The sequence below is a fragment of the Vibrio sp. S/42/10 genome (genome assembly GCF_029890535.1).
Taxonomy (GTDB): domain Bacteria; phylum Pseudomonadota; class Gammaproteobacteria; order Enterobacterales; family Vibrionaceae; genus Vibrio; species Vibrio cyclitrophicus.
Genome location: NZ_JAKMZC010000002.1, coordinates 1 through 115,343, shown reverse-complemented (window position 1 = coordinate 115,343; position 115,343 = coordinate 1). Strand labels below are relative to the sequence as shown.

At 43.2% G+C, this 115,343-nt stretch carries 99 protein-coding genes and 3 pseudogenes (1 of these 102 running past the window's edge); 47 read left to right on the top strand and 55 right to left on the bottom strand.

From position 1 onward, the window contains the following. Nucleotides 1-162 carry the end of a hypothetical protein gene (locus L8S15_RS02885; RefSeq protein WP_280571978.1) on the top strand. Its footprint begins 2,088 nt before the window's first position, so the window shows 162 of its 2,250 coding nt (coding positions 2,089-2,250); its start codon lies beyond the left edge, outside the window; the stop codon is at nucleotides 160-162. Here the strand turns inward: L8S15_RS02885 and L8S15_RS02880 are convergent. The 4 genes from L8S15_RS02880 to L8S15_RS02865 all read right to left on the bottom strand — a co-directional run bounded on the left by L8S15_RS02880 (nucleotide 156) and on the right by L8S15_RS02865 (nucleotide 2,283). Then, nucleotides 156-1,211 carry an AI-2E family transporter gene (locus L8S15_RS02880; RefSeq protein ID WP_010431932.1) on the bottom strand — a complete coding sequence of 352 codons (1,056 nt, stop codon included), beginning with the start codon at nucleotides 1,209-1,211 and terminating at the stop codon, nucleotides 156-158. The two genes, L8S15_RS02885 and L8S15_RS02880, sit on opposite strands and share 7 nt — an antisense overlap. A gap of 100 nt (nucleotides 1,212-1,311) precedes the next feature. Further along, nucleotides 1,312-1,524, bottom strand: coding sequence for a hypothetical protein (locus L8S15_RS02875; protein ID WP_010431934.1), 213 nt, complete (start codon nucleotides 1,522-1,524; stop codon nucleotides 1,312-1,314). Further along, nucleotides 1,511-1,999, bottom strand: coding sequence for a hypothetical protein (locus L8S15_RS02870; RefSeq protein WP_010431936.1), 489 nt, complete (start codon nucleotides 1,997-1,999; stop codon nucleotides 1,511-1,513). The genes L8S15_RS02875 and L8S15_RS02870 overlap by 14 nt, the downstream gene beginning before the upstream one ends. Nucleotides 2,000-2,034: 35 nt before the next feature. Beyond that, the gene (locus tag L8S15_RS02865) at nucleotides 2,035-2,283 is read right to left on the bottom strand and encodes a hypothetical protein (RefSeq protein WP_010431939.1); all 249 of its coding nucleotides are present in this window, start codon (nucleotides 2,281-2,283) and stop codon (nucleotides 2,035-2,037) included. Nucleotides 2,284-2,588: 305 nt separating this feature from the next. Here L8S15_RS02865 and L8S15_RS02860 point away from each other — a divergent pair, with 305 nt between their 5' ends. Both L8S15_RS02860 and L8S15_RS02855 read left to right on the top strand, forming a co-directional pair. Then, entirely contained in the window at nucleotides 2,589-3,017 is a 429-nt protein-coding gene (locus L8S15_RS02860; protein ID WP_016784379.1) for a hypothetical protein, read from the top strand. A 107-nt stretch (nucleotides 3,018-3,124) separates the two neighbouring features. Beyond that, nucleotides 3,125-3,535, top strand: a complete 411-nt coding sequence (locus L8S15_RS02855; RefSeq protein ID WP_016784380.1) for a hypothetical protein — start codon at nucleotides 3,125-3,127, stop codon at nucleotides 3,533-3,535. 188 nt (nucleotides 3,536-3,723) lie between these two features. Here the strand turns inward: L8S15_RS02855 and L8S15_RS02850 are convergent, their stop codons facing one another. The 6 genes from L8S15_RS02850 to L8S15_RS02825 form a co-directional block, all read right to left on the bottom strand. Next, nucleotides 3,724-4,641 (bottom strand): mechanosensitive ion channel family protein, encoded by a 918-nt coding sequence (locus L8S15_RS02850; RefSeq protein ID WP_016789963.1) that lies wholly within the window; start codon nucleotides 4,639-4,641, stop codon nucleotides 3,724-3,726. Between the two features lie 41 nt (nucleotides 4,642-4,682). Then, the gene (locus L8S15_RS02845) at nucleotides 4,683-6,296 is read right to left on the bottom strand and encodes a diacylglycerol kinase family protein (protein WP_010431949.1); all 1,614 of its coding nucleotides are present in this window, start codon (nucleotides 6,294-6,296) and stop codon (nucleotides 4,683-4,685) included. Nucleotides 6,297-6,446: 150 nt separating this feature from the next. After that, nucleotides 6,447-6,875, bottom strand: a complete 429-nt coding sequence (locus L8S15_RS02840; protein ID WP_280571977.1) for a hemerythrin domain-containing protein — start codon at nucleotides 6,873-6,875, stop codon at nucleotides 6,447-6,449. Between the two features lie 70 nt (nucleotides 6,876-6,945). Further along, nucleotides 6,946-7,143: a hypothetical protein gene (locus L8S15_RS02835; RefSeq protein WP_010431955.1), complete on the bottom strand. Its 198-nt coding sequence runs from the start codon at nucleotides 7,141-7,143 to the stop codon at nucleotides 6,946-6,948. Between the two features lie 8 nt (nucleotides 7,144-7,151). After that, nucleotides 7,152-7,322, bottom strand: a complete 171-nt coding sequence (locus L8S15_RS02830; protein ID WP_280571976.1) for a DUF1328 domain-containing protein — start codon at nucleotides 7,320-7,322, stop codon at nucleotides 7,152-7,154. Nucleotides 7,323-7,364: 42 nt separating this feature from the next. Next, complete coding sequence (locus L8S15_RS02825; RefSeq protein ID WP_010431961.1) at nucleotides 7,365-7,910, bottom strand: BON domain-containing protein; 546 nt, start codon at nucleotides 7,908-7,910, stop codon at nucleotides 7,365-7,367. Nucleotides 7,911-8,245: 335 nt separating this feature from the next. Here L8S15_RS02825 and L8S15_RS02820 point away from each other — a divergent pair, with 335 nt between their 5' ends. Next, nucleotides 8,246-9,586, top strand: coding sequence for a sigma-54 dependent transcriptional regulator (locus tag L8S15_RS02820; protein WP_010431963.1), 1,341 nt, complete (start codon nucleotides 8,246-8,248; stop codon nucleotides 9,584-9,586). A gap of 123 nt (nucleotides 9,587-9,709) precedes the next feature. Here L8S15_RS02820 and L8S15_RS02815 read toward each other — a convergent pair whose 3' ends face one another. The 5 genes from L8S15_RS02815 to L8S15_RS02795 all read right to left on the bottom strand — a co-directional run bounded on the left by L8S15_RS02815 (nucleotide 9,710) and on the right by L8S15_RS02795 (nucleotide 14,174). After that, complete coding sequence (locus L8S15_RS02815) at nucleotides 9,710-11,134, bottom strand: aspartate kinase (protein ID WP_010431966.1); 1,425 nt, start codon at nucleotides 11,132-11,134, stop codon at nucleotides 9,710-9,712. Nucleotides 11,135-11,212: 78 nt separating this feature from the next. Beyond that, nucleotides 11,213-11,599: an ectoine synthase gene (locus L8S15_RS02810; RefSeq protein ID WP_010431969.1), complete on the bottom strand. Its 387-nt coding sequence runs from the start codon at nucleotides 11,597-11,599 to the stop codon at nucleotides 11,213-11,215. Between the two features lie 13 nt (nucleotides 11,600-11,612). After that, nucleotides 11,613-12,878 carry a diaminobutyrate--2-oxoglutarate transaminase gene (gene ectB / locus L8S15_RS02805; protein ID WP_010431972.1) on the bottom strand — a complete coding sequence of 422 codons (1,266 nt, stop codon included), beginning with the start codon at nucleotides 12,876-12,878 and terminating at the stop codon, nucleotides 11,613-11,615. Between the two features lie 35 nt (nucleotides 12,879-12,913). Next, nucleotides 12,914-13,447, bottom strand: coding sequence for a diaminobutyrate acetyltransferase (ectA, locus tag L8S15_RS02800; protein ID WP_010431975.1), 534 nt, complete (start codon nucleotides 13,445-13,447; stop codon nucleotides 12,914-12,916). A gap of 466 nt (nucleotides 13,448-13,913) precedes the next feature. Continuing rightward, nucleotides 13,914-14,174 carry a DUF5062 family protein gene (locus L8S15_RS02795; protein WP_010431978.1) on the bottom strand — a complete coding sequence of 87 codons (261 nt, stop codon included), beginning with the start codon at nucleotides 14,172-14,174 and terminating at the stop codon, nucleotides 13,914-13,916. Between the two features lie 440 nt (nucleotides 14,175-14,614). Between L8S15_RS02795 and L8S15_RS02790 the strand changes: the two genes are divergently transcribed. After that, nucleotides 14,615-14,830, top strand: coding sequence for a hypothetical protein (locus tag L8S15_RS02790; RefSeq protein WP_010431981.1), 216 nt, complete (start codon nucleotides 14,615-14,617; stop codon nucleotides 14,828-14,830). A gap of 285 nt (nucleotides 14,831-15,115) precedes the next feature. Here the strand turns inward: L8S15_RS02790 and L8S15_RS02785 are convergent, their stop codons facing one another. Next, nucleotides 15,116-15,772, bottom strand: coding sequence for a Qnr family pentapeptide repeat protein (locus L8S15_RS02785; protein WP_010431985.1), 657 nt, complete (start codon nucleotides 15,770-15,772; stop codon nucleotides 15,116-15,118). Between the two features lie 320 nt (nucleotides 15,773-16,092). On the opposite strand from L8S15_RS02785, the gene L8S15_RS02780 reads away from it, so the two are divergent. After that, complete coding sequence (locus tag L8S15_RS02780) at nucleotides 16,093-16,671, top strand: TetR/AcrR family transcriptional regulator (protein WP_010431988.1); 579 nt, start codon at nucleotides 16,093-16,095, stop codon at nucleotides 16,669-16,671. A gap of 105 nt (nucleotides 16,672-16,776) precedes the next feature. Here L8S15_RS02780 and L8S15_RS02775 read toward each other — a convergent pair. The 14 genes and pseudogenes from L8S15_RS02775 to L8S15_RS02710 all read right to left on the bottom strand — a co-directional run. Continuing rightward, nucleotides 16,777-17,889, bottom strand: a pseudogene (locus L8S15_RS02775) (anaerobic sulfatase maturase); the annotation flags it as partial. Continuing rightward, nucleotides 17,829-17,999, bottom strand: coding sequence for a hypothetical protein (locus tag L8S15_RS02770; RefSeq protein ID WP_016795985.1), 171 nt, complete (start codon nucleotides 17,997-17,999; stop codon nucleotides 17,829-17,831). The gene L8S15_RS02770 and the pseudogene L8S15_RS02775, both read right to left, overlap by 61 nt. Before the next feature lie 107 nt (nucleotides 18,000-18,106). Next, a complete protein-coding gene (locus tag L8S15_RS02765; protein WP_010431998.1) occupies nucleotides 18,107-18,538 on the bottom strand; it encodes a tetratricopeptide repeat protein in 432 nt (143 codons plus the stop codon). 195 nt (nucleotides 18,539-18,733) lie between these two features. Further along, nucleotides 18,734-19,939, bottom strand: coding sequence for an iron-containing alcohol dehydrogenase (locus L8S15_RS02760; RefSeq protein ID WP_280571975.1), 1,206 nt, complete (start codon nucleotides 19,937-19,939; stop codon nucleotides 18,734-18,736). Between the two features lie 213 nt (nucleotides 19,940-20,152). Beyond that, nucleotides 20,153-20,596, bottom strand: a complete 444-nt coding sequence (locus L8S15_RS02755; protein WP_010432014.1) for a hypothetical protein — start codon at nucleotides 20,594-20,596, stop codon at nucleotides 20,153-20,155. Nucleotides 20,597-20,650: 54 nt separating this feature from the next. After that, complete coding sequence (locus L8S15_RS02750; protein ID WP_280571974.1) at nucleotides 20,651-22,066, bottom strand: coniferyl aldehyde dehydrogenase; 1,416 nt, start codon at nucleotides 22,064-22,066, stop codon at nucleotides 20,651-20,653. 275 nt (nucleotides 22,067-22,341) lie between these two features. Next, entirely contained in the window at nucleotides 22,342-22,824 is a 483-nt protein-coding gene (locus tag L8S15_RS02745; protein WP_010432019.1) for a MarR family transcriptional regulator, read from the bottom strand. Between the two features lie 360 nt (nucleotides 22,825-23,184). Then, on the bottom strand, nucleotides 23,185-24,456 hold the full coding sequence (gene choV, locus L8S15_RS02740; RefSeq protein WP_280571973.1) for a choline ABC transporter ATP-binding protein: 1,272 nt from the start codon (nucleotides 24,454-24,456) through the stop codon (nucleotides 23,185-23,187). A gap of 2 nt (nucleotides 24,457-24,458) precedes the next feature. Then, nucleotides 24,459-25,301 (bottom strand): choline ABC transporter permease subunit, encoded by an 843-nt coding sequence (gene choW / locus L8S15_RS02735; protein ID WP_010432025.1) that lies wholly within the window; start codon nucleotides 25,299-25,301, stop codon nucleotides 24,459-24,461. Nucleotides 25,302-25,372: 71 nt separating this feature from the next. Next, nucleotides 25,373-26,350 (bottom strand): choline ABC transporter substrate-binding protein, encoded by a 978-nt coding sequence (locus L8S15_RS02730; protein WP_016768995.1) that lies wholly within the window; start codon nucleotides 26,348-26,350, stop codon nucleotides 25,373-25,375. Nucleotides 26,351-26,486: 136 nt separating this feature from the next. Beyond that, nucleotides 26,487-28,199 carry a choline dehydrogenase gene (gene betA, locus L8S15_RS02725; protein WP_280571972.1) on the bottom strand — a complete coding sequence of 571 codons (1,713 nt, stop codon included), beginning with the start codon at nucleotides 28,197-28,199 and terminating at the stop codon, nucleotides 26,487-26,489. 72 nt (nucleotides 28,200-28,271) lie between these two features. Continuing rightward, a complete protein-coding gene (betB, locus tag L8S15_RS02720; protein WP_016789971.1) occupies nucleotides 28,272-29,732 on the bottom strand; it encodes a betaine-aldehyde dehydrogenase in 1,461 nt (486 codons plus the stop codon). A 96-nt stretch (nucleotides 29,733-29,828) separates the two neighbouring features. Beyond that, nucleotides 29,829-30,431: a transcriptional regulator BetI gene (betI, locus tag L8S15_RS02715; RefSeq protein WP_010432037.1), complete on the bottom strand. Its 603-nt coding sequence runs from the start codon at nucleotides 30,429-30,431 to the stop codon at nucleotides 29,829-29,831. Between the two features lie 395 nt (nucleotides 30,432-30,826). Then, nucleotides 30,827-31,924 (bottom strand): alpha/beta hydrolase, encoded by a 1,098-nt coding sequence (locus L8S15_RS02710; RefSeq protein WP_280571971.1) that lies wholly within the window; start codon nucleotides 31,922-31,924, stop codon nucleotides 30,827-30,829. 279 nt (nucleotides 31,925-32,203) lie between these two features. Between L8S15_RS02710 and L8S15_RS02705 the strand changes: the two genes are divergently transcribed. The 5 genes from L8S15_RS02705 to L8S15_RS02685 all read left to right on the top strand — a co-directional run bounded on the left by L8S15_RS02705 (nucleotide 32,204) and on the right by L8S15_RS02685 (nucleotide 39,372). Further along, a complete protein-coding gene (locus L8S15_RS02705; RefSeq protein WP_010432042.1) occupies nucleotides 32,204-32,908 on the top strand; it encodes a response regulator in 705 nt (234 codons plus the stop codon). A 36-nt stretch (nucleotides 32,909-32,944) separates the two neighbouring features. Next, a complete protein-coding gene (locus L8S15_RS02700; protein ID WP_050544273.1) occupies nucleotides 32,945-34,252 on the top strand; it encodes an ATP-binding protein in 1,308 nt (435 codons plus the stop codon). A gap of 249 nt (nucleotides 34,253-34,501) precedes the next feature. Then, complete coding sequence (locus tag L8S15_RS02695) at nucleotides 34,502-34,777, top strand: hypothetical protein (RefSeq protein ID WP_010432049.1); 276 nt, start codon at nucleotides 34,502-34,504, stop codon at nucleotides 34,775-34,777. Nucleotides 34,778-35,338: 561 nt separating this feature from the next. After that, nucleotides 35,339-37,693 carry a M4 family metallopeptidase gene (locus tag L8S15_RS02690; RefSeq protein WP_280571970.1) on the top strand — a complete coding sequence of 785 codons (2,355 nt, stop codon included), beginning with the start codon at nucleotides 35,339-35,341 and terminating at the stop codon, nucleotides 37,691-37,693. 128 nt (nucleotides 37,694-37,821) lie between these two features. After that, complete coding sequence (locus L8S15_RS02685) at nucleotides 37,822-39,372, top strand: M28 family metallopeptidase (protein WP_016794862.1); 1,551 nt, start codon at nucleotides 37,822-37,824, stop codon at nucleotides 39,370-39,372. Between the two features lie 131 nt (nucleotides 39,373-39,503). Here L8S15_RS02685 and lhgO read toward each other — a convergent pair whose 3' ends face one another. From lhgO to L8S15_RS02665, 4 genes are all read right to left on the bottom strand, one after another. Continuing rightward, on the bottom strand, nucleotides 39,504-40,727 hold the full coding sequence (gene lhgO / locus L8S15_RS02680) for an L-2-hydroxyglutarate oxidase (protein WP_016794863.1): 1,224 nt from the start codon (nucleotides 40,725-40,727) through the stop codon (nucleotides 39,504-39,506). A gap of 25 nt (nucleotides 40,728-40,752) precedes the next feature. Further along, nucleotides 40,753-42,930 carry a TRAP transporter permease gene (locus L8S15_RS02675; RefSeq protein WP_016767107.1) on the bottom strand — a complete coding sequence of 726 codons (2,178 nt, stop codon included), beginning with the start codon at nucleotides 42,928-42,930 and terminating at the stop codon, nucleotides 40,753-40,755. A 213-nt stretch (nucleotides 42,931-43,143) separates the two neighbouring features. After that, nucleotides 43,144-44,157 (bottom strand): TAXI family TRAP transporter solute-binding subunit, encoded by a 1,014-nt coding sequence (locus L8S15_RS02670; RefSeq protein ID WP_010432072.1) that lies wholly within the window; start codon nucleotides 44,155-44,157, stop codon nucleotides 43,144-43,146. Between the two features lie 318 nt (nucleotides 44,158-44,475). Then, nucleotides 44,476-45,819: a sigma-54 dependent transcriptional regulator gene (locus L8S15_RS02665; protein WP_010432074.1), complete on the bottom strand. Its 1,344-nt coding sequence runs from the start codon at nucleotides 45,817-45,819 to the stop codon at nucleotides 44,476-44,478. Nucleotides 45,820-46,027: 208 nt separating this feature from the next. On the opposite strand from L8S15_RS02665, the gene L8S15_RS02660 reads away from it, so the two are divergent. Both L8S15_RS02660 and L8S15_RS02655 read left to right on the top strand, forming a co-directional pair. Then, nucleotides 46,028-48,091, top strand: coding sequence for an ATP-binding protein (locus tag L8S15_RS02660; protein ID WP_016797841.1), 2,064 nt, complete (start codon nucleotides 46,028-46,030; stop codon nucleotides 48,089-48,091). Between the two features lie 112 nt (nucleotides 48,092-48,203). Beyond that, nucleotides 48,204-48,368 carry a hypothetical protein gene (locus L8S15_RS02655; RefSeq protein WP_010432080.1) on the top strand — a complete coding sequence of 55 codons (165 nt, stop codon included), beginning with the start codon at nucleotides 48,204-48,206 and terminating at the stop codon, nucleotides 48,366-48,368. 20 nt (nucleotides 48,369-48,388) lie between these two features. Here L8S15_RS02655 and L8S15_RS02650 read toward each other — a convergent pair whose 3' ends face one another. Further along, nucleotides 48,389-48,922, bottom strand: coding sequence for an AAA family ATPase (locus L8S15_RS02650; RefSeq protein WP_016787456.1), 534 nt, complete (start codon nucleotides 48,920-48,922; stop codon nucleotides 48,389-48,391). A 53-nt stretch (nucleotides 48,923-48,975) separates the two neighbouring features. After that, the gene (locus L8S15_RS02645; protein ID WP_010432085.1) at nucleotides 48,976-49,515 is read right to left on the bottom strand and encodes an isochorismatase family protein; all 540 of its coding nucleotides are present in this window, start codon (nucleotides 49,513-49,515) and stop codon (nucleotides 48,976-48,978) included. Nucleotides 49,516-49,865: 350 nt separating this feature from the next. Here L8S15_RS02645 and L8S15_RS02640 point away from each other — a divergent pair, with 350 nt between their 5' ends. The 6 genes from L8S15_RS02640 (at nucleotide 49,866) to L8S15_RS02615 (ending at nucleotide 55,920) form a co-directional block, all read left to right on the top strand. Continuing rightward, nucleotides 49,866-50,444, top strand: a complete 579-nt coding sequence (locus tag L8S15_RS02640; protein WP_010432088.1) for a porin family protein — start codon at nucleotides 49,866-49,868, stop codon at nucleotides 50,442-50,444. A gap of 250 nt (nucleotides 50,445-50,694) precedes the next feature. Next, nucleotides 50,695-51,264 (top strand): porin family protein, encoded by a 570-nt coding sequence (locus L8S15_RS02635; RefSeq protein ID WP_280571968.1) that lies wholly within the window; start codon nucleotides 50,695-50,697, stop codon nucleotides 51,262-51,264. A 232-nt stretch (nucleotides 51,265-51,496) separates the two neighbouring features. Then, a complete protein-coding gene (locus L8S15_RS02630; RefSeq protein ID WP_016797839.1) occupies nucleotides 51,497-53,119 on the top strand; it encodes a phosphoethanolamine--lipid A transferase in 1,623 nt (540 codons plus the stop codon). A 328-nt stretch (nucleotides 53,120-53,447) separates the two neighbouring features. Further along, on the top strand, nucleotides 53,448-54,383 hold the full coding sequence (locus L8S15_RS02625) for a CorA family divalent cation transporter (RefSeq protein ID WP_010432098.1): 936 nt from the start codon (nucleotides 53,448-53,450) through the stop codon (nucleotides 54,381-54,383). Beyond that, entirely contained in the window at nucleotides 54,383-54,958 is a 576-nt protein-coding gene (locus L8S15_RS02620; protein WP_010432101.1) for a mechanosensitive ion channel domain-containing protein, read from the top strand. The genes L8S15_RS02625 and L8S15_RS02620 overlap by 1 nt, the downstream gene beginning before the upstream one ends. A gap of 332 nt (nucleotides 54,959-55,290) precedes the next feature. Then, nucleotides 55,291-55,920 (top strand): acetyltransferase, encoded by a 630-nt coding sequence (locus L8S15_RS02615; RefSeq protein WP_010432104.1) that lies wholly within the window; start codon nucleotides 55,291-55,293, stop codon nucleotides 55,918-55,920. Between the two features lie 139 nt (nucleotides 55,921-56,059). On the opposite strand, the gene L8S15_RS02610 is transcribed toward L8S15_RS02615, so the two are convergent. After that, nucleotides 56,060-57,034, bottom strand: a complete 975-nt coding sequence (locus L8S15_RS02610) for an arginine deiminase-related protein (RefSeq protein ID WP_016787458.1) — start codon at nucleotides 57,032-57,034, stop codon at nucleotides 56,060-56,062. 529 nt (nucleotides 57,035-57,563) lie between these two features. Here L8S15_RS02610 and L8S15_RS02605 point away from each other — a divergent pair. Both L8S15_RS02605 and L8S15_RS02600 read left to right on the top strand, forming a co-directional pair. Continuing rightward, nucleotides 57,564-59,414: an ABC transporter ATP-binding protein gene (locus L8S15_RS02605; RefSeq protein ID WP_016767100.1), complete on the top strand. Its 1,851-nt coding sequence runs from the start codon at nucleotides 57,564-57,566 to the stop codon at nucleotides 59,412-59,414. A gap of 304 nt (nucleotides 59,415-59,718) precedes the next feature. Then, nucleotides 59,719-60,423 (top strand): DUF445 family protein, encoded by a 705-nt coding sequence (locus L8S15_RS02600; RefSeq protein ID WP_016767099.1) that lies wholly within the window; start codon nucleotides 59,719-59,721, stop codon nucleotides 60,421-60,423. A gap of 141 nt (nucleotides 60,424-60,564) precedes the next feature. Here L8S15_RS02600 and L8S15_RS02595 read toward each other — a convergent pair whose 3' ends face one another. After that, nucleotides 60,565-61,053, bottom strand: a complete 489-nt coding sequence (locus L8S15_RS02595) for an Lrp/AsnC ligand binding domain-containing protein (protein ID WP_010432115.1) — start codon at nucleotides 61,051-61,053, stop codon at nucleotides 60,565-60,567. 279 nt (nucleotides 61,054-61,332) lie between these two features. Between L8S15_RS02595 and L8S15_RS02590 the strand changes: the two genes are divergently transcribed. Then, the gene (locus L8S15_RS02590; RefSeq protein ID WP_010432118.1) at nucleotides 61,333-61,503 is read left to right on the top strand and encodes a hypothetical protein; all 171 of its coding nucleotides are present in this window, start codon (nucleotides 61,333-61,335) and stop codon (nucleotides 61,501-61,503) included. A gap of 61 nt (nucleotides 61,504-61,564) precedes the next feature. Here L8S15_RS02590 and L8S15_RS02585 read toward each other — a convergent pair whose 3' ends face one another. The 5 genes from L8S15_RS02585 to L8S15_RS02565 all read right to left on the bottom strand — a co-directional run bounded on the left by L8S15_RS02585 (nucleotide 61,565) and on the right by L8S15_RS02565 (nucleotide 68,841). Next, nucleotides 61,565-61,789 (bottom strand): hypothetical protein, encoded by a 225-nt coding sequence (locus L8S15_RS02585; protein ID WP_065099303.1) that lies wholly within the window; start codon nucleotides 61,787-61,789, stop codon nucleotides 61,565-61,567. Between the two features lie 547 nt (nucleotides 61,790-62,336). Next, on the bottom strand, nucleotides 62,337-63,863 hold the full coding sequence (putP, locus tag L8S15_RS02580; RefSeq protein ID WP_016767920.1) for a sodium/proline symporter PutP: 1,527 nt from the start codon (nucleotides 63,861-63,863) through the stop codon (nucleotides 62,337-62,339). A 118-nt stretch (nucleotides 63,864-63,981) separates the two neighbouring features. Then, complete coding sequence (locus L8S15_RS02575; RefSeq protein WP_016785434.1) at nucleotides 63,982-64,686, bottom strand: 1-pyrroline-5-carboxylate dehydrogenase; 705 nt, start codon at nucleotides 64,684-64,686, stop codon at nucleotides 63,982-63,984. A gap of 11 nt (nucleotides 64,687-64,697) precedes the next feature. Continuing rightward, nucleotides 64,698-67,835: a bifunctional proline dehydrogenase/L-glutamate gamma-semialdehyde dehydrogenase PutA gene (gene putA, locus L8S15_RS02570; RefSeq protein ID WP_280571967.1), complete on the bottom strand. Its 3,138-nt coding sequence runs from the start codon at nucleotides 67,833-67,835 to the stop codon at nucleotides 64,698-64,700. 181 nt (nucleotides 67,836-68,016) lie between these two features. Then, a complete protein-coding gene (locus tag L8S15_RS02565) occupies nucleotides 68,017-68,841 on the bottom strand; it encodes an AraC family transcriptional regulator (protein ID WP_016786666.1) in 825 nt (274 codons plus the stop codon). A 484-nt stretch (nucleotides 68,842-69,325) separates the two neighbouring features. Here L8S15_RS02565 and L8S15_RS02560 point away from each other — a divergent pair, with 484 nt between their 5' ends. The 3 genes from L8S15_RS02560 (at nucleotide 69,326) to L8S15_RS02550 (ending at nucleotide 73,583) form a co-directional block, all read left to right on the top strand. Continuing rightward, nucleotides 69,326-70,429: a PEGA domain-containing protein gene (locus L8S15_RS02560; protein ID WP_010432133.1), complete on the top strand. Its 1,104-nt coding sequence runs from the start codon at nucleotides 69,326-69,328 to the stop codon at nucleotides 70,427-70,429. 167 nt (nucleotides 70,430-70,596) lie between these two features. Next, nucleotides 70,597-72,426, top strand: coding sequence for an SUMF1/EgtB/PvdO family nonheme iron enzyme (locus tag L8S15_RS02555; protein ID WP_016785437.1), 1,830 nt, complete (start codon nucleotides 70,597-70,599; stop codon nucleotides 72,424-72,426). A gap of 437 nt (nucleotides 72,427-72,863) precedes the next feature. Beyond that, the gene (locus tag L8S15_RS02550) at nucleotides 72,864-73,583 is read left to right on the top strand and encodes a helix-turn-helix transcriptional regulator (protein WP_010432139.1); all 720 of its coding nucleotides are present in this window, start codon (nucleotides 72,864-72,866) and stop codon (nucleotides 73,581-73,583) included. A gap of 100 nt (nucleotides 73,584-73,683) precedes the next feature. On the opposite strand, the gene pdxH is transcribed toward L8S15_RS02550, so the two are convergent. Further along, entirely contained in the window at nucleotides 73,684-74,319 is a 636-nt protein-coding gene (gene pdxH / locus L8S15_RS02545; RefSeq protein ID WP_016767927.1) for a pyridoxamine 5'-phosphate oxidase, read from the bottom strand. Between the two features lie 167 nt (nucleotides 74,320-74,486). Between pdxH and L8S15_RS02540 the strand changes: the two genes are divergently transcribed. The 6 genes from L8S15_RS02540 (at nucleotide 74,487) to L8S15_RS02515 (ending at nucleotide 84,092) form a co-directional block, all read left to right on the top strand. Next, nucleotides 74,487-76,442 (top strand): ATP-binding protein, encoded by a 1,956-nt coding sequence (locus L8S15_RS02540; protein WP_016785438.1) that lies wholly within the window; start codon nucleotides 74,487-74,489, stop codon nucleotides 76,440-76,442. 70 nt (nucleotides 76,443-76,512) lie between these two features. Beyond that, entirely contained in the window at nucleotides 76,513-77,811 is a 1,299-nt protein-coding gene (locus L8S15_RS02535) for a response regulator (protein ID WP_010432165.1), read from the top strand. A 112-nt stretch (nucleotides 77,812-77,923) separates the two neighbouring features. Beyond that, complete coding sequence (locus L8S15_RS02530) at nucleotides 77,924-79,315, top strand: HlyD family type I secretion periplasmic adaptor subunit (protein WP_010432168.1); 1,392 nt, start codon at nucleotides 77,924-77,926, stop codon at nucleotides 79,313-79,315. Between the two features lie 59 nt (nucleotides 79,316-79,374). Beyond that, nucleotides 79,375-80,043 carry a transglutaminase-like cysteine peptidase gene (locus L8S15_RS02525; RefSeq protein WP_010432171.1) on the top strand — a complete coding sequence of 223 codons (669 nt, stop codon included), beginning with the start codon at nucleotides 79,375-79,377 and terminating at the stop codon, nucleotides 80,041-80,043. Nucleotides 80,044-80,048: 5 nt separating this feature from the next. Then, entirely contained in the window at nucleotides 80,049-81,959 is a 1,911-nt protein-coding gene (locus tag L8S15_RS02520; protein WP_010432174.1) for a LapD/MoxY N-terminal periplasmic domain-containing protein, read from the top strand. 18 nt (nucleotides 81,960-81,977) lie between these two features. Beyond that, complete coding sequence (locus L8S15_RS02515; RefSeq protein WP_102285784.1) at nucleotides 81,978-84,092, top strand: type I secretion system permease/ATPase; 2,115 nt, start codon at nucleotides 81,978-81,980, stop codon at nucleotides 84,090-84,092. 145 nt (nucleotides 84,093-84,237) lie between these two features. Here the strand turns inward: L8S15_RS02515 and L8S15_RS02510 are convergent, their stop codons facing one another. The 4 genes from L8S15_RS02510 to L8S15_RS02495 form a co-directional block, all read right to left on the bottom strand. After that, nucleotides 84,238-85,908: a FapA family protein gene (locus L8S15_RS02510; protein WP_280571963.1), complete on the bottom strand. Its 1,671-nt coding sequence runs from the start codon at nucleotides 85,906-85,908 to the stop codon at nucleotides 84,238-84,240. A gap of 406 nt (nucleotides 85,909-86,314) precedes the next feature. Beyond that, on the bottom strand, nucleotides 86,315-88,453 hold the full coding sequence (locus tag L8S15_RS02505) for a GNAT family N-acetyltransferase (RefSeq protein WP_280571961.1): 2,139 nt from the start codon (nucleotides 88,451-88,453) through the stop codon (nucleotides 86,315-86,317). A gap of 93 nt (nucleotides 88,454-88,546) precedes the next feature. Continuing rightward, nucleotides 88,547-89,521, bottom strand: a complete 975-nt coding sequence (locus L8S15_RS02500) for a ParB/RepB/Spo0J family partition protein (RefSeq protein WP_016767931.1) — start codon at nucleotides 89,519-89,521, stop codon at nucleotides 88,547-88,549. A 5-nt stretch (nucleotides 89,522-89,526) separates the two neighbouring features. Continuing rightward, nucleotides 89,527-90,744 (bottom strand): ParA family protein, encoded by a 1,218-nt coding sequence (locus tag L8S15_RS02495; RefSeq protein WP_010432190.1) that lies wholly within the window; start codon nucleotides 90,742-90,744, stop codon nucleotides 89,527-89,529. 1,250 nt (nucleotides 90,745-91,994) lie between these two features. On the opposite strand from L8S15_RS02495, the gene L8S15_RS02490 reads away from it, so the two are divergent. Then, on the top strand, nucleotides 91,995-93,974 hold the full coding sequence (locus L8S15_RS02490; protein WP_010432193.1) for a replication initiator protein RctB domain-containing protein: 1,980 nt from the start codon (nucleotides 91,995-91,997) through the stop codon (nucleotides 93,972-93,974). Between the two features lie 387 nt (nucleotides 93,975-94,361). On the opposite strand, the gene L8S15_RS02485 is transcribed toward L8S15_RS02490, so the two are convergent. Together L8S15_RS02485 and L8S15_RS02480 are read right to left on the bottom strand one after the other, a co-directional pair. Further along, nucleotides 94,362-94,907: a transcriptional regulator gene (locus tag L8S15_RS02485; RefSeq protein WP_280571958.1), complete on the bottom strand. Its 546-nt coding sequence runs from the start codon at nucleotides 94,905-94,907 to the stop codon at nucleotides 94,362-94,364. After that, a pseudogene (locus tag L8S15_RS02480) lies at nucleotides 94,904-95,523 on the bottom strand (ATP-binding cassette domain-containing protein). The gene L8S15_RS02485 and the pseudogene L8S15_RS02480 overlap by 4 nt, the downstream one beginning before the upstream one ends. Nucleotides 95,524-95,885: 362 nt before the next feature. Here L8S15_RS02480 and L8S15_RS02475 point away from each other — a divergent pair. Together L8S15_RS02475 and L8S15_RS02470 are read left to right on the top strand one after the other, a co-directional pair. Further along, nucleotides 95,886-96,080, top strand: coding sequence for a hypothetical protein (locus L8S15_RS02475; RefSeq protein ID WP_004736928.1), 195 nt, complete (start codon nucleotides 95,886-95,888; stop codon nucleotides 96,078-96,080). 263 nt (nucleotides 96,081-96,343) lie between these two features. Beyond that, nucleotides 96,344-96,832, top strand: coding sequence for an NADAR family protein (locus L8S15_RS02470; RefSeq protein WP_010432208.1), 489 nt, complete (start codon nucleotides 96,344-96,346; stop codon nucleotides 96,830-96,832). Nucleotides 96,833-97,064: 232 nt separating this feature from the next. On the opposite strand, the gene L8S15_RS02465 is transcribed toward L8S15_RS02470, so the two are convergent. Next, nucleotides 97,065-97,823 carry a transporter substrate-binding domain-containing protein gene (locus tag L8S15_RS02465; RefSeq protein ID WP_010432210.1) on the bottom strand — a complete coding sequence of 253 codons (759 nt, stop codon included), beginning with the start codon at nucleotides 97,821-97,823 and terminating at the stop codon, nucleotides 97,065-97,067. An 88-nt stretch (nucleotides 97,824-97,911) separates the two neighbouring features. Here L8S15_RS02465 and L8S15_RS02460 point away from each other — a divergent pair, with 88 nt between their 5' ends. Continuing rightward, nucleotides 97,912-100,287, top strand: a complete 2,376-nt coding sequence (locus L8S15_RS02460) for a response regulator (protein WP_010432213.1) — start codon at nucleotides 97,912-97,914, stop codon at nucleotides 100,285-100,287. Between the two features lie 91 nt (nucleotides 100,288-100,378). Here L8S15_RS02460 and L8S15_RS02455 read toward each other — a convergent pair whose 3' ends face one another. Together L8S15_RS02455 and L8S15_RS02450 are read right to left on the bottom strand one after the other, a co-directional pair. Then, nucleotides 100,379-101,131 carry an SDR family NAD(P)-dependent oxidoreductase gene (locus L8S15_RS02455; RefSeq protein WP_010432215.1) on the bottom strand — a complete coding sequence of 251 codons (753 nt, stop codon included), beginning with the start codon at nucleotides 101,129-101,131 and terminating at the stop codon, nucleotides 100,379-100,381. A gap of 12 nt (nucleotides 101,132-101,143) precedes the next feature. Further along, nucleotides 101,144-101,839, bottom strand: coding sequence for a sulfite exporter TauE/SafE family protein (locus L8S15_RS02450; protein ID WP_010432216.1), 696 nt, complete (start codon nucleotides 101,837-101,839; stop codon nucleotides 101,144-101,146). A 361-nt stretch (nucleotides 101,840-102,200) separates the two neighbouring features. Here L8S15_RS02450 and L8S15_RS02445 point away from each other — a divergent pair, with 361 nt between their 5' ends. Next, entirely contained in the window at nucleotides 102,201-103,517 is a 1,317-nt protein-coding gene (locus L8S15_RS02445; RefSeq protein ID WP_010432218.1) for an aspartate aminotransferase family protein, read from the top strand. 187 nt (nucleotides 103,518-103,704) lie between these two features. On the opposite strand, the gene L8S15_RS02440 is transcribed toward L8S15_RS02445, so the two are convergent. Then, nucleotides 103,705-105,219, bottom strand: a complete 1,515-nt coding sequence (locus L8S15_RS02440) for a PLP-dependent aminotransferase family protein (protein ID WP_016767933.1) — start codon at nucleotides 105,217-105,219, stop codon at nucleotides 103,705-103,707. A gap of 239 nt (nucleotides 105,220-105,458) precedes the next feature. On the opposite strand from L8S15_RS02440, the gene L8S15_RS02435 reads away from it, so the two are divergent. The 4 genes from L8S15_RS02435 to L8S15_RS02420 all read left to right on the top strand — a co-directional run bounded on the left by L8S15_RS02435 (nucleotide 105,459) and on the right by L8S15_RS02420 (nucleotide 108,731). Next, the gene (locus tag L8S15_RS02435) at nucleotides 105,459-106,325 is read left to right on the top strand and encodes a transporter substrate-binding domain-containing protein (protein WP_280571955.1); all 867 of its coding nucleotides are present in this window, start codon (nucleotides 105,459-105,461) and stop codon (nucleotides 106,323-106,325) included. 132 nt (nucleotides 106,326-106,457) lie between these two features. Beyond that, entirely contained in the window at nucleotides 106,458-107,099 is a 642-nt protein-coding gene (locus L8S15_RS02430) for an amino acid ABC transporter permease (RefSeq protein WP_010432242.1), read from the top strand. Between the two features lie 119 nt (nucleotides 107,100-107,218). Beyond that, a complete protein-coding gene (locus tag L8S15_RS02425) occupies nucleotides 107,219-107,884 on the top strand; it encodes an amino acid ABC transporter permease (protein WP_016787468.1) in 666 nt (221 codons plus the stop codon). Beyond that, complete coding sequence (locus L8S15_RS02420) at nucleotides 107,877-108,731, top strand: amino acid ABC transporter ATP-binding protein (protein ID WP_016798628.1); 855 nt, start codon at nucleotides 107,877-107,879, stop codon at nucleotides 108,729-108,731. Before L8S15_RS02425 ends, L8S15_RS02420 begins: the two co-directional genes overlap by 8 nt. Nucleotides 108,732-108,834: 103 nt before the next feature. On the opposite strand, the gene L8S15_RS02415 is transcribed toward L8S15_RS02420, so the two are convergent. Further along, on the bottom strand, nucleotides 108,835-109,563 hold the full coding sequence (locus tag L8S15_RS02415; protein ID WP_016798627.1) for a UTRA domain-containing protein: 729 nt from the start codon (nucleotides 109,561-109,563) through the stop codon (nucleotides 108,835-108,837). 211 nt (nucleotides 109,564-109,774) lie between these two features. Here L8S15_RS02415 and L8S15_RS02410 point away from each other — a divergent pair, with 211 nt between their 5' ends. The 7 genes and pseudogenes from L8S15_RS02410 to L8S15_RS21820 form a co-directional block, all read left to right on the top strand. Then, nucleotides 109,775-110,857, top strand: a complete 1,083-nt coding sequence (locus L8S15_RS02410; protein WP_010432253.1) for an ABC transporter substrate-binding protein — start codon at nucleotides 109,775-109,777, stop codon at nucleotides 110,855-110,857. Between the two features lie 61 nt (nucleotides 110,858-110,918). Continuing rightward, entirely contained in the window at nucleotides 110,919-111,806 is an 888-nt protein-coding gene (locus L8S15_RS02405) for an alkaline phosphatase family protein (protein ID WP_010432256.1), read from the top strand. After that, nucleotides 111,803-112,696 carry an ABC transporter permease subunit gene (locus tag L8S15_RS02400; RefSeq protein WP_010432260.1) on the top strand — a complete coding sequence of 298 codons (894 nt, stop codon included), beginning with the start codon at nucleotides 111,803-111,805 and terminating at the stop codon, nucleotides 112,694-112,696. Before L8S15_RS02405 ends, L8S15_RS02400 begins: the two co-directional genes overlap by 4 nt. Beyond that, nucleotides 112,696-113,481: an ABC transporter permease gene (locus tag L8S15_RS02395; RefSeq protein ID WP_004732591.1), complete on the top strand. Its 786-nt coding sequence runs from the start codon at nucleotides 112,696-112,698 to the stop codon at nucleotides 113,479-113,481. The genes L8S15_RS02400 and L8S15_RS02395 overlap by 1 nt, the downstream gene beginning before the upstream one ends. After that, nucleotides 113,481-114,500, top strand: coding sequence for an ABC transporter ATP-binding protein (locus L8S15_RS02390; RefSeq protein ID WP_016793257.1), 1,020 nt, complete (start codon nucleotides 113,481-113,483; stop codon nucleotides 114,498-114,500). Before L8S15_RS02395 ends, L8S15_RS02390 begins: the two co-directional genes overlap by 1 nt. Nucleotide 114,501: 1 nt before the next feature. After that, the gene (locus L8S15_RS02385) at nucleotides 114,502-115,161 is read left to right on the top strand and encodes an HAD family hydrolase (RefSeq protein WP_016785450.1); all 660 of its coding nucleotides are present in this window, start codon (nucleotides 114,502-114,504) and stop codon (nucleotides 115,159-115,161) included. A gap of 101 nt (nucleotides 115,162-115,262) precedes the next feature. Then, nucleotides 115,263-115,343 (top strand): annotated as a pseudogene (locus L8S15_RS21820) (helix-turn-helix domain-containing protein); the annotation flags it as partial.

Sequence of the window (115,343 nt, the reverse complement as noted above, 5' to 3'; positions counted from 1 at the left end):
CGCACCGATTTCTACGGCAAAAATCCAGACTTCTATTCAGCGCCTAAACTCAATATTCCATTAAAAAAACCCATGAGGCCGGTCGATACAAATGGCAACATTGGAGACTATGTGAAAGAAGTGACGCTGAGTGGTTATCAAGGCTTACTTCTGCTCTACTGACCTTTATGAGCATTCAACCTTGGATGTCTTAACTGTTCAAAAAATACATTCACACAGACAAGTAATGGGACCCCTACTAACATTCCCATAGAGCCCCATAGCCAACCCCAAAATACAAGCCATACAAATAAAATCAGCGGATTGAGACTAAACCTTTTCCCCAGTAATGTAGGAGTAACCAATTGGCTTTCTATCAAATTAATCGCCAGGAAGATCGCAGCGACCGTCAATGCGTAGCTAAACGACTCAAACTGTATAAAAGAGACTAAAGCAAAGCACGTAACTGAAACCATCGGGCCAAGATAGGGGATAAAATTCATTAAGCCTGCAAAAGCGCCCCAAAGGAAAGGGTCTTGCAATCCCATCATATAAAAAGCAAAGCCAACAGTGAGTCCTAAGCAAACATTAATGATGGTGATGGCGCCTATGTAACGAGACAAATCCTTTTGAACAACTTTAACCAATTCAACAGCCCTACGCTTATCTGAAAAGCATTCAAAAAGAGATAAGCTTTGAGAATAAATTTTTCGACCGTAATTCATCATGAAATACGCCATAAGAAACGCAACCAACAACTGAGTAACAATGGTTGGTGTTGTCGTAAGCACTGATTCTATAATGGAAAAAGCCGTGTTATTGGTAAGCCCATCATTGGTAACAGTACTACTCATGGAGAACCCGGTGGCGTCAGTTAAGCGACTGTTTTGAGTAACCTCACTCACTTCATTAGATACATTCTCAACCAACATTGGTAATTTTGACCACCATTGCTGAGCGGGCTCACTCAACATATTCAAACTAATCACAACAAAGCCAATAAAACCAATAAGTACAGCCATTACGTTAATGACTCGAGGGATACCGAAGCGAGTAAGGTAGTTAACTAGAGGGCTACATAGCAAAGAAATAAAAGCACCAAAGATGATTGGCAACAAAAATGGCTTGGCGATATGTAATGTAAAAATAGACATCATGAGAACAGCAAGGAGCATAAAACTAGTTTGCAACACACTTCGTTGTCTAAGAATACTGTATTTTTTTGATGTCATTTTATTCCTATGAGTAGGAGGTCTTGTTTTTGAGGCTTCGTCAATTTGAATCAGGCACTCGATACCGTCAGCCAACACTAACTTGAATTAAAAATGATGGTTACTTAAGTAAATTAAGTATTAGCGATAGCTGTTTATAACCAAAAACAGACGATTTAAAACGATGAGTTCGATTCAAAATTACAACACCAAGGCCTGTGATGCCAAGAGCATACAAGGGGTGCTTGTGAACAAACTCTTTTCCTTTGTGACGAATAAGTCCCATACAAAGTGCAACTTGACGAGCTCTACTTCTCCCCTCAAGTCTTTTCATTTGAATCTGTCTTTGTCGATTCTTGAGTGCTGACATGTAACCCCTCCTTCAATTGCTCTTTCGTACATTCAAAACCTATAAATTGCTTTAAGTAACTAGAACGAAGTACCAAGCATATTAGAATCAAACCGAGTGTGAATATAAACGCGCCGTAACCCGCTAACAGATTCAAAGTGAAGTAGTAGATCACTACTCCAGCACCGACGGCGATACTAAAAAGAAACAGCGGTAACAACGCAACAAAGAGGAGCTGAAACACAAGACGCTTTTTAAATGCATCAACACTATTGCGAAACTCCAATAAGAAAAGCTCTAAGGTCGATTGAGACCATTGCTGGGTATGTGTCTGTAATATAGCTAAGTCTTTCCACAATCCATTTAACTCAGAAGCAGAACGTTTAAGATCATCCACCTTACGATCGCTCGATTTATCATTGGCAGAGTTTACTGGATCATTTTGACTATTTACCTGCATAACGGTGCTCTCTCAATTGCGATGTTGATATATGGCTATTTGATTAACTTCGAGACAGCCCAACCAGCGAGAAACGCACAGCCAACACTCAATAATGGACGCTCTTTAATGATGTTTTCCGCTTTCTCAGACGTGTTCTTCACACTTTCAGAGCTGGCCTCGAGAGTTTCATGGACCGCCTCTTTCACATTTTCGATAACTTCTACTGCGGCCTCTTCAGCTTTTTCATAAGTTTCTTCAATTTGTTGTTTGGCTTCTGAATTTTTAGCGTTTGACTTTGGCATAAGTTTTCTCCTTATTTGATTATCATAAGCCAGAGAATAATATTAATACTATTAATCTCTAGCTACTTTAATAATCAATGCTAGCATCGTGCCAACTTTCACAAGTACCAGAATAATTGAAGATAAGCTCCCATATCATTAATAAATGGCATTAATCAATGTAATAATTTCACTAGAAAACATCTATTAATGTATTTTTTACAAAAGCAAAGTAAAACCTTAGACGAAACAAGCTGAATATAGGGTTATTAATTGGCATAAAAAATGCAATAAACCAAATACAGCTTAGAACCAAATGAGGATTCATGAGAAACCAAAGTATATTATCTATTGTTAACCTGATAAAAAGTGGAAATATTATTTACGAAAAAGCGATATCCAACATAAGAAGTGAAAAGATGGCAAAAAATCTTTTTGATATCTACACGGTAAAGAAATGTGCAGAGTTAAAGTTACAATCTTTAACTTACTACTCAAAAATACATCAAGAACAGATACCCGCTAGTTATACGATAAATGCCAGAGAGCGCTGTATTGAAGCGGAAGATACAAAAGGTAAAAACAATCAAGAGCTCTATTTAAAGCACCTAGAAGGTGTCGAGACAAAGATCATTTCCGACATTGAATCACTGCTAGAAACTAACCCTGATATAGAAGGGAGAAGAAGATTAAAAGTGGTAAAAAATGAAATGGAATCATGTCGAGACCAAATACACAACATGCGTCAGAATTAGTTATTAGCGAATGATGGTTGGAAATCAGAATCAAAGAAAAGGCTTATTTTAATTATTATAAATCAACTGAAATTATAAATACTACTGAGATAAAAAGGAGTAATGATATGTTGTTTAAAAAGGACAATGATCCCCTTGAGGTAATTCACTATAAAGGCATAGAAAAAATACTATGTACATTGAAAGATCACTACTTCTCATGTGTTGACCTAATTGAACAGAAAGCACATGGGAACATTGCAAGAGCTGCAAATCGATTTATAAAAGTTGAACGTTCATTAATAAACGAAGTAAACACCAAGTTCTGCATTAACAATGAAGTTAATGACAATGACATATTGAGTCAGCCCCCTGAGTTAATTGTTAGTTATAACGATATGTACCAGAGTAATTTAAGCCTAATTTCTTACCTCAAAAACACTATTAGAAAGTTTAACAATCAACATATGTCTGCTTTTTTCTCCTATTGGGTTGCGGCGTTGCAAGTTGAAAATGATGAGATAGCAAAGCATTTGTAACAGATATAACCCATCTAAAATAGATACGATTAATTAACTTGAGAAGAGAATCAAAGCCTACAACACAATCATTAAACAGTGGGAATAATCTAGGTTTAATTCTGATCTAATTCTGGCATCACTCAAAATAAAAAGCGTCGAGGCATATTGCCTTGACGCTTTTTTACGAGAGGGACCGCTATGTTATTCTAGGAAGCGTCATCGACAGCCCCAGTCATCATTCTAGACAGATTTTTACCGCCTTTGGGATCAAAATCAAGTGTTCTAATCGGAAACGGTATTGTCATTCCAGCCTCTGATAATGACTCTTTAACCGCTATAATACCGTCGTGCTTTGCGTCCATATAACCAAAACCTCCTGGGTACTCAATCCAAAACCAAACCAATAAGTTAACGCTACTATCAGAAAAGCTTGAAGCGTAAACCGTCGTATCTTCTTTCCGACTAACATAAGACTTTTGGTTTATCGCTTTGGTTATCACCTCAGCGGCTCTTTTGGGGCAGTCTGCGTAGGAAATCCCCACAGGGATCTCGACCCTTCTTCGTCCTTTTCGACTGTAGTTCGTCAAAATATTTCGGAAAACCATCTTATTGGGAATCATGACGTGTTGACCAGAGAACGTTTCAACCAGTGTATTTCGTAAGTTTATTTTGACTATGGTACCCATGACATCGTTGGAACCAACAACATCGCCAATTTTAAAAGGTTTACGAATACTCATTGTAATACCTGAAATGAGGTTCTCAGTCATATCTTGAAAAGCAAAACCGATAGCTAAACCTAGAATACCGGCACCGGCAAGCAACGATGTAACCGTACCTTGGAGCCCAACAAAATCTAACGCGACAAAAAATCCAATAGTAACAATGGTAACCTTAACAATAGAAGCCAGTAAGTTAATGACTTCTTGAGAGTCGACAACTCTATTGCTCAATCTTTTAAACAACTTGCCGCTTATGTTGGCAACAAAGATAAAAATAAGAAACGTAACAAAAGCAACAATCAGGTTAGGGATAAGTTTAATTGCTTCAACTAACCAATGCTCTAACTTACCCTCTATCAGATGCTGAAACTTCTCTAAGTTAAAAGAGAGATTCATTTCCATGGTGTCTCCTTCTTATTCAATATGTGGATTATTCAATACATTCATGGAATACAAACCGTTAAGGCTTGCTTATCAATACTTATCTCCAGTGAATCAGCCGAATACGTCTCTCCATCAATCACGTATGAAATAGGTCGGTCAGAATCAATTTTAACGAGCTGTGCCGAAGCATAAGTAAAGTAACTAGCCTGTTCTTTCGCTCCGAGACTCGATAACAACAGATCAGATAGAGCGATAGCTCGTTTACTAAGTGAATTTGTGTTTTCCAAATAGGTAATATGCAGCTTCCCATCATCCGGCCTAGGAGGCTGTCCCCCTTGAGCAAGCACAGTACTAAAAGGGGAAGAGTTCGCCACGACCAAACTTTGTAGTTTCATACTTTGTGATGGTTGGTCATCGATTGAAATTTGAAAATGTTGATTATCGTCGGTGATTACTGCATTGAAGAACCCAGTCAAATACGCGAATTGCCCTTTTTCATTTTTTTGTTCTCGATGTGCGTAATCGATCATCTGTTCTTCAAACCCAATACCAAGAAGCAGTAATATTGGTTGTTGATTACAGAACGCCAGATCGATTCTTTTTGAGTTGCCAGATAAAATAGCCTCACACGCTTTTTCAACAGGCGATATTTTCGAGGTCAATCCATAAAGCATATGACATAGAGCGTTCGCGGTACCCAAAGGTATAATCCCGAGTTGTGTATCAGTCTTCCTAACTTGCCTTGCGACTTCACTAACCGTCCCATCGCCACCTGCAACGATAATATGCGCAGTATTCCGGTCTTTGGCCTGCTTAGCTAATATTTCTGCTGATACTTCTTGGCTAGTAAGAAAAATATCTAAACTGTACTTTCTCGTAAGTTCACGAATAACCTGTTGTTCATTCGCCAACCATTTACCACCACCTGCAACAGGGTTGGCAATAAGGCAAGCTTTATGGCCAAGAGTGAGCAAACCTTTATCACTGATTGCTTGAAGTGTTTTCAGTTGTAGATGGTTCAATTGGGCTGTACTTCGCACGTCGTTAATACTTTTCAAGACCTGCTCTACAGTAAGTGACGGATTTTTTGCTAAAAGATAGGCAGCTACGACAAAGACAGAACGTCCTCGACCGAGAGCACAATGCACAACAACCGATCTAGATTGATTGATTTGGGTATCGATCCAATTTATAGCATGTTTAAGCTTATGCATTTTAGGGACTTTATGATCAAGAACCGGGGTGTTTAAATAGCGAAATTGATCACCGGTCATTGCACTTTCTAAACCAGAAAACTCAGCTGTAACATCTACAATACAATGGATGTTTTGAGATTCTAAGAACGATAAATCTGAAGGGAACAAACGACGAGATACATATAAACCTTTTCCAACCTTCTGTATTGGTTCAACTTTATCTCTTTTAATTGCCCATGCATTGTACAGTCGAACACCTAAGAAGAATGGAATGAAGATCCATCTAATCCACCACACTATTTTCCCATCGCTAGTCTTCCTAAATATTGACGGCATATCGAAGATGTAGGCAACACTAACGATGAACATCGACAAACTACACCAGGCAAAAACACCACGGATTATTAGCTGTGGTATAAGAGCAGCAGCAAAAAAACAAGCTATAGCAAGAAGCATATAATATTTAATAATAAACATGTTACGCCTTAATTTATCCGTGAATTTAAATATATTTATCCGTAAATTTATCTATCTCTAAATTAAATAAAAGAAGGGCTCAAGAATGAGCCCTTAGCTTGATAACAAAGCAGTTTTATACTTATTTAAAGAATTTGATTACTTCGTGATTCAAGCAACCTCTTTTTCATATTTACGAGCTAATGTTTCTTTTTTTTCAGTATCTAAGACTCGACCTGCGGTTTGAAAAAAACGCTGCTCTTCTTCTTCTAAATGATGTTCAACCTTATCTCTTAATGTTTTCATTAAAACAAGCCAAGCTGGTGAAGACATCTCTGTATCATCGAGTTGAGCGAGTATTTTGTCGATTCCATGATGTTCAGCGATTCCATGTCTAGTCATGTCAATGGATTGATCACTCTCGATCAAAGGTGCATAAAAATGGCGCTCTTCTGCAATCGCATGCTTGGTTAACTCATCCTTAAGGTTAACATAGAGTTCTTGCCTAGCTTGTGTGTCTCCCGAAGTTTGGAGTAACGCATCCATCAAAAGTCGTTGCTTTTCATGACTGTCTTTGAGCACATCAAATATATTTTTCATGTCTAATTCCTACTTCATTGGTTTATTTTTATGAGGATTTTGGCATCTCATTGCACTCTAGATGACAGTTCTAGCAATCTTCATCTTTCGCATCTAAATGCTCTTTAATATTTTCACAGCTATCTTCTATTGCGTTTTGAGTATCCTCTACAGCCTCATCTACATTTTCCCCGGCTTGTTCCATCGGACCTTCATCACTACATGCCGCAAGTGCAAATGTAATACCCACAATAGTTAAAAAACGGTAAGCGTTCGATTTGATGTTCATATAAACTCCTAATGTTTGTTTTTATTCAGCAACATAATTACCACTGAAACCAGTAGTGATATTGCAAATATATAAAATATGATCTTTGCTACTGTCGCAGTAGCCCCAGCGATACCACTAAATCCCAATAGGGCGGCAATAATTGCGACAATAAAAAATATTAGCGACCAGCGAATCATCGTTATTCCCCAATTTTTAATAAATTACCAATTGTAGAGAGGTTAAATAATATTTAATTTATCCACCACTTTCTCTACATTCGGGGTATTATTTGCTATAGATAAAGCTAAGTCGTGTTCACTGCTTGATGAAACTGAACCTTTCAAGATAACCACACTGTTTTCGGTTTTAACTTGAATATCGCTACCACTAACATTGGTATTCATTAATAAACGAGTGATTACCAGTGTCTTTATGTGAGCATCAGTCAAAGCTTGTACGGCTGCGGGTGTTTTTTCTTTGTCTTCATCAATCACTGTAAGTTCGTTTTTTACAGACTTAACGTCATCTAGGCTTAGCACTAACTCTTCTGCCAAATCTTTCTCTGTTTCATTTTTAACCGAGCCAGTTAAAGTAACCACTCGATTTTTAACGTAGGTGTTGATGTCAAATGAGTTTAAATTAGTATTCAGTAATAAAGTCGTTTCTGCTTTTCCATCAATCCACGCATCGAAAGTTTCTTTTTCCCACATGCTATTAGCAAAAACAGTTGATGAAGAAGTTGCAATCAAAGTAGCTAATAATATTTTACTTGCAGTATTTCTCATTAATTATCTCCTCTAGTTAACTGACACTTGTACAGTTGCAACCAGCATGCCAACTTTTTAACTGACTGAAAATAAAGGATTTACACTTTAACTTTGAAAATTTACCATTGGTAAAATAATCGGAGGTGTATTAATTACACGAGTATTTTGTAAAAATTATCATCAATGGAGATCCTAGAATAATTAATATCAATACTATTAATTAGCCACTTCTACTATCAGTAATATTGTAACTACATTGAAAAGGTGGCGTATAGTAAATGATAGATTCGTATTTGAAGGACATCATGTTATTATCAAGGTCGTTTTCTGTCGTACAAAAAGAGAGTTAAATCATGTCATTACCGACACTGTTTATAGAGTTAAAAGATGAATTATTGCGGTCTAAAATAAACTCTCTAGATGAATTATCAAGCTTTGAAATAATTCAAAGTACTATGGATGTTCATTGGATTGACAAGCTACAACAACTGCAACCAGATACTGCTATTGTTGAAGTCTCTCGATTTACTAACGATGATTTTAAGTCCTTATCGAGTGCAACAGGATTGGACGAAATGGACTTGATTATTATCAGTACAGGTACGCCAAACAAAAATTTAGACATGATGATGAACCATGGCGCAATCTTCCATTATAGAAAGCCCGTCGACATGCAAATATTGGAAGATACCCTTGCAGACTTCAGTCAATACTTCCTCCAGAAGCAAGAAGAAGGGCGTAAAGTGTCCACCAGCGATTTAGACCAGTTCGGTATGTTAGTCGGTTCTTCTAAGCCCATGCATAAGCTGTATCGAACTTTAAGAAGAGTCGCGAAGACTGACACCAATGTTTTGATTGTCGGCGAAAGTGGGGCAGGTAAAGAATTAGTAGCACAAACGATTCACCTTGCCAGTGATCGTAAAAACCAACCTTTTATTGCGATCAACTGCGGTGCTATCAGCCCTGAGTTAGTTGATAGTGAATTATTTGGTCATGAAAAAGGCGCTTTTACAGGGGCGAATCGCACACACCAAGGGGTGTTTAGGCAAGCAGAAGGTGGCACATTGTTTCTCGACGAAATCACCGAAATGCCACTTGAGCACCAGGTCAAATTACTACGAGTTTTAGAAACAGGTGAATATCGCCCTGTAGGCAGTAATGCAACGAGTATCGCTAATACTCGAGTCATTGCAGCGACAAACCGAGATCCACAAGTCGCTATTGAAGAACAGTTTTTGAGAGAGGATCTCTATTTCAGGTTGGCTCACTTCCCTATACATGTCCCTCCATTGCGTGAAAGAGGCGACGACATCGTCGGCTTAGCAAAACATTTTATTGCTCATCGCAACGCAAATGAAACCACTGCGAAGACCATTTTCACATCAGCGCTTCAAAAAATATCAGCCCATGCATGGCCAGGGAATGTCAGGGAATTAAAGCACTGTATTGAAAGAGCTTTTATATTGGCAGATGAGACTATTAAAGATGAACACCTAATTTTTGATACTCCTCCTTTAGAAACAGGGACTACCGTTGAGGATATGGTTCCGGCGGGTGTTTCTCTCGAGAAGATTGAGAAAGCGGCGATTATCAATACGCTCGAAGAAAATGAAGGCAACAAAAAGGAAACAGCACAAGACTTGGGAATCAGCATCAAAACGCTTTATAACAAGCTCGATAAGTATCAAGAGTAGTAATACTCATATCTGATGTTGCTGTGTGATCAAAATATATACAGGCGATCGTTAATTTGCAGTTGATGTTTTGCTTTTCCATGAAAATTTAACAGTGGAGGGTGAGCCCTCCACTGTTAAATTTTATGCTGCATTCACCGATGTCTCGGTTCTTTTATCTTGGTCAAAGAATTCTTCATGCAACGCGCAAATCGCTTGTTGATACTTGTCATCACTCACAACAAATTGCACATTTACGTTTCTCATAGACGAATGTAATGCAATAGGCGTAACACTATGGTTCATCAAAGCCAATACACCATTAGCGAGCGTTTTATTGGTATCAATTTGAGAACCGATCGCTGAGATTATAGCGACCATTCGACCTGAAATAGATGCCTGAGGGTAACGTTTCTCAGCCTTATAAGACACCTTGTTTAAACTCTCGGTGCTACCACCTAGATAATAGGTAATAGAATTGGCGTTCATCTCTTTACCAATAAGGTTCACTCTAGCATCTGCGATAATCTCCATTAACTCATAACTAACATTGTCCGCCTTACCGACCATTCCCTGGTCAAAAACATGTAACGCATATACCTTCTGTTTTCCGGCAATGATCTCAATGTGATTCGTGTCTGGTCGGTAATCAGAAGAAATCAGTGTTCCCTCATGTTCTGGCTCGAAGGTGTTTTTGATTTGCAGTTCTATGCCACTTTCTCGTAACCCAGCAGCCGCATTAGAGTGAATAGCTTCCATACCAAGGTTAGCCAGTTGATCGGCAACATCATAATTAGTTGCCCCAATCGGTTTAACCGAACCTACACCAACGACTTTTGGGTCAGCCGAACTAAAGTGATACTCCTTATGGATGATCGCCAATGATGCCTCAGTAATAGTAGCGATACGACTAAACGTCATCTCACTGTAACCACGATCATAAGTATGCATCAAACCTTCTTTGCAATACGCATAACCAGTTACTATGGGAAGCTCCTCAGTAACATCAATGTCAGAGAAAGCCTCTCTAATCGTATCGTCCAAACTTTGAGGGGTTTTGTTGTCCCAACCAGAAAGGTCAACAAAGGTCGAATTTATACCAATGTTTTTTAATTTAAGAGCCGTGTTGTATGCACTATGTGACTCTCCAATTGAAGAAAGAAACTCTCTAATCTGTGGTAAATAATGTCTCAGTGAAAACTGTCCGTATTGGCACGTTTCAAGAATGTTAGTAATACAGTTTTTGGCTTCTGAAATACGAGACCGGATGAACTTATCTGCTCTCATACGATTCATTGGATCCGCAAAAATATGCTCATTGGTCAATAGCATGCGGCGTTCAATATAAGATAGAGCATCCTTCCACGAATCGTCACGCATCGCTATCAATTGATAGACACCAGGCTTACCTGTTTTTTTACATTCCAACAATGCATCCGTCATACCGCTGTAAGCGGACACAACAAAGATTCGGTTATAAGGATTTTGAGGGCGGAGAATAATATTGTCGAGCACAGCATCAAATGCTGTCATTGATGTACCGCCGATTTTTTCTACGGTAAATGTCATAAAAGACCTTTTGTTCTTGAAGAGATTAAAGACTAAATAATAGGGAGCGGGGTGAGATATCACCCCTGAATATATGGGTTAATCAACGAGTGGATAAACGCCGTTTTCATCGTGTACTTCAGCGCCAGTAATTGGTGGGTTAAACACACAAGCCATTGTCATTTCTTTGTTTTTATATGCGCGTAAATAATGCTCATCATTCTTATCTAGGATGTACAACGTACCGGGTTTGATTGGGTAAGTTTTACCACCAACGACTTCAATCTCCCCTTCACCACTCATACAAAACACAGACTCCAAGTGGTTTTGGTAATGGATATGTGTTTCTGTCGCTTCGTAAATTGTTGTGATATGAAAAGAAAATCCCATATTGTCATCTTTCAATAACATGCGAGTGCTTTCCCAGTTATCCGATACAATACGTCTTTCACTATTACGACATTCATCAAGTGTTCTAACAATCATTTTACTCTCCCTATTACGATGCTTTCTTGAAATGCTTGGTTGCTACCACTTCAACTGAGTCTTCGAAAATAGTTAAACCTTGCATCAATTCCGATTCTGAAATGGTTAATGGACAAAAGAACTTCAAGATTTCATCGTTTGGACCTGCGGTCTCAATTACCATGCCCTTGTCAAAACACACTTTTGCAATCTCATCAGCTGTGTTCCCATCTTTACATTCAATGCCAATCATCATTCCGCGTCCCTTGCGTTGAACAAATAGCTCAGGGAAACGCTTGAGATTGCGTTGAATGACATCATCGACCATGCTTGAGCTACGTTGAATATGATTTTCAAAATCATCATTTGACCAATACATTTCTAACGCTTTAGCAGCAGTAATGAACGCATGGTTGTTACCACGGAAGGTGCCGTTGTGTTCTCCCGGCTCCCACTTGTCTAGTTCAGGCTTTAATAAAACCACAGCCATCGGTAAGCCATAACCACTTATCGACTTAGATAGCGTAACGATATCTGGTTTTATACCTGAAGGTTCAAAGCTAAAAAACGTTCCTGTTCGACCACAACCGGCTTGAATATCATCCACAATAAGTAGGATATCGTGGGCTTTACAGATTTTGCTTAACTTCTGTAGCCACTCATTTGAAGCGACATTTAACCCACCTTCACCCTGAACCGTTTCCAATAAAACGGCAGCAGGTTTATCCATACCAGCGGAATTATCGGTTAACATCGTTTCAAATAATTTTAAACCATCGATTCCAGCGTAACCTTCAAATGGCAAACGCGTAACGTTGTTGAGATTTGAGCCCGCACCTTGCCTGTGGTGTTGGTTGCCTGTAGCAGCCAATGCACCCGCCGTACAACCATGAAAACCATTGGTAAATGCAACAATACTGCTTCGACTTTTTACTTTTTTCGCCAACTTAATCGCTGCCTCAACCGCATTTGTTCCTGTCGGGCCGGTAAATTGAACTTTGTAATCTAATGCTCGAGGTTCCAAAATAAAGCGACTAAGAGCTTCTAGGAATTCAGCTTTGGCTTCTGAATGCATATCCAAGCCATGTGTAATTCCATCCATTTCAATATACTCAAGTAAAGCTTGCTTAAGTATTGGATTGTTATGACCGTAATTGAGAGATCCTGCTCCAGCAAGAAAATCGAGGTAACGATCACCTTGTTTTGTTTCAAGCCAGCAGCCTTTTGATTTAGCAAAAGTGACTGGAAAACTATTCGAGTATGAACGTACGTTAGATTCCTGCTTTTTAAAAATATCCATGATAAGGCCGTTATTTGATTCCTATAAGTTAATGATTATTTAAGGGGTATTCGATACAAATACTCAGTATCGTGCAGCCCTTTAAAATGAACATTTTCATCTAAGAAAGTGGTCACTTTTCCAGTGCTACTATTTTTTGCGTCTAGCTTTTTAAAGAGTGCCCAAGACGCTTGATTTGACTTAGTAATGGTTGTTTCAATAGCTTCTATACTCTTCAGCCACTCTCGACGAAGTAAGCTGTTCAACATCTTGTAAGCTAAAGAGTGACCTCTAAATCGAGGAGCAACTGCAACTTGCCAAATAAAGAGAACATTAGGCTCACTCGGTTTTTGATAACTCGAGATAAAGCCCGCAAGCTCACCTTTGTTCTCAACCAAAATACAAGTTTTACTAAAGTGAGTGGATTGCAAAAAATTGCAATATGACGAGTTGGTGTCTAGTGGTGGACATTCTGAAATCAGTCGATAAATGTCGTTGCCATCTGAAGCTTTGGGCTCGCGAAAACTCCATTCTTCACTCGTTTTTTCTATCACTTCTGGACACAACACCCAAGGCGCTGATGTAATCATACCGAGAAATTCCTTTGAACTCTAATTAAATTCCTTTTTATTATGAGCATTTACCCCCTACTAAGATCAACACCTTAACTTTAAAAAACAAAAATTAGTGATCTGTGTCACATTTAATAGCGGTCAGCATGAATTAAATAATACTTTGAGTTCTAATGTATTTGATCGGTGGAGATCTTAAGAAAATGTCTTTAACCGAATAAGCGTCAAAAGAAGGTTAGAGTCATTAGTAAATTATGTGCTCAGATTGCCAATCAAGCGGCATAAATCACCAACACTCTCAGTGTTGAACATTCTATCGAGTAGATAACAACGCTTCGAATGGCAGTGACTCGCTATCCACTATTAAAATATCGGCCTCAAAAACAAAAAAACCTAGCGAGAGCTCGCTAGGTTTCTTATCTAACATATCGATGAATAATGAACTCAGAGGAAACGAGTCCAGAAATATCAGCTTGGAAAAGGTTTACTTCAAGGGATCATTGTCAGGCAATGCTTTATGTATCCATAGCGCCAGACGCTTTTTAATGTTTGCCCCATCAAGCTTACTTTCTGGTAACGGCGTGATCTGATTTACTTCAACAAGAAACAAGTACACCGCTTTGACCTTTATTGGTTGAGATGAATGTGGCAAATCAAAACCTTGCAATTTAGCCATTTTAAAACCGACCTCAACTGCTTTTTTCACTAGTTTATCTTCATTAATGATCTTCGCGGTTTTCGACATATTATCTCCATCACCTTTCCGAATAAGCATTGAGTATACCAAACAGAATGGTAGACAAGATTACCGTGCTCTCAAATCGAAAAACTCTTTCTGATAAATAGAAAAATTTGATCCACTGGATAGGAGCTTACTCGAATTTATTTTACATTGAATACTGATAAGCAAATGGGCTCTTAATCATACGTTCAATAAATGAGATCCTTAGTCAAGAAACTGAAAATGGTGCAACATTTGGCTTACCATTCTAAAGAATACGAAATATTATGGTTGGTATTTAAATGATAATTCTTCATAGACAGACCAATAAACCACTGTTATTTAACTAGTTTTATACTAAGCTGACTGAGATCATATTTACAGTCACCTGTAACGAAAACTTATTTACAAAACACTCATTAAGAAAATAGAATAAACCCACTAATTTTATAATGGTGTTAAAAATGCGTTACCTTTGGGCTTCATTCTGTCACAAAAATCCAATCCTCGGACGAATCGTTCACATCACGATTATGTTAGTAGCGTTAGCTTCTCTCGTTACCCCGTTAATGTCGACTGACGCTACAACTATCTTAGTGTCGCTGTGTGTCGCTTTGGTATGTATTGTGCTTTTTGTTTTCTTCGCACTCAGCGACAAAATGCGTTCAGGTATGCATTAATCACGGCCTTAAGTGTCAGCAGTACGGACAATGAATCAAATGTAAAAACGCCCAAAGTTGTTCGCTTTGGGCGTTTTCAGTCATTGGGCTTTATTTATAGCCAATCCAGCTTACACTAATCGTAATCATAGATTGATCATTCAAGCTTATGAAAAATATCAATAACCACGTAGAATTTTCAACTGACGAATTTGACTGATCGAAGAGTTCAGACTTGTTCTCAGTTTGTCCTACATCACTTGTGATGGCTTGTTGAATATTATGGGTATTCAGAAACAGAAAAGATCAATCTGGCATCACTACGATACCCATACTTTCAAGCAGTTGCTCTTGCTGCCACGCAACAATTTTAACGCCTGTTGTATCGACTTTTCTTGGGTCTAACCCTTCTAATTCAGCATGGCATAAATTGGCACCTTGCATACTGAATTGCCCCCATACGTCTTCCGAGAACACACCACGGCTGAGATCAGACTCTTTCAATGACGCGCCACCAAGGTAAGTACCTATCCAACGATTCTCAAATAACTCACACTTCTCTAAACAAGCTTGTTCAAAATTCGCGTATGACAGGTTACAACCTGTAATATAAGCAGAACAAAAATACATTCGATTGCTGACTTGGTTAGCAAAATTAGTGCGAGTGAAGTTCGCCCCTTTCAAATCGCAATCACGTAGCTCAATACCATAGCAATTCGCGTTACTAAAATTCGCCATCGCCAACTGGCAATTCTGGAAGCTTGCATCTCGTAAGTCGGCAATATCAAAGTGGCATCCCTCAATATCGCCTTGCTCAATAAATTTACAGTTAATGAACGTTGCATCACGTAAGTTCGAACGTCTGAAATCACAACGGATAAACGTGCAGGCTGTAAATGTAAGCTCTGATAAATCTTGCTGAGCAAAACTGTGCTGATGATAAGTGCTGTTATTGGTGTCCATTTAGCCCCCTAAAGAAATTAAGCTAAGACTACCATTGCGATCTCAAGAAAACACCAAATTAAAAACCAACAAAAACAGTAACTTAAAATACCCTGATTTAGCCATTTTAAGGCACCAAACAAGCCCTTTAAGGTTGTTATTTTCGATTTATAGGATGTGCTTATCTTGAAAAAAGTTTTGTCGCTTAGAAGTGCCAATAAGAGAAAATGTTACTTTGACGGAACGAGTCAATTATTGACCGCGTCCTAACGCGCTAGACTGGACGGTTGGTATGTTGCTCGTTACACTATTCCTCATTCTCAGCATAAAGAGTAAGAACAATGAAAGACATGCGACAAGCTATGCTCGATGCAGGGTTTAGCCTTATTAATGAACACGGGTTTGCTGGTGTTGGCCTGATGAAAATCATCAACCAAGCGGAAGGCACGAAGGGTTCTTTTTACCATTACTTCAAATCCAAAGAACACTTTGGTGAGATCCTTCTTACTAACTACTTTGATGAGCATCTCGCTAAGCTAGATGACTTTTTAAGTGATGAGTCGCTTTCTCGTCGTGATCGCGTTAAAGCCTATTTCGAATTTTGGTGCGCGTCGAAGTTGACTGAAGACTTCAATATTCAGTGCCTTGTGGTAAAACTAGCCGGAGAGGTAGCAGGAACAGCTAATTCGTTACAATCAACCATGGCAGAGGGTTCAGAAAAGATAATCCTACGTATGGCTAAGCTATTCGAAGAAGGCAATGAAGCGGGTGATTTCAATATCGTAGATCCTGAATCACTATCTCGCACGCTTTATGGCTTATGGCTGGGCTCTACGCTAATGGCAGCGATGCAGCGCAACCGTTCGATTCTCAACAATGCCATGGAAGAGACATTGCTTGCGATGAGTTCAAAAAATTAACCCGCTCCTACACACTAAAAGGCTCGCTTTATATAGCGAGCCTTTTTGTTTTTCAGGCTTGTTCTTTTTCTACCTAGGCTTCAGCTTATCACGTGATCGATTCGATTATCCCATCCGTGGCGCTAAGTTATTGGCTTTAAGCAAAGCATTGAGTACTGGGTCGATATGTTGAAAGAATTTGAGCCACCCTTTACACAGGTAATTTAGCCCAGCCTCACCATCACGACTGTTGATAATTCGGTTCTTAGGGCACTCGCCATGACAAGCAAATTTGAACTCACAAGTTTGGCACTGTTTGGGCAACGACTTTTGCTTCGCGAATCCAAAATTTTGCTGAGCAGGCGAAAACGCTAGCGTCGATAGCGGCTTCTCATGAATATTACCTAACTGAAACTCAGGAAAGACGTAATGATCGCACGAATACACATCGCCATTAGGTTCAATTGCTAACCCTTTTCCACAGATCTCACTCAAGGTACACATGGTGCTTTCTCTGCCCATCCATACTCCGACAAAATTTTCAAAGTACGGCACTAATATTTGTCCAAAATCGCGTTCGAACCACTCATCAAAAACCGTCGACAGAAACTCTCCCCATTGCACTGAATCGACACTCCAAGGTTCAACCTCGCCTGATACGGGAATGATCGCTTGTTGGTTGCTCAACCATTTATTGTTGGTATGAGCCTCACGCTTATCGACCACAGGAATAAACTGCAATTGCTTCGAACCCACTTCATCACGCAGAAAGCGATAGACCTCTAATGGATATTTTCCTGTCACATCATTCACGCAGCTTAGGGTCGCGAACTCGACGTTATGCAGCTTCAAGTAGCGAATGCCACGCATTGTTTGAGAAAAAGTGCCTTTGCCTGCACGGTTGGTCCGGTAGTGATTGTGTAAGTGCTCTGGGCCGTCAATGCTCACACCAATGATAAAGTCATTCTTTTTGAAGAACTCACACCACGCATCATTCAGTAACGTGCCGTTGGTTTGAAGGTCATTGCTAATCTTGCTGTAGCTAGGACAATATTTTTTCTGCAGCTCGACGACTTTTTGAAAGTACTCAATCCCCAACAAGGTAGGCTCTCCACCGTGCCAAGAAAAGATAATTTCAGGCGTATTCTGCCCTTCTATGTACTGCTTGATATAACGATCTAACAGAACTTCATCCATCGTATATTGAGAGCCTTTTGGGTATTCAAGCAGCTGCTGTTTTTATCGCCAACAATGACAACAATATTCGGTTTTTCTGATTCTGCGGCCAGAGCAGCACTGCTTGCCGCGGCCATTGCAGTGAAGACTAAAGATTTCTTGAATGTCTGCATAAGACGTTCTCCAATTTCTGTGATTAACTTTTTCAGTAATTAACTTTTCTGCGAATAACTTTTTCTGAGGCTAACCTTTCTGTGATTAACCTGAGTTAGGATTTGAATTAGTGCGCGGCTTGCGACATCCAATGTAATAAGTCGAGCGCGGGGTCATACTCTTGAGCTGCTGCCATGCCAATCCAGGTGACAGCCTCCGCTTGGCTGGCTTGAACGCCACTTCCAGAGATATACATCAACCCAAGCTGTGTTTGAGCTTCAGGGCTACCGTTATTGGCTGCGGTGACGAACCACTCCGCGGCTTTTTCATCATTCTGTTCTACGCCATCTCCGCTCAGATATAAGTAAGCGACAGAGAGCTGGGCATCCAATTGCCCTTGGTAAGCTTCATCCAACAGTTGCACGACATCTTGATGCTGCTGTACTTGATCATTTATGGCTTCATTCTCAAAGCTCTCGCTTCCAAAGCTTGCCTTGGCAAAAAACAGAACAACCAAAACACCCGCCAAAATCACGGTAGTTAAACGTTTATTGAGCATTTATTTCCTCCTCGGGAATAAAGTTCACGACGTCCCTGTTGAATGAATTAGGTGAAAAGTAGGAATGGCGCGATGATGCATAAGCTTGATAGCAATACGTTTTCAATTTTCATAATTGGCTCTCGAGTAATGATTGTTGAGTGAATCATCGACTGAATTAAATGGTCATAACATTCAGTCGATTAAGACAGAGACTTAAATCGCTTTATCTATGATGGTTTCAATCGTCTGTTTCGAGATTGGGTAGAACTGAAAACAGATGTCTTTTTCAATCGCTTCTGCAATGTTGCTCTTCTCTTGCTCATCAAAGTCCCAGCTGCTGAAACGCTTCATCGCACCCACACTGGTTTGGAAGTTATTTAAGAAATCCAACACGCGTAGGTAAATCATTTCATCGGTTCCCGTGCTGTCGACAGAGAATGCTTGAGCTAACTTCGCCGCATTCGGCATGTAGAACTCTGGCAGTGCTTCAATCACAACCGGCATTAATACCGTGTTGGCATCACCATGTGGAATGTGGCTAATCGCACCAAAAGCGTGAGCGCAGTTATGAATCGGAATCCCGCCCAAAGACGAATAAAATGCAGAGATCGCCATAGTGCTCGCTTGAAGAAGGTTGCCGCGCGCAGTTAGGTTTTCTGGTTCTTTCAATGCCAAGGGTAAGTTTTCAACAATCAATTTTGCAGCCTGAATACCGTAAGCGTCGGTGAATGCATTACTCATTGGCGAGACCATCGCTTCAACAGCGTGTGTTAGTGCATCCATCGCGGTAGAACGAGTCAGATGATCAGGCAGCTTAGTGGTCACCGTTGGATCAAGGATCGCGATATCAGCTTCCAATCCAGACGCGACTAGACTTGCCTTAATGTTTTCATGTTCATTGTAAAAAACAGCAATCGGAGAGGCTTCTGCGCCCGTGCCAGCCGTTGTCGGAACCGCAATGTGTGGCACTCGAATATCTTCATTGTTTGGCCACACATCCATATGACCGCCGCCGGCAATCACCGTACGGATATCATCTATCTGTTTATGAAATGCGTATTTCACGCCTTTAGAAGCATCAATTACACTGCCACCACCAACAGACAAGATCGCATCAGCATTGACGCTGTTTGCAAACTCAATGGCAGCGTTGATGTTGTCGCAAGTCGCGTCTGGCGCGATATCGGTGTACACACCAACAAGTTGAACTGCTTGTTCATTACCTGGCTGGTTCACCTTTTCGTTTACAAACAACGCCGAGAACTGCTCAACAAAACCAAGAGACTCCAAGCCTTTATCAGAAAAGAGCACGACTCTTTGCGCACCTAAGCGACCAAAAAGAGAAGGGATATTTTCAATGCCATTCTCTTGAGCATGAACAATGGTTTTAAGTTGAAAGTTAAAATTATTGGTTGTCATGGTATTTACCTCATTTCTATTTGATGACTAAACAATAACCAATACAAACCGGTCGGTCTAGAGTGTTAATGTCAAAGATATGTCAATTAAGATCTTTATGGATCATTGCCCCAAAACGAAAAAAGCCCGCAAATGCGGGCTGTAGTAATAAGTAAGCTAGTGAGTGATCATTAAATAAGTGTCATTGACTCACCATGAGCAACTTATTAACTATTAACGAAGATGAGCTGGCACCTTGCTTTTATCTCTAGTGAGGTAGTAATACAGGTAAACTAAAGAGTAGACAGTCACAAATCCATCGAGCGCAAACACACCGCTCCAACCATAAAACCACTCATAATCGTTGATACATACGTTGTATAAGAATATGCCCACAAACATCGACTTCTCAAATGCGCTGTAAATCATGGTCGATGTACGCAGCGATTTGTACTTCGCCGAGACCATCAACAATATGCCGATACAACCGACCATAACGCCCCAGTGCTGATATGTACCCATCAAATACGTGCTACTTTCCAACATCGTATCGTTGTACGAGAACAACGTCTGCATGCTCCAGTCCGGTGCCAGAAAGGTGGAAAAAGCAGTGGCAGTCAAGAATCCCGTGATCATCAAATACGACTTTATGGTTCTTTCAAAAAAACGTTCCAACATAAATAGCCTCTTATATAAATTTTTAATAATGAATAACGTAATATCAGGTATAACTTACTTGCCTAGCATGCTCATCACAGCTGCTTTTAATTCGTTGTCTTCTCTTGAAAACAGATGCTTAACTCGATGATCTAAGCCCGTTTCCAAAACTGTTTTTGCATGAGAGAAAGTCAGAAAACCTTCTTTACCGTGATAATTGCCCTGCCCTGATTCACCAATGCCACCAAACGGCGCGTCATCAACCGCTAGATGGAAAACACAGTCATTGATACACATTCCGCCGGAATGAACTTGGTGCTTAACCTGAGCCTGTAAACTCAAATCAAAGCTCATCAGGTAGAGTGCTAACGGCCTTGGTTTGCTATTGATGACTTGGAGCGCCTCTTCGATATTGCGATACGTAATCAAGGGTAATAGTGGGCCGAAAATCTCTTCGTTCATCACCTTGGATGACAGGCTTGGTTCAACAATCAGGTGCGTCACCAAGCGGTGGTTATCTAAGTCCATCGCTTCGTCATGGCAAGCGACGGTTCGCGTTCCAGCTTGTCGTTCTTCATTCAACAAACCCACTATCCGGTCGCATTGACGAGGATTGATTAGGGACGTCAAACTCTCGGAATACACTCCTTCATCGAATAGCAATTGGTACTGTTTTTTATACTCTTGAATGAAAGATTCAACTTTCCCTTCAGGTAGCAATACATAGTCAGGAGCCACACACACCTGCCCGTTATTGAGGCTCTTACCATAAATGATTCGCTCAACCGCGATATCAATTGGCATGTCTTCTGCAACGATAACCGGTGACTTACCGCCTAGCTCTAGCGTGACTGGAGTTAGCGTGTCAGCCGCTGACCTCATCACTTGGCGACCCACTTGGGTTGACCCTGTAAATAGAAGATGATCAAACGGCAATGCCGAAAATGCGGCTGCGATTTCTACCTCACCTTCAACCAAGCACACCTCATCGGCATGGAAAACTTCAGCCAATAGCGCTGTTAATACTTGGTTCGTCGCTGGGGTAAATTCACTCATCTTGATCATAGCGCGATTGCCTGCAGCCAGAGCAGAAATAAGCGGTCCGACGGATAACATGATCGGGAAATTCCACGGGGCAATAATCCCGACAACGCCTTTGGGTTGATAAACCACCTCCACACGAGAGGTTGAAAGTAATGGACCGGAATGACGAATTGAAGATGTCGACCAATGAGGCAAACACTCAATGCTGTGATCAATATTTCCGATACAAGGCAATATGTCAGCCATCAAAGTGTCTTGTCGGCTGCGGTGACCATAGTCCTCACTCACGGCTACACACAAACGATCTGTGTAATCGATGAGAGCAGATTTCAGCGCAAGCAACTGTTCTATTCTCACCGGCACAGTGGGCATCGGATCATCTGCAAAAGCGTCCTGCATATTCTTCAACATCTCTGTCATTTGTGTAGCCGTCAATTCGTGTTTCATACATCACCTCGTGGTTAATATAAGCACACAATAATCCAAAACAAACCGGTCGGTCCACAAGTTTATTGTCAGAGAATCGTCAATACGTTTTTGAATACCAGAAAAGAGGCATTCAAAAGCTGAGAATAGATCAGGGGCGTTTAAATAAAAATACGTAACTAATAACTGAGGGATAATTAGAAGATTTTGAATGGCGGGATCAAAAATGGCCGCTGAATGCGACCATTTGATAACTATTTAAGTTTTTGTTTTAAATATACAATTTAAAACTAACGTTAGCTCTTGGCTACGTTTGCAATGCCTTCAAGTTGAAGTACTGGAGCAGCATCGATATCTTCTGCGTTCATCATAGATGAGACTCGCTGCATCGAAGAAAGCAGTAAACTTTGCTCCCACGGCTCAAGGTTTTGGAATTTTTTCACGAAGTTATCTTGTAGCGGCGGTGGTGCATTGCTCAACAACTCTTGACCCTTTTCAGTCAGGTTTGCGTGTACTTTGCGTCGATCAGATTCACTACGTACTCGTTGTACATAGCCGTTCAATTCTAAGCGATCGATGATTGTAGTCGTGGTTGCTTGACTCACATTAGTTTGATTAGACAACTCTTTGATCGTCACATTACCCATCTCTTGGATTGCTCTCATTAAGATTAATTGAGGGCCAGTCAAACCATACTCTTTACTCAGCTTTTTCGAGTGTAAATCGATAGCGCGAATAATTTGGCGAATAGCGACCAGGATTTCGTCATGTTTGTCCAAGATGCAGACCTTTGTACTAATATACTGTGAGTGGATTTACAGTATCGAAGCAATGAAATGTCCTGAACTCTTGAGTCAGGTGCGTTCGAATTACACTGTAAATTGATAAATTACTTCATTAATTTTCCGCATTGTACTGATGTTCATACTATTCTCAATCTTTTCTATGCATCTGAATCTGCGCAGACCAACACTTTTGCTCAATAAGAGCCGATTTTTATTTATATAACAAAGAAAAAAGTAACCAAAATCACAAACATTGGTAGAGAAAAAGATTTTATAATCAAATAGGTAGAGAGATTACCATTGTCTCACTACCTATTTTATCTCTTAGAGAACAAATTATCTCAACTCAAACCATTAAGCGGCATTATTAAGTTGAAAATTACCTGTAAGAGCGCTGTAAAACTCACTGTTGTCCAAGATCCCGACCAACAGATCGTCTTCGACAAGCAAAATGGGATGATTGCTGATCTGTTTCAGCTTAATGGCATCACGCATACCGATCTCTGGGCTTGCCACCACAACACTCGACGAGTTGATTGCGGTCAAGTCATCAGACTCACTCCACTTAACAAGAGCCAAAGCGGATTCACCTTTTACAGATAAAATACCTTCATTCAGTTCAATCCATAGATCTTTTGCACCACAGATCTTCCAACTGTCATTCTCTTGTGTCAATGATCCAAGAGGCTGCATTAATGAACGACCTTTAAGTACGTTCAATGGGTTGGTGTGGGCAACGAAGTCTTTTACGTATTCGGTTTTTGGCGTTAATACGATCTCTTCTGGTTTACCGTGTTGGATCAGTTGACCCGATTCCATGATCGCAATGTTGTTACCAATTTTTAACGCTTCATCAAGGTCATGGCTCACGAATAAAATCGTTTTATTAAGCTTGCTTTGCAATGTAAGCAGTTCATCTTGAAGCTGTGCTCGAATCAGTGGATCAAGCGCGGAGAAAGGTTCATCCATCAACAGAATGTCTGTGTCCATCGCAAACGCTCGCGCCAAACCAACACGTTGCTGCATGCCGCCAGAAAGCTCATGAGGGAATTTGGTTTCCCATTCAGCTAAACCAACCATCTCTAACTGTTCACGCGCCTTTTCACGACGAACATCTTTGGCTACGCCTTGCATTTCAAGACCAAATGCCACGTTATCTAACACGGTTAACCAAGGCATCAGTGCAAACTTTTGAAATACCATTGATACGCGGTGAGTACGTAAGTGACGAAGAGTCGCTTCGTCACATTGCTCGCCTAAGTCCACCAGTTTATCGCCATCTTTGATTGCTAAAGAACCTCGGCTAATTTCATTCAAACCGTTTACAGCGCGAAGCAGTGAAGATTTACCCGAGCCCGACAAACCCATCAATACACATATCTCGCCCTCTTTAACCGTCAACGACACATTATCCACACCAACAACTTGACCAGTCTCATCGATAATCTCTTGGCGAGTTTTACCTTGGTCTAGAAGTTCAAGTGCTTGATTGGCTTTATTACCGAACACGACATCAAGGTTTTTGATGGTAATCGCGTCCACTGCAGTCTGCTCTTGAGAATTCGCTTTATGTTCTTGAGGTACGGCTTTGCTTTCTTGAGACATAGCGTTATTTACTAAAGACATGATTAAGCTTCCTTCTGGTTTGGTGTCTTACACAAGCGATCAAGAATAATAGCGACCAGTACAATCGCCAGTCCGGCTTCAAAGCCTTGTGAAATGTTCACTGTGTTTAGCGCTCGAACCACAGGTTTACCCAGGCCGTCAGCACCAACAAGAGCCGCAATCACTACCATAGAAAGTGATAACATAATGCACTGCGTTACGCCTGCCATGATGCTTGGAAGCGCGGCTGGAAGTTCTACTTTTAACAACAACTTCATGCGGCTTGCACCAAAGGCTTTACCCGCTTCAATCAACTCTTCAGGGACTTTAGTCACCCCCAAATAGGTCAAACGAATCGGCGCGGCTATCGCGAAAATAATGGTCGAGATTAAGCCTGGAACGATACCTAAGCCAAATAGAACCAAAGTCGGAATCAGATAAACGAAGGTTGGAACGGTCTGCATTAAATCTAAGATCGGGCGCAACAGCGTGTATAGCCAAGGACGGTGAGCCGCCATAATGCCAACCGGTACGCCAATTAATACGGAAATCGTTGTCGCCGCAAAGACGAGAACAAAGGTTTCCAGCATTTCTTGCCAATAGCCAAGGTTGAGGATCGTCAGAAGCGCGGCGACGACGAAGATCACCAAAGACAGTTTGCGATGTAGATACCATGCAAGGGCTGCCGTAATAACAATAGGTAATGCAGGAGGCATCCACTTAAATACATCGACTAAAAACAGAATAACGGTTTCTAAAAAGATAGAGACAGCGTCAAAAAAGCCTGCTGCGTTGATTGTTAACCAGTCAACGCCAGCTTCCATCCATTGTCCGACAGGGATTTTGTTTTCCGTAATAAAATTCACAATATTGCCTTTCATTATTGGTGAGCCGAAGCTCACCTTTATTATTTATGTAGCTGTTGAGATAGGTAGAACTAAGCTTTTACTTGCTTTAGGTATTCAGTAACGGCTTGAGTTGCTGATTCACCTTTATGTGTTTTTACGTTGTCTAACCAAGCTTCAACTTGTTGTGGATTGTTGATTAACCATTGTTGAGCGGCTTGTTCTGGCTTAGCTTTCTGGTTAAGAATCTCTTCCATCAACTGGTTTTCCATCTCTAGAGTGAACTCTAGGTTTTGCAGAAGCTGCCCCACATTTGAACACTCTGACAAATAGTTTGAACGAACGTTGGTGTAGACATTCGCACCACCATAGTTCGGGCCAAAGAAGTCGTCACCACCAGCAAGGTATTCCATTTCAACATTACTGTTCATTGGGTGAGGAGCCCAACCAAGGTAAACAATCCATTGGCTGCGACGTGCCGCACGCGATACTTGAGATACCATGCCAGCTTCACTTGATTCCACTAGGCTGAAGTCTTTCAAGCCAAACGCGTCAGAATCAATCATTGATTGGATTAAGCGGTTACCATCGTTACCCGGCTCGATACCGTAGATACGATCTTTAAATTTGTCGGCATGTTTTGCTAGGTCTGCAAAGCTTTTTACACCTGCGTCGTATACGTACTTAGGTACAGCTAATGTGTATTTTGCACCTTCAAGGTTGGCACGAACTGTCTCTACAGTGCCCGCTTCACGATACTTAGCAATATCGCCTTCCATGGTTGGCATCCAGTTACCTAGGAACACGTCAATGTCACCATTCGCCATTGAAGAGTAAGTCACCGGTACAGAAAGTAGGTCGGTTTTGGTTTTGTAACCAAGGCCTTTTAATAGTTCAGAAGTAACGGCGGTTGTTGCAGTAATGTCTGTCCAGCCCACATCAGCAAAGCGAACGTTTTCACATTGTTGTGGCTCTACTGAAGCGTTAGCGTAAGCACTGAACGCGAATGAACTGATGGCTAATGTTACTAATGCCGTTTTTGTAGCGGTCTGTTTATGTTGAGTCGTCATAATGATTCCTTTTTATCTTTCCTTGTTCTGCCCTAACTCATACTAATCAGGGCAATTTTTCTGACTTTTAACTAATTTTTGTTGTTACTATTTTTATTATTACTGATTTTTCTATTTTCTATTCAATAACAGAGACTTACACTTCTCTTACTGGTTTATCTGTTCTTTGTTTGTCTTCCCACTCAGGAGCAATCCACACTGGAACATCCTGCTCTTTAAGCATCGGCTTACCAAGAATCAAATCGGAAGCGCGCTCGGCAACCATAATGGTTGGGGCGTTCAAGTTTCCATTTGGAATAGTTGGGAAAACAGACGAGTCGACAACACGCAGATTATCAATACCGCGAACACGGCACTCCTCATCAAGCACTGCCATTGGATCGTTATCAGCCCCCATTTTGCAGCCACATGAAGGGTGATACGCGCTTTCAACGTTCTGCTTAACCCATTCATCAATCGCTTCATCGGAAGTAATATTTAGACCAGGCTGAATCTCTTCGCCTCGGTAAACGTCCATCGCAGGTTGAGACAAAATCTCACGCGTCAGACGAATACAATCGCGCCAATCTTGGCGGTCTTGCTCGGTCGAGATGTAGTTGAAAATGATCTCTGGCTTGGCATGCGGATCAGCCGAAGTGATCGCAACCGTACCGCGACTTTCAGGCTTGTTAGGCCCAACGTGAACTTGGAAACCGTGACCATCAAAAGCCGCTTGACCGTCATAACGCATAGCTGCTGGTAGGAAATGGTATTGAATATTCGGCCACTTCAATCCTTTGCGTGAACGAATAAACGCACATGATTCAAAGTGGTTAGTAGCACCCAAACCTTTACGAGTCAGAATCCATTCCGCGCCAATCATGCCTTTGCTAACTAAACCAAGCTTACTGTTAAGCGTGATGGGTTCGTTACAGTGGTATTGGAAGTACACTTCTAGGTGGTCTTGTAGGTTTTCACCGACGCCACTGAGTTCGTGTTTCAGCTCTATACCAGCCTTTTCAAGCACGGCTTTCGGGCCGATACCAGAAAGTTGCAGCAGTTGAACAGAACCGATAGAACCGGCAGAAGAGATCACTTCTTTGTTCGCGACCGCGACTTGAGTATTGCCTGACTTTTCAAACTCGACACCGACTGCTTTCAGACCTGATTGGCCAGTTGAGTCTTGTGCTTCAAGTAAGAAACGGCGCGCCACGATGCCTTTCTTCAAGGTCAGGTTTGAACGCTTCAATGCACGGCGCAGATAAGCGTTAGAGGTTGAGGCTCTCACTCCCTTGTCTACCGTCATATGCATGGTGCCGAAGCCTTCTTGCTGGTAGCCGTTATAGTCTTGTGTTTCTGGGTAACCAGCGTCTTTACCTGCATCAATGAATGCTTGGTAAAGCGGGTTCAGATCCATATCGTTACCGTTACAAGTGCCTACTGGGCCATTGTCGCCACGGTATTGATCGCCACCTTTGTTCCATGATTCAGCACGGCGAAAATAAGGCAAACACGCTTGGTAATTCCAACCGGCAGCACCCTCTTCTTCCCACTGGTCGAAGTCACAAGCATGACCACGCACGTAAACCATGCCATTGATTGATGAGCTACCACCTAACACTTTGCCGCGTGGGCAGTGCAGTTCACGTCCATCAAGGCCTGGCTCTTGTTGAGTCTCAAACTGCCATGCATATTTTTCAGTATTCATCGGGTAGGAAAGCGCCGTTGGCATTTGGATAAAAATGCTCTTATCCGTACCACCCGCTTCCAGTAATAAAACGCTATGTTCACCGCTTTCCGTTAGCCTATCCGCTAACACACAGCCGGCCGAACCCGCGCCGACGATAATATAATCGTAGCGTTGTTCCATATTTTAAGTTCCCTGAGATGAGTCAGTGAGGCTAGCTCTTTTAAGCTAGCCTGTTGAATTAAGTTTTACGCGTTAGGCATAAGGGCTGGCGTAATCGCCTAGCTCAATAAGAATGCTCTTCGTTTGCGTATAGTGGAGTAGAGTTTCTGGGCCATTTTCACGACCAACACCCGAAAGCTTGTAGCCACCAACAGGCATTTCTGCAGGTGAGTCACCCCACGTATTAACCCAACAAATACCTGCCTGCATTTGATGAATAACACGGTGAGCACGAGAAAGGTTTTGCGTGAACACGCCAGCAGCCAGGCCGTACTTAGTATCGTTAGCACGACGAATCACATCGTCTTCATCAGTGAACTTCAACACCGACATTACAGGGCCAAAGATCTCTTGTTGGACGTGTGGCATGTTGTCTTCGCAGTCCACAAACACGGTTGGGACAACAAAGTTGCCGTTCGCTAGCCCGTTGTCAGTCACTTGATAACCGCCAGTCAGCAATGTTGCGCCAGACTGTTTTGCTAGCTCAATCGCTTCAAGAACTTTTGAAAGGTGCTCTTTAGAAATCAACGCACCAATTTGAGTCTCCATGTCCATTGGATCACCAATGATCAGTTTTTCAGTGCGTGTCTTAAGTTGGTCGATAAAATCGTTGTAGATGTTTTCGTGTACATAAACACGAGTACCATTGGTACACACTTCACCTTGGGTGTAAAAGTTTGCGACCATAGAAGCGGAAACCGCATCATCCAATTTCGCATCATCAAACACGATCATTGGCGATTTGCCACCAAGTTCCATGGTCACCGATTTAAGCGTCTTAGCGCTATCCGCCATCACAGCCTTACCAGTGCCGGTTTCACCTGTGAAAGACACTTTAGAGATGTCTGGATGAGCCGTTAGCATTTGGCCGACACGGTAGTCACCCTGAACCACGTTAAATACACCATCTGGAAGGCCTGCTTCGGTAAATATCTCAGCAAGCTTAAGTGCCGTTAGCGGGGTTTCTTCGGAAGGTTTGAAAATCATCGCATTACCCGCAGCCAATGCCGGAGCCGATTTCCACATCGCGATTTGAATTGGGTAGTTCCACGCGCCAATACCGGCACAGATGCCAAGCGGTTCACGACGAGTGTAGAAAAATTGAGATTCACTAAGGGGTTGTTGATCGCCTTGAAGTGTAGGAGCGAGGCCTGCGAAGTATTCAATCACATCGGCACCAGACGCTACATCTACTTCAATCGCTTCTTGCAGTGGCTTACCCGTGTCAACAACCTCAAGGTTTGCAAGGTCATCATTTCGAGATCTAAGTATCGCTACCGCTTTCAAAAGAATACGACTGCGTTCCATGGCCGTCATTGCTGACCATACCGCAAATCCACGTTTCGCAGATTCAATAGCGCTATCCACGTCCGCTGAAGAGGCTTGGCCTAGCGTTGCGATAGGTTCGCCGTTTGCCGGGTTGATACTATCAAAGGTTTCACCAGACGTAGCTTTAACCGCTGCGCCATCGATGTATAACGAGTTCATTTCCATTTGAGATTCTGACTTAATTATTGTTATTAGACTCTGCTGGTCTATGTGTGAGTATTTATCGTTCAAGTACTATGATTGCAATGCGACGACCACGTTCTATGCGGTGTTACACGAGTAAAACGTCAGTTGTTTATCAAGATAATCATTGATGATGGCACGAGCCTTTTGAGCATCGATACCTTCAGGGTTTAACGTGCCTCTCAGCCATAACCCATCAATCAGAGAAGCAATCCCGTGAGCAACGAGATCCGCCTGTTCATGACTCAAAATACCTTTCAACTCAAGACGCAGATGTGAAATCAAACGTTTTTCATTTACACGCTGTAGTCTCTTCAATTGTTGGTCATGCATTGAATAGGACCAAAATGCCAACCATGCCTTCGCGACTTTATTTTCGGCTTGGTAACCTTCGAAGTTACCATCGATGATCGCGTTTATTCTCTGTTGGTGAGCATCAACAGGAAGCGCTTTTAGTGAAGTCGTGATGGTGTTGGATAATTGGCGAAGGATTTCACGCATCGTCTCTTCGAGCAGACCGTGTTTCCCACCAAAATAGTGATTAATGATACCTGTAGACACGCCCGCTTCTTTGCTGATCAACGCAATACTCGCGGCGTGTAAACCCACTCGGTCAATCACCGTCATGGTGGCTTGAACAAGCTGTGGTTTACGTATGTCAGGCATCCCAACCTTCGGCATTTCTCAGTCCTTTTATTTTATATTGAACGTTCAGTTAAATATAAAATGACAGAAATTTAATTAGGGTTCAAATGATTATTTAAAACAAACCCGTAACAACACAGCATTCAAAACGATTAAATACCCATGAAAACATATACTTAAATATCATTTAGACCACTAATGAAATTAATTAAAGATTTGAGGTGTGATGGTTATTGGTCGAAAGTTTTTAGCGAAAAAGAGTAAAAATCAATCAGGTTAACGATATTTAGAACCTCGAGTAAAAACCTTAAAGTAGTGTTTGATGCAGGAAGGATATAAAGTGAAAAAGTGCATAAAAAAAGGTTGATAATGACCAAACCATTATCAACCTTTACGGAGCTTTGAATCTAAAGCGATGAATCTACCTAGGCTCACTCAATACGTGTAATGAACCCATACTTGTCAGAATCGGCATTTGTCATCCAGTGTTCACCCGAAGCAGGGGCAGAATCTAAAGTGAAGATGTAGAAGTCGATCCCTTTGTCTCCCATGACCTTTTTAAAGTAGGTCGCTTGCTTGCGATGGCTTTCGTTGGTGTATGGGAATTCTTTAGCTGTTTTATCACCCTCAGCCCAGCTATGAACGCCCACTTGCTTATTAAGCTCAATGGCTTTGGTGGTATCTGCTCGTTGTAAAACTCGTGGGTTACCCGCCGCGAACAGATCCGTGCCGCCAGAGAACACCGAACCCGTTGGAGTAACGATTGTGGTCATATTGTTGCTATTGATCATGCGACCGGTGTACATGTTGATATCATCATCAGCACTGCCACCAATATGGTTATTAAATTTCAAGATCATTTCACTGCCTGGGTATAGCTTAACGATATCGAAAAGCTGCGAATAGGTTGTAACCCCAAGAGTAGAAGTAATTCGCTCAACAGCGCCAGTGTTCTGGAGTACATCACGGTAAAATGCGTTAAAGGCAAATGAAGTAATGATAGTGACTTTGTTACCATTTTTAGTTTTGCTCAGAATCGTAGAGCCAAGACTCGTCACGTATTGCGACATCTCATTGTGATACTCAAGCTCAACCGCTTTTTTACTGGTCGCGCTCGTTTGAATTAACGTAGTTTCATTAGAAACAGAGCGCAGCGCAGTACCGCAATCAAAGGAGTCATAAAAATTACCCTCACTGTAAATCGCACAGTCATCGACTCCTGCATCAGGAAGATACAGATCAACGCTCTGACCTAGGCGACTTGCTAGCCTTACCACTTTTTGCTTATCACTGATGTCTTCAGCAAACTGAATATTTTCATACAGCACACCATCGTAGGTGAGTTTCATGGATTCTTGGAGATCTTGCCTCTCTTGATATAACTCACCCAATTTAGCCGATGAAAATACATAATCGGCCTTAGGTTTCATTTGCACTTTGTTTGCCGCTTTACCCGAGTTAGAGCTTGAATTACAGCCCGCTAAGAGAATCAAAGGTAATGCTAGTAAAATCTTTTGATAGTGGTTCATGCCGTTTTCCCAAAATATTTGATAGGGAAATTCTATTATTTAGCTCTCGAATTATCTGTCTTGATAATGTAAGAGTATGTATGTTCTTTTTGAACATTGTTTTTTATTTTCCTATTAATTTCATATCAGCATTGAACTAGCTTAAAAAGTGTTTAATCATTCATCTCAGATATTTTTCGCGAAGCAATTAGACTCAATATGCAATAGCGATTAATTACTAAACAAGGTTCACTCACGTAATCTCGTATAAGCTAAACACACGATAAGGCTGGGAATGGAATGACAAAACCTAAAATGATCATCGTGGAAGACGATTTGAAACTTCAGAAAATGTTGCAAGACTACTTTGTCGCGCAAGATTTTGATGTATTGGTTCTGGACGATGGCAGTAATGCCGCGCAAACCATTCTTGCCGAACAACCTGACATCGTATTGCTGGATTTAATGCTTCCTGTAACCGATGGGCTGACAATCTGCCGACAGACGCGTACGCACTATAAAGGTAAAATCTTGATGCTCACCGCTAGCGATGACGACTTTGATCATGTCGCTGGTTTAGAGACAGGGGCTGATGACTATGTCACCAAGCCAATCAAACCAAGAGTTTTGCTAGCAAGGGTCCGTTCACTATTACGCCGTCAAGAAACGGTGGCTCATTCAATTGATGACTCTGATAACCTTCAATTTGATCAACTCGTACTGAAAAACACATACAAGAAGTGTGAACTTGCAGGTGCTGTTTTGTCACTCACAGACAGCGAGTTTGATCTACTTTGGTTGTTGGCAAGCAACCCAGATACGCCGTTATCACGGGACTATTTAACCCAAACACTGCGCGGGATTGAGTATGACGGGATCGATAGGACAATTGATAACAAGGTTGTGCGTCTAAGAAAGATACTCGGTGACGATCACACACCAGCAGAGAAAATTCAGACCATTCGCGGGAAAGGTTACTTATTTGTTTCGACCGCCTGGCATTAACCTCGCTCAATACGAGCGTAATGAAAGAGAGCGATTATGCGACGTATCTATTTGGAGTCCCTGCTTGGGCTGTTAGTTTGCTTTATGACCGGCCTTGTTGCCTACGAAATTTCTGTCTACCAGCTCAATACCGACTACGAATATGTAATGGAAGATTACGAAGCGACGGCCCACCAACAACTGATAGAAAACATCGCTAAAAATCAAGGTCTTGAAGCAGCTCAACAAGCGATAAATCAGTTTGTCGAAACCACACGAAATAAACTGGTCATGTTCAGTCCAAAAGATGAAATACCAACCCCCGTTTCAGAGTTCTTCAGTACTAACCCGAATACCTTTATCTTTCACGATGATGGACGAGATCTATGGTTTCGCCTCACAGGCAGTGATAATACCTACCATTACTTACCTGATAATGAAGCGTTCGTTCGGCAAAAAATCGAGCTTGAAGATGATCTCATTTGGTTGTTTTTCCTAGCAAGCTTTATCTTATACGGCTTATGCCACCTAGTTATTATTTTCCGACGGGTCAAAAAACTTGAATACGCCACCCTACGCTTTGCGGAAGGGGATCTCTCTTCACGAGCAGAGACTTCAAGCGGCATAGCCATTGGCTCACTCAATAAATCCTTCAACCTAATGGCTGACCGTATTCATCGCTTAATTGAGAGTAACCGCTCACTTACTAATGCCGTTGCTCACGAGCTACGCACGCCAATATTTCGTATACAGTGGCAAGCTGAAATGCTCAAAGACACGCCGCTCAATGAATCGCAACAACACACCGTTGAAAGTATCGTCGAAGACACAGAAGAGATGGAAAAGATGGTCGACGAACTGTTGTGCTACGCCAAACTTGATAGCATTGGCCTCGAAAACCTACAACAGCCATTAGAGATAAGAGACTTTCTTGAACATGCGATGACACGCTGGAACAAAGATACAGAACTCAACATCAGCTTATCACTGCCAGAACAACCTAGCTCGATACTAGCAGATGAAACGCTGCTTAACCGAGCCTTAGATAACCTAGTACGTAACGCAATGAAGTTTGCGCGTTCACAGGTGTCGATTGAGGCTAGCGTGCATCAAGATCAACTACAGATTGCGGTACATGACGATGGTGATGGCGTGGCACAAGAACACCAAGCTCGCCTGTTTGAACCTTTTTACGTTGGCGACAAAGCGCGTAACAAAGCCAAGAGCGGCCATGGTTTGGGGCTTTCTATCGTCGATAAGATCTGTGCTCAACATAACGCAACCGTGGAAGTTGGCCAGAGCCAAACTTTAAAGGGAGCCGTATTCACCATTACCATTCAGATATGTAATAATTCGGCTATGTAACGATTCAGCTGACAAACCCATACAGTAACTACAAAACACCTCTGGAATAATGTTCAACATCGGTCGGGAGATGCTGTCTCCCAATGAACTTATTGAGTCTAGATAATCATGACACTGTCGTTTATGGCTTGTCATTACAGCACTGCTAAGTAGTAGCAAAGTAAACCGTTACTCGTTAACTCGCACTTTGTTAGCAGTTGAAGCCATGGGCTTACTATCTAAATTCCCAATCATTCTTAAGGTATTTTTATGAAAAAGTTATTGTGTGTTTTAGGCGTTATCTCTCTAGCAGGTTGTTCAGGTATTAGTCACAACGATGAAGTTTACACTGCACACGCTGAAAGCTTCAATATTGTGGGTTTCCAAGTTCCTGGTAACACTCAAGATCGTGCAATGGAATTAGTGCCAGAAGGTGCAACGGTTGAAACAATTCGCTCAACAAACTCTGATACAAGCTCTGTTATGGGTATCATCAACCGTATTATCGGCATCGACTACGTTCAAGTGGGCGGTAAAAAGCAATAATTCCAAAAAAAACAGCAACTTGCTAAAGCTTGCGTACCTTTAAACGCTAGCTTTAGAAAGCTGAAACAATCTAAGCCAGTGACTATCCGTCGCTGGCTTTTTCATACCACTTATTTTGTGCTCTGTGCTAGATAAAGCTCCACTTGGCTAACTCTCTTGTAACTAATAATTCAGAAAATAAGACCAAAAGTCGTCAATTCCTTATCAAAATTTCCTTTAAATTCGGCTTAATAGTCTTTCGTTCAAACTGAACTCCCCAAATCGTTGATCCTTCTATCAACCCATCGCACATAAATTGCGGCACAGTTCAATTTTCGCAAAAAACTTAATTCTCTTGAAAAATAAACACTTAATAAAAGTGTCATCATTTTATAAACAAAAAAGGTGAATTGGTTCAAAAATAAACAGAAATGATTACTAGCTGTAAATGTGCAAGATATAAGTTTCATGAATAAAAGCGATCATTGCCATGCTACTAATTAATCAGATCGAATGATGTAAATTATTTGTAACGAGTTTGTTACTTTCGTCTTTGTTTTTACATGGAAAGAGAAAATAACAATGAAAATAAAGAAACGTTTAGTTGCCGTTGCTATAGCCAGCGCTATGTCTTTGTCTGTGCACGCAAGTGAATCCGTTCAAATCAATCAACCGATCAATTTTACTAACTTTTCTGGGTTAAATGCTCAATTAGGTGTCAGTAATGCCTCTAGCTTTGAGATGGTAAAAGAGGTGAGCCTCAAAAAGCGTGGTATCTACAAAGTTAAGATCCAACAGAACATCTGGGGAACACCTGTTTGGGGGCACTACCTAAATGCTACCCAAAGTGTTCAAGGTGGTGCGCTGAAATCCGTTCAAGGACGCTACCTTAAAACGTCGACCCTAGAGCGATCTTTTGTTAAGCCATCGATCAACAGCTCTCAAGCGGTTGAGCTTGCGAGTAAAGATCTCAAGGTTCAGGGCTTAACCAGCAAATCTTTAGACAACGTCCAACATGAACTGTTTATTTATCAAAGTTCAGGAAAACAAGGACATGACAAAACACGCCTAGTCTACGTTGTCTCTTATCTCGTTGAAGGCAGAGAACAGCCGACTCGACCATTCACCATGCTTGATGCACATACAGGCGAAGTTATCGACCGTTGGGAAGGTATTGCTCACGCACAGATCGGAACAGGCCCCGGTGGTAACGAAAAAACAGGCATTTACGAATACGGTACCGACTACCACTACCTTGATGTGGTAGAAAATGGCACAGAGTGTGTGATGGAATCGGAAAATGTTGTCACCGTTGACCTAAATGGTGCGACCGATGGCGACACCACGTATAGCTATGAATGTCCTCGTAACGAACATAAAGAAGTGAATGGAGCCTTCTCTCCGCTCAACGATGCACACTACTTCGGTAACATCGTGTTCGACATGTATAAGAACTGGTTCGACACAGCGCCACTCTCTTTCAAACTCATGATGCGTGTTCACTACGGTAACAACTACGAGAATGCATTTTGGGACGGCAAGGCAATGACCTTTGGCGATGGTGAAAACTTCTTCTATCCACTTGTTAGCCTAGACGTGTCAGCACACGAAGTGAGCCACGGTTTCACTGAGCAAAACTCAGGTTTGGTTTACGCGAATCAATCCGGGGGTATGAACGAAGCTTTCTCTGATATGGCGGGTGAAGCGGCTGAATACTACATGAAGGGCACCAATGACTGGATGGTCGGCCGAAATATCTTCAAAGGCGAAGGCGCGCTGCGTTACATGGACGATCCATCACGCGATGGTTCTTCTATCAACAACGCATCCGAATACTACGATGGCTTGAACGTGCATTACAGCTCAGGCGTGTTCAACAAAGCGTTCTACCACCTAGCAACCACACAAGGTTGGGACACCAAGAAAGCCTTCGAACTGTTCGTGTTAGCCAACCAAATCTACTGGTCTGAAAACACCGATTTTTGGCAAGGAGCTTGTGGTGTGAAAAACTCAGCAACTGACCTTGGTTACAGTGCCGAAGATGTGGTTTCTGCGTTCAACTTAGTCGGTGTATCACCTTGTGGCGAACCGCCACTTCCACCAGAACCGGAATATCAACGTCTTGAGAATAGTGTTGAAGCCGCAGTCGCTGGTGAAACGGGTTCGAAAACTTACTTCGATATCGAAGTACCAGAAGGCCAAGACAAGCTGACGATTGATCTTGCTGTGTCTACTGGTGACCCGGATATGTATGTCGGTCTAGATTATGTGCCAAGCTCTCAAGAAAATATTTGTAAGAGTGAAACCGTGACAGACGAAGTGTGTGTGATTGAAAACCCAACCGCAGGTCGTTACACGGTTAACGTTCTAGGTTACTCAGATTACGCAGGTGCAAACCTAACAGCATCGTACGAATCTGGCAATGCTAACGTACCGCCAGTTTCTTCTTTCGAACACACGGTTGTAGGCAAAGAAGTAGAACTGCGCAGCACAAGTTCGGATAGCGACGGTCAGATCGTTTCTTACCAATGGAACCTAGGCGATGGCAACACGCAAACAGGTGAAGTGACTCGTTATACCTATGCTGAAGCTGGCGACTACGTGGTTACCCTAACCGTGACTGACGATGCAGGCGTTGCAACATCAACAAGCAAATCTATCACGATTGAAGGTAACTCAGCGGAAGGCTTCCCACTAAAGCTGAAGTTTGGTAACAAAAACCCGAACGGCAAAGCTCGCGTTAAGCTGGCATGGGATTACGACACCAATGACTACTTCGTGATTAAGCGTAATGGCAAGAATGTTGGTGCTACAGACTTCAACTCATACGTCGACAAGTTCCGTCACAACGGCACAGTAGATGTTGAGTACCAAGTGTGTACCTCAAGCGATATCTGTTCAGAAACCAAGCACTACCGTTTCATTAAAGCACAATAATCGATAGTAAAATCAGGGCTCCGAAAGGGGCCCTTTTCGCGGTTATCTGTTTAGAAAATGAAACATCCACGCACTAAAAAAAATCACACCAATCAACACAACAATACTCACCATAAAAAGGACGACAAATGGCTATTCAAAAAAGCATGCTAGCTTTGGCTGTACTCGGAGGTTCTTTAGCCTTAATCAACAGTACTTCGGCTTACGCATCCCTAGGAATCACACCACCAGCGAACGAAGAAGTTTGGATCACCACCGATGCTGACGCACAGCATATAATGACTCAACATGGCGCAACGGTTTACCCAAGCGTGACTGGAAACAAGCATTCCATCGTCGCGAAAATCAACGCAAAACAGCTGGCTAAACTCTCTAGCCACATGCACGAAGAAACCCACCGCTGTGGTGGCTACATGGTGCATGAAGACAAAGCAAGCGCACTCAAAGCCGCAGCGATGCCACTGACAATGAGCACCTTCGAAAAGCCGGTGATCAGCCATCAAGACACAGTGAACGACCTACTCGCTCAGGTCGAGCCGAACAACATGGTCACGACCATCGAAAATCTAACCAACTTCACCAACCGTTTTTATACTACTTCTACTGGTGTCGCTGCTTCAGATTGGCTTTTAGATCGTTGGGAATCAGAAATTAAAGACGTACCGTATGCGTCTGCACGCCAGATCACGCATGCCGAATATCCGCAAAAATCCGTTGAAGTGACACTGCTTGGCGCTAAATATCCTGAAGAGATCGTCGTTGTTGGCGGACACCTTGATTCGACTGTTGGATCTTGGACAAGCGAAGGCACCATCTCACCGGGAGCCGATGATGATGCGTCTGGTATTGCGACCGTAACTGAGTCGCTTCGCCTGATGATCGCCAGTGGCATTCAGCCCGACAAAACAATTAAGTTCTATGGTTATGCAGCAGAAGAAGTAGGGCTGCGCGGCTCACAAGATGTCGCCAACGCTTTAAGAGACGAGCAAGCAAACGTTGTGTCGGTGTTGCAATTAGACATGACCAACTACAACGGTTCAGCGCACGATATCACCTTCATCACGGACTATACCGACAGCAACCTAAACGCCTACTTAAGCGAGCTGATCGACACTTACGCTAGCGACATCAGTTACGGTTTCGATGATTGTGGCTATGCCTGTTCTGACCACGCCTCTTGGCACAATGTTGGCTACCCAGCAGCCATGCCATTCGAAAGTATGTTCAACGACTACAACCCAAACATTCATACTCAGCACGACACGCTTGAGAACTCCGATCCAACAGCGACACATGCGACCAAGTTCGCCAAACTGGCCATTGCTTACCTTGTCGAAACCAGCCTTGATTCGCCCGTTGCAGGCCCTAAAGAGCTGCAAAATGACGTGCCTGTTGAAGGGCTTACTGCAGGATATGGTGAAGAGCAGTTCTTCACATTTACAACGGAAAGTGCAGGTCAGTTAACGGTGACATTAACAGGCCCTCGTAGTGGTGATGCGGATTTATATGTGAAACACAATGGTACAGTATCGAAAACAAGCTACGATTGCCGCCCATACCAAAATAGCAGTAACGAACAGTGTGTATTGAACAAACCAGCCGGTGAATTCAACATCATGGTGCATGGTTATCGTAACTTTAACGATGTCACTATCGTCGCAACCTTCGTTCCTGATTAGCTTTAAGTTTAGTTGCTAGCAACTAACTCGAGCAAACACGGCTAAAACTAAAAATCCGCGAGTTCGATCCTAAATAGAATGGAGCTGGCGGATTTTTTATTATCTTCGGAGAAAAGTTCGATCAATGATCTTCAGTTATCACAAGCCGTCTTTTTCATCACCTTGCCACAAATGTATTCGCCAATCGGCATCGCAGAAGTCGCTGCAGGCGATGGCGCATTACACACATGCAAGCTTCTTGGGCTTTCTGCAAACAGGAAGTCATGAACCAAAGTGCCATCTTTGAGCACCGCTTGAGCGCGTATGCCTGCTGGGTAAGGTTTGAAATCTGACACCGTAATGCTCGGGCAATATTTGTTGACCAATTTTAGATAGCCCGGCTTCCACCACGAGTTCTTAAGCTCGATCAAACCGGTTTTCAGATTATTCGCAGTCACTTTCCAAAAGCCCGAAAAGCTCAGCATCTGCCAAGTGTCCTTAAAACTAAAGTTCAGCTTGCCATAGCCTTCTCTCTTCCAACCTTGAACTGCATTTGGCCCTACCGTTACCGAGCCATCGATCATACGTGTTAAGTGCACACCCAAGAAAGGCAGTTCTGGGTCAGGGATCGGATAGATAAGGTGATTCACCACCTGGTTGTGTTTCGCGTCCAACTGATAATACTCACCGCGATAAGGGACGATTTGGAAGTCGGTTTCAATGCCAAGCATGCTGGTCATTCTGTCGGCCATCAAACCAGAACAAGTGATCAAGAATCGGCTGTTCAGTTGTAGAGTTTGACCATCGACTTTGCACGTTAACTGCACTTCATCTTCTTGCTCATCCGCCATGATCACTTCTGTGCCTAGACTAAGCTTGCCACCCGCCTCAACAAACTCTTGAGCCATTACTTCGGTGACTTTTTTGTAGTCGACGATACTGGTGGTTTTGACATAAATCGCGCCCAAGCCCGTGATGTTGGGCTCGGCAAGTTTCAGTTGCGCTTGGTCCAACAAATCGACATCAATGTCGTTATCATGACAACGTTGGTAGAGCGCGTTCATGCGCTCCACTTCCTGCTCATTGGTCGCGACCAACAGCTTACCGCAGTTTTCGACAGGGATATCGTGTTGGCTGCAAAAGGCGATAGTTCGCTCTACGCCACGCTTACAAAAATCGGCCTTTAAACTGCCTGGAGCGTAGTAAACACCCGCGTGAATCACACCGCTGTTGTGGCCAGTTTGGTGCTGCGCGAAGCCACGCTCCTTTTCGACTAAAAGGATACTTTTATCAGGGTGAGCTTGCTGTAATTGCCATGCCGTCGACACACCAACAATGCCACCACCAACGATAATATAGTCGTATGTTGAGTTCATAATATTCCTACATTCAATCCTTTAATTATAGGGAAGACGCGACAGTGTTAGACCCGGTTTGAGGTAACTTTTTTTCCTCACTTTCTGATTCCTTTTTCACTTGATTTGCATCGTATTTACGACCGCTGTAGATGAAGATACCAACAAAAATGGCAACACATACCAAACGGATCACGACTGAAACATCAGGCCATACTAGAGCTACACCTATCGCAACCAACACTACTCGAGTAATAATATTAACTTCGCTCTCTAAATAACCTTCAATCGCCGCGATAAACGCGTAAGTACCAATAACAGCAAAGCCACCCGTGACTAACACGGAGGCCACATCCCAACTTACCAAGTTAGTGTAGGCAATCAACAATGGTACTAAATACAAGCCTTTGGCGATCTTCCATGCCATTAAGCCCGTTCTCATCGGGGGTGTTTTAGCAATGGTTGCAGCCGCAAATGCAGTTAAACAAACAGGCGGAGTCACGTTGCTGTCTTGCGATAACCAGAAAATAATTAAGTGAGCCGAAAGCAGTGCAAGGCTGATAGCTTCTAAGCCAAGGCTCTGTTCAAGCAGAGTTTCCACAAAATCAGCAGGAACTAACGCAATCATCTCTTTCGCCGTTTCCAACGCCATCGGTGCGTTCAATAGATCAAGCTTATCTGGCGCAGCCAACATAAAGATGGCTTTAGCTTGCTCAGGAAGCTGCCCTGACACCAACAAGTCGAGCAGTTGACTTTCAGCAATCAATTTATACAAGGCAGGAGCAGACAATGTTCCCAACACAATATAAGCCGCCGTTACTGGTAACCCCATACCCAGAATCAAAGACGCCAGTGCGATCAACGCAATCATCACCAGTAACTCGCCATTCGCCCAGCTGTTGATCATCAAAGAGAAGGTGTTACCAATTCCCGTAGTGCTAATGACATTAACAACTAGACCAATACCAACTAGTAACACAGCCGTTGTCGCCATGTTTTTTGCGCCTTGAGACAAAGCTTCAATGATCGCTTTCGGTCCCATTTTGTGATTTTTAGAGAACCATGATGCCACCACCACAGAAAGAATCGAAATACCCGCAGCGTAAGTCGGCGTAAAGCCTTGAACGAGCAAAGTCACTAACACGGCCAATGGGATCAGGTTGTGCCAGCCCGATAGCAATACCTTTAACAAAGGTTCACAGCCAGAGGTCACCTTTTGTACACCACTACGCTTCGCTTCAATACGCACGAAAAAGGCCACTGACAAAAAGTAGATAAGCGCAGGAACAAAGGAAACCGCAATAATATCGACATAAGGGATCTGCGTGTAAGAGGCCATGATGAACGCGCCCGCACCCATCACAGGTGGCATCAACTGCCCGCCAGTGGATGCAGCCGCTTCAACACCTGCCGCGAAACGCGAAGGGAAACCTGCCTTTTGCATCAAGGGAATACTGATCACGCCCGTCGATACTGTGTTTGCTACGCTCGACCCGGAGACAGAGCCCATCAAGCCGGAGCCAATAACGGCAATGAAACCAGGGCCACCAATCACTTTGCCCGCCGCGGCACGGGATACATCAATAATGTAGTCGCCGACACCAGATCGAACTAAAAATGCGCCAAATAAGATGAACATGAACACGAAGGTCCAACTGATTCTTGAGATCGAACCAAACATCCCTTCTGATGAGTAAAAGCTTCGATAAAGTAACGTCTCAAGGCTTAAACCCGGAAAATGAAAAATACCGCTGGTCCATTGTCCCCAAAGCACTACATAACTTAAGCACACTAAGATAAGCACTGGAATGAACCAGCCCATAGTGCGTCTAATCAGCTCAATGACGATGGCAATCGCCAAGATAGAGAAAAACCAATCACTGGCGATAAATTTTACGCCTCGGTCATACAACGCATCTTCGGCAAAGGGAATGTAGATAAGGCAAGCTAAAGCAGCCAAGGCAATCCCAATATCGATAGCTAATGCTATTTTGCTTTTTTTAAGCGAGACATGGGCGGGATACCAAAGTGCGCAAATGATTGCGAAACCAGCGAAATGCGTCGCCGAAATCCAAAGCTCTGGCAAGGTAGATAAGGTATTAAACCAAATATGTAGGAGGGAGAGTATCACTCCCATAGTCGTTATTGCTTTGCCTACCCAAGGGAAATCTGTTCGGGTAGGCAATTCGAATTTTTTCAGTTCCTGCTGCAGCGAATCGCTCATAGAAAACTCCTGCTCTCCACAGCCAAACGCGCAGAGAAAATCCATAAAGTAAGGTGGTGCGTTTTCACTTCAAATAATCGAACGAGTCGGAGACCGTCAAATCAGACAAAGTAGCCGAAACAGATGAAAACGCACCAAGCAATTAATTAACGCGAATATTCAGTTCACGCCAAATAGCGAGTTAGAGATAAATGGCTAATCGAAGACAAAGAGTTAGTCGACGATCAACTCAGAAGGGATTTCTATACCCACTTCTTTATAGTAACGAGCAGCACCAGGGTGAAGCGGAACAGGAAGGCCTGCGATCCCTTTCTCAAGTGCCATTGCTTTGGTTGCTTTGTGGATACCTTGTAGGAAAGGTAGGTTTTCATAGATAGCTTTGGTCAGTTGATACACATCTTCTTCAGAAATGTCTTCACGAACCGCTAGGAAGTTAGGTTGGGCAATCGTAGTAATTGGTTTATCGACACCTGGATAAGTGTTTGCTGGGATCTCATACTTGGTCCAGATATTATAATCACCATTCGCTTGTTTGATTTGTGCATCGGTAAACGACAAGATTTGAATATCTTCACCCAGTGCTGCAAAGGCTTGCGTCACCGCACCAACAGGAACACCAGCAGGCGTGTTCATACCATCAATTGTGCCATTTTGTAATGCGCTCGCACTGCCACCGTAACCCATAAAGGCGAGTTTAAATTGTTCTGGGTCCACGGATAGGCCTTGCATGATTTGACGACCTGAGTTTTCAGTCCCAGAGTTCTTCTTACCGATAGAGAATTTCTTACCGTTTAGGTTCTCTAGATCGCTTACTGTACCTGTTTTTGCTAGATCTGAACGCACAATAAAGTGTTCTACGTTTTGCCATAACATGGAAACTGAACGCAGTTGAGTTTGTCTGCCAGATTTCTCATATGGCCCCAAACCCTGCCAAGCCCAAGCACCATACAAACCTTGTAGAATGGCGAACTGAGCTTCGTTCTCATTCAACAACTTTACGTTCTCACCCGAGCCCGCAGAGCTGATAGCCGCTAAAGAAAAGTGCTGCTTAGGCGCAAGCTTAACTTTACTCAATGTCGCTAAGGCCACACCTACCGGATAGTAAGTACCACCCGTTGAGGCCGTCGCTAAAATATAGCTGCGATCTTCTTCAGCTGACGCATTACTGATAAGGCCAAGAGAAGCCATTGCTATCGCTAAAGTTTTAACTAGCTTGTTGTATTTCATTGTTACTCTCCATGTAGGGTTATTCACGTTATATTTTTGTTAACAACAATCACTAGATAGCAAGCACAATGCCAATTTTTAAACTACTGTTTTTATTATGATTTATTTTAAAAGCCACCTAAAGCAAGCCATTTTCTGCTTATTTCACTACTAATGAGTAAGCTATTTTTTGCTTATCCAAAGCCGCAGTTAACATCCCCTTAAAGGTGGTCAGGTCACATCATGTTATATTTATGTGATCAATGTTTGTAAAGTGATAAATATACGATGAGCCATTTATTGCTCATCAATATCCAATAAACACGACTGTCAAACCGATCATTGAGAATCGACGTAGTCACTTCGATTCAACCCATAACGCACCATCTTTTGGTTCAATGTTCGACGAGGTAAATCCAAGTCTTGCATAACATCATTGATGCGTCCCTGATAACGCACTAGCGCATCATGAATCACTTTCCGTTCAAAGCTCTGCACTTGAACCGCCAACGGGATGCCTGCCGTTGTGGACTCTGTGACAGAATTAGGACGACACGCCAAAATATCACCAACGGTCAGGCTTTCATCCAGCGCAAAACGAATCGCAACATTACGCAGTTCACGCACATTGCCCGGCCATGCATACGACAACAAGGCATAGCGATCGGCTTCACTGGCCGCTCGGGTTTCGCTGTTTGCTTCTTGAGTGAAGTGTTCAAAAAGGATAAGAGCATCGTCTTCTCGTTCACTAAGGGGAGGTAAATGCAGTTGAGCAACGTTCAAACGATAGAAAAGATCTTGGCGAAAGTCAGGATGATTTAAAAGGTCGCATTTCGAAGCTGAAACTATTCTTAAATCAACATGTTGCTGTTGATTACCACCGACACGTTCAACAACATTGTCTTGTAAAGTACGTAGCACTTTTACTTGCATCGACAACGGCATACTTTCTATTTCGTCAAGAAAGACCGTACCTTTGTCGGCAAATTCAAGCTTACCAATGCGTCGTTTAGCAGCACCAGTAAATGCTCCGGCTTCATGACCAAACAGCTCGCTTTCAAATAGATTCTCTGGAATCGCACCACAGTTTAGTGGCACAAAAGGATGAGGTTTACGCTGACTAAATTTATGTAAACAAGAGGCAACGAGCTCTTTCCCACAGCCAGTTTCACCATAAATGATCACGTTGGTATCAATTGAAGCGACCTTTTGTATTTGTTCTCGTAATGCACACATCACTCTGCTGCGGCCAATCAGAACTTGTTCAATGCCCTTCAGGTTATCCAAATAGCTTTGACGATTTATCCTATCTTGACCACTTTGATGTTTATCTACCGCTTCCGATACCGTTTGAGACAAACGCTCTGGATCGAACGGCTTTTCTATAAAATCATACGCGCCTTGCTGTAATGCCTTAACGGCCATATCGACATCACCATGTCCGGTGATCAAGATAACAGGTACTTCTGGCACCAAATCTTTAAAGCGACTTAACAGTTCAACACCATCAATATCAGGTAAGCGCACATCGCTAATGATGGTCTGAAAATCACCTTCCACGACCGCATCTAACGCGTCTTGTCCAACCTCAAATGCGGTGACATCGAAGCCTGCCAACTGCAACCATTGGCTGGTTGCTTGACGCACAATTGCATCATCTTCAATCAAAGCAATACGTTGCATGATCTCTTCCCATCGCTTACACCTAAATAATATCGACCACGGTATGTAAAAAAGCCGCAGACTAAAAGGAGCTAGCTCCCACTTTGAATAACACTCCTTTAACAGTTTTATAATGTTTGCTAGCTTCAATTTGTTCCAGATTCAACCTTCCATGTGGTAATAAAACGCAGCTTTTCAACTCAATAATTTAAAAAGGATTTAATCAAGAATGGTTAACAAAAATCGATATTGGTTGTTCCTGTTTGCCTGTTTATTGATTGGTTTAATTCAGGTAACTACCAAAAGTGGCATAAGCCAATGGAAGCTAGAACAAGCTCAGCGTTACGCAGAACAGCGCTTCCTTGGATACATTGCCGAAGCAAGACGCACGCTCAAACGTTTTTACTATTTGCCTTATCTCGTGACGAACGATGAAACCAGCGTGCGTTTTATTGATGGTGACATTCGCCTCCAAAAACACATTAAAAAACAGCTGATTCAGTTAGACAAAGCGGCTAACACCAAAGGATGGTATCTACTCTCTGCAAACGGTGATTTGCTTGTTTCTAGCGTAGAAAGGAACAAACTCAGTAAAAAAAGCGCCAGCACTATTGTCGCTAAGATCCACCAGCAAGGCGGTGCGATCTCCCTAGTAACCAAAAATAAAGGCGTCACACCCGATTATTTTATTGCTGCACCCGTTTATCGAGCATCCGATGTGGTAGGCATTGTTGCAGTACAAATTGATTTATCATTACTGATCGACCAATGGTTTGCCGATGGTGAAGCCATCTTGTTTCAAAACCCTCGCGATCAGTTTTTTCTATCGAGTGATCACCGATTGAATGCAGATTGGTTCAATGAAAATTTCACTTCACAACCGCTCGCTACAAAGCGTGAGCTATATGACCAAACCCACATTCGCGTATGGCGACTGAAAGATAAAGATTACCTTATTCAATCCATAAAGTTAGACGACCTGAATTGGCGCTTAACCTACCTAACGCCGTTAACCAGCCTAAACCAAACCACAAGTTGGATAAGTTGGAGCGTCGCAGTAGGTTGTCTGTTCATTCTGTTATTGCTGGTTATTCTTTATCAAAGACGTCAGAAAAAGCTCAGCAATTTACGAATACAAAAACTCATCGAAGAGTCGGAAAAGCGTCTGTCTGGGATGATCAATAAAACGCACGTTGGGCTAGTGCTGATCGACAAACATGGTCATATCCATGATATTAATCTCATGGCCAAGAACTACTTCTCACTATCCGATTCAATGATCAGTAACATCAAAGTTTGGCAGTTATTTGAGGCAGGCAATCCAAATTCAACCACCTTGCAGTTGCTTCAGAACCTAGAGCAACACCAAGAACTGGCCGAAATAACCAGCGTCGAAACCATGGCAAGACGCAGCGATGGTAGCTACTTTCCGGTACTGTTTTCTATAAGTGCCTTTCCTTGGCATGCGACCACTTATTATCTGTGTACCGTGATCGATATTAGTAAGCGCAAAAAAGCAGAAATTGCAGTGCAAAACGCTAATAAAACGCTTCAACTACGTGTAGAAGAGCGAACACAAGACCTGAAAGACGCACAACAAGAACTGGTTGAATCAAGCAAACTTGCCGCACTAGGGCGGATGTCGAGTGCGATCACTCATGAGCTTAATCAACCGCTTACTGGTCTAAAAACCCTGCTTTCAAGTAATCAACTACTGATGGAAAGAGGCGAGACCAAGATGTTGAAAGCGAACATGGACTTAGTGATGAGTCTTATCGACCGAATGGCAAACATGACCAGCCAATTGAAGTCATTCGCCTTTAAAAGACTTGAAAAGCCATACCCAGTGTCACTGACAGACGCACTGCAAGAAACCCTACGCATTCACCAAGCCGATCTCGAAAACGTCGATATTCGAGTACGAATCGCCTCCAATATTTCTATGGTGATGGGTGAAGAAGCCAGGCTAAGCCAAGTTCTTGGAAACCTGATTCGAAACGCAATAGACGCCACTCAAAATCAAACACCCGCGACCATTGTTATCAGCGCACATACCGATCAACAACGCGTGATCATCAAAGTGCAAGATAATGGCTGTGGCGTATCAGAAGACCAACTCGAAACCATTTTCGAACCCTTCCATACCAACAAAAAGATGGGCGAAGGCTTAGGACTCGGGCTGGCTATAACAGCAAACAATGTTCGGGATATGCAAGGTACCTTGATAGCGAAAAACAACCCAGACCAAGGCATGACATTCACGTTAACGCTACAGAATAGTGATAGTGCGTAGTTACTAATATGACTCAAAAATTACGATAATTGACTCGTATATATTTTAGCTTATTAAGAGAGTACATCTTGGTAGGTATTCGTGTCTGACGCATGAATCGGTTGAGCAAACAGTGACTAAAGTATCAACGAAACAATCAAGCAAGAACCTAGACATCAACCGCACTCTGTTCAAAGGGCAAGACGTTGAAACCGCAGCCAGCTGGCTGCATAGCACCAGACAAATCATTGCTGTCGGTATAGGTGGCGGTTCGACAATCGCCTCTCAAGAGCCGTAACACCGACTGTTTCGATTAATCTAACCAACCGAGGCTAAGATAAACTCGACTCGTACCTCAACAGATAGCTTAGGCACTTCCACCAGCTGATAACCAAACTGATTATAGGCTGTCACCATCTTTTCATAGGTGGCGATCGCTTCATCAAAATCTTGCTTGCGCTCTTGGTCATTGATGAAAATCGAATCCCATGGCGGGAAGATAAATACCTTGCTGTTGTATTCCAGTTCATTACAGTTATTCATCAAAGGCTCTGAAATAGGCAACGTTTCTAACAAGCTGTAACCGTATGAATCTACGATGCTTCTATCAAAGAAAACGAGTTGCTCACTTTCCTCAAACGCTTGGTAATTCGCTAACTCCTCTCGCACCATTTCGTCACGAAAAGCCACTTTATCTAACCACGGCAAGGCTCTACCTTGTTGCTCGACTTGTTGCTGAATCACTTTACGTCCAACTTCTGGTGCGCAGCGATAGCCCAGACTTTTCAAAGCATCGATGACTGAGGTTTTTCCAGATCCCGGCCCTCCGGTAAATACGATTAGATTGTTCAAATAAACCTCTTCAAAATGGAAAGTTAACGAATCGGACCTAAACGAAACCCAAGTTAACGAATTAAGGATAGAATGAACTTAAATTCTGGTGCACGACAATCTTTCACTAGCTCGTATAAGCTCATTTCCAATCCTGTGATTTGGATACCAGCATCGGTTAGTCGACGGATTGCCAGCCCCTTGTTGAGTGCGGTTCGCGAGCTAATACAATCACTAACCACTTGAACCTTGAACCCAAGTTCCAACAAACCCACTGCGGTTTGATAGACACAAATGTGAGCTTCAATACCACAAACCAACCACGTATCCACATCTTTGGCTTGCACTGCCTCAACAAACTTGGGCTCGTTACACGCGTTGAACGTAAATTTTTGTATCGGCTTAGCATCACTCAATAGGTCATTAAGTTCGTCGACCGTAGCACCTAACTTCTCAGAATTCTGCTCCAAGCTAACAATTGGCAGCCCCAAAACCTGCACGCCCTTAATCAACTTTCTACAGTTAGAAATTAGCGTATCGCTCTCATCGACGAGGTACGCTAACTTGCCTTGAACATCCACAACAACCAAGCCTGTCTTTTCTTTGATTAGCATTACTTTTTCCTTGTTATGGATGAATCAAACGCTTGGGTTTATCAAAAAAAATCACCTACAGCGCTAGTGAGCCATTAAAAAATATTTTTATTTCAATAGTTTAGTATAAAAAACCAATCAAGGAAAAATTAAAAACATCGTTTTATTTAGCAAATTTAACCATTTGTCAATATATGAATTTTATTTATATACAATATAACCGCGCAAAATCTCGTTAACTATTGAAAACTCTAGAGCCGCATATAATCGCACGATGAATGAGAAGATAGGTTTCATTTCTGAGGGTTTTACAGATCAAAAATCAGCGATACCGTGACTTCCATCACAGGATAAGTAAACAAGGTATTATCATGAAAAAATCAGCATTAGCACTCGGTTTAATTGGTTTAGTTTCACTTCCAACTTTAGCAGCAGGCACTGATGGAGGTGCCTATCTCGGTGGTGGGCTTAGTGTCTATCAAGGCTCAGACACAGACGGTGCGCCAAGCCTAGATTCAGACGGAATGGGCTACAACCTATACGGCGGTTATCAATTCAACCGTATCGTTGGCGTGGAACTTGGCTACAACGATTATGCAGACTACAAGAACAGCACAGACAAACTTTCACCAACGTCTATTTCTGTATCAGCTAACCTCGGTTATACGTTCGACAACACCATTCGTCCATTTGTACTTGCAGGTTTAAGCTCGGTCGACCTTCATGCAAATAGCGCAGCAAACTATGATGACGACAGTGGCACTGGCTTCCACTTTGGTGTCGGTGTTGAATACACACCAATTGAGCACTTAACACTTCGCCTGATTTCTCAAGCGGATGCGGTAAATGTGGAAGACAACTATTCCTTCGGAAGTAACGGCTCATTCAAAAGTGATGATCACACACTTGCGTTCAATAGTGTTAGCTTCGGTGGTTCATACAACTTCTGATGTGCTCCCAGTGATTACATAGTAAGTAAATAACCAAAATTCACTTTGCTGCTCTGCCCTGTAATAAGACAGCACAGTAAAGTGAATTTTTGTTTCTATGTAACGATTCAACTTACAAAGCCATACAGTAATGAGTAAAAAACTCAGGGATAATTGTCAACAACGGTCTAGAGGCCACAAACTAAAAACGATTAACAATCGATAGTGACTGACAATCACATTTGAAGACATGACAGAGTGAGTAACAAAGATGAACAAGATAGCGAAATCAGCATTAGCACTAGGTTTAATTGGCGCAGTATCTCTTCCAGCTTTAGCAGCAGGAACTGACGGCGGTGCTTACATTGGTGGCGGACTTAGTATCTACCAAGATTCTGATACAGATGGTCAAGGTAATTTAGATTCAAATGGCATGGGCTACAACCTATACGGCGGTTACCAATTCAATCGCATCATTGGTGTTGAGCTTGGCTACAACGATTACGCAGACTACAAAAAGGGGGCAGCAAAACTGTCGCCAACATCTATTTCAGCATCTGCAAACATCGGTTACACGTTCGACAATACTATCCGTCCATTCGTATTGGCTGGTTTAAGTTCTGTTGACCTAAATGCAAACCAGAGTGCTGGTTATGATGACGACAGTGGTACTGGTTTCCACTTTGGTGTCGGTGTTGAATACACGCCAATCGAACACCTAACACTTCGCCTAATTTCACAAGCAGATGCGGCGAGTGTTGAGAACGACTACGGCTTTAAGAAAGAAGACAAAACACTTGCCTTCAACAGCATTAGCTTCGGTGGTTCATACAACTTCTAATGTGATTGAATTACATAGAATAAGCTAAATATACTAATTCACTTTGCTGTTCCACCTTGTCATGAAGGTCACTCAGTAAAGTGAATTTTTTGTTTCTACACGCCCTATCGCGTCATTTCACTTTAGCCGGTTTATCGCTCTCCATCACTTCCTGAGCTTTATGCATTGATATTAGAGCTTTCTTGGTAGCGAGACTAAAATAAAGGGACAAGAGACGCAGGAAAACAAGACAATGAATCTACCGCGCTTAAATATGTCGATAAACAAACTCCCTTTCGTTTTGGCATTGTATTATTTACTTGTCATCAACCTGCCGATCTCGCGCGAGTTATTCAATATTCTTAGTGCCTCAAAAGCGGAAAGTATTGGGTTCATAATCTCAATTCCCTTCTTCTTTCTCGCTGCATTCAACTTTATCTTTCAAGTTTTTAACTGGCCGATATTCGCCAAGGCCTTTTTCATCTTGTTACTGCTTACTTCCTCTCTGGTCAGCTACAGCATGTTCAGCTATGGCATTTTTGTTGACTATGGAATGATAGAAAACGTTTTTGAAACCAACAGTGGAGAAGCCGCCAGTTATTTAAGCCTATATTCTATTTTCTGGTTTGTTTTGATGGGTGGTATACCATCACTAGTACTTTTATTGACGAACCTTGAAAGAGAGTCTTGGAAAGATTTTGCTATTTGGAAATCGATAGGATTATTGAGTTCGTTAATCGTCATTGCCATTATTGCAGGGCTATTTTACAAAGATTACGTATCGATTGGCCGAAATAATTCTCATCTCAAGAAGATGATCATTCCAACGGAGTACGTGGCATCAACCGTTAAGTACATCAATAATACTTATATCAAAGAGCCAATCCCGTACCAAGAAATAGGCTTAGACGCACAGCTAAAACCAGAAACTAAACAAGCAGAAAAACCAACCTTATTGGTGTTTGTTCTTGGTGAAACAGCACGTGTATACAACTATCAATATTATGGCTATGAGAAAGAAACCAATGCTCATACCAAGCCCTACAATCCGATATTTTTCTCTGATGTTCAGTCGTGTGGAACGGCCACTGCAGTTTCTGTTCCGTGTATGTTTTCTAACATGAATCGCAGCAACTATGATCGCGACAAAGCCTACAACCAAGACAACGTAGTCGACATCATGAACCGCGCAGGGATTCACTCTATTTGGAGAGAACATGATGGTGGAGACAAAACCGTTGCGCACCGAATCAAAGAGATGACTCTCGTCGCCAAAGACAGCGACCCGCTATGTAACAACGATGTGTGTTACGACACAGCGATGTTAGAGAGCTTTGAGCAAGATACCCAAGATCTTAAGCAAGATAGTATCATTTTCTATCATATTTCCGGTTCTCACGGCCCAACTTACTATGAGCGTTATCCTGAAGAACATAGGAAATTTATGCCAGATTGTCCACGTTCTGACATCGAAAACTGTACCAAAGAGCAAGTCGTCAACACCTACGACAACACTATTTTGTACACAGATTTCTTTCTCTCACAGGCTATTAAGAAGCTAGAAAAACTCACCGATAAGTACAATGTCGCGCTGATGTACATTTCCGATCATGGAGAGTCATTGGGAGAAAATGGCGTCTACTTACACGGCATGCCTTATTCATTAGCACCGAAAGAACAAACCCATGTTCCGATGATTCTATGGATGTCTGATGACTTTGCTACAGAGAAAGGGCTCAGTGACACTTGCTTGCGTAAAGAAGGAAAGGAACAGAGCTTTTCTCACGACAATTTGTTCGATTCATTGCTTGGCCTGATGGATGTACAAACCAAAGAGTATAGAGAGGAACAAGATATCTTCGCACCGTGTCGTTAGCGCTTTTGCTTATGTAAACCATCGGAAAACTCGAGTTGCCTGAGCAAGCTCTCCTCAACTATCTCTCAAAAGAAAAGACCTCGGTCTTTTCTTTTTTTTCGTCGCTAACATGGGACCAGAGTGCTAATTTATAACGACGAAACAATGAGCTACATTTATTAGGGAACGGTACTTATAAATCCGAGAACTCATAAGAGTAACTTCTCTAACCAAACGTTCTACCAGCACTTGTTATCTCGGCTCTCGTTCTCTAAGAAAATAGAGCTAATATAGGCACTTAAATCGTGCTCTAATATCGATGGTTTCGTCATATCATTAAGGACAGCGAATGGACGCTTTCATAATTTCAAGCTGGCAATTTTCAGAAGGTGTGGCACATGAGCACACCACCAGCCCAGCCCAATTCGAGCAATCAACTTGGTATCATTGCCAAAGAGATGCTGACGGTTTGAGAGAATGGCTCCACAGTAATACGGTTCCAAACGCCATCATCGATTCACTACTTACCGATGACACTCGTCCTCGATTTGAACAATTTGGGCACGACTGCTTTTTAATGATTCTGCGAGGCATTAATCTAAACGAAGGTGCCAACCCTGACGACATGCTTAGCCTACGTATCTTATGGTACAAAGGCACTTTAATATCGACACGCAAGGTCCCTTCAAAAGCGGTTAGCAACCTAATATCTGATCTCAAACAAAGCCAAGGCCCGACATCGTTACCTGATGTATTACTAGGCATGATCCGAGGAATCAACCATTACATATCAAGCTTCTTGACTCCCGTTGAACAACTGATTGATGAGCTAGAGTCTGAATCTCATCACGATATTAAGTCCATCAATGCTCTGCATTCTAGGCTACTCAGACTAAGACGCTATTTGAAGCCACAGAAATACGTTTTCGAGGATTTAATGAATGACTTACCAGCCCCGCTGAGTAAGCACAACAGTCATATCAAAAACAGTCTTGATACCATTTTGAGGATTAACGAATCCGTTGAGTTCTATATCGACCAGATTAATGTGTTTTTGGCGAGTAGAAGTCAGCAACAAGCTGAAAAAATGAATAGAAATACATACCTATTTTCTATCATTGCGGGTATTTTCCTCCCTGCCGGATTTTTCACCGGTTTATTGGGCGTCAATATTGCTGGAATCCCAGGAACAGACAACCCTGTGGCATTCCCGCTGTTTTGTATTGGACTGTTGATGGTCGTTGCGATTGAAGTCGTTATTTTGAAAAAATTAAGGTTTATTTAATGGTTGAGTTTTTGCAATCCAATATGTGGCTTAAACAAGTGGGTTTAGGTTTACTTCTTATCACTGTGTATTGGGTGATAAAACGCTTGGGGAAAAATTGGATAGAAACATTAGCGGAAAATAAGCGCGTCGAATTGAAGCGAAAGCAGTTCGTGATTAAGTGTTTCAATATCTTACTGTTTCTGCTCTTCATCGCTGTGTTTACGATTGTTCTTAACTTGGGTTTTGGTGATATTTCGCTGTTCTTGTCATCCATATTTGCGGTGCTGGGTGTCGCTTTATTCGCGCAATGGTCGATTCTAAGTAACCTCACAGCCAGCGTACTAATATTTTTCGTCTTCCCTTATCGCATTGGCGACAGAGTAAGAGTCGCAGAGAAAGACGAAGATATCAGTGGCGTGATCATCGATATCACCATGTTCCACGTTATTCTTCGACACAGTTCGGGCAACATCATCACCTACCCTAATAACCTGATCCTACAAAAAGGCGTGATAAAGGTACTAGTTGAGCCTGAGTTAAAGAGTGAAACTGTCGATACAAAACTCATCAAAGCTGAAAATTCAAAATCGTAAGATTTATAGACTCAACGAACCGACCCGTAAGGTATTAACAGTGCTTAGTTCAAAACCGATTGCAGAGTTTAGTGACAAGTGACTTGCTAATAAAAAACATTAGAGAGAAGCTTCAATAAGGTAAAAAGTCTGACACCCGATACTTACGCTAAACGGTGGCTTAACCATTGATGTTTATGGTGGAGTGAGATCGGAGTAACCACTCTTTATCTATAACGAGCACTCTGTCTATAACGTACACCTCTGTCTTTTGTGTCCCATTAGCCGCAAGTTTTATTGAGTTTAGATTTGCGACTAAATATACTGGAGACACCATCATACGGAGGATAAAAATGAATAATAAAAACAAACATATAGTTTTAATTCATGGTCTATATATGCCTGCGTTGATCATGCAATATCTGGATAGGAACTTCAAAAAACGTGGCTTTACAACGCACAAGTTCGCCTACAACTCTCTGCGTTTTCCTTCTGCTGCAAAGCGCCTTAATCGCTTTATAAATGCGCGGTTTGATGAGCATGATGAAGTCTACTTCTTTGGCCATTCACTCGGTGGCTTACTGATTCGTCATTACTTTAAATTCTACCAACCCAACTTTGCAGACACCTGCATTATTACCGCAGGTACACCTCACAATGGGGCAACCATCGCTAAAACACTGTCTAATCATGGCCTCGGGTTTATATTTGGTTCGAGCAAAATGATCTTAAGTGATGGCTTAGGTGACTATGATATCGACGTGCCGATAGGTGTGATCACTGGCACCTACGACGCTGGTGTAGGAAGAATTGTGTTAGGCAAGAATCCAGGCGATGGCACGGTCACACTCGAAGATGCGAACCTAAGAGGCGCTACAGACACCTGTGCTCTCAAGCTCAACCACACAGCGCTCGTATATTCGAAAGAAGTGGTCACTCTCTCTGCCCAGTTCATAGAGCACCGAGCTTTCAAAGCTGCCTGATTAGCTGTTTTTCGCTTTCTTGGGTTCTAGGTTTTTATAGCTAAAAGCCAAAAACTAAATACACTCCCTTCTAAAACAAAAATACCACTCTACAGATAGAGTGGTATTAAAAGATTCATTACTAGAAATAAGCAGCCAGCTACAAAAGATTCACTCGTGTTGGCAAAAACACTTCACCCAACATGCATCTAACCGAACCACCACCAATGTCTTCAATCGTTTTTACATTGAATGGCAGCAGTTTTCCGTGTGTCGAAAGCTGGGCTAACTGCGCTGGAGAGAATGCATCATAAGCAGATTGAGACATTGCAATCACCTTATCGCCATTCACCGTTTCGAGTTGCAAAATATTGCCACAGAATCGGTTCATCTGGTCAATTGAAATAGAGACAACCTGCTTGTCTTTAGCAAGAGATTTCACCACAAAACGACGCTCAAATTCAGGAATCACTTCATCACAGATCACGCAGAAGTTATCACCAATCGCCATCATCACATTGGTGTGGTAAATCGGCTGACCAGACGGCAATGCCGTTTGGAAGGAAACTACGCGCGAATAACCAATACGCTTCGCATAATCTTCTAATACTTCACGATCGCAACGCTGAGAAAGCGCTGCATAGATCGTCTTATTAATATGATCGATCACCATCACACCAGTGCTCTCTAGATAGGAACCTTGGTCAATATACGACTCTAGAGACTCACTGTGATTAACAATGCGGCCAGAGGCTTCTAACGCTTCAATAAGAGCATGTGGCTTAACTTCATGCTGGCGGTTCTCACACGCCATAGGAAAGGTGAATAAACTACCGTCACTGCAAGTGCTAAACCAGTTATTGGGAAAAACCGCATCAGGGGTTTCTACACCCAATTCAGGGTAATCAAACTCTACAACTTGCACACCTTCTTTACGCAACGAAACCACCATAGCCTTAAATTCGGCCATCGTTTCTAGCTTCACCTCGGCTTCAGTCAGATTCACTCTGTTCTGAAACTCATTATCACGCGCAGTTTCTTCGTTAAAACGAAACTCTTTTGGTGGCACCATAACAACGCAATTGGCGTTTTGAACACTACTAATGTGAAGTGACTTTTTGTGTAGGTTTAACATCTCAACCGTCCCTATCTTTTATCTACCTCAGAATTGTAAACAACTTGTTACGACAAGATTCACTGAAAATAATAATGATTTGAATATTTATCCCAAACAATTACTGCAAAAATCAGTTTATTCCGCAATTTTTACTGCAAGATAACAGCACATCAGAAAGAACCAACTGTTTGCATATTAGTTAGAGAAACTGATGAATAAATATCCCAACGTCATTCTCTAGCTTGGCTCGAGTTTAGGTTACAATTTAATTCATTTAACGTTAGGATTATCACCGTTGCATAACAATCAATTACGTTTGAAATAAGCCTAACTTTTCCAGTCCGTATCAATCTAAAATAAGCGTCGTGAAAGACACTCTTTGAACCTTTCCTGCGTCACTTAAAAAGAACTAACAACGAAAATCTATCTAATGAGGTCATACTGATAAGAACTCATTAGCACTTATAAAATTTCAAACCAAATTTATAAAAACAAGCTTCACGACGATGCAGTTGCTAATAGATGCATTAGTTATAAAGGGAAATCTATGTACAAGAAATTTGAAGGCTTTACCGAAGCCTTTCCAAAGGGAGAGCCGATACAACCTCCCACAGGAATACTGGCGTTTTGTCGCCACTACACTCGAGGCTTTGAAAAACCATTAATCGTGCTCGGATTAATGAGTATGACCATCGCGATCATCGAAGTTGCACTGTTTGGTTATATGGGGCAACTGGTGGACTGGCTATCAACAAGCAACCCAGACACCTTTTTGGCCGACAATAGATCCACTCTGATGGGTCTTGGTGTTTTGCTGTTGATTGTGATGCCAATATTAATCAGTGTTTACTCGCTATTGCTTCACCAAACTTTACTGGGCAACTACCCAATGTCGATTCGTTGGCTAGCACACCGCTACCTTCTAAAGCAAAGCTTGTCATTTTATCAAGATGATTTTGCCGGGCGTGTTGCGACAAAAGTGATGCAAACATCGCTCGCGGTGCGTGAAACCGTGACTAAAATGGTCGATGTGTTCGTCTATGTGACGGTTTACTTTACGGCGATGTTATTCATGCTCGCGGAGTCAGACTGGCGCTTAATGGCTCCAATGCTAATTTGGCTATTCATTTACGTCGGTATCCAACTGCACTTTGTCCCTAAGTTAAAAGATGTTTCTTCCGAACAAGCCGATGCTCGTTCACTGATGACAGGTCGTATCGTCGATAGCTACACCAACATCGCGACGGTGAAACTGTTCTCGCATAGTAAAAGAGAAACCGAATACGCCGAAGAAGGCATGGAAGGCTTCCTTGATACTGTGCATCGTCAGATGCGCTTAGTTACCGGCTTTAACATCTGCGTTGAATTCGCTAACTACCTATTGGTGTTCAGCATTGCTGGTATCTCTATCTACCTATGGCTAGATAACGCAATCACGGTCGGTGCGATTGCCATTGCTGTCAGCTTGGCTTTACGTATTAACGGGATGTCTAAGTGGATCATGTGGGAGATCGGTGGTCTGTTTGAAAACCTAGGTACTGTGATTGATGGTATTAAAACGCTATCTAAACCTATCGCTATCGAAGATAAAAAAGACGCTGAACCACTTAAAGTTCCGCAAGGCGGCATCCACTTCGATAACGTGAGCTTTAACTACGGTGAGAATAAGGGGGTGATCAACAACCTAAACCTCAACATCAAACCAGGCGAAAAAGTCGGTTTGGTTGGCCGTTCAGGTGCGGGTAAGTCAACTCTAGTTAACTTACTGCTACGTTTCCACGATGTAGAAAGCGGCCGCATCCTAATTGATGACCAAGAGATCTCGAGCGTTACCCAGGATTCGCTACGTAGTAACATCGGTATGGTGACTCAAGATACTTCATTGCTTCACCGCTCAATCAAAGACAACATTCTTTACGGTCGACCTGAAGCATCGGATGAAGAAGTGTATGCAGCCACGAAGCAAGCGCACGCGCATGAGTTCATAGAAACGCTCACCGACCCATTTGGTAACGTTGGTTACGATGCACAAGTAGGTGAGCGTGGTGTTAAGCTTTCTGGTGGTCAGCGTCAACGTGTCGCTATCTCTCGCGTCCTACTAAAGAATGCTCCACTGCTTGTTCTAGATGAAGCAACTTCAGCACTCGATTCAGAGGTGGAAGCCGCCATTCAGGAAAGTTTGATTGAGCTAATGGAAGGCAAAACGGTCATCGCGATTGCACACCGTTTATCAACGATTGCAGCAATGGATCGTTTGATCGTACTCGATGCAGGTAATATCGTAGAAGAAGGCACGCACCAACAGTTGATTCAACAAAATGGCATCTATGCTCAATTGTGGAATCATCAAACGGGTGGCTTCATCGCAGATGATCTTGAGCAAGCGACCAACGTTTAATTTATGTGCTACTTTAAAAGTGCGGCGTGTTTCACACCAATATGTCAATTACTGGTAAATTACACATAGCAGAATGTTATGTCGTAATTATATAATGACATTAACGGGACAAGACGCTTCGCTTGCGCGTTCTGGAATAAGGCTAGACTTCGGGGGGAGGCTAGCCTTTTTTATACCTGTTCAGCTTCGGCCCTTTCTCATCTATTCTGTCTGCACGATAAACTTCGTCGATCCTTTTGTTTTTTTCTTGGCGTTTTTTTCTTAAAATGCGCGCAATACGCAATATTCTTTCGAGAGATCAACCATGAACAAAAGTGTCTTAACTAACGTAATAGCGTTATTACTACTTGCTAGCGGCTATGCGACGACCAACCAATACTTACTTTATGCAGGCCTATTTGCCTTTTCTGGTGCCATCACCAACTGGCTTGCAATTCACATGTTGTTCGAGAAAGTGCCCGGTTTATACGGTTCTGGCGTTATTCCAGCGCGCTTTGAAGAGTTCAAGGCGGCCATTAAACAACTGATGATGGAACAATTTTTTACCGAAAGTAACATCGACCGCTTCCTAAGCAGTGAGATGACCGGAAAGTCGCTGAATCTAGAACCCGTGATTAAGAAGATCGACTTTAACCCTGCATTCGATTCACTGGTTCATGTTATCGAGAACTCACAGTTTGGTGGCATGTTGGCGATGGTTGGCGGCACAGAAGCCCTGCAGCCGATGAAAGCGCCATTTGTAGAGAAGATGCAAGAGTCAGTAATTGAAATCAGCAAGAGTGACTCTGTAAAAAATGCCATCAAAGATGAACTTGAATCGCCTGCAATGATGGATGAAATCAAAGAGAACATTGAAGCGATCATCGACCAGCGTTTGAATGAACTAACACCAAAACTCGTGAAAGAGATGGTTCAAACCATGATCAAGAAGCACCTTGGCTGGCTAGTGGTTTGGGGCGGTGTATTCGGTGGTGTGATTGGCTTAATCTCTGCGGCCATCACGCTGTAAACTGTCTATCAGTGCTAACTCGATCTTTTAGCCGATATATCCGCACTCAATAAAAAATGGAAGCTCAATAGCTTCCATTTTTATATCTGAATAACATTCGCTACAGCAACGAGAAACTGCCGAGAATTAACTAGAAAGCCCCTACTTTAAGGTTGATAATAGCTCCGGATTCACTCCAAAACCCTTTTTATGTTCTTCAATCACCACTTCACTGCGTGTCTGAATCACTCCAGGTAATGTCCCCAATTTAGTAGCCATAAACGCCTGGTACGCTTTCATGTCTTTTACCCGCACCTTGATCATGGTGTCAAAATCACCAGACAACGAATAGCACTCTTCAACTTCAGGCATCAATTCAACGGCCTGAGCAAATTTATCAAAAATCGAAAAGCTGGTTTGATCGAGTCGAATATGGATAAAAACTTGGACATCCAGCCCCAACTTTTCAGAACATAACTCAGCGTGATAACCCGTTATGTACCCCTCTTTTTCCAATCGCTTGAGTCTATCAGAGCAAGGGGAAGTGGTTAGATTGACCTGCTTTGCCAGCTCGACCACGGGCAAGCGCCCTTTCATATGCAGAATTCTTAGTATCTCTTTATCGATACGGTCGAGTTGATGCTGAGACATAATATTCCTTAAACATTCTAAATTCGGCTCAGTATATTCTATAGTGAGGGCTATCAGACAAAACCCCGCTCACACATTTAAAAAACTAAATACACTTGTGTTATTCACATTAAATATAAATCAACAAACACCAATAACAAGCCTTATAAATCAGTCGTTGACCATTAACAAATTATTATAGAAATGACCTTAAGAACAAATAAGTTGAGCTAGAAACGAAAGAAAGGATATAGGTCAAAGTGAATAATATGACTATCAAAGAGAAAGGATGACTCTATTATGAAAACACAAGAACTCGCATACAAGCCATACGGTATTGGCCCATGGACACACGTTACCGTTTCTAAAGATGTTGCTCAAGCACTCGCAAATGAGTACTCAAACTATGGGTGGGAAGTGAAGATTGATGGCTGTGCCATTGAAACAAAGCTGACACTCAAAGCCGCATAGAAACGCAAAAACCTCCTATACGGAGGTTTTTTGATCTAAGTTAGTAAGCACTTACTATATGTTAAGCCAACCCAACTTGGGGAACAGAACTTGCCGTTTCGCAACGACAGTTGCACGTTCGACAGAAGTGCTGAGTTTCCATATCGTAATACAGGTTTCCACTAAATAGCTTTGACGTCCATTGCATCATACGGCCAGAAGCTGTCTCGGGCTCTGATTCACAACGTTTCATTATAGACTTATGTAGTGTTGTTTTTTTACATCCTTTGCAATAGAGATCAGGCATACCTTTGTCCTATAGGTCTTTAGTGGTTACTGACAATTGACATATCATGTCCAATTCGGTTCCACAATTCACCGAGCTAATAACAAAAGTGAGCGCCAAGTTCAAAAAATAGCCATTTTTCTCTTCTATTTTTTGACATCAAACGTCGTAAAGATATTTCCTCTTTCATTTATCACCCACTAAAACCTAGTTTCAATTTACATTGTAAACCTCAAAACTACGTTGCACTTTAGTCGAATTAACACTTAATTTTATAAATTACAGCTCAGCAATATCCTCTGGCTTAGTACTCCATTTCAGCACAAGTACAATGATAGAAAGTACGAATAAAAAACATATCGGACAGAGTCAATGTTCATTCAGATCTGGCATAAGCCGTGTGAGGCGATGGATCTGACCGCTCGCATAGGGTTTTAGTGTTTGGACATATAGAGCAGAAAGAGGTCGAAAGCATTAGGGAAATAGGCAAAAAAATAGAGCCACCGAAGTGACTCTATTATTTTTAGCTCATGTTCTTTGCTAATTCACATCTGTTTTACAATGTAAATTAGTCTAGTTCTACCAGATTCTTCTCGAACTCAGCGTGTTGCTTCTTCACTTCGTCTTCTGGCTCACCCGTAATTAGGCTCACGATAACGATAGAAAGAGTCGATAGGATGATTCCTGGTACGATTTCGTACACATCGAACCAACCGCCCGTGAACTGTTTCCAAAGTACGATAGTCACACCACCAACCACGATACCCGCTAGAGCGCCGTTACGGTTCATGCGAGACCAGTACAGGCTCAATACTATAGCTGGGCCAAATGCTGCACCAAAACCAGCCCATGCGTAAGACACAAGGCCAAGTACTGAACTGTCTGGCGTCATCGCTAGCACAAGTGCAATAAGAGAGATCAGGATAACCGCGAAACGGCCTACACGAACAATCTCTTCTGACGTAGCATCTTTCTTCAGAACTTGCTTGTACAGATCTTCTGCCATTGCAGATGAAGAAACAAGAAGTTGTGAATCAGCAGTACTCATGATTGCCGCTAATATTGCAGCCAGTAGGATACCTGCGATTACTGGGTGGAACATCGCATTTACAAGAAGCATGAAGATCTTCTCGCCATCGTCTAGCTTAGGTGCGCCAGAGTTAGTCACATAGATCAGACCAACAAGACCCACAAGCATTGCACCAACCATAGACAGCGCAGTCCAGATAACCGCAATGCGACGCGCTGTTGTTAGATCTTTATTGCTACGTGTTGCTTTGAAACGAGCAAGGATGTGTGGCTGACCGAAGTAACCTAGACCCCATGCCGCTAGCGAGATGATCGCGATTGCAGAAAGAGGCTCGCCCTTCGCATCATTCCATAACGTGAGTAGCTCTGGGTTGATGTTGTGTAGGTCGCTAGATAACTGACCAAGGCCGCCATTCATTGCTGCGATGGGTACAATCAATAGTGCAGCAGACATTAGCAAGCCTTGAACTAGGTCAGTCCAAGATACCGCTAGGAAGCCACCAAACAGGGTGTACGAAACCACACATACCGTGCCGATAATTACCGCTGTTGTGTAATCTAGGCCGAATACCGTTTCAAATAATTTACCACCTGCTACCAAGCCTGAACTTGTGTAGAAAAGGAAGAATAAAAGGATAAAGAAAGCAGAGATTGTTTGAATCAGCTTAGAGTTATCGTTGAAGCGGCGAGATAAAAACTCAGGCAACGTCAGCGACTCTGTTGTAATACTGTAAGTGCGTAGACGTTTAGCACTGATTAACCAGTTTGCCCAAGTACCCACAAGTAGGCCACCAGCAAGCCAAAACGCTTCAAAACCAGCAGCATAAGCGTAACCAGGCAAGCCAAGTAGCAACCAACCACTCATGTCTGATGCACCCGCAGAAAGTGCAGCAGGCCATGGGCCTAACGAACGACCACCTAGGAAGTAGTCAGTAGAGTTAGATGTACGTTTGTAAGCAATAACACCGATCGCTAGCATCATAATTAGATACGCAATGAACGTCGTCGTTATTGCAAAACTGTTTTCTATCATTTGATAGTCCTCATTTTGTAGAAAGCCTTCCATGCCTAATTCAATGCAAGACACTCACCGTAAAGGCGAGCGAGTGCATTGAGTTAGGTATTGAGGCTCCAAAGCACTCATGGAGAAAACCAAAAGTCCTTAGAGCCAATTTTACTGAAGGTTAGTGAGCTTCGCTTCCAAGTTCGAGCAAGGTCGCGTTACCGCCCACAGCTGTTATATTTATAGTTCGCGTACGCTCGGTAATGAAGCGCAGCGATAGGTGTGGATCGTTAGCAACATTCATTGCATTCAGATCCGTTTCAGCGACTAAACCGACGATGGCACCGTCACGCTTAGCAAGCTGTAAATTAATAGCTTGTGCCGTTTGTGAGTTACCGACATAACCCACACTTCGTACATCGCAAGACAACAACTGTTGAGAAGCGTCATACGAGGCAACCTGCACCAAGTTAGTTGGCAAATTAGCCGACTTAGCTGCATCGGCAACTAAGGTATTAAACTGCACATCATCACTACACAATTGAACGCTGTTACCTGCTAATAGTGCAGCAGTAATCAGAGCCATTGCCGTTTGTAGTGCTGGCAGTTTGTCTTGGCAATCATCAACAATTACCAAAGCCACACCACGACCTGCAGCATACAACTCATTGGTTTCGCCCGTTGGGCCTGCCATAAGGTGATGCTCCGCAAGTAGTGCTGACGCTTGTTCTAGATGATAAGTCGCCACTGCAGCCAAAGGCGCAGATTGACTTTCAATCTCTGATTTCAATGCAAGTACCTGAGCACTCTTATAATCAAAATCGGTCAGATTCCATTGTTCCCACGCAAGCAATGCATCAGAAAAACCTGTCACTTGATGAACCATGATATTGCTCCTTATGCCTTGTCTTGTGATTGCGAAAAATGAACATCAGTAAAGCGATATAGGTAGTGAGGACCACCTGCTTTAGGGCCTGTACCTGACAAACCTTGACCGCCAAATGGTTGAACACCAACAACAGCACCTACTTGGTCACGGTTTATGTAGCAGTTACCCACGCGCACGTGTTTTTCGATCCAACGGTAAGTTGTCTCGTTACGGCTGTGAATACCCATAGTTAGGCCAAAACCGGTTTGGTTAATTTGGTCTACCACTTGCGCTAACTCACTCGCCTTGAAGCGAACGATGTGCAGTACAGGGCCAAACTGTTCTTCTTTCAAGCAACTGATGTCATCGATTTCAAACGCACTTGGTGGAACAAAGTCACCATGTTCACAATCAGAACCCAATGTAAGTTGAGCGACTTTCTTCTGTGTCTGGGTCATATTTTTCAAGTGAGCTAACAGCTTTTGCTTCGCTGTTTGATCGATAACCGGACCAACATCCGTTTTATGAAGGTATGGAATACCAACACTCAGTTCGTCCATTGCACCGTGAATCAATCCAACCACGCGGTCTGCGATGTCTTCCTGAATGTAAAGCACACGCAATGCCGAACAACGCTGACCTGCTGAAGCAAATGCCGAACGAATCACATCACGAACCACCTGTTCAGGCAGTGCGGTACTGTCGACGATCATCGCGTTCTGGCCGCCAGTTTCTGCGATAAATGGAACAGGTTTAGCGTTACGGCTTGCCAATGACACATTGATACGTTGTGCAGTTGGGGTTGAACCCGTAAAAGCAACACCCGCAATTGCATCATGGCTAGTTAGCGCGCTGCCAATCTCAGCACCACGACCTGGAAGTAACTGAATGGTGCCGGCAGGGAAACCCGCTTCGTTCATCAGTTCAACGGCGCGAGCTGCAATCAAGCTTGTTTGCTCAGCAGGTTTCGCCACAACAGTGTTACCCGCGACTAGTGCCGCTGTAATTTGGCCAAGGAAGATAGCGAGAGGAAAGTTCCAAGGGCTGATACAAACGAACACACCACGACCTTGTCGTGAAGCGATTCGTGTTTGGCCGTCAAAACCTTTTAGTTCGAAACCTTGTAGGTTGTCAGCTTGTTTTGCGTAGTAACGACAGAAGTCGACTGCTTCACGTACTTCATCAACGCTATCGTGAATCGTCTTACCCGCTTCTTGATGACAAATCGCCACCAACTCAGCAAGGTTGTCTTCCATCAGGTCAGCCAGCTTCTCAAGCGCAGCCGCTTTGGTTTCAACCGAAGTTGCGTTCCAATCAGCGAATGCTGCGTCTGCGCCGGTGATCGCTGCGGAAACATGATCAAGGTTAGCGAAAGCCACCTGACCCACATTAATACGACGATCGTAAGGTGAGGTTACTTGCTCGACGTTCTGATCAGCCTTGATCATGCTTTCGGCTAGAGACTCACCATTGATCACAGGGCCAGCAGTCCATTGATTGTTAAGGAATGTTTTAACCTGTGCTTCAAACTGATGCGCTTCACTCTCGATATCAATGTTCACACCGTAAGAGTTCTTACGCTCAGGGAATACCGCTGGAGGCAGAGGAATCTTAGTGTTGTGCAGTGTATCGAACGCAAGAAGCATATCGACAGGATGTTGAGTCAGCTCTACTACAGGGCAACGCGCATCAACTAGACGGTGTACAAACGAGCTGTTTGCGCCGTTTTCTAGCAAACGACGTACTAGGTATGGCAGTAGATCTTTGTGGCTGCCAACCGGTGCGTAGATACGTACCGACTGTTGGTAAGCTTCCATCGCATGGTTATAAAGAGAATCACCCATGCCGTGTAAGCGTTGGAATTCAAAATCTTTATGTTCAGTCATCACTGCAATTGCAGAAACCGTATGAGCATTGTGGCTCGCAAACTGCGGGAAGATATTGCCACGAACACTTGGGCTCAGTAGGTAACGTGCACATGCAAGGTAAGCTACATCTGTCGCTTCTTTGCGTGTGTAAACTGGGTAATCAGTAAAGCCAGCTTGCTGTGACCATTTGATTTCGCTGTCCCAGTACGCGCCTTTCACTAAGCGAAGCGGGATTAAATCACCCTGCTCTTTCGCCAAGCGGTTTAGCCATACTAGAACCGGTAGTGCGCGCTTTGAGTAAGCTTGAATAACCAGACCAAATTTACCCCAACCTTTTACAAGATCGGTACGGTACAGTTTTTCGAATAATTTTAGAGAAAGCTCTAGGCGATCCGCTTCTTCAGCATCAATCGTAATCGCAACATCAAGCTCTACTGCTCGGCGCAATAACTGCTCTAGCGTGTCGCAAAGTTCTGTCAGTACGCGGTCTTCGTTCGCTACTTCATAACGTGGGTGAAGTGCGGAAAGCTTGATAGAAACAGACGGTGCTGGGCTCGATTTTGAAGAGACGTATGTGTCTCTACCTACGGCTTCAATCGCCATTAGGTAATCTTTGAAGTATTTGTTTGCGTCTGCAGTAGTCAGTGCTGCTTCACCTAGCATGTCGTATGAGTAGGTAAAACCTTTGTCACGCATAGACTTACCGTTCTTTTGCGCTTCAGCAATGCTGCGGCCAAGAACGAATTGGTGACCCATCACCTTCATTGCTTGGTGCATCGCTTTACGAATTACCGGCTCAGAAAGCTTATTCACTAAACGGTTAACCGCTTGACCAGCACTCTGCTCTTTAGATGAAAGTCCAACCACCTTACCCGTTAGCATTAGGCCCCAAGTGGATGCGTTAACAAACACTGAATCAGAATTCTTAAGGTGAGACTTCCAATCCGCAACGCTTAGTTTGTCGCGAATAAGCGCATCAGCCGTAGCTGAATCAGGAATACGCATTAAGGCTTCCGCCAGACACATCAGCAAGATGCCCTCTTGAGTATCTAAGCTGTATTCAAGCAACAGTGCATCGATCATCTGGATAGAAGTCTTATCCGCACGGATAGCTTCGATCAATGAGGTCGTTTTCTCTGTAATTTGCTGCTTTTCAGACTCAGAAGGGGTAGCTAGCGGCAGAAGTTGCTCTAGCCATTGGGTTTCATCCACCATATATAATGGTGAGATAAGCGACCATAGATCAGTAAGCGACTGCTCATTGAATTCTGGCTTTAACACATCAGTAGCTGTAAACATGCGTTTTCCTTAATCTCACACCCGGAATTAGCCCGGGATCTCTACAATGGCTGCAGTGTATGTAGAGTATATAAGGATTACTTGTCAAAAACTCCGAGTTTTTTGCTAAAAACTCGCTTTATTAACAAAACAAACACAACGTCACATATGAAACTTTAAAATAATATGCCGTTTTGTTTCACTATTTAACAGAAATTTTCTTTTTGTACTGAGATGGTGACATGCCTTGAAGGCGTGAAAAGGTATGAGTAAAGGAAGATTGACCGGAGAAACCAGCCAGTTCAGCGACCTGACCAAGGCTAAGGTTACCTTGTTCGATTAAACGACGAGATCGGTCTATACGCTTACCTAACACATACTGATGTGGGGTGATTCCCATTTGATCTTTGAATAGCATGTGGAACTGGCTTTCACCCAGGAACACACTGCCTGCAAGTTGGGCCACAGAGATCTTGTTCGCAAGGTGTTGCTCGATGTAACGATCCAATGCTTCAAGATCAAAACGCGAGTCTTTAATCGGAGTTTCGAATGCGGATATATGCCTTTGCATCAACGCGATCACCGTGTCATTGCATGCTCGACTCAGTAACAAATCATCAGGGCTCGACTGCATTTCTTGCACCAACATATGGATAAGCTTTTGAATTTGCGCGTCTAATTGAAAGTATACGTTCGATGACTCTAGCTGGTTAATCTTCTCTAACATTAGAGGGTCATCATCGGTTGGCACAGGCATATTGAGTACGAGAATATCCGACTGACCAACCACGCCACCGAAAGCATGATCAGAGCTCGCCGTTACCACACAACCTTGACCGGGACCAACCAAATTCCCTTTACCTCTGACTTCAAACTCCGCCTGACCTTTTAAGCCAATCACCACCTGCGAATAATGATGATCGTGGCAATCCATATGCGATGGCAAAGTGATGATCTCAGCCGGGCGAGGGCCCGTAAGACCTAGCGGGGACAGGTCTAGGTTTGGAAAGGGTAAAGGTTTTGGCATAACATCAAAATACTCAGGTCGACATAGTAAGAATAATACTCTGAAATCTGCATAAGATGAATTTGTAAATGATCATGAGAGTCATTTCCTCGCCTTAAATAAAAGATCATTGTCGGAGATCGTCTTGATCATGCCTCCGGAAAGATGATCAAGAGTGTACAAACTACGGTCATTGTAAAACCAATCGTTCCGGCGGCTTCAGTACTTAAAAGCGAGCAAGTGCAATAAGGTGCAATGCATGTCTAAAATAGATGTATTTTCACCACCACATATAGAAATAATTTTCTTATATAGCTCAAATAATTTAGCTTTAACTTGTAAAAAGTGTATCCGAAGTAGCGAAACTCGGCTTTTGAGTAGATTGGGTGACGATAAAACGGTATAAAGACGGGTACTGTGTTAATTGCTAATAACTAGTGACTCACAACTAGGAAGTAGACACTTTATTAACGAGCCAATTTCAATCTATAAGTTGCAGGGACCTATGACTAACTTTCGAATTTCAGCGCTTTTACTTGCGCTATCCCCACTTTGGGTATCTGCATCGGTATCCGCTGAAGAACTGAATCAAGTCGATCCCGTTTCAGCTATCGATGCAAAGCTAACAGAGAAAAACTCAGATATTGAGCGTATTTCAGCAACCCAGGTATCAGCGACTGAAAACCTAAAACAACTACAGAACCAAAACAGTAAGTTGTTGCGCGAAGGTGAAGAACTCAAGGCAAAACGTAACAGAGCCAAGTCTGTACTCGACAAACAGTACAGTCGCTTACTGGAAGATCCAGAAACTGATTTGGTCTCTTTTCAGAAAAGCTACCAAGATGCTTGGGCGGCCGTTAAAGAGAACCAATCGTCTCAGTTAGACAACCAACAAGCGATGAACGAGAGTGAAATTCACCTTTCTCAAATCAAGCAAAAGCAAGCTCGCCTGAACAATGAGCTGGCTAACTTAAGAGAATCAAAAGTTGAAGCTCGCGTAAAACGTATTGCAACAGAACTCCGTGAAAGTGCCGTTCTTGAGACCAGCTACACCACGACATGTGCATCAACAATGACACTGGGAGAGTGTACTGCTCAAGGCAAGTACTTGACCAATCAAAAAGCCGTGCAAACGTTCAAAAGCCAATTACTTGAGCAGCTCACAGAAAGCGCGCTAGCGAAGCAAAACTTACAAGGTGTTCAGCTGAATATCCATGTTCAAGACAGCCAAGCAATCAAGAGTGGTTTCTCTGGTAACAACGCTTACTTCGTGCAAATGCAGGCTCAGCTTCAAGCAAAACCGGAAGCGGTAGCAGCGTGTAATTTATTGAACGTTTCAACACGCTACTGTTTAAAGGGCAGTGATGTTGCCGTGGCTAAAAAGAGTGATAAACAGTGGGCAAACGTGATGGTACGTTCTGATCAGTACAATGATTCAGTGACGATCAACGGCATTAAGTACGGCAGCACACCGATTGAGGTTGCACTACCAAGCGGTCGTCACCAAGTGACTATTTCAAAACAAGGTTACGAGTCTTACAACCGCACAGTTACCATCAACGGTAGCGACACTATTTGGGTTAAGCTTCTTCCTAGCAAGGAAAGCTAAGTCCAGTATGAATAGCTCAGCGCTCTAATTAAGATAGCCGTGCCTATTTCACAAAGCTGAATGAATACTCGCCATTTTGTTGATAGTTATAAAAAGTAGCTGCAGACGAAATGGCGTGTTCGTTTAGATTATTCGATTAACCTAATTTACGATTGAAGTAGCCCAACATGCGCCAAGGTTTTCCCACTCTATTATTTGCACTTGCCCCTTGCTTAATGACACCTGCTGTTTTCGCTGAAATAACACCACCAGCAATCACAACATCTGTCACCGACATTGAAAGCTCACTCTTCGAAAAGTATACCACTTTAACGGCTGTCGAGAAGAAGCTGACGGACAAACAAAACCAAGTCGATAACCAAGCAAAGCAAACGGCAAATCTAGCCAAGTTATCCACTCAAGCTGAGCAAAAACTCGCAGCAGCGAAAGCTAGTCTAGAACAAGATTACACCCGCATGATTGACGAGCCTGACTTCGATATCTCGCCGGCTCAAAACAGTTTCCAAAACGCTTGGAAAACTGTAAAAGAGAGCAAGCTTGCTATTTCAGACTCAGAACAGAAGCAACAAGGCTTGGTGATGGAACTAGAAGCCATCCAAGCAGAAAAAGCGGCTGCTGAAGCTTCAATCGCAAACCTCAATCAAGATAAACTCAGAGCAAGAGCTGAACGACTAAGAAACGAGATCACTCAAACCAAAGAGCAAACGGTCAGCTTTACCAACCGTTGTAGCAGTGACATGACACTCGCGCAATGTGCAGACCAAACGGTGACCTTGGCACTTCAAAAAGCCGTTAAGCAATTCCAGCATAGCTTGGTAGACAACGCGACTGAATCAAAAACAGTGAAAGAGCACCTATCGTCTGCTTCGCTAAACATTCACGTTCTACAACACAAAGTGAAATCTTCTGGTTTCTCTGAAGATAGCCGTTACCGAGCAGTGATTGCAGCGAACTTAGAGACTCGCCCAGACAAAAACACACCTTGTCGCTTGCTTGGTATCCAGTCATCAAACTGTTTCACACAGAGCGATCAACAAGCCAATGACCAGCAAAAAGAAGTCGCTTGGGTTAACTTAATGGTTCGTTCAAACCAATATAATGACAAGGTATCGATTAACGGCGTGGACTATGGCAGCACACCGGTTGAAGTAATGCTACCAACAGGCCAACACATGGTCACAATTGAGAAAGAAGGCTACCTCTCTTTCCATCAAGAACTGAAAATCGCCCGTGATCACAACCTACGAGCGGTATTACAAGCCAAACAAAACTCGCTGAATGTCGGTACCAAATTTGCCGACCCAATGGGAAATGACACTCCAAGTCCAGAAATGATTGTGGTGGGTTCAGGCCGTTATTTATTGGGTGAAAACAACGCTAAACAAGTGACGATCAAACAGCCATTTGCATTAGCAGCGACACCAACTCGCGTTCAAGATTTTAAAGCGTTTGTTGAAAGCACTGGCTACCAGACAGACGCAGAACTGATGAACACCTGCGATACCTTCGTTAATGCCGAGATCACAACGGTTTCAGACAATGACTGGCTGAACCCTGGCTTTAAGCAAGCTGATAACTCACCGGTAGTTTGTGTTAGTCAAAGTGATGCCAAAGCGTATACTCGCTGGTTATCTAAAAATACAGGCTATGCCTACCGTTTACCAACACCACAAGAATGGGAAGCCGCAGCAAGAGCAGGCCAAGATACTAACTTCTGGTGGGGCAATGAATTCCTTTCGGGTAAAGCCAATACCGGTTGGGCTGGCACACCGTGGTCAAACATCAGCACCTCTCCAGTTAAGTCATTCTTACCAACACCTACAGGCTTCTACGATATGGTTGGCAACGTTTGGGAATGGACAACCGTTCAGAAAGGCTTGGCTAAAGGTGGTGCGTGGAGTTTTTCACCAGAAGAAGCAAAAGTGTTTAACGAACTGTACGTGCCAACGTCAACGGCAGCAAACTACTTAGGTTTCAGAGTATTGCGCGAACTGTAGCACTCAATAACCAACTCAATAGTTTCTAATATTTACGCTAGGCTCTCAAATATCGCATTGAGTTGTATTTATGGGGGAATTCCCCCCTTATGCACAAGCATTCCTAGGAGTAAATTTATCGATAGAGTAGTAAGTCACTCTAGGTATCTAGCTGATACCTTAGGTTAATTTACATGACCCTCGTGAATTAATCTGAAATCTTCTACATGTCGACAAGACATATCTTGTCTTTAGCCAGCCCTTCTTCAGGCTGGCTTTTTTTCGGCTATTAACCAGTCACTTCGATCACCAATCACTCTTGATATATACAGTAAACCAACAATTCGTTTAACTATGATTCAAGCTCTATTTATCTCTCAGGATTCAGCCTCTAATTGCCATTGCAGCGCTATAAGAAACTGATATCATTAACATACTTCTGCTTACGAGATAAAACCTTGCCAGAGTCACTCAATGCCATACATCGTTCTTTATTTGAACAACTCCCAGGCTGCTGGGGCTGCAAAGATACTGAGTCGGTTTTCGTTTACGCGAACCTCGCCTACAACCAATTGATTGGCTTAAAACCCAACGAGAGTTGCACTGGCTTGACCGATTTCGATATGCCGAGTCAAACCACTGAGTGTGCGCAAGATTTCAGGGCTCAAGATAAGCATGTGATGGAAACACGTACTACCCTGAAGATTCTTGATATTCACCCCTACCCAGACGGACGCTGGCACGCGCATATTTTTACCAAAACCCCTTGGCTTGATGCAAACAACAACGTACAAGGCACGATCTTCTACGGTCAAGAACTCACTGACACCGCAATTTTAGAGGTTGGTCATTGGGTTTGCCAGGCGACAGGTGCCAAAGATGGTCAGACATCCATTGCAGGTTCAACGCCACGCACATCTAAACTCAAAAAACGACTGACTTCGCGAGAATCAGAAGTGCTATTTTTGCTGCTGTTCGGCAAGAAACCGCAATACATTGCATTAACGTTAAATATTTCAATTAAGACTGTCGAAGGCCATGTCGCCAGATTGAAGCAAAAATTTGATGCGAGCAGCAAAAGCCAATTGATTGAGTATGCATTGGACTCGGGGTTGGGCTCAGTGATCCCCGAAACCCTGCTCAAAAAGCAGATTTCCGTGGTTCTGCACAGCGAATGAGCGAGAGTCAGACAAAAAAATACCGTTGTTTGATGTGTTTAGTCACCAAATCAACGGTATTTTTAAAGCAGTTAATCCGTTAGCAAATCTATAAAACAGATTATGGCGCTAGGCGGTCAATGTCCCAGCTGTTGTCTTGACGTGAAAACAAGAAACGGTCGTGTAAACGGTGTTCGCCACCTTGCCAAAACTCAATACTATCAACGCGTACTCGGAAACCACCCCAAAATGAAGGCACTGGAATCTCTCCTTTCTCGAACTTCTGCTTAAGCTCTAAATACTTACCTTCCAGTATTCCGCGAGCTGAGATTCGGCTACTTTGCTTACTTGCAATGGCAGCCAATTGGCTTTCTTTCGGGCGAGATGTGAAATATTTCATGTTCTCCAACGCGGTCAGCTTTTCAGCTGTACCTGTGACATGAACCTGTCGCTCTAGAGGATGCCAAGGGAAATGCAAACTAATTTTGCTATTGTGCTCAAGTTGGTGTGCTTTACGGCTACCTAGATTGGTATAGAAAACGAAGCCATCTTTATCAACATTTTTCAGCAACACAATTCGTTGGAATGGCTGACCATTTTCGTCAACTGTCGCTACTGTCATTGCAGTAGGATCCGTCAACTTAGCTTCAATGGCTTGTTCTAGCCATTGATTGAATTGGTCAATTGGGTCTGCGGCCAAGTCTTTGCGTCTCAATCCACCCTGAGCGTATTCACGACGAATGTCTGTCAGTTCCATTTGGTTGCTCCTTTTGATTTTTTTGTGATTTTGCGCCGTAATCCTTTGAAACACAAGTCTAAGCCTTGGTTTTGTCTTACAGAAGGTGCTCTGTGTTAACGAGATCTCGGTACGCTAACCGTCATATTGATAGTCTATATGTAAACTGATTGTAACCTGAGTTTATAGTGACTAAAAAATCGCCCAACCTAATCACACCTTTTGTTTTATTCTCACTAATATTGGGAGCTGCAGGGCTGACTGCAACTCACTTTCTTGCCGTACAATTCCAAGAGAAAATCGTTACTCAGCAACTCAACGAAGCAGCCAACAAAGCGAATCTGCAAATCGACTCCGAGCTGGATAAGTTCAAACAGATCCCCGATTTACTCAGTCATGACCCACGCCTGATCTCTTATTTCACCTCATCACCACAAACCGACAAGATAACCGTAACACAGCTTAATAAATTGTTGTTTGAATGGTCGAACCAAAGCCAGGCTGACACCATTTATATTCATGACCGAAGCGGCACAGTGGTCGCTTCCAGTAATTATCAACAACCCCGCACATTTGTTGGAGAAAACTTCTCGTTTCGCCCTTACTTTGCCTCTGCAATAAAGGGCAACAACACACAATACGTGGCGCTCGGTGCTCGCTCGAATGTACGAGGCTATTTCTTATCCTCGCCACTGTACACCGATAAAGAAATAGTCGGCGTTATCACAGTAAAAGTAAGCTTAGAGAATCTCGAAAACATCCTAACCAGCGATGATTTTGAGATCGTAGTACTCGATTCCAACCAAGTGGTCTTTCTGTCGAACCAAACTTCGTGGTTGTATCATTCACTGTTGCCATTAAGTGAACAACAACAAACAGAGATAGCGACTCAGCGGCAATACGGCCAAAGTGAAATTTCGATCATCGAAGACTTTCGATCGGCAAAGCTTCAACAAAAAGCTAACGACACAATCCTACCTAACGATCTTCAACCAAATCAGATTCAAAAAGAACTCGTCTCCAATCAGCTGTTTCAACTTGGTGCTTTCAACCTATATCCTGCCCCTATTAGCAATAATCAGTATCAAGTCGTTGCGCTAAAAGAGACAAAAGCCGAGCTGCTTAAAGTGCTACAGATCGACGTCATCTTTATTATCATCTATAGCTTGGTGATGCTGATTGCTTGGTCGTGGCGTCAAACCTACATTGCGAAGGTCGCGTTAACTCGACTCAATGAGAACCTAGAACAGACCGTTGATAAACGAACTCATTATTTAAAGCAATCTAACCAACAGCTCCAACAAACCATCTTTCAATACCAAGAGTCACAACTGAAATTAAAGCAGACCGAACAAGAGTTAACTCAGACGGCTAAGTTAGCGGTATTGGGCGAATTGTCGGCTAGCATTAATCACGAAATCAACCAACCACTTGCAGCGCTGAGAACTTACAGCGAGAACAGCTTGAAGCTGCTTGAAATGAAACGAACAGATTTAGTCAAAAGCAACCTAGATAAAATGATTGCTTTAAATACATCAATTACTGAGATCATCGCGCGCCTCAAGGTCTTCACCCGCAAAGTCACCAAGCAAGAGCATCACGTTGCAAACTTGCATCAAGCGGTCAATAACGCCACCAGTATTCTCAGTGCGCTGATGATTAAGCAAGGCATTACACTGAGGTTAAGTACAATGCCGGATGACATAAATCTAGCCATTCACCCAACTGAGCTAGAACAAGTGTTGGTTAACCTGATTCACAACGCGACTCAAGCACTTCAGCAGCAGGCTATGGAACAGTCAACTCCAAGACTAAAAACCTCGGGGCAAAGCATCTTAGAAGAGCAAAGCTCCAAGCTAGAAGCTTTAGACATACAAACGATCCCACAAATTGGAGTGGAATGGCAGCGCAAGAATGACACCTGCCAGCTGATCATATGGGACAACGGCATAGGTATCTCTAAAGATAAGCTTGAACAGCTCTTCGACCCATTTTTCACCACCAAACCAGAAGGCTTAGGGCTTGGTCTATCGATCTCGAAGCGAATCATTGAAGCGTATCACGGCACGATTAACGCAGCACAGTTAGAGCCGTCAGGCATGGTATTCTCGTTAAATATTCCACTCTATAAGAATCAGGGTTAGTTCCCTTGTTTTGTTTACTCACGATTATGCCAATTTCACACCATTGTTAAGGACTCGGCTTTTGCACTCTATGCCCAAACTCTATTTTGTCGATGACGAACCCGCGATTAGGGACTCTGTAGAACAAGCCATGCTCATAGAAGGCATCACTATCGTCTGTTTCCCCAATGCCATTGAGGCATTGAGGCAGATCGACGTCGCGCAAGCAGGAATCGTGATAACAGATATTCACATGCCAGTAATGGATGGCATTCAATTCACCCACAAGCTTTTGAGCCATAACCCCAACTTTCAAATCATCGTGCTCACAGGACATGGTGACGTCCAAACAGCGGTATCTGCGATGAAATCCGGCGCTTATGACTTTTTAGAGAAACCTTTTGTGGTCGACGATCTGCTGACAGCAGTAAAAAAAGCAGCAGATAAACTCGCATTAGTTGAAGAGAACAACCTATTAAGAAAAGAATTGGCAATGCAAAATCAAGTAGGGCCAAAACTGATCGGTCAATCACCAGCGATGCAGGCCTTACGCCGTGAGTTAATCACTCTGAACTGTAAAGAAACCCCACTACTGCTGTTTGTTGGAGACATAGGAACAGGAAAAAGAGTTACAGCGCAATACACCCATGATTTACACAGTCATCACACAGCAGAGCTTTGTCCAATCGCCGCCTTCAATTTACCACGCAGCGATGAAGCGACATTTCAGCAGTTTGTTTTACAACTGTTCCACAAATATCAAGGTGGAACGATCTATATTCATGAAACACAAGCACTAACTCAAGAACAGTGGCTGTGGTTGGCACGTCTAAAACCCATTCTACTTCGTGAAAACTCATGCAAGACCAATGCAACTTGTATCATTATCGCAACCACAATAGTTCCTACTACAATTACCAATGAACTACGTCGATTTAATTTACTACCTTTGGCGCAAAGAACAGAAGACATTGGCTCTTTGTTCAAACATTTTGCTCGCGGTGCGGCAAGTCGATATCAGTTACCACCGCCTGTTATTACTGAAAAAGAGATTCAACGGTTAATTGCCACTCATTGGAGTGAAAACATTCGACAACTTCGTCAACATGCCGAGCTCAGAGTACTAACGCAAATCAAGCAGCCACCGCTCGACAGTAATGAAGATGATGAGCAAGTTGGTGAGAATAAACTTGATGTCAGCATAGAAGAACAACAGCAGTCACTAAGTCAGCGGACTGATAGCTTTGAACAAATCATCTTGATCGAAGCACTACATCGCCACCAAGGACGATTAAAAGAGGTACAGCAAGAGCTGCAAGTATCGAGAAAGACACTGTATGACAAGCTAAGAAAGCACCAACTTGATAAAACGGATTTCAAAAATCGATAAGAATTAAAAAATATATAAATTCAAAGATTTAAAGGAGCAAAATCTTAACATTTATCAAAAGTAAGAATACACTCAATAGGCTTGCACTTTTATTTAGCGAACAAGGACTGTTATGAGTCAGAAGAATTTCAGCAAATTGAACGAAACCGAACTTGAGTACGTCGATGATAAGACAGCGGCGCTGCTCCTCAATACGCCAACCAGTGCGCGTATTATGCTATGGGTGATCGTTCTGTTTTTTATTGCTGCTATTGGGTGGTCTGCATGGGCCGAAATCGACAAAGTCACCGTTGGCCAAGGCAAAGTCATCCCCTCCTCCCAGATTCAAGTGGTGCAAAACCTTGAGGGCGGCTTGGTAAAAGAGATATTAGTTCGAGAAGGTCAACAAGTTCAAAAAGGTCAACAGTTGCTCTTGATCGATGATACTCGATTTCGTTCTGACTTCCGAGAACGCGAACAACAAGTCGCCAACTTAACCGCCAACGTTTTAATGCTTTCCGCTTCCTTTAACAGTGTCGTGATCAATGAAGAGTTCTCGGTCGAGAACTGGAAAAAAAGTGTCCTTCTAGACTACGGTAAACTTGCCTTCCCACCCGCACTTTACGAGCTTCAGCCTAAATTGGTCAATCGCCAAAAAGCAGAATACCGCCAAGATTTGAACAACCTAAAAAACCAACTTTCCGTTTTTGATCAACAAGTTGAACAGAAACAACAAGATTTAATTGAGATAAAAGCACGTGTCGATAACTTGAGACAGAGTTATAAGTTTGCTCGCCAAGAACTAGACATCACCAAACCACTTGCAGATGAAGGGGTAGTACCAAGAATTGAGCTACTCAAGCTTCAAAGACAAGTGAATGATACTCGTCGAGAATTGACCTCTAGCGAGCTCAAAATCCCTCTCCTACGCTCAGCGATTAAAGAAGCGATGCTAAGCCGTATCGATGCCGCATTGAGCTTCCGCTCAGAACAACAGGAAAAGCTCAACCAAGCGCAAGACAAACTCTCAGCAATGACAGAATCTTCGGTTGGGCTTGAAGACAGAGTAAATCGGACAGTGGTGGTTTCTCCTGTAACTGGCACCGTTAAAACGCTTGGTATTAATACCGTGGGCGGTGTTATCCAACCGGGTATGGACATCGTAGAGATTGTACCGACTGAAGATTCTCTATTAGTCGAGGCCAAAATCGCCCCACAAGACATCGCATTCCTACGCCCTGAGCTGCCCGCCATTGTTAAATTTAGCGCTTATGACTTCACTAAATATGGTGGTCTAGAGGGCGTGTTAGAACACATCAGTGCCGATACTACCCAAGATGAAGAGGGCAATAGCTATTACATCGTGCGTGTACGTACCGAGAAATACAGCTTTGGCCACAATGAAGAGCTACCTATTATTCCGGGTATGACGGCTTCAGTCGATATCATAACCGGCAAGAGAACTGTGCTTGAGTACATGTTGAAACCGATCCTCAGCGCTCAAAATAACGCACTAAAAGAGTAAGGACGCTTGATGGTTTACAACGTCTTTAAACACTCGGAAAACAGACAAGAGCAGAGGCTATGAAGTCTCAATTTTCGCTCTTGTTGTTAGTCCTTACCTCTTTTACCTCTGGGGCGCTGAACAAGAGCGACCAACGATGGATAGATGCCGTCTCTGAAACCTATGGGGAAAGAGCCGGAAAGCGAGTCGCAACATGGCGTTCAAATATGACGTCATACGATGGATTGAGTGAAAAAGAGAAACTCGAGTCTGTTAACCAGTTCTTTAACCAAATGTACTTTGTCGACGACAGCATACTTTGGGGAAAGAACGACTATTGGGCGACACCACTGGAATTTTTGGGAAGCAACGCCGGTGACTGCGAAGATTTCACTATCGCAAAGTACTTCTCTTTACTTGAACTGGGCGTCTCAGATAAAAAATTACGATTAGTGTATGTAAAAGCACTTGAGCTAAACCAATTCCATATGGTGTTGGCATACTACTCAACACCCAGTGCCGAACCACTAATTTTAGACAACTTAAACCCTGAAATAAAACGCGGCTCCAAACGCAGAGACCTGCGACCGATATACAGTTTCAACGGTAAAAACCTTTGGTTGATCAAGTCGGCAGCAGGCAGCGGAAAGCTAGCAGGGAAATCTTCACGATTGAGCTTATGGAACGACTTACGTTCTCGTGAGCGCTCTCTTAAATTAAACAAACCCATTATCAATTACGATGAGTAGGTACAATGACTTTATATAAACAGCTTGTGGTCGGGATGGTTGCAGTGTTCATATTGCTGATGACGTCAGTTTTTATGATCGAATTCAACACCACCCGTGGATACTTAGAAGAGCAGCAACGCTCTGAGGTAAGTAATACCATTAATACTGTTGGACTGGCTCTCGCCCCTTACCTAGAAGAAAAGGACAAGGTGGCTGTAGAGTCTGTTATCAACGCCCTGTTTGATGGCAGCTCTTACTCTGTCGTACGATTGATTTTTCTCGACAGCGGTGACGACATTCTTCGCTCATACCCAGTAAAACCAACAGGCGTACCAGAGTGGTTTACCAACCTTAACCTGTTTGAACCGGTTCATGACCGTCGCGTAATTACCAGTGGTTGGATGCAACTGGCAGAAGTCGAGATTGTAAGCCATCCAGGCCCAGCCTACGATCAACTTTGGCAAGCATTTACGCGCTTAGTGACCATATTTGGAGCCATCTTCTTGCTGGGTTTGGTCTCTATCTCTTGGATCCTTAAACGAGCACTGCGTCCTCTTTCATTGATCATTACCAAAATGGATCAAATCGCCAAGAATCAGTTTGGTGAACCATTGGTTCGTCCGAAAACAAAAGATTTGATCTTAGTGGTTGATGGAATTAACCACATGTCGACACAAGTTGAACAGGCCTTTAAGAACCAAGCGAAAGAAGCGCAGAAGCTACGTGAACGCGCTTATATCGACCCTGTATCTCAACTAGGTAACCGCGCTTACTACATGTCTCAGTTAACTCAGTGGTTAGAAGAGTCAAGTTTAGGTGGTTTAGCGGTACTAAAAGCCGAGTTTATTAGTGAAGAGTACGATGAAAAAGGTTATCAAGAAGGCGATGCATTGGTACACCAACTTGCCGATCTGCTGCAAGCTTCGATTTCATCGCCAGATATAACTATAGCTCGAATTTCTAGTGACGAATTTGGCTTTATTATGCCAAACATCGACGAGAGCGAACTTAAACTCGTCGCGAGCAGTATCGTAAACTGCATTCAAAACCTAGGTTCAGATCCAACCGGTATGGCGAATCCACACATTGCACTTGGTGTTACCTACAGTAACAAGAGAAAAACCAGTACCGAAATTATGTCGCTGGTGGATAACGCATTATCAAATGCGAAAGCAAACCGCGAGCTAGCTTACGGCTACGTAACAGCTGATGACCACGGTGCAGTGATGGGCAAACAACAATGGCGCATGCTGGTTGAAGAAGCGATCATCAACGACCTAATGACTTTCCGTCTGCAAGCGGCGAATAACGCTTTTGGCAAAACGTATCACCAAGAGGTGTTCTCTGCGATTGAGAAAGAGGGTGTTCGTTACGGGGCTAACCAGTATCTATACGCACTAGAACAACTTGAAATGAGCCACATTCTCGACCAATACGTTATCGAGAAGATGATTGAGAAACTGAATGCAAAAGAGGTGACCAGCCCAATTGCTATCAACATCTCACCGAGCAGTATTTCTCAACCAAGCTTTATCCGTTGGATTGGAAATACTCTGGATCAAAACGCTTCTATCGCACACTTGCTTCACTTTGAGATTCCAGAAAGTTGCTTCATCAATGTTCCACACTACACGGCGCTATTGTGTAACACCATTCGTAACGCAGATGCGGTGTTTGGTGTCGATAACTACGGCCGTAATTTCCAATCGCTCGATTACATCAACGAATACCGTCCAAGCTATGTGAAGCTCGATTACTTGTTCACACATAACCTTGATGACGAAAAACAGAAATTCACCTTAACATCAATCTCTAGAACCGCTCACAACCTAGGCGTGACAACTATTGCGTCTCGAATCGAAACTCAGACTCAATTAGACATTTTGTCTGATAACTACGTAGAAGTGTTCCAAGGCTTCATTGTTGATAAATAGTTGTAAGGGTTATATCACATGCAAGATCCACTATTGAACTCATTGATCTACGTTAGCCGGTATTACGGGTTAGCTAACTCGCCCGAAGCGTTGATCAATGGGCTACCACTATCTGATGGGAAGCTAACCCCTTTCCTATTCCCTCGTTCAGCTGAACGAGCAGGATTAGTGGCGAAAGAAAATCGTTGCGACTTAGAAAGTATTCCTCACCTCATTCTACCTGCTATTTTACTTCTCAAGCAGGGCGAGGCATGCGTTCTGAATAGTATTGATTCAGAAAAACAAGAAGCAGAGATCATCACAGCAGAGAGTGGAATGGTGCCGATCATCATTCCACTAAACGAGCTGAAAGAGCAATTCATCGGTCGTTACTTCCTAGTAAAAAAACAGTTCCGTTATGATGAGCGCTCACCAGAAGTCCTAAAAACACGTAAGGGTCACTGGTTTTGGAGTACGATCTGGGAATCTAAAAACATCTATCGAGATGTGTTGATTGCCTCTATTCTGATCAATATATTCGCGATTGCTGCGCCAATGTTTACTCGTTTGGTATACGACAAAGTAGTACCTAACCTCGCATTTGAAACCCTATGGGTATTGGCGAGTGGTATTTTTGTCGTCTTCCTTTTCGACCTGCTTTTAAAATTAATGCGAAGTTACTTTATTGATGTCGCGGGTAAGAAATCCGATATCCTTATTTCCTCTAAGCTTTTCAGCAAAGTGTTAGGGATTCGCATGGAAGCCAAGCCCGCTTCAGTTGGCGCTTTCGCAAAAAACCTGCAAGAGTTCGAGTCTATTCGTGAGTTCTTTACCTCTGCAACTATTGGTTCATTAATCGATTTACCATTCGCGTTGATGTTCCTTGCTTTAATTTGGTTAATGGCAGGGAACCTCGTGTTTGTTCCTGTTGCTGGTGTAGTAGTCCTGATTATCTACGCACTGTTAATCCAAGGACCACTGCGTCGTACGATTGAAGAAGGGTCACGTCTTGCTTCTCAAAAATACGCGAACTTAATTGAAAGTTTGGCTGGGTTAGAGACGGTTAAACTGTTCAGCGCGCAAAGCCAATTTCAGTTCCGCTGGGAAGAAGCCGTTGCTCATATGGCAAACTGGAACATTAAAAGTCGACGTATCACCGACAGCATCCAAAACACTGCTGGCTTCGTTCAACAAAGTACCAACGTTGGGATGATCATTTTCGGGGTGTATCTCATTGCGGAAGGTGAACTCACTATGGGTGGTTTAATTGCCGCAACCATGTTGAGCGGCCGTGCCATTGGCCCTCTTGTTCAGTTGTCGCTGCTTTCGACCCGCTATAACCAAGCGAAATCATCAATGACTTTGATTGAACAAGTGATGTCGATGCCAGACGAGCAAGAAGAAGGTAAACGCTACATCCACCGTCCTATTATCCAAGGCCATATTGCGCTAGATAAAGTAACGTTTCATTATCCTGATTCTCCAGTTGCTTCTATCAGAGATCTCACCCTAAACATTTCTCCAGGTGAGAAAGTTGCCATTATTGGTCGTATTGGCTCGGGTAAGACAACGCTGGAACGCCTGATTATGGGCCTGTATAAGCCCACAGAAGGCCATGTACGCATTGATGACACCGATATGGAACAACTGCACCATGTCGACGTACGACGCAACATAGGCTGTGTTCCTCAAGACAGTAACCTATTCTATGGTTCAGTGAGAGACAACATTACATTAGGCCGCCCTCTAGTCGACGATCGTGATGTGATGGATGCAGCCAACCGTGCCGGTGTTACCGCCTTTACTCAGCAAGATCCTGCAGGTTTAGAACGTCAAGTCGGTGAAGGCGGTGCTTTGCTCTCTGGTGGCCAGCGTCAATCGATCGCCATTGCCAGAGCATTCCTAGGTCGCCCGCCAGTACTTTTATTAGATGAGCCAACCAGCGCCATGGATAATCGCTCAGAGATGCACATCAAGCATCAGCTGAGTCAATTGCAACCAAGTGAGACCCTAATCCTTATTACGCACAAGACTTCGATGTTGGATATTGTAGACAGAGTAATTGTGATGGAAAAAGGCAGCATTATCGCCGACGGTCCAAAAGCACAAGTTCTATCAGACCTCAAGCAAGGCAAAGTAAGGGCTGCTAGCTAATTGGAAAAATGAAACGAATTTAAACGCGAGTAGAAATAGAAAGGGGAGCATTAGCTCCCCTTTCTTATATTTGCCGCACACCTAATTAGCCACTCAACAAAACCAACCAATCAACTAATTAACTAATTAACGCCAAATCTCTTGGTTACAGAGCGAGGTCTTCTTGTTCCATTTTAAACGAACACTGGATCTCATATTGGTTAAATGAGAACACGCTGCCGCCGTGGGTTCGCTTGGTTGTGACTGTCTCATCACCAAACTGAATCGTAACTCGGGTATATACCTTTTCATGAGCCTCAACAGTGCATTCAGCAAGGTTGGTTTCAAACTCGGCTTCGAGTGTGTCCAAGTGTGATTTGGTATTCTCAATCGCGAGGTTATTCTTTTCTCGTTGCTGCTCTATTTCTAGTGCTTCAGCCTCAGTTCTCTCGGCTTTTGAGCGTTTCTTAAATTCAAGCTCTTGACGAATCACTTCCATGGTTTGCTCTTGAGCGTGCTTATAAGTTTCCTTTAGTTCAACAATCTTTTGTCTATATCCATCGTAACGTGCAAATCCATGGACCTTGGTCGCGGTGTCTCCCTCAACGCCTAAGAACACACATTCCACTTTGCCGCCAACTTTAGCTTCGCCCCCACTGAGCGTTCCGTGTTTCTTCAAAGAATCCATGACAATAAAGTTGTTGCCACAGCGAATGTCGTTACTCATACTGTGTACGCCAAGTCGGATGTCATTCGCACTTTGCAGCTCTGCATTCTGCGCATAGCTTGCTGTTATAGATCCTTTCGTAAATACCTTACAACTTTTTGGCTCACCCTCTTTTGTGGTGTGGCCGATAATGCCTTTAGCGACTTTAATGTCACCTTGAGCCTGAACTTCGGCCGACTCGATAAAACCACCAACTGTAATACTCCCCGTCGCCTTAACTATCATTCCCGGTTCTATGTTTCCAGAGACAAACACATTGCCTTTAAATTTAACGTGGCCGGTGGATACATCGACGTTGCTAACACACAAGGCGTCATCCACTTCAATGGTTCGATCTTTAATGATGGGTAATCCGGGGTATGAAGCGAGGAGTAAATTGGGATCATCAGGGGAAATATAAGTGCCTTTTCCGGGCTTAATCAAACTGTCTTGTCCGGGAAGAGGCGGGATAACTCGACCTTGGACCGTAAAACCAGCGATACCTTTGGTGGCAGGAGTGCGCTTCATTAAGTGATCATTTTGACCAACAGTAATGGTTTGCCCTAAGTCTCGCATATCAATTTTGCCTTCGTCTTTACTACGTGGCTTCAATACTTGTCGCGTGATATCTTCAACTAACGCGGCAAACTTAGCGTCTTTACCCTTTACCGGTTGTGTACCTTTAGCAACCGGCTGAATAAACTTTTCACCCGGTTTCAGCTTGCTACTCATCATCAATACTTTTCTGAGCGCTAACTTATTAATCCCTTTTGTTATGTGTGCTAGAGCTAAGCAGTGAATGATGTCACTACCAAGCAGTGGTTTACCATTATACGGCCCAGTAACCACAAGACTCGCGAGCATCTCATCATCAGACAGTTCGACAGCAACACTTGTATCACGCACCTCAGCAATCAACATACCGTCGTACGCTTCACCTTTTCCTTCTTTAGCAAGAGTCACAAAGCGCAACACCTCTTCTTCAAAAAGAAAATAGTTAGACGCGCCTAACGTTTCCAAAACTGATGGTAGTGGCTTGTTGTCGAAGCTTGCGTCGACCACAACTCCCGATGGTAGACGAGCAACTACTTGTTGCTTGTCTTCTGACAATGTAACGATGTTATCCCACATTCGAATTGAGTATCCCTAATGACTCAGTTGATATTCAGTCTATATAATTCGTTCAGACCTTAGAATCTCCGCATTTGAATAATCAGCGTCACATCACTTACTTTCGATCTTGCAAAGCTGACTCATAAATAAGACTTACCCATTTTATCTTCAAATTCGTATTTACAAAGGTTGAGTGGGATGTCTTTCGCCATTTAAAGTTAAACGCAATGAATAGTGAATCAGCTAAATTCAAACTAGTTTAGCCAAAGTATGATTTAGTGATAGCAGGAGAAAATTGAAAATCAATGATATAAATGAGTCTGGGGATAATGGGAAAGGTTGGGAATCAATATTGAAGTTCAGTTTACAGTGTAAATTCGTCATTCTAATTTACACTGTAAATCCAATTCAAAAACCAGCTACGCTATTTACACTGTAAATTGGATAATAGGACACCGACATCTTGTCTAAATTGAAGCTCTGCTCGCTTACGTCCAACAAGGCTAAATTGTTCAACACATGTCCCCCACTCTTTCTGTTGGACCACTTTCGCGATAACTAAGTCAGAGACAACGAAACTAGCATTGCCCACAAGCTCTGATTTAGTTGTCTGAATTTGACAAGCATTACTCAGCAAAACCAGCTTCAACACACTAAAACCAATGCTGTCGTAGCTATTGCCACCGTCGACATAGTTCTTGAGAAGTTGGATTTCGAACTCAGAAATCGGATTAGAAATATTGGGGAGTAACGCTCGCACCATTTCAGTTTCAAGCGAGACCAAAGAGCCGGACACCAAAAAACAGAAGCTACTTTCGAAGTGATGTTTTAGCTTACTGATCCAGTGTTGAGCTATCTTGTTAAGTGGCTTAACCATTAACACAGAGTGACATCCACTTGCCTGATCTCGCTGGTGGCCAATATGGACAGGTAAAAATTCATTATCTCGCCAAAAAGAAATCAACTCACTAGTCGCACCAAAGCTCGTCGCCAGATAATCGGTTTGTTCCATTTGCTCAGACAACTTAGCCAGCATCCAACTGCCGATGCCCAAACCTTGATGTCGGGATGAAACAGCAATTCTCATCACTCGAACGCAACGATTCGTTGCCGCTTGTGCACAGCCAAGTTGATTTGCCAACAAAACCGGAGCGAGATGACCTTGTGGTCTTCGTTTCCCAGTTTGGATTTGAAGAATTAATTCATCACCCAAACCGCCCTCTTCCGTCACTAACACACAGCCTAAACAGTTATCTTTCTGCCAAGCCGCGTATAAGTGAACAGATGGGTTGTTAAGGAACTGCATTAAGTCATTTGGAGACGTCTGATAATGAGCATCGACCAACAGTGCGAAACATTGTTGAAGTTTTTCAGGGTAAGCAAGACCATCTTCTTTGGACAACTCAACCAAGTTAAGATGATTTATTCCATTTTCTGCAAAACTAGCTAGCTCGTTAAAAGCTGAGTCATTAGTTGATAAGTCACTATTCAATAGGAAGCAATCAAACAGCCAACGTTCTAACGGGTCATTGTTATTCCAACGAATAGGTTGTTCAAGTTTGTAGCCTTTCCAGCCTGGGCGATACTCAGAAAGCCAAGCTTCAAACTTAAGTCCAAAACCTCTCCCACTTCCCTCATATCCATGAACAGTGGTCGAAAAAACCATGCGGTGATAAATATCGACCATAGATTTAAGCATCGGAACAGGAATAGCCGCAGCCTCATCCACCAAAAGTAAGTCACAATCTGGATTAGATTTAAGTAACTCGTCTGGCGCTACAAACCTTAGGCTTCCACCTTGATAGCAAATATAGGCCGCATTAATAGCTTCGCAAGAATCGAGTCGTTGGCTTGCGTGAGAAAAAACTGGCTCAATCGCTTTCATCGAAGGCGCGGTAACAATAATGTTTAGACCAGGACGCTCAAGCAAAAGTTGCGCTGCGGCGATACCCAATGTTGAGCTTTTTCCACGACCTCTATCGGCAGTAAGAATTAAGGGACGCTTACGGTGTCCAAAGACTACTTTTTTAACTAAATCTACAGCCGTGTTTTGCTGTTCAAATCGGTCTACTTCTTTTTCGGTTTTTCTCTTTTCTGGAAGTGAGTTACCCGCTTGAATCACATCTACGGATTCATTGCTCTGCGAAACTGAAAATAATCGGTCAAAATGCATTTTCAACCAACGTTTGCCTAAATCTGAATCCAACCCAGTTTCAGATTTACCAACACTTGGCGGCATCACCAATAATAAACCGCCCCCCATTAACGACCCCAATGCAGCACTGAAACCATTCGCGTCAAACTGTTCTCTAAAATCACAAACAAGAACTTGGCATTCGCGACCAAGTAGCTTCTGACCTTTTTTTACTGGAGCATGAGTCACGTCGTTAAGCGGAACGCCACCAAGCTGAAAAGTAGTTTGAGATTTGGCGTTTTCAAGAAAGGCGGAAATAGCCATGTTTTGCCAATTGAAGTCACCATCAAAAACAACGCCGTAACGGTGATCATTATGTTGAGCAATATCGGCAAGAGTATGGAGAAAAGTATTGGTTGGGTTTGTCATAGTTAGCGTCCAGATTCGTCTGAACACAGTTTATCACAGCCAAATAAAAAGCCGCATAAAGCGGCTCTAGAGTAGTGATGGAAAGCAGTCGACTTAATCGAGTTTAGCTTGAACGAACGCTAGAATCTCTTCCATTGTTGCATCATCCACTTTCTTAAGGTTTAGTGCTAAGTTCAACCCCTTACGGCTGTATGATGCACGACCTTTAATAAGCTCAACTTTTGGAGATGCTTTCTTCGCAGGAGCCGGCGCCAATTCAAGAATCCAACCTTCCAAAGTTTCTGTCACGTCTTTCGTTAAACGAGTGACCCCTTGAGCTTCGCTACGCTGCCATACAAAGCCTTCTGAAGCATCACACTTCGCCAGTAATGCTTGCTGCTGTTCGCTAGTCAAACCACCAAATTGTTTGTGTAGTTTAACAATTGTAGGACGACCAAGGTCGCTCACATTTGGGTAAGCTTGTAGCAATTCAAGCGGTAAAGCAGCCGCTTTCAACGCACCACTCACCAAAGCCTCGCTGCACTGGAACATTTTCGCTAGTGCTTTCTGGTCTTCAGCTTCACCTTTATCCAGCTTAGCTTGCATCTCTTTACCTTTCTCATACAGAGAAAGTGGTTTATGAGCATTAGCAACGTCTGATAAGAACTTAGCGTGTTCGCCATTAATGTTTTCAGCAACATAAATTAGGAATTCTTTGTCGGCCAAAATACATGACATACGACGACGGCTACCGTCAAGAACTTCAATCTTACCGTCTTTGTTCTTACGACCAACCGCTGGATATTGCTGACCACGCTCTTTTAACGTTGTAAGAACGTCAGAAAGCGCATGTTCATTTAAGAAAGATTGCTCACGTGCATTCTCTTCAAAAACAACAGTTCGAGTCGCAACTTCAGCTGCTGGAATTCGAACTAATTCAAATGAAACCAAATCTTCGCCTGCAACAGAAAGCTCGATGACTTGAGCCTGTTCTTTAGCAGCAGTTTGCGCTTCTTGCGGCGTTGCTACGCGACGTTTGTTTGCTTTACCAAATAGCTTCGCATTTAAGTCAGATGTTTTAATTGCCATTGTTGTTATCCCTGATTAAGTGAAGGCCAGTTGCTATGTAATACACGCTCTAATTCTAGAGCACTTTTTTGCACGGCGTCTTGAGCGACAGCTAGCGTTTTCTTACCGCCCTCAAAATCGCTCACCGTAAGATCGAAAACCGTACTGTAGGTATCTGCACAGGTTTCAAATGCACGGCTTCTTGGAATGGTTGCCATCATTACTTGGTCATTCAACAGGTAATTCATTTCAGTTAAAACAGAGACCTGCTTCTTGTTGTCATCTTCAAACATGGTTGGCATTAGACGAACAAACTCAAGCCCTTTCCAATCTTCCGGGAACATCTCGTACACGGTTGGTAAGTGCTGAAAGAAGTTAACGGTTGAAGCCCAGTCCAAACGCTTTGCAGCACATGGAATCAAAAGTGCGTTTGATGCGTACATGGCATTCCAAACTAGAGGATCTACGTGCGGACCGGTATCAATCATGATCACATCAAAATCATCGGCGATTTTGTCGATCAGTTTCTCTTTTAGAAGGCGAACGATATCAAGTGACTGGTCTTGCGACAGGCTTTGCCACGCTTCAGCATTAAACATCGCATCTTCTGGGAACGCAGAAATGGTCTTTAGGTTTGGATATTGAGTTGGCAATAGTACATTCTTGCGCAGAAATTCTAGGTCAACATCTTGGCCTTCAGGCACATTGTCCAACATGATGTCGACTGCAGAATAGATACTGTCGTGTTCTGCACCACTAATTTGTGGGTTTAAGAACAGGCGCAAAGAACCTTGTGGGTCTAAGTCGATTAGACAAATACGGTAACGCTTATCTAAATTCAGAGACAAACACGCCGCTAAATGAACCGCTGTCATTGATTTACCCGTACCACCCTTTTGGTTTTGTACGTTGATAATCCACGGTTTATTGTCAACATGCTGCTTGCGTTGATGGAACTTTGGCACCTCAGCCGCGTCCATAAGCATATGAGCTTCGGTCAATGAAATCGAGTAATGATTGGCGTTGTTCTTGGTAAATTGATGACCGTCCGCTTCAAGCTTAGTAATAGCCTCATCCAATTTTCGACGAGTTAAGCCAGAACGAGTCTCCATCATAGCTTTAGACATTGGAGGGAAATGTTCATCACTTCGCTCTTCCAAAATAATCTCAATTCGGTCAGCCTGAACTTGTTGAGTTTGTTCGGCTAGCTGATAGAGCTTATCAATCGTTTGTTCTCTTTTCATTGCCAGTTTCCGTAATGATTAACCAAGTACAAATTGTACAGCGATTAACAACAAACACAACAAAAACGTGAACATACATTTATGAGTAAAATCACATAAAATAGACTGAGTTTTTACAATTTGATGAAACTTAGTCTTAGATGAACACAAAAACATCCATTTTTGTCACCGATAACAGTGTTATTTCTACCTTACATTTTAAATGTTACAGCATCACTTATTTACAATGTAAATGGAATTTCAGAGAAAAAACTTCGGAACGATTGAAATACAGCCGTAGATTACGGTTTGTGTGATTTGCATTAGAAATTGACAGATTTTCAACCAACAAAGAGTAAAACCTAAAAAAGAGCTTGGTTAATAGAAAACAAAGCGAAGATGAGACGTCACTAAACAAAAGAGAATTGAGCCTCAACCGGAAGAATGATCATGGTATATATAACACGTCAGAAAATTGATAAGTCCATATTATGAAGCATGATCAAGGTGTAAACTCATCAATATTGATCCGTATGAATGTCCGTTCGAAATGATCAACCTCCGGAAAAATGATCAAGTAAATATCGTTCCGGAAGCATATAAATTTATAGCTAACTTACGGACAAATGCTTTTGCAATGGGGATTCAAGCTCTATAAGGCCTGATTGGTTAGAAATTCAATCGACACAGAATGGAAATGCAGAAACATGACAATTTCATGATCATGCTTCCTGATTTATTATGTTGCGAGCTAAAAGTGCCCAACCACTGACGGTGTGACCAATCTCGACCAATTTTTAAACATAAAAGGGGAGCAACGATATAAAAGCCCCATTACTTGATCATTGTTCCGATGAATTGGCTGTCAAAATGGCGACTTAGAAGTGATGAAGAGGTGCTTGAAGAATTGTGGACTGTGGATAAGCTGTACAAGCACTATGATCATACTTTCGAATCAATAATGATCATGCTTACAATCACTTAATGATCATAGTTCTGAAGTTCTGTGATCATGCTTTCTTAAGTTTAATGATCATAGTTTCGTGCTCTTTATGATCATGCTTTCCAAGAGGTTTTTTTTTAATTCTTTAGATTCAAACACTTAAATTAGAATTTGCACACAGATCATTAGATCACTTAATCATTTAAGATCATATTAATCAAAAAGATCAGTTATTTAAAAGCCGATAAATTCTCTTTCTTTATGATCATTCTTTCTTTATCATTTAGGAACTATAGTGAAATTACGGTTAGTGTGATACGGATCAAAAATGAAACCAGAAGAGAAATTGTTAATTAAGGCACGAAGCCACAAAGATGGTCATTTATTTGAGGTATCTGAAACAGCCGTTGAATGGATAGAACAATATCAACACTTCAAAGGTGTCACTAAAAGCATAGTTGAGCTTCTTAACCTAATTTCACTACGCGGGTTTAGTAGCAAAGACGGATATGTTTCTACCACTGAGATTATCGAATCAACCGATGGTCAAGTAACTAGAGCTGCTTTGCAACAAAGGCTTAGAGCCGCTGTAAATATCGGTCTTTTCAAGCAACTTCCAGTTCGCTTTGAAGAAGGTCTTGCAGGTAAAACTATGTTGCATCGCTTTGTTAATCCAAACCAATTAATATCGGTATTAGGTGCTACTAGCTTAGTAACGGAAAGCGTTAAGCAAAATGAAAAACAAAAACGTTCTAAAGCGCTGGCGCAAACCAAAGTAAACAAACGTTTATTGAATGAACACGGACTCAATACCCCGCCAACGATGAAAGACGAAGCGGATCAATTCATTGTTTCGCCAACCAATTGGGCAGGGATTATTGATCAAGCGTTAGCGCCACCAAGAACGCGCAAGAGCTACCAAAAATCGATGGTTTCGATCTCTGGCACTCGAGCTGTGATCGAGACACGATCTTCTAAAAATATTATGACGGTTGATGATCTGATGACGTTATTTGCGTTATTCACACTTACTGTTCAGTATCATGATCATCACCAAGATGACTACCATCTAGACGCAAAACATACCCCGAACAAAACACCGCTCTACATTACGGATATTTTGTCATTACGAGGCAAGAAGGACAGTGGTCCAGCTCGTGACTCTATCCGCGATAGTATTGATCGTATCGAGTTTACCGATTTCCAACTTCATGAACTTACTGGCCGCTGGCTTAGTGAGAACATGCCAGAAGGCTTTAAGAGTGATCGTTTCCGATTCCTAGCGAGAACCATTACCGCGTCGGAAGAAGCGCCTACAGAAGGCTCTGACGGCGAAATTCGCATTAAACCGAACCTATATATCCTAGTCTGGGAACCTTCGTTCTATGAAGAGCTTCTAACCCGTGATTATTTTTTCCTATTCCCGCCAGAAATCCTGAAGCAGCATACCTTGGTTTTCCAAATGTATTCTTACTTCAGAAGCCGCATGGCACGTCGGCATACGGACTGTATGTTGTTGAGCGAACTCAATCAGAAACTAGCTCGTAACATCGATTGGCGTCGCTTCTCGATGGATCTGGTACGTGAACTCAGAAAGTTAGGTGAAGTCGGGGATCAAGAAGACACCTTCTTAGTGAACTTGTGGGGTTACCACTTGACGATCACCTCGCTGATCGAAAAAGGAAAAACGACCGATTACCAAGTGGATATCAAGTGTAACGTGGAAGAGGTATTACGTTACTCAAGAGCACGAACCACTAACGCCGGTAAGCGCAATATGGCACCAACGTTACCGAATCCACTTCGTAATGAGATGGTATCTAAGCAGAAGTTAGAAGAGCTGTCTGAGATTATTGATGGTGAGTTTGAACCTATCCAACGTAAAGCACCGTCACCAAGAGGTAAATTGGGACGTCGAGTTAAACAGCGTAAACACTCTGTTGAGATAAATGCCGACGAGATCATGATAACTCTCTCTAAATATACCTCTGCAGAGGCCCTGGAGCGCAGTATAACGGCTTTATCAGCAATGACAGGGCATTCACATGCCTCAATCAAAGAAGAGTGCTCTGAGCTTATTGAGAAGCTTGATTGGCTGAGAGTAGGAGATGAGGTAATCCCATACGAAACGTTGAGTCGATTGATTGAGTTGTATAACGACCGTGATAGCACCAGCAACCGACACTTGTCGATTGAACGTTTGATCTCAGGTTTGGCTGTGCGTCGCAAAGTATGTAAACAAGTTCACGAAGGCCATTTGGACGAGAATGTATTCCTAGCGCTCGATGAAATGGCGATCGGCCATTAGCCATTATCCGTTTCCCGCAAGCAGTAAGCCCGTATTGATGGTCGATGAATGGATAGGTTGAACACATTGGGTGTTGATTAAAATCGCACCTAATGCTGACAAATTGATGACAATGTAACGCATCCAGTTGATTATTATTTATCCCGAATAGACAACCTTTGTCCTTTCTTATGATTAATAGATTGGCTCATATTTTGTTACATCATACTGAATAGATTTTCGCGAGTTCCTGAGGGACTCGCTTTTTTTTGCCTGAAATTCAGCTAATCATTAAAATTCAATAGCTTAAAGAATTAGATACCGAAGCATGATCAAGGTTAGATCATTCTTTCTGCGGATCTAACTCTGATGAGATTCTGATTTGATGTTTGATCGTGAAGGGCTTGATCAGTGGAGGTGACTTTGAATATTACCTTGATCATCGTTCTGGTGCTGATTTGCCATAAAACGCACATGCGATTCGATCAGTTTTTCTGACTCTTCTTTCCAGCGCGGTTCTTGTTGTTGGTTAGTAAATTCCAAAGCCAGTACACATAAATGCTGGAGCCGCTGCGTACACCACTCTTGCAAGTCAGGCTCTGATTTTGGGTCGCATGACACGGTCTGCAGCTTGCTATAGGCAAACATCAGGTATTGATAGGCCTTTTCTTGATTGTGCGAACCACCAGCCTCGTTTGAGAGCGATGATACGCTTGGTGCTGCAAACTTTGTTGATGTCGTCAGCGTTACGTCTTTATGTCGATAAAACGTAAAGATTCTCAGGCATCCGTCTAGCCAACATGCGATGCCTTTGCTCTGCTCGTTCGTGATCAATGGCCCCCAGAGTGCATCTGGAGGCGTTAAGATCAAAGGTTCTAACCGGTCCACTTGATCATGCTTTCGGTTTTTGTACCAATCTCCGATCCGCTCTAACCAAGTGTCTAGTTCATTCATGCAATTTTATCCCATTGTTTTACAAAGTGATTATTGGCAACTTGTTTGATTTTATGCTGTATTTCGCTGCTCTGATCTCGAATACGATCAGCGTCTATTGAATAGTTTGGCTCATTTTTGACGAGTTCGCCAAATGGTAGATTGGGATCGGGAACTGCAGAGATCAACAACTAGTGTAAGGGTGTTGTGGATTGGTCAAGATCGACTGAGTTGATCCCCATTCGACGATCTGCCCTTTGTGATGACGTAGTACATCGGCAAATTGTTCTTCGATGGTTAATACAGGGTATTCCAGAGTTCATTGCACTCTGGAATACCATCGCAATCTCACTCCAACGCAATGTATTCAAGCGGTTATCCGACAAGCTCAATAGGTCTTGCCCTTTAAACAGTATCTTTCCCCCTGACATGAAAGCCGGCGGCTTTGCAGGCGGTTAATGGCAAATGCGATAGTGCTTTTGCAACAACTTGATTCTCCGGCTAAGCCGAAAATTTCGCCTTGGCCTATGCTAAAGCTAACGGATTTGACCGCATTGAAATCACCGTCATCGGTGATGTAGTCGACACATCGATTTTTTACTTCAAGAAGAGGTGTATCTGAATTTTCCATAGACATGATTGATACTTAGTTATGATATTGATAACCATTATCATTAATATGAGTTGGATTTAGTGGAAGCGACGAGCACGAAAAGGATGAAGTGCCTCGAAATTTATCTTGGGTTATTTCACGAATTTCCAGCAGAAGAGAAGCATTGAAAGAGGGGAAAATGAGAGTTGGATCAAACCACATTTCTTATGGGGAATCTTTTAAATGTAATTGCAGAAAATGGCTTTGGCAAAGTTTAAATGAGGCATTTATTAATTAGCTTTGTGAAGCGTCGGAATCATCACATTTCAGTACAGAACTTCTTAACAACCGAAATAGCATTTGCTACAGATTACCTGTCCATTACATGGTGCTTTTCGGAGGAAAACATGTCCATTAATTCTATCAACCATGATGAAATGACAAATATTGCAAATAAGTGGGATGCTGAAGAAGAAGTATCTTTCAAACCAGAGAAGAAAATGAAATCTGCTGAAGCTCGTCGCCGTATCGAGGCTCTAAGAGAAATTAGAGAAAGCGGTTTGAGTCTGGAAGAGGCGAGGGAGTTAGGTCTGATTCACTAATCATTCCCATTGCATTTGAGAGGGTGGTGCAATGCCACCCTTTGATTTATAAGTGTTTTTATGATTTTTCTATGTCCAACCCCTAATATGGATGATTTTATTCCTGCCTTTGAAACCTGCCTCGTCTTTTTAATATGCCTTCTTTCTAACTAAATATACGCTCAAGACATACTCTTGAACTAAGTGGTTTGACAGCAATATTCAACGCCACTAATTTTAAAGTTAACGCAAAAATATGCGATGTCGTTGGTAAGGAGAAAGCTATGTCTAATTCTGTGGCTCACGCGAAAGAGGTGCTGTTTTATGAACCTGAAGATCCAAACGGATACCTTTCAAACTTTGCAGCTTGTCCTATCGAGGTTGGTGACCAAATTTGGGCTACCAGCGAACATTATTACCAAGCGATGAAGTTCTCCTCTCAAGCGTTACGCAATATCATTCTCGAAGCCAGAACGCCCGCAGAAGCCTTTTCCTTAAGTCGTGATTATGAAGACCAAGTACGTGAGGATTGGTACGATATTCGTGTTGAAGTGATGGAGTTCATCGTGGCCGAGAAGTTCAGACAGAATCCGCAGTTTGCTTTGTTTCTTACTAATACGGGTGATTCAGTGATTAAAGAACATTCTCACAAAGATAGTTTTTGGGGGGATGGGGGCGATGGAACTGGCGAGAACCGTTTGGGCGAGATATTGATGGCGGTGCGACAACAGCTGCGTACTCAGCCATCACATTTGACCGATTACTGTATCTGACCGCTTAGCATTAACCTATTCTGGATTTTAACTAAACGACTTGTCGTCACCAAAACTGAATTTTAAAGGCCGCTCAGCGAACAGGGCGGCCTTTTTCTTGGGAAGTTGACTCAGTGTGAGTAAAAGTACAAAAACGCGTTACCGCGTCATACTGGCGTTGCAAAGATAAATAAGTGCCACAGGGCTAGTGAGGTCCTGTAACTTGATATAAAACTAATATAACCAACTGAAGCTATAGATAGCTTTGTACGATGTCTTCGAGCTGGCCATCGTCTTTCATTTGATCGAGACGCTGGTTAATGAACGTTTGCAGTTTAGGATCCATCTCAGGGTCAAATGCCAAATGGATAGGGTAGTTATTGATCACGGAACCAAATTCTTGCATTTGATAGTCATCGATACTTAACTTTTGCTGATTTAGGTTGTATTTAATTCTCGATTCCATTTCAACAAACACGGTATCGCCTGGCGCACGATTTAGTACACGAAACGCTGCTGTATAATCTTTTACTCGAATTTCGTTGAGCTTACCTTGCTGGATATAAGGTTCTAGGTTCGGATACTCGAAACCTACAAGCAACACAACGGCTTTTCCGTTTAGATCGTCAATAGTATTAAACTCAAATGGCTCCTTGCCGCTGCTGAGTAATACATGTTTTACATTGTAAATTGGCTCTTCAGACAGATTAACCGACTGGATGTTTCCCCAACTAGGGCTGCCGTAGGTTACCCAGTTTGGGTTTTCTCTAGCATCGAGCTTGTCGATCATTCGATTGAAAGGGTAAGTGTGGTAGTTGATCTCGTATTGGCTGTCGTCGAATACCGCTTCAACAATATCTGAAACCATTCCTCTGTGAGATGACCCGTCAGATTCGATTTGAAAAGGTTGCGCTTGGCTCGCAATAATGTAGTAGTGAAGAGGTTCGCTTGCAAAAGCATAACTGCTTGAAAACAAACTGACTATGGATGCAACGATAAGATGTTTTTTCATAACCTTCCCTAGTTATTTGATGAATGACTACTATTATACTAGTTGAGTAATTGTAGTTTGCTAGGATAACAATAATGGTAAATTTTGTATGGTGAAAAAAGGAAAACGCTATATTGGACTCTCTCGACAATTGATCGGGTCAATCATTGCAATCAGCACCCTATTTACAGTCATAGTGACAGGTCTGGGTTTGTATGTGGAGTACCAAAATCGAGTTTCTTTTATCAGCTCTCAGATCGAACAGGTTAAAGCAGGATACCTTTCTGGCTTAACTGCTAGCTTGTGGGTGGAAGATCGCGACCAATTACTTGTACAAGCTGAAGGCATTTCCCGTCTCCCCTCTGTGAGCTACTTGTTGATTGAGAGCCCCGATGAAAAAATCGTAGAATTAGGGCAACAGACCTCTGGTCAGTCTTATTCCCAATCTTGGGAAATGGTGCACCAAATGGGCGGCATTGACTTCCCATTGGCGACGCTCACTGTGCAGTCTGATTTAAGCATGATCCTCAATGATTTCGAGGAGAGAGTTCTCTTATTGCTTGCCTTCGAAGCGGTTAAAATTTTCTTGCTGTCTGTGGTGTGTTTAACCATTGTTTATCGCCTGGTCGTGAAACGACTAATGACTATGTCTTCTCAGATCAATGAACAGCAGGTTGAAGACAATAAGCCACGTTTTCTTACCCCTACAGAATCTGCCTATCAAGATGAGATCTCGACACTAGAGTCTAGCTACAACCAATCTATTGAACGAATTCGTCAGCAATATCAAGAATTGGAAAAAGCTAAAAACACCGCTGAAATCGCTAACCGCAACAAGAGTGAATTCCTTGCCAACATGAGTCACGAGATCCGCACCCCAATGAATGGGATTATTGGGTTGTCATCATTGCTCTCTGAAATGGACATGTCGAAAGAGCAAAAAGAGTATGTCGATATGCTCAACACCTCTTCGCTTACTCTCCTTGATCTAATCAACGACATTCTCGATTATTCGAAAATTGAAGCGGGTCGATTAGAACTGCAACAAGAACCGATGAAAATGATGGGTATCGCTGCTGATGTTGAATCGACCTTCAGAGTCAAAGCAGAGCAAAAAGGACTGAGGTTCCAGTTGGCGATAGATCCCAAGATTCCAACCATGGTCATTGGTGACGGTACTCAATTAAGACAAGTGCTCAATAATTTAGTGGGTAACGCGATCAAATTCACCGAACATGGCTATGTCACGCTATCCATCCATTTAGAGCAAGTGATAGAACCTGAGCAAAAACTAAGGATGAGATTTGAGGTTACTGATAGTGGCATCGGTATTGCGGAAGACAAACAAAAATCAGTCTTCGATAAATTCCAACAAGCTGACGGCAGTACTACCCGTATTTACGGAGGCACAGGGCTAGGTCTAACGATATGCGATAAGATTGTGACCTTGATGGGCAGTAAACTTGAGCTGACCAGTGTCGAAGGCAAGGGGAGTACATTTTACTTTACGGCTGACTTTGATCCGTGCCTGGATGTTGATGAAAGTAATATTGATTTCAATAAGGTCTCGGTGTTATTGGTGGATGACAGCCAACTGAACATGCGTATCACGTCGACACAACTGCAGTCGTTCGGCGTTACCTCAGAGTGTTGTGAGACAGCAGGTCAAGCAATAGAGCTGGTTTCAGAGTCTGTGGTGAAGTCATTGCCTTATGATCTGGTGCTGATTGATAAAGTGATGCCAAACGTTGATGGTTTTCAGCTTGCCAGAAGCTTGATCGAGCGCTTCGGTAAAGCGTGCCCTAAATTGGTCATGATATCGGCTGACCCACGAAAACAAGATGAAGTGCGTGCCAAACAAGTGGGCTTTGTTGCCTACATTGCTCGCCCTTATCAAGATAACCAGCTTAAATGGACGCTGAGTGAAGTCCTCGCAAGAGCGGCCGATACTGAAATATTTACTTACTCAAACAGAGGTGAGGTTGCGTTCAAGGACAATGAGCCTGTTCCATCGACTAAACCTGAAGTTGTTGTTAAAGAAGATCTACAGCCAGAAGCGGCCAAAGCCTTGTTTAGCGGTAAAGTATTGGTCGTTGAAGATTCTAGAGTGAATCAACAAGTGGCCAAGATGATGCTCAAAAAGCTAGGGTTCGAGGTTGATATTGCAGACAACGGTGAAATTGGGGTAGAGAAATTTAAGGCTAATGAGTATGAGATGATCTTTATGGATTGCCAGATGCCAGTTCTCGATGGCTTCGAAGCGACTAAGCAGATCCGAGTACTCGAAGAAGATTCTTCAAAGCATATTCCAATCGTTGCGCTGACGGCCAACGTTGTGCAGAGAGACAAGCATTTATGTTTTGATGTCGGTATGGATGAGTTTTTACCCAAGCCGGTAAATCAAGGCAAACTGAGAGAAATTGTCGAAGGGTTCTTATCTAAAGATAGTGAATCGACGAGTAAAAATGAGCAGAAGATTGTTTAGGTTAAATGCCTTTGAAGACTGAGTATTGGGTTAAAAGGTAATAAAAAAGGTGGTCGAATAGACCACCTTTTTTGATTCAGAGTGTTTGAAACTAGTCTCTGTCGATGGCGAACGGCGACCATGCTTGGCGAGTCGGCATCACTTCAACGCGGTTGATGTTGATGTGATCAGGCAGCGTTGCTATATAGAACATCTGCTCTGCGATGTCTTCTGCCGAAAGTGGTGTGGTGCCTTGGTAAAGGTTGTCTGATGCCATTTGGTTACCCTTAGTTCTCACTAGAGTAAATTCTGTTTCTGCGATGCCAGGGGATAGGTCAGTCACGCGCACGCCAGTACCTTGAAGGTCACAGCGTAGGTTGTAACTAAACTGTTTTACAAATGCTTTACTTGCGCCATACACATGGCTTCCTGGATACGGCCATTGCCCAGCAATTGAGCCTACGTTGATGATTGAGCTGCCCGCACCGCTTTCAATTAACTTCGGAAGTAGAGCATGCGTGACATTGACTAATCCAGTGACATTCGTGTCGATCATAGTGTGCCAATCTTTTAAATCCACATCAGGTGCGCCTTCCGGTGCCAAGGCTAAGCCTGCATTGTTAACCAGCGCTGTAATCGATGAAAACTCAGCGGGTAGCGAATCAACTGCTTTTTTTACGGCGTCTGCGTCTCGAACGTCGAGTTGAATCACATGTACAGGCACCGTCAATTCTTCCTTTAAGTCGAGCAACCTTTCAATACGACGACCCGACAATACGAGCGACCAATTGTCTTCTGCAAAGCGTTTTGCTGCTGCTTTACCAAATCCGGATGTCGCCCCTGTAATGAACGCTATCTTATCCATAAGTAAATCCTTCTAATTTGAAATTAACATAAGTAGTGCCATGCCGATAAGGATCGGCGCGGTCGTTGTTTTTGCAGGCAAGTTAGGTACTGAGATATACAGTTTCTGCCCTAATAAATTGCCAATCACAGCCGTCGGAAGTAACCATAAGCCTGTGGTAAACGTGTTTTGGTTGAATGCACCGATCCAAATAAATCCGCTTAATGAAACAGCAGAACTCAACAAGAAAAATACAATGGCGGTTGCTCTCTGCTCTTTGGCTTCAATAGTGATATTCATTAAATACGTCACTAACGGAGGCCCGCCAGAAGAGGCCGCGGTCATACTGAAACCGGATATAGCTCCTGCCCAAAATGCGTGCCGATGGTGTAACCATGTCAGGCGAAAATCCAAAATAATCAGTGCACCAGCCACTAAAGACATCATCGCGATAAAGGTCTTCAAGCCTGATTCCGATATCGCGCTAATGAAATACAGCGAGAAAGGCACCGCAACCAACATGCCTATACACAGCGGCGCAATAAGCCGGATATTGATGGTGGTTTTACTTCGCTTGAGTAGAGGAAAGGTACTTAAAAAATCCAACAGGATAGCGATGGTTACCGCTTGTAATGGTGGAACTATAAAGCTGAGAGATAGTGCTGCAATGATCGCAAACCCAAATCCTGAATAGCCTCGAACCACACCTGCAAACAGAATCAATATCATCGCCAATCCTATTTCCACTCTTGCTCACCTCTTTGCTTTTGATATTTTGCTGCTGTGTTAATTAGCGTCCGATGAGACTTGTCTCGTCTGCCTTTCAATCTATTCACACCTAAGAATTTTGAATAGAGCCAGATCGACGATTGGATTGGGTCAGGCTGTTGGTTGGATCGGGGACGAGGTTTGAGCTGATTCACTGGCCCAAGATTTTGTTGAAACTGACACTATGAGTTGGGCCCTGTTTGGGACGAAGATTATTCCATCCGATAGCGCAGCCTTTTCAATCTCGTATTTCGCACTTTGATAGACGAGAAAGACTGAAGGAGAGGGTTGTGAATCTAGTTTTGTTTATGGAGACGATGAAATGGAAGTATCAACAGAACAGCTTGTAAACCAAGATATTATCGACCTCGACAAGAGCGTATTTCATTCTTGGTCGATTCAAGAAGCGGCAGAACCTATCGCTATCGCTGGTGGGCAAGGATGCAAAATGTGGGACTACGAAGGTAAGGAGTACCTTGATTTTAGTAGCCAACTGGTTAACACCAACATTGGTCATCAGCATCCACAAGTGATTAAAGCCATTAAAGATCAGGCTGATTCATTGGTGACCGTTGCCCCTGCGACAGCAAACCTCACTCGTGGTTTGGCCGCTAAACGTATTTTGTCTAAAGCACCAAGCAAGTTTAAGAAGGTGTTCTTTACCAACGCAGGCGCAGATGCCAACGAAAATGCAATTCGTATGGCAAGACAGTTCACAGGACGCGATAAAGTGCTTTCTGCTTATCGCTCTTACCACGGAAATACCGGTACAGCGATTGCGGCGACGGGCGATTTTCGCCGTATTCCAAATGAGTATAGCCGTGGGCACGTTCACTTCTTCAATCCATTTCTCTATCGAAGCGAATTCAACGCGGCGACTGAGGCAGAAGAGAGTGAGCGTGCCCTACAGCATTTAGAGCGAGTGATTGAATGCGAAGGACCCACAGCGATTGCGGCGATTATTCTAGAGACCATTCCGGGAACGGCGGGCTTCCTAATTCCACCGAAAGGCTACCTTATTGGCGTGCGTGAGCTTGCAACTAAATACGGTATTCAATTGATCTTTGATGAAGTCATGGTCGGTTTTGGTCGAACGGGTAAGTGGTTTGCGTTTGAGCACTTTAATGTCGTGCCGGATCTTATTACTTTCGCTAAAGGGGTTAACTCTGGTTATGTTCCGGCTGGTGGTGTGGTGGTCAGCGAACCGATCGTTGAGTACTTTAAGTCGAACTTCTTTATGGGTGGCTTAACGTATTCTGGTCACCCTCTAGCGATGGCTTCGATCGTTGCAACGCTCGATGTGATGGAGCAAGAGGGCATTGTTACGCATGCTGATAATGTCGGGAATAGCGTTCTTGGGCCGCTTCTGCTTAGTCTTCAAGAGCTGCATCCTATGATTGGTGATGTGCGCGGTAAAGGGATGTTCTGGGCGGTTGAATTGGTCGAAGATCGAGAAAGTAAAACGCCATTGAGCAATGAGAAAATGGGTCAATTGAAAGCGGAGCTAACGAAACGAGGCCTGCTAACCTTTATTGTTAATAATCGTATTCATGTAGCCCCTCCTTTGGTTATTCAACCAAGCGAGATAAAGAAAGGCGTTAAGATCATTGACGACGTTTTGTGTGAACTTGCATCTTAATTTTTCAATCGGATAACCAGTAACGAAACCAAGGCATTTTGATAAGGACTCCCCATTCTTGTTTAAGTGTCTGGCTTTTAGATTGTTATGTCGATCCTAAAAAGAGCATCAATTGATGCTCTTTTTTACGTCATTCTCTTTTTAATTCATGCTCATGGAGAGTGTCGGTAAACAGCCCTAAGTGATGCTAAATCTTCATTACTTCAGACAGCTCTTTGATGCCGGGAGCGATCAGATCTTTATCGATGGCGTGAAACCCTAATCGAAAATAAGAGTTGGGATCATATTCTGACAATGATTCATAACCCGATACCGTTTCGGTATTAGTCATAAAGTGTGAATACCCGGTTTCAATCAGTATCCCTTTCTGTGCGGCTCGTGAAGCCAGTCGCTGGCTATTAATGTGGCTCGGTGTTTGTAGCCATAATGAGTTGGCTTGCTCGCTTTGTGCGAGTCGTTTGCAATCAGGTAAATACTTTAAGACGGCATCATTGAGCAGCTTCCAACGCTGACGCGTGTTTTCTCTGAAGCGCCTCACAAAGCTGTCGTAATAGCCTTGTTCAATAAAATGTGCGACTTCCATTTGAATACGACTTGGTGCATGTCGATACATTAACCGGCGCAAGATTCTTAAGTCATAAATCAGCTCTTCGGGTGCCACGATGTAGCCTAATCTCAAGCCGGGTGCCAATAGTTTGGAAAAGCTGCTGACGTAAATGACTCGGCCATCTTTATCATTGGCTTTAAGTGCCGGTTTTGGATTCCACTCAACGTTGCACTCGGCATCGTAGTCATCTTCGATAATGATGGCATCATTGGCCTTTGCCATCTCAAGCAACTGAGTTCGACGTTCGTCACTCATGGTAACCCCAGTTGGCGCTTGATGGCTCGGAGTGACGTAGAAGTGGTCACACAGCGATGAGTGCTCATTGAGCTTTAACCCTTGCTCATCTACTTGATGAGGGTGTAACTGCGCACCTGAGAGATTAAAAATATGGTTTGCTTCTTTATAGCCGGGGTTTTCGACGCCGACTCGGCTTTGAGCATTCATCAGTAAAGTCGAAAGCAGATAGAGCGCATTCTGCGAGCCCATTGTAATTAGGATTTCATCACTTTGAGCGTGGATGCCTCGTTGTGGTAGCACCCGTGTGCGTATTTGTTCCACCAGCATATCGACGTCTTTATCAACTTTGTCACACAGCCAGCGGTGGTCATGAGGATCTGAGGTCACTTTTCTTGTCGCTTCTCGCCATTGAGCCAATGGAAAGTCATTGATTGAAGGCTGGCCAAAAATAAATGGGTATTGATAGCAACTCCAGTGCGACGGTTTGACTATTCGTGGGTATTGACTTAATTGCAGCTTCACTCGTTTGCTCCAATCCGGTGCATTGTTGCTGTCTGTTGATTCAAAATGATCCAAGCTAGAGTCAATTTCATCGCTCGGATTTTGATACTTTTCTGATAAATAATAACCACTGCGAGGTTTACTTATCAGGTAGCCATCGTCGAGCAAACTGTCGTACACCAAGGACACAGTATTGCGTGAAACACCTAATTGGCTAGAGAGCTTACGACAAGATGGGAGCGCTTGTTCAGCCGGAAAAATACCATTCAATATCGCCGTCACCAAATAGCTACGTACTTGTTCTTGCAGGCTTCTTTTGGAATCAAACTCGATGAAACAATTGTGATTTATCGCCATGAGATACAGTCCTTATTCTCAGTGAACCTCAGTCCAATTTGTATAAAAGAGCAAGAAATGAGCCAGAGTTCATATCAATTCTCAACGGTGATTTTTTACTCTGTCTCGAACCCGAAAGTTGATCTGTCTTTTATATGAAAATGGCTCTGTCCCAACCTGAAAATTAAATTGGCTCTACGTCTTAGATGCATTCCGTTCATAAAGTAAAGGCAGGCAAATAATCTCGATAAGGAAAGCACATGAGACAGGGAATGACGATGAAGGCATGGGTTTCAACGGCGACAGCAACCGTTGTGCTGGGTTGTTTTGGTGTTGCACAAGCATCAGAACTTTCAGCCATTGAAAAGCAAGGCTTTATGAAAGTGGCGACAGAAGATAACTACTCACCATTCAACTACATTGACCGAGGCAAGCCTGCGGGGATCAATAAAGATTTGCTTGATGAGCTGCGTGAATATTCAAAGTTCGATATTGAACAAGAGATCTTACCTTGGACAGGGTTGCTCGCCTCAGTATCTGCGGGTCAATACGATGTGGCGCTAACGGGCGCTATCGTGACAGACGCTCGATTGAAGGTGTTTGATTTTACGCCGCCTATTGCCTCAGCACAGCATTATTTCTTAACCAGAGCGGATGCTGACGACATCAATACGGTGGCGGATCTAGACGACAAAACGGTGGGATTACAAGCGGGTAGTGCTTTGTTAGAGCGACTGCCAGAGCTCGAAGAAATGCTCGAAGCACAAGGTAAATCTTTAGGTAAGGTCGTTCAGTACCAATCGTACCCAGAAGCGTATTCAGATTTAGCTATTGGTCGAATCGACTACGTCATCAACAGTGTGGTCTCGGTTAACGAGGTAGTGAAATCTAAGTCTAACGTCTTTAAAAAAGGTGAGGCGGTATCTGGCCCTGGTTTCGTAAGCTGGCCTGTTCCCAAAGAGAGCCCTGAGCTATTGGCTTACCTCACTGAGTTTTTCATTCACCTAGAGCAAACAGGAAAAATGGCAGAGTTGCAGAAGAAGTGGTTCGGTGAATCGTTCGAGCATCTTCCTTCGGAAGCCATCACTTCAGTAGAGCAGTATCACAAGCTAACAGCGGTCCAGTAGATCAGTAAGCACGCGCTGGCACAAACAGTTAACCGCTGTTTGTGCCGATGACAAAAGGGCTAGAGCGATTTTACCCATTTGTCATTCGCGCAAAAGCCTATTGCAATAAGTCGCTTTTTAAAGAGGTCGTTTATGGATTATTACGCTTGGGAACAGTTGCTACAGGGCGCGTGGGCTACAGCATGGATATCGGCAGTCTCGATTGTATTGGGTGTGGTTATTGGGCTAGCGATTGCCTTAATTCGAATGATGAAAATCCCATTTGTCGATCAAATGCTGGGCATCTATGTCAGTTGGGCAAGAGCAACACCTCTGGTGACTCTGGCTCTGTTTATCTTTCTTTCGTTTCCCTCATTTGGCATCAATTTAGACAAACACGTTTCTGCCATTTTAGCGCTTACACTCAACACCTCGGCATTTAATGCGGAAATTTGGCGCAATGCCTTTCTCAACTTTTCAAAAGGGCAAATGGAAGCAGCCGAGGCTATTGGTATGAGGCGGCTGACTTATTTTCGCCGAATCATGTTCCCACAAATGGTGATCATGAGCCTACCTGCACTGGTCAATGAGATGTCGTTCTTAATCAAAGGCAGCCCTGCCATCGCGGTGATTGGTATTGTTGATTTAACCCGTGTCACCAACCGAATTGCAGCGGTTACCTATGAGCCACTCGGGCCAATTCTGTGTGCGGGTGCCATATACATGTTGATTATTGGCGTGTTGGTGAAATTGCAAGCTGTGGCTGAAAACCGAGCTACTTATCTACAGCAATAAGTGCATACATCTGTAAACAGCAGCAGTACTCGCAGTTTAGCCGTTATGATTACTTGGTCAGAAACACGATTTATCTGCGTATTGAAGTGCTATCTCGTGGGTAAATATAAGGAGTAAATATGGAAGAATGGAATATTATCTGGCAACAAAAAGAGCTGTTTGCTTCTGGTTTTGTGACCACGTTTTATCTTTTTGTCTCGTCTTCAATCTTGAGTTTCGTCATAGGTATTGGTTTGTTGTACTGTCTCGAAAACTCGAGACTCGGTGTTAAGTACACCATCAACAGTTTGATCGGCATTATGCGTACCTTACCGTTTCTGATCTTAGCCTACCTGCTCTATTACGGTTTGCCTCAGGTTGGTATTCGATTGGACGCAGTGACAGCGGGAATCATAGCGCTCAGTCTCTATCATGGTACGTATTTCTGTGAGATTTTCCGCGGTGTGCGTAAAGGGTTAGAGCCTGGTTACATCGAAGCAGCGCACGCTTATGGCTTTTCTAAGCTGAAAACCTTCACCCGAGTCATCACGCCCAACGTGTTATTTAAGTCGGTTCCTCTGATCACTAACCAACTCATTATCTGCTTAAAAGACACCGCATTTCTCAGCATTATTACGGTCGCTGAAATTACTGCGGCAGCTAACAGTATTCAATCCACATATTTTATCCCATTGAATGCGTTCATCATTGCTATCGCGCTCTACTGGGCTGTGAGTATTGCACTTGAAACCATCACCAAACGAATCCAAACCAAAGTTGAACTTAGAGGGCTTAGCCATGCTTAAACAATCAGAGATTATTGAAACAGAAGCACCGATTAACCCCTCTTTGGGAGTGAGTTTGGAAGTGATTGAGTGTGAGCCACTATTGGAAGAACGAGAGACGATCATCAGCGTTGAAAACTTGTCGAAGCAGTTTGATGGAATCGAAGTACTGCGAGACATCAACCTGACTATAAAAAAAGGCGATGTGGTGAGTATTCTCGGCTCGTCAGGTTCGGGTAAGTCAACACTATTGCGCTGCATGAATTGGCTAGAGCAGCCAGAGCGCGGCACGATTTTTATGGGTGATGAACGCATTGGGATCAACTCTGAAACGGGTAAACCTCTCAAATACAAAGAGTTGGCGAAACTTAGAGAGCGCCTTGGTATGGTTTTCCAAAGCTTCAACTTATGGCCGCATCTCACCGTGTTGCAAAACGTGATGGAAGCGCTGGTTCATGTTAAGAAGATAGCGAAATCTGACGCAGAGGAGATGGCTCGTAAGCAACTTGATAAGGTTGGCATGTCTCACAAGCTAGAGAGTTATCCAAGTATGTTATCGGGTGGACAAAAGCAACGTGTCGCTATTGCTAGGGCGCTCGCGATGGAGCCGGATGTGTTGCTGTTTGATGAGCCAACCTCCGCGCTCGACCCTGAATTGGTAGAAGAGGTGTTACTGGTAATGAAGAAGTTATCGCAAGAGGGTTACACCATGGTAGTGGTGACTCATGAGATGGAATTCGCGCGTCAGGTGTCGGATCAAGTGGTGTTTCTTGAGAAGGGCATATTGATTGAAAAATCCAACCCAGAGAAGTTTTTCACTAACCCAGATTCATCAAGAGTAAGACAGTTCCTTAAGCTCGATTCATGAGCTAGATGGCTTGCACAACTTCAAGGCTCGACCGTTAAAAACTCCGACCTAATCAGTCGGAGTTTTTGTATGTGTGGGGTTCTTCTCTCAAACAGGCACAGCATTACCCAATGCTATCAATATGGATCACCACAGAATCGGGTCGCCAGTATTCCAGTTCGCAGTCCATCAACTCGCCATCTTGTTTGTAGTTCACTCGGCAGATCTTAAGAACGGGCTGCCCTTCAGCCAAATTTAACGCCTTAGCGACATGGGCAGGGGCTGAGGTAGGGACCACGTCAAAGCGAGAGCGTTGGGTCTCGTAGCCGTATTTTTCTCGGTAGATACCTGTCAGCGACATAGTGAGGTTTTCTGACAACACCTTTTCAAACAGTGGCGCTTTCAAGACGTTTTCAACGAACAGTACCGCTCTGCCATCAATAAATCGCAATCGCTCAATCACGTGTATCGGGGTGATCTGTTCTATCTCTAATGCTTTGGCATAATCGCCCGCGGCCATCTCTGTGCGGGTGCTGAGCAGTCTTGTTTCTGCGATGCGATCTTGTTCGCGAATCATCTGATGAAAGTGAGAACGTGACAGTGGGTTGTAGCGAATACGTTCGGGCGACACATACCAACCTCGGCGCTCTTCTCTGTATATCAGGCCTTCGGTTTCTAACGACACCAACGCATCTTTGAGCGTGATTCGTGTGGTGGAAAACAGCTCGCTGAGTTCTCTTTCAGATGGCAGTTTTTGCCCCTCGGTGAAGATGCCTGATCGAAGCTGTTCTCTGATGCTCGCCTTAATTCTGCCTAGCTGTGTCCCTGATTGCCCTGTTGCCAATGTTCTCATTACTGATCTAGTCCATAGGTTCGTGTGCTCAATAAGGTAAACCACGGAGTTAACAGGAATGTGACAGTAAACAAAGGCTTACTGTCATATGAGTGAAATATAACTGCCACAGAAATGCATCTGAACTGTCAAATAAGTTGCGCGAAAGCGTCACACTCCGGCGATAGCATACAAAACGAACTTACTGACCTAGTCCAGAGGGATAGAGACAATGAAAACTTTGCTTAGCCGTTCAACTGTATCGCCAGCTAAATTAATAGGTGCAACATTAATAACGGCAACACTTTCAATGCCAGCGATGGCGAAGGATGCTGATCTTGAGTCACTGGTAAAAGCCGCTCAAAAAGAAGGTGCGGTTTACAGTGTGGGTATGCCAGACAGTTGGGCAAACTGGAAAGGCACATGGGCAGACCTGAAAGCAAACTACGGTTTGAAGCATCAGGATACGGACATGAGCTCGGCACAAGAGATCTCGAAATTTGAAGCAGAGAAAAGAAACGCAACCGCAGATATCGGTGATGTTGGTTTCGCATTTGCACGTGTCGCTGTGAAAAAAGACGTAACACAGCCATACAAACCAACCACTTGGAATGACATTCCAGATTGGGCAAAGGATAAAGATGGTCACTGGGCTCTGGCTTACACCGGTACTATTTCGTTCATTTCAAACAACAACCTTGTTGAAGATGCACCAAAATCTTGGAGTGACTTACTAGAAGGTGACTACAAAGTAACAGTGGGCGATGTTGGCGTAGCAGCGCAAGCAAACAACGCGATTCTAGCGGCTGCATTTGCTAACGGCGGTGACGAGTCAAACCTAAAACCAGCGATTAAATTCTTTGGTGAGCTAGCGAAGCAAGGTCGCCTATCTTACACAGATCCAAGCATCGCAAACCTTGAAAAAGGCGAAGTGGAAGTTGCGATCATGTGGGATTTCAACGCATTGAACTACCGCGACACGATCGACCGTGAGCGCTTTACGGTAAACATTCCACAAGATGGCTCAGTGATTTCTGGTTACACCACCATCATCAATAAATACGCGAAAAACCCGAACGCGGCGAAGTTGGCTCGTGAATACATCTTTAGTGACCAAGGCCAAATTAACCTAGCAGAAGGTTACGCACGTCCAATCCGTAGCAGCGTTACGCTACCTCAATCAGTACAAGACAAGCTGATCTCGAACGAGCAATACAGCAACGTGCACCCAGTATCTGACTTCTCAGCATGGGAAAAATCAGCACGTCGCTTGCCACGTCAATGGCAAGAAAGCGTATTGATTCACCAGCAATAACCCCGCTTAACACGCCACCTGTAATGGGTGGCTTATAGTAACAAGCAATAGAGAATAGACCATGAGCAATAAGGTTATCCTTGTTGTTTTAGATGGACTGAATTATCAGGTAGCCCGTGATTGCATGGGCTACCTGAACGGCCTTCTAGAACTTAGTGACTCGAAAAACAGTAATCACAGCGTTTCCCAAAATCAACAGGGCACTTCGCAAATCATGAGCACGCAAAAAAACAAACTGCGCGCCACTCTTTACCCTGTGCAATGTGAATTGCCGTCAATGTCACGCCCACTGTATGAGTGCATTTTAACGGGAGTCCGCCCTGTCGAGAGCGGCATCGTTAACAACCAAATCGTGCGTTTATCGAATCACGAGTCGATCTTTAGCTTGGCTAAATCGCAAGGTAAAGTGACGGCTGCAGCGGCCTATCATTGGGTGAGTGAGCTGTATAACCGAGCGCCATTTGATGCTGTGCGTGACCGCTTTACAAACGATGAGACCATGAACATTCAACATGGCTGTTTCTATCACTGGGATCACTACCCAGATGAAGCCTTGTTCTTGGATGCAGAGCATCTGCGCGTTACTCATCAACCTGATTTCTTACTGATTCACCCAATGAACATTGACGACATAGGGCACAAGCACGGGCTGGATTCTCGCCAATACCGCAACAGTGCACGTGGCGCGGATATCTACCTGTCGAATTACCTTGAGAAATGGGTAGATGATGGTTATCAAGTGATCATCACCAGTGACCACGGCATGAACAATGACTTGTCTCACGGTGGCATTCTGCCCGAAGAGCGTGAAGTGCCATTCTTTGTGATTGGCGATAAGTTCACACACCAAGAATGTTCAGTGAAACAGACCGACATCTGCGGCAGCGTGTGTCAGCTACTCAACCTTGAACACGATAAGTCTTATACTCAGGAATTGTTGGCCCTATGAGCAGTTCTGTAATCACGCAGAGCGATGGCTCTGCGCTTCAACCCAAAACCAAATCTTGGTTCAAACGCTTCAAGCCCGCTTTGTGGCTTGCGCCTTTCGCCCTATTTTTCTATCTGTTCCAACTGGCACCTATGGTTTGGGTGCTGATCAACAGCTTTTTCTATGACGACGAACTCTCTCTCGAAAATTACGCTGAAGTGTTCGACTCTGCCTTTATGATGCAGGCTTTTGGCAACAGTCTATGGTTGTCGATTTGGTCGAGCATTGTTGGCTTGGCGATTGCGACTCTGCTCGTTTCTTCACTGCGCCGCGTTGATTCTAAAATCCGCGATGCGGTGATTGCGTTTACCAACATGAGCAGTAACTTCTCAGGCGTGCCTCTGTCGTTCGCCTTCATCATCATCCTTGGCACCAACGGTGCTATCACCTTGCTGCTTAAGCAGTACGGGCTATTGGGTGATTTCGACCTGTATGGCAAGTGGGGCTTGCTGGCGATTTATATCTACTTCCAGATCCCATTGGCGGTGTTGTTACTCTATCCAGCGTTTGATGCTCTGAGTGACGACTGGCAAGCTGCCTCAGCACTGCTTGGTGCGAAAACTTGGCAATACTGGACTAAAATTGCGCTGCCTGTGCTATCTCCTGCCTTGTTTGGCACCTTTATCATCTTGATTGCCAATGCGATTGGTGCGTATGCGAGCGTGTATGCGTTGACCTCGGGCAACTACAACGTGATTACGATTCGAATCGCGAGCTTAGTATCGGGCGACTTGTTCCTAGAACCCAACCTAGCTGCCGCAATTTCCGTAATTCTGATGGCGATGCTGGCCTTCATCACCGTGATTAACCAATGGCTGATCAGCAAAAGCTACGTAGGGAAGAGAAAGTAATGAACACCGTAAATACTCGCTTTCATAAAACGGTTGTCTATTCGATTGTCGGCATCATGATGATCCCGATCTTAGCGACCTTTATCTACTCGATCTCTTCTCGATGGGGCGCAACGATCCTGCCGGATGGCTTCACGTTAGATTGGTATATCAACCTGCTGACGGATCCTCGCTTCTTGCAAGCCTTTGGTCGTTCACTGTTTATCTGCGTGGCGGCGCTGTCATTGAGTGTGGTGTTGGTTCTGCCTGCTATTTTCGTGGTGTTTTACTATTTCCCGAAACTCGACAAGGTGATGAATATTCTCATCTTATTGCCGTTCGCTGTGCCACCTGTGGTGTCATCGGTGGGTTTACTTCAATTGTATGCAGACAGTGAAATCTCACTGATAGGCACACCGTGGATTCTGATTGGTACTTACTTCACCATCGCGCTGCCATTCATGTACCGTGCGATTGCCAACAGCTTTGAAGCGATTAACTTACACGACTTGATGGACGCTGCTCACCTGCTCGGCGCAAGCACTACCAAGGCGTTTTTATTGATTATTCTGCCAAATCTTAAGAAAGGCTTAATGGCGTCGTTGTTCTTGTCGTTCTCGTTCCTATTGGGTGAGTTCGTGTTTGCCAATATCTTGGTCGGTACACGCTACGAGACACTGCAAATTTACCTATACAACATGCGTCAAACCAGTGGTCACTTCACGTCAGCCCTTGTGATGACGTACTTCCTGTTTATTTTCTTACTGACTTGGTTGGCAAGTCGTTTCAGCCAGGGAACAAAATAATGAGCTATGTAAATGCGAAAAACCTCACCAAGAGCTTTGGTGACAACACAGTGTTTGAAGACATTGAATTTTCTATCGAGAAGGGCGAATTTATTACTCTGCTTGGCCCGAGTGGCTGCGGTAAATCAACGCTGCTGCGCAGCTTGGCAGGCCTGAATCCTGTTGATGGTGGCGAGATCTGGGTCAACGGTGAAGAGATTACTCACCAAGTGCCACAACAGCGTGGTATTGGCATGGTGTTTCAATCTTATGCGTTGTTCCCGAACATGACGGTTGAGGGCAACATTGCGTTTGGCCTCAAGATGAAAAAGCTTGCTGCTGACGAGATTAAGCGCGAAGTCGCCAAAGTGATTGGGCTGGTGGACTTAACGGGCAAAGAGAAATTCTACCCGCATCAGCTATCAGGCGGTCAACGTCAGCGTGTCGCTTTGGCAAGAGCCTTGGTAGTTAAACCACGTATCTTGTTGTTGGATGAGCCGCTTTCAGCGCTGGATGCGAAGATCCGTAAACACCTGCGCCAGCAGATCCGAGATATTCAAAAAGAGATGAACCTGACCACGATCTTCGTTACTCACGATCAAGAAGAAGCGATGATCATGTCTGACCGTATCTTCTTGATGAATAAAGGTGAGATCGTGCAAGCCGGCACACCTGAAGAGATCTACACTCAACCAGCCAATGAGTTCGTAGCGGGTTTCATGGGGCACTACAACTTGGTACAAGCGAACAAAGCCAAGCAATTGTTCGATATTGAAACCGAATGGAAGGTGGCGATTCGACCTGAATCTATCTACGTTAAAGAGCAGGGTCGACAATATGGCGAACATATCTCTGCGCCAAAAGCCGGTACCATTCGCAACCACCAGCTCTTGGGTAACGTGATTCGATATCAAGTGGACGTTGATGAGTGTGAATTAACGGTCGACCTACTTAACCGCTCCTCTGAACGACTGTTGGCAAACGGCAGCCAACTTGAACTCCTGTTTAACCTTAACGAAATTCAACCTGTGAGAGCCTAAGATGTTCAAACCTTTGTATGTATTTGATATGGATGAAACGCTGATCAATGCTGACGCAGCGATGCTTTGGAATGAGTTCTTGGTTGAAAAGGGTATTGCCACAGCGCCCAACTTTATTGAAGAAGATAAGCGCTTAATGGGTCTGTATTCGGAAGGCAAACTGAACATGGAAGATTACCTCACGTTTTCCATGCAACCTTTAGCCGATATGCCAACAGAGCAAGTCACAGCATTGGTCGAAGAGTGTGTTGAGCACTATATTTTGCCTAAACAGTTCAAGCAGTCGAAACCTTTGATTGAGCAGCTAGAGAATGATGACATCGACATGTTGATCATCTCGGCTAGCGTCACTTTCCTAGTAGAAGAGGTCGGTCGCAAGATTGGTATCGAGAACGCACTCGGTATCGATTTGGTCGAAAACCAAGGCCGTTTCACGTCTCAGATCTTTGGCGTACCAAGCTACCGTGAAGGCAAAGTAACGCGTTTGAAAGAGTGGTTAGACAATCAAGAAACCAACTACTCAGATATCCACTTTTATACCGATTCAATCAACGACTTACCTTTATGCGAACACGCGGACTTTGCTTACTTGGTGAATCCATGCCCTCGTTTGAAATCACTGGCTGATCAACCGAATTGGTCGATTCTCAACTGGGATTAACGCTGATCCCATCTTTGAATTATGTTCGCTTTAGAACGAAAAAGCCGCTGATGAATGAACTGACCCCCAATAGTTGGACACCAATTATTGGGGGTCTTTTTATGTCCAAATATAGCCGAGAGCTAAAATGTATCATTGCTAGGCAATACTTAGATGGCACGTCATCTCTCTACTTAGCAAAA

Excerpts from the sequence above, each read along its gene's own strand:
- L8S15_RS02880 (WP_010431932.1), bottom strand. The coding sequence starts at position 1,211 with ATGACATCAAAAAAATACAGTATTCTTAGACAACGAAGTGTGTTGCAA.
- L8S15_RS02875 (WP_010431934.1), bottom strand. The coding sequence starts at position 1,524 with ATGAAAAGACTTGAGGGGAGAAGTAGAGCTCGTCAAGTTGCACTTTGT.
- L8S15_RS02870 (WP_010431936.1), bottom strand. The coding sequence starts at position 1,999 with ATGCAGGTAAATAGTCAAAATGATCCAGTAAACTCTGCCAATGATAAA.
- L8S15_RS02865 (WP_010431939.1), bottom strand. The coding sequence starts at position 2,283 with ATGCCAAAGTCAAACGCTAAAAATTCAGAAGCCAAACAACAAATTGAA.
- L8S15_RS02860 (WP_016784379.1), top strand. The coding sequence starts at position 2,589 with ATGAGAAACCAAAGTATATTATCTATTGTTAACCTGATAAAAAGTGGA.
- L8S15_RS02855 (WP_016784380.1), top strand. The coding sequence starts at position 3,125 with ATGTTGTTTAAAAAGGACAATGATCCCCTTGAGGTAATTCACTATAAA.
- L8S15_RS02850 (WP_016789963.1), bottom strand. The coding sequence starts at position 4,641 with ATGGAAATGAATCTCTCTTTTAACTTAGAGAAGTTTCAGCATCTGATA.
- L8S15_RS02845 (WP_010431949.1), bottom strand. The coding sequence starts at position 6,296 with ATGTTTATTATTAAATATTATATGCTTCTTGCTATAGCTTGTTTTTTT.
- L8S15_RS02840 (WP_280571977.1), bottom strand. The coding sequence starts at position 6,875 with ATGAAAAATATATTTGATGTGCTCAAAGACAGTCATGAAAAGCAACGA.
- L8S15_RS02835 (WP_010431955.1), bottom strand. The coding sequence starts at position 7,143 with ATGAACATCAAATCGAACGCTTACCGTTTTTTAACTATTGTGGGTATT.
- L8S15_RS02830 (WP_280571976.1), bottom strand. The coding sequence starts at position 7,322 with ATGATTCGCTGGTCGCTAATATTTTTTATTGTCGCAATTATTGCCGCC.
- L8S15_RS02825 (WP_010431961.1), bottom strand. The coding sequence starts at position 7,910 with ATGAGAAATACTGCAAGTAAAATATTATTAGCTACTTTGATTGCAACT.
- L8S15_RS02820 (WP_010431963.1), top strand. The coding sequence starts at position 8,246 with ATGTCATTACCGACACTGTTTATAGAGTTAAAAGATGAATTATTGCGG.
- L8S15_RS02815 (WP_010431966.1), bottom strand. The coding sequence starts at position 11,134 with ATGACATTTACCGTAGAAAAAATCGGCGGTACATCAATGACAGCATTT.
- L8S15_RS02810 (WP_010431969.1), bottom strand. The coding sequence starts at position 11,599 with ATGATTGTTAGAACACTTGATGAATGTCGTAATAGTGAAAGACGTATT.
- ectB (WP_010431972.1), bottom strand. The coding sequence starts at position 12,878 with ATGGATATTTTTAAAAAGCAGGAATCTAACGTACGTTCATACTCGAAT.
- ectA (WP_010431975.1), bottom strand. The coding sequence starts at position 13,447 with ATGATTACATCAGCGCCTTGGGTGTTGTGTCCAGAAGTGATAGAAAAA.
- L8S15_RS02795 (WP_010431978.1), bottom strand. The coding sequence starts at position 14,174 with ATGTCGAAAACCGCGAAGATCATTAATGAAGATAAACTAGTGAAAAAA.
- L8S15_RS02790 (WP_010431981.1), top strand. The coding sequence starts at position 14,615 with ATGCGTTACCTTTGGGCTTCATTCTGTCACAAAAATCCAATCCTCGGA.
- L8S15_RS02785 (WP_010431985.1), bottom strand. The coding sequence starts at position 15,772 with ATGGACACCAATAACAGCACTTATCATCAGCACAGTTTTGCTCAGCAA.
- L8S15_RS02780 (WP_010431988.1), top strand. The coding sequence starts at position 16,093 with ATGAAAGACATGCGACAAGCTATGCTCGATGCAGGGTTTAGCCTTATT.
- L8S15_RS02770 (WP_016795985.1), bottom strand. The coding sequence starts at position 17,999 with ATGCAGACATTCAAGAAATCTTTAGTCTTCACTGCAATGGCCGCGGCA.
- L8S15_RS02765 (WP_010431998.1), bottom strand. The coding sequence starts at position 18,538 with ATGCTCAATAAACGTTTAACTACCGTGATTTTGGCGGGTGTTTTGGTT.
- L8S15_RS02760 (WP_280571975.1), bottom strand. The coding sequence starts at position 19,939 with ATGACAACCAATAATTTTAACTTTCAACTTAAAACCATTGTTCATGCT.
- L8S15_RS02755 (WP_010432014.1), bottom strand. The coding sequence starts at position 20,596 with ATGTTGGAACGTTTTTTTGAAAGAACCATAAAGTCGTATTTGATGATC.
- L8S15_RS02750 (WP_280571974.1), bottom strand. The coding sequence starts at position 22,066 with ATGAAACACGAATTGACGGCTACACAAATGACAGAGATGTTGAAGAAT.
- choV (WP_280571973.1), bottom strand. The coding sequence starts at position 24,456 with ATGTCTTTAGTAAATAACGCTATGTCTCAAGAAAGCAAAGCCGTACCT.
- L8S15_RS02730 (WP_016768995.1), bottom strand. The coding sequence starts at position 26,350 with ATGACGACTCAACATAAACAGACCGCTACAAAAACGGCATTAGTAACA.
- betA (WP_280571972.1), bottom strand. The coding sequence starts at position 28,199 with ATGGAACAACGCTACGATTATATTATCGTCGGCGCGGGTTCGGCCGGC.
- betB (WP_016789971.1), bottom strand. The coding sequence starts at position 29,732 with ATGGAAATGAACTCGTTATACATCGATGGCGCAGCGGTTAAAGCTACG.
- betI (WP_010432037.1), bottom strand. The coding sequence starts at position 30,431 with ATGCCGAAGGTTGGGATGCCTGACATACGTAAACCACAGCTTGTTCAA.
- L8S15_RS02710 (WP_280571971.1), bottom strand. The coding sequence starts at position 31,924 with ATGAACCACTATCAAAAGATTTTACTAGCATTACCTTTGATTCTCTTA.
- L8S15_RS02705 (WP_010432042.1), top strand. The coding sequence starts at position 32,204 with ATGACAAAACCTAAAATGATCATCGTGGAAGACGATTTGAAACTTCAG.
- L8S15_RS02700 (WP_050544273.1), top strand. The coding sequence starts at position 32,945 with ATGCGACGTATCTATTTGGAGTCCCTGCTTGGGCTGTTAGTTTGCTTT.
- L8S15_RS02695 (WP_010432049.1), top strand. The coding sequence starts at position 34,502 with ATGAAAAAGTTATTGTGTGTTTTAGGCGTTATCTCTCTAGCAGGTTGT.
- L8S15_RS02690 (WP_280571970.1), top strand. The coding sequence starts at position 35,339 with ATGAAAATAAAGAAACGTTTAGTTGCCGTTGCTATAGCCAGCGCTATG.
- L8S15_RS02685 (WP_016794862.1), top strand. The coding sequence starts at position 37,822 with ATGGCTATTCAAAAAAGCATGCTAGCTTTGGCTGTACTCGGAGGTTCT.
- lhgO (WP_016794863.1), bottom strand. The coding sequence starts at position 40,727 with ATGAACTCAACATACGACTATATTATCGTTGGTGGTGGCATTGTTGGT.
- L8S15_RS02675 (WP_016767107.1), bottom strand. The coding sequence starts at position 42,930 with ATGAGCGATTCGCTGCAGCAGGAACTGAAAAAATTCGAATTGCCTACC.
- L8S15_RS02670 (WP_010432072.1), bottom strand. The coding sequence starts at position 44,157 with ATGAAATACAACAAGCTAGTTAAAACTTTAGCGATAGCAATGGCTTCT.
- L8S15_RS02665 (WP_010432074.1), bottom strand. The coding sequence starts at position 45,819 with ATGCAACGTATTGCTTTGATTGAAGATGATGCAATTGTGCGTCAAGCA.
- L8S15_RS02660 (WP_016797841.1), top strand. The coding sequence starts at position 46,028 with ATGGTTAACAAAAATCGATATTGGTTGTTCCTGTTTGCCTGTTTATTG.
- L8S15_RS02645 (WP_010432085.1), bottom strand. The coding sequence starts at position 49,515 with ATGCTAATCAAAGAAAAGACAGGCTTGGTTGTTGTGGATGTTCAAGGC.
- L8S15_RS02640 (WP_010432088.1), top strand. The coding sequence starts at position 49,866 with ATGAAAAAATCAGCATTAGCACTCGGTTTAATTGGTTTAGTTTCACTT.
- L8S15_RS02635 (WP_280571968.1), top strand. The coding sequence starts at position 50,695 with ATGAACAAGATAGCGAAATCAGCATTAGCACTAGGTTTAATTGGCGCA.
- L8S15_RS02630 (WP_016797839.1), top strand. The coding sequence starts at position 51,497 with ATGAATCTACCGCGCTTAAATATGTCGATAAACAAACTCCCTTTCGTT.
- L8S15_RS02625 (WP_010432098.1), top strand. The coding sequence starts at position 53,448 with ATGGACGCTTTCATAATTTCAAGCTGGCAATTTTCAGAAGGTGTGGCA.
- L8S15_RS02620 (WP_010432101.1), top strand. The coding sequence starts at position 54,383 with ATGGTTGAGTTTTTGCAATCCAATATGTGGCTTAAACAAGTGGGTTTA.
- L8S15_RS02615 (WP_010432104.1), top strand. The coding sequence starts at position 55,291 with ATGAATAATAAAAACAAACATATAGTTTTAATTCATGGTCTATATATG.
- L8S15_RS02610 (WP_016787458.1), bottom strand. The coding sequence starts at position 57,034 with ATGTTAAACCTACACAAAAAGTCACTTCACATTAGTAGTGTTCAAAAC.
- L8S15_RS02605 (WP_016767100.1), top strand. The coding sequence starts at position 57,564 with ATGTACAAGAAATTTGAAGGCTTTACCGAAGCCTTTCCAAAGGGAGAG.
- L8S15_RS02600 (WP_016767099.1), top strand. The coding sequence starts at position 59,719 with ATGAACAAAAGTGTCTTAACTAACGTAATAGCGTTATTACTACTTGCT.
- L8S15_RS02595 (WP_010432115.1), bottom strand. The coding sequence starts at position 61,053 with ATGTCTCAGCATCAACTCGACCGTATCGATAAAGAGATACTAAGAATT.
- L8S15_RS02590 (WP_010432118.1), top strand. The coding sequence starts at position 61,333 with ATGAAAACACAAGAACTCGCATACAAGCCATACGGTATTGGCCCATGG.
- L8S15_RS02585 (WP_065099303.1), bottom strand. The coding sequence starts at position 61,789 with ATGCCTGATCTCTATTGCAAAGGATGTAAAAAAACAACACTACATAAG.
- putP (WP_016767920.1), bottom strand. The coding sequence starts at position 63,863 with ATGGAAGGCTTTCTACAAAATGAGGACTATCAAATGATAGAAAACAGT.
- L8S15_RS02575 (WP_016785434.1), bottom strand. The coding sequence starts at position 64,686 with ATGGTTCATCAAGTGACAGGTTTTTCTGATGCATTGCTTGCGTGGGAA.
- putA (WP_280571967.1), bottom strand. The coding sequence starts at position 67,835 with ATGTTTACAGCTACTGATGTGTTAAAGCCAGAATTCAATGAGCAGTCG.
- L8S15_RS02565 (WP_016786666.1), bottom strand. The coding sequence starts at position 68,841 with ATGCCAAAACCTTTACCCTTTCCAAACCTAGACCTGTCCCCGCTAGGT.
- L8S15_RS02560 (WP_010432133.1), top strand. The coding sequence starts at position 69,326 with ATGACTAACTTTCGAATTTCAGCGCTTTTACTTGCGCTATCCCCACTT.
- L8S15_RS02555 (WP_016785437.1), top strand. The coding sequence starts at position 70,597 with ATGCGCCAAGGTTTTCCCACTCTATTATTTGCACTTGCCCCTTGCTTA.
- pdxH (WP_016767927.1), bottom strand. The coding sequence starts at position 74,319 with ATGGAACTGACAGACATTCGTCGTGAATACGCTCAGGGTGGATTGAGA.
- L8S15_RS02535 (WP_010432165.1), top strand. The coding sequence starts at position 76,513 with ATGCCCAAACTCTATTTTGTCGATGACGAACCCGCGATTAGGGACTCT.
- L8S15_RS02530 (WP_010432168.1), top strand. The coding sequence starts at position 77,924 with ATGAGTCAGAAGAATTTCAGCAAATTGAACGAAACCGAACTTGAGTAC.
- L8S15_RS02525 (WP_010432171.1), top strand. The coding sequence starts at position 79,375 with ATGAAGTCTCAATTTTCGCTCTTGTTGTTAGTCCTTACCTCTTTTACC.
- L8S15_RS02520 (WP_010432174.1), top strand. The coding sequence starts at position 80,049 with ATGACTTTATATAAACAGCTTGTGGTCGGGATGGTTGCAGTGTTCATA.
- L8S15_RS02515 (WP_102285784.1), top strand. The coding sequence starts at position 81,978 with ATGCAAGATCCACTATTGAACTCATTGATCTACGTTAGCCGGTATTAC.
- L8S15_RS02510 (WP_280571963.1), bottom strand. The coding sequence starts at position 85,908 with ATGTGGGATAACATCGTTACATTGTCAGAAGACAAGCAACAAGTAGTT.
- L8S15_RS02505 (WP_280571961.1), bottom strand. The coding sequence starts at position 88,453 with ATGACAAACCCAACCAATACTTTTCTCCATACTCTTGCCGATATTGCT.
- L8S15_RS02500 (WP_016767931.1), bottom strand. The coding sequence starts at position 89,521 with ATGGCAATTAAAACATCTGACTTAAATGCGAAGCTATTTGGTAAAGCA.
- L8S15_RS02495 (WP_010432190.1), bottom strand. The coding sequence starts at position 90,744 with ATGAAAAGAGAACAAACGATTGATAAGCTCTATCAGCTAGCCGAACAA.
- L8S15_RS02490 (WP_010432193.1), top strand. The coding sequence starts at position 91,995 with ATGAAACCAGAAGAGAAATTGTTAATTAAGGCACGAAGCCACAAAGAT.
- L8S15_RS02485 (WP_280571958.1), bottom strand. The coding sequence starts at position 94,907 with ATGAATGAACTAGACACTTGGTTAGAGCGGATCGGAGATTGGTACAAA.
- L8S15_RS02475 (WP_004736928.1), top strand. The coding sequence starts at position 95,886 with ATGTCCATTAATTCTATCAACCATGATGAAATGACAAATATTGCAAAT.
- L8S15_RS02470 (WP_010432208.1), top strand. The coding sequence starts at position 96,344 with ATGTCTAATTCTGTGGCTCACGCGAAAGAGGTGCTGTTTTATGAACCT.
- L8S15_RS02465 (WP_010432210.1), bottom strand. The coding sequence starts at position 97,823 with ATGAAAAAACATCTTATCGTTGCATCCATAGTCAGTTTGTTTTCAAGC.
- L8S15_RS02460 (WP_010432213.1), top strand. The coding sequence starts at position 97,912 with ATGGTGAAAAAAGGAAAACGCTATATTGGACTCTCTCGACAATTGATC.
- L8S15_RS02455 (WP_010432215.1), bottom strand. The coding sequence starts at position 101,131 with ATGGATAAGATAGCGTTCATTACAGGGGCGACATCCGGATTTGGTAAA.
- L8S15_RS02450 (WP_010432216.1), bottom strand. The coding sequence starts at position 101,839 with ATGATATTGATTCTGTTTGCAGGTGTGGTTCGAGGCTATTCAGGATTT.
- L8S15_RS02445 (WP_010432218.1), top strand. The coding sequence starts at position 102,201 with ATGGAAGTATCAACAGAACAGCTTGTAAACCAAGATATTATCGACCTC.
- L8S15_RS02440 (WP_016767933.1), bottom strand. The coding sequence starts at position 105,219 with ATGGCGATAAATCACAATTGTTTCATCGAGTTTGATTCCAAAAGAAGC.
- L8S15_RS02435 (WP_280571955.1), top strand. The coding sequence starts at position 105,459 with ATGAGACAGGGAATGACGATGAAGGCATGGGTTTCAACGGCGACAGCA.
- L8S15_RS02430 (WP_010432242.1), top strand. The coding sequence starts at position 106,458 with ATGGATTATTACGCTTGGGAACAGTTGCTACAGGGCGCGTGGGCTACA.
- L8S15_RS02425 (WP_016787468.1), top strand. The coding sequence starts at position 107,219 with ATGGAAGAATGGAATATTATCTGGCAACAAAAAGAGCTGTTTGCTTCT.
- L8S15_RS02420 (WP_016798628.1), top strand. The coding sequence starts at position 107,877 with ATGCTTAAACAATCAGAGATTATTGAAACAGAAGCACCGATTAACCCC.
- L8S15_RS02415 (WP_016798627.1), bottom strand. The coding sequence starts at position 109,563 with ATGAGAACATTGGCAACAGGGCAATCAGGGACACAGCTAGGCAGAATT.
- L8S15_RS02410 (WP_010432253.1), top strand. The coding sequence starts at position 109,775 with ATGAAAACTTTGCTTAGCCGTTCAACTGTATCGCCAGCTAAATTAATA.
- L8S15_RS02405 (WP_010432256.1), top strand. The coding sequence starts at position 110,919 with ATGAGCAATAAGGTTATCCTTGTTGTTTTAGATGGACTGAATTATCAG.
- L8S15_RS02400 (WP_010432260.1), top strand. The coding sequence starts at position 111,803 with ATGAGCAGTTCTGTAATCACGCAGAGCGATGGCTCTGCGCTTCAACCC.
- L8S15_RS02395 (WP_004732591.1), top strand. The coding sequence starts at position 112,696 with ATGAACACCGTAAATACTCGCTTTCATAAAACGGTTGTCTATTCGATT.
- L8S15_RS02390 (WP_016793257.1), top strand. The coding sequence starts at position 113,481 with ATGAGCTATGTAAATGCGAAAAACCTCACCAAGAGCTTTGGTGACAAC.
- L8S15_RS02385 (WP_016785450.1), top strand. The coding sequence starts at position 114,502 with ATGTTCAAACCTTTGTATGTATTTGATATGGATGAAACGCTGATCAAT.